Source organism: Agrobacterium sp. M50-1, assembly GCF_049843495.1.
In the GTDB taxonomy this organism is placed as follows: Bacteria; Pseudomonadota; Alphaproteobacteria; order Rhizobiales; family Rhizobiaceae; genus Agrobacterium; species Agrobacterium radiobacter.
The window spans coordinates 1-114,791 of the sequence record NZ_JBBHZH010000005.1; the positions used below are offsets into that span (position 1 = coordinate 1).

Genomic DNA, 114,791 nt, shown 5'->3' on the forward strand with positions numbered 1-114,791 from the left:
AATCTAATCACACAATATATAAAGGGCTCCGTGACAACGCGGAGCCCTTTTTGCGTCGCAAACATAAAATCGGAACCGCATACCTGTCAGGTACAAAACAGGATTGCGGGTCATCAAACCAATCCCGCCACTCACTTCCATGACCAATTCCATCTTCGGGATTGCCATAGACCCCAAAACGGTGATGATGCCCCGTCATTCCTGTTCGGATAAAAGCTGCCGTGACCGCTGATCCCTTGCATATACTCAAGACCGTCTATGGCTACGATGCGTTTCGCGGGCGGCAGGCCGAAATCATCCGGCATGTAGTGGCGGGCAATAATGCTTTCGTTCTGATGCCGACAGGTGGTGGCAAGTCGCTTTGTTACCAGATTCCAGCGCTTGCGCGCGACGGCATGGGGCTGATCGTCTCGCCGCTCATCGCGCTGATGGTGGATCAGGTCGCTGCCCTGCGTCAGGCAGGCGTGCGGGCCGAGGCTCTCAATTCCGATCTTTCTCCGGAAGAGCGGCGTGCGCTTTGGCGAGATATGCGGGCAGGCAAAGTGGATATTCTTTATGCCGCACCGGAAACCCTTCTCAAACCGGATGTCCTGGACGCTCTTCAGCCCATTGCCCTGTCGTTGATCGCTATCGACGAAGCCCATTGCCTGTCTCAATGGGGGCATGATTTCCGGCCACCCTACCGCCAGCTTGATACGCTGATCGAGCGTTTTCCCGACACGCCACGCATGGCGCTGACAGCAACGGCCGATGGGCCTACGCGCACCGAAATTCTCGGTCACCTGGGAATCGAAGAGGATGACGCCTTCATCGCAGGCTTCGATAGGCCCAATATCCGCTATGCGATCATGGAAAAGGATAATCCACGCGCGCAGCTGAAGCGCTTTTTGAAGGACCGCGACAGTGAAAGCGGGATCGTCTATTGCCTTTCAAAACGGAAGGTGGACGAAACGGCCGCGTGGCTGCGGGAGGAGGGGCGCGATGCACTGCCCTATCACGCTGGGATGGACAAGGCTGCCCGCGAGGAGAACCAGACCCGATTCCAGCACGGCGAGGCGGTCATCATTGTCGCGACCGTCGCTTTTGGCATGGGTATAGACAAGCCCGATGTGCGCTTCGTGGTTCATATTGATCTGCCCGGCAGCATCGAGGCCTATTATCAGGAAACGGGCCGAGCCGGCCGCGATGGTCTGCCATCGGACGTACTCATGCTCTACGGTTACGAAGACATCGCCCTGCGCAACCGCTTTATCGAAGAGTCGGATGCCGCGGACCAGCGCAAATATATGGAGCGCCAGAAGCTTGACGCGCTGCTCGGCCTTGCGGAAACCGCGAGCTGCCGCAGGCAGGTTCTGCTGTCCTATTTCGGCGACCGGTGTGAGCCCTGCGGCAATTGCGATACCTGCGCCGAGCCGCCCGACCTGTTTGACGGGGCCATAGCCGCACAGAAGCTTCTGTCCTGCATTTATCGCACGGGTGAACGTTTTGGCCAGGCTTATGTCATCCGCGTGTTGCTGGGTGTCGAGGATGAGCGGATTTCCCGCTTCGGACATGATCGCATCACGACATACGGTATAGGTAAGGAACATGACAATCGCACCTGGCGCGCCATTCTGCGTCAACTGGTTGCGTTACGCATGATTGAAGTGGATCTGTCCGGGCATGGTGGACTGTCCATTTCCGAGGACGGACGGCGTTTCCTGCGCGAAAAACCTGCGTTGATGCTGAGGATACCATCTGCTCCGCGTTCCGCCCGACAACAGACGCCCCGCAACGTGGTATCGGCGATTTTGCCTGAATCCGATCGCAGTCTTTTTGAGGCACTGCGTGCGAAGCGCATGGAAATTGCCCGTGCGCAGAACGTTCCGCCTTACGTGATTTTCCACGATAAGACCCTGATAGAACTTGCCACGGCAAAACCGGTCTCGGCGAAGGAAATGGCTGGGATTCCCGGCGTCGGAGACACCAAGCTGGAGCGCTACGGGCCTGCCTTTCTGGCGGCGATCATGCAGCACGCCGCTGGCGAGTGACCACGAGAAACCGAATGAAGAGCCGGGTAAGCAAAAATCGATGGCCCCCGGCAAAGGCTCAGCCGGTCGTGTCCTTGAACAGAACGTTCTGATCGATGAGGTAGCGCGAAAACAGCGGCAGGCTCGCGCCGCCGATTGCCCGCGCCTGGCTACCCACGGCACCTTCGATGATATCAGGCAGCGTCACACCCTGCAGATCGTGGTGTTTAAGGGCAAGGCGGGTGGCGGCGACGATCCTTGTTCTGACCCAATCGGGAAAACCGCCGTCGATGATGACGCTCGAAAAATCGATGATGGAGGCGGCGGCAATGACGGCCTGCGCCAGCGCTGCGGCAGTTTTTCGGATCCAGCTTTCCAGTGGTTCGCCGAAATCGATCCACTCGTCTGGAGAAAACCAGAGGGGACGCGGATCGATGCCCCTGTCCCGCAGCATGTTTTCCAGAACGAAGATCGACGCGATTTTCAGAAGCTGGACGGTGTTGCCGTCCTGCCCTTGCACCGGCAGCGGGCCGATCGCGCCGGCCGTTCCCGTCTTTCCGGAAAACAGCGCCGAATTCAGAACGACGCCGCCGCCGATAAAGGAACCGATGAAGACGTAGAGGAAATCCGGATAATGCTGGCCTGTACCGAAAACCAGTTCAGCGCCACAAGCACTGGTCGCGTCGTTTTGTAGAAAAACGGGATAGCTGACGCTTTCGGCAATTTCCGACCGGATATCCACGCCCCGCCATCGCTCCATTTCAATCTGCGGAGCGCCCACTTCCTGCGCCCAGTTCCACAATTCGAATGGCGCGGCGATGCCGACGCCGGCAATTTTCTCTCGCTCGGCCGGCGAAAGCTTCGATTCAAGCTCCGTTATGCCGTCGATTACAAATGGCAATATCCATTCCGGCATGGGATAGGGATAGGTTCTGCGCAGCTTGAGCCTGATCCGGCCGACAAAATCCATCAGCACGAGATCGACGCTGCGCCGGCCGATCTTCACACCAAAAGAAAAGACGGCGTCAGGATTAAGCCGCATCGGCGTCGAAGGCTGGCCGACTTTGCCGCGCAGTCTTTCACCACGAATGAGAAGTCCGTCCTTCTCTAGCGACCGCATGATGACGGAGACGGTCTGTGCCGAAAGTCCGCAAAGTCTTGATATTTCGGCTTTTGACAGTCCGCCGTGGCGGCGAACGAGGGACAGCACGAGCCGCTCATTATAGGCGCGCACCCCGATCTGGTTGGCGCCGCTGCTTATATCCATGGTGGTGGGCGGCGCCGGCGGCGCCGTCTCGACAGATTGTCTCATATGTCATCCTCCCGCCCGCAATATCCGTCGCGACCGATACAGCAGGCTTTATGGCAATCTTGCTATCGCAACGTTAAACGACGCGGCGATATTCCTCCCTGCCGCCTATTAGAATGCCATAGAGAATTAATAATTCAATCGGATTTATTTATTGACAGCCGTTTCCTTTGGTGGTTCCATCTGGGTCAACGATCATTGTTCTCGGAGGAGACGGGATCGTCGGGTAACCGTCACGGTGCTCAAATATCCATTGGGAGGATCTCATGAAGACCACTGTTTCCGCTCTTCTGGGCGCGCTTGCGCTTGGCGTTTCTTTCGCGTCCGTTGCGTCTGCAGCCGATACTTCGGTTTGCCTCATCACCAAAACCGATACCAATCCCTTTTTCGTCAAGATGAAAGAAGGCGCGACCGCCAAGGCCAAAGAGCTCGGCGTGACGCTGAAATCCTATGCCGGCAAGATCGACGGCGATTCCGAAAGCCAGGTCGCCGCCATCGAGACCTGCATTGCCGATGGCGCCAAGGGTATCCTGATCACCGCATCGGACACCAAGGGTATCGTTCCGGCCGTGCAGAAGGCGCGTGATGCCGGTCTTCTGGTCATCGCCCTCGATACACCGCTCGAACCCGTTGATGCCGCCGATTCCACCTTCGCCACCGACAATCTTCTCGCTGGTGAACTGATCGGCAAATGGGCCGCCGGCAGCCTCGGCGACAAGGCCAAGGATGCGAAAATCGCCTTCCTCAACCTCACCCCCTCCCAGCCGACGGTTGATGTGCTGCGCAACCAGGGCTTCATGAAGGGCTTTGGCATCGACGTGAAGGACATCAACAAGATCGGCGACGAGAGCGATCCGCGTATCGTCGGTCACGATGTCACCAATGGTAACGAAGAAGGCGGCCGTGCAGCGATGGAAAATCTGCTGCAGAAGGACCCCACCATCAACGTCGTCCACACCATCAACGAGCCCGCAGCTGCCGGCGCTTATGAGGCGCTGAAGGCGGTCGGCCGCGAAAAGGATGTTCTGATCGTATCCGTCGACGGTGGTTGCCCGGGCGTCAAGAACGTGGCGGAAGGCGTGATCGGCGCGACCTCGCAGCAATATCCGCTGCTGATGGCGGCGCTCGGCGTCGAAGCCGTCAAGAAGTTTGCCGATACGGGCGAAAAGCCGAAGCCGACCGAAGGCAAGAACTTCGTCGATACCGGCGTGACGCTGGTAACCGACAAGCCGGTCAAGGGCCTCGACTCGATCGATACGAAGGAAGGTCTCAACAAGTGCTGGGGATGATGCCTCAACGTTGAAACCCGCGGGGGCATTCGTGCCCCCGCCCTTGGACCAGAATGAATATCAGGCACGATCCGGGGGATCGGACAAAGGAATAAACGAGCGCGTTGCGCGCCCCTGCGGGGATGACACAGCCCGCTTCACAACACTTTGAAATCTACGCATCATTCTCTTTGGAGATAGACCCAGGTGTCAGGGCTGATGCGATAGAGCGATCGGGAGGAAAATCCAATGAGCGATCAGCCGGTGCGGGCTCAGCCGCATAATGAATTTGAAAAGGTGCTTTCGGGAAGTTCGACGCAGGTCGCCGCTTTCGATACGCACGACAAGAGTGTGCTGGAAAAATTCCAGCATTTTCTCCATTCCAGCCCGGCGGCCGTACCGCTTATCGTCCTGGTGCTGTCGCTGATTATTTTCGGCCTGCTCCTAGGCGGCAAGTTTTTCTCCGCCTTCTCGCTGACCCTCATCCTGCAGCAGGTTGCGATCGTCGGCATCGTTGGCGCCGCGCAATCGCTTGTCATCCTGACGGCGGGCATCGACCTTTCGGTCGGCGCGATCATGGTTCTGTCCTCCGTCGTCATGGGGCAGTTTACCTTCCGTTACGGTCTTCCGGCAGAGCTTTCCATTCTCTGTGGTCTCGCCGTCGGCGCATTTTGTGGCTTCATCAACGGCGTGCTGGTTTCGCGCATGCGCCTGCCGCCTTTCATCGTCACGCTTGGCATGTGGCAGATTGTGCTTGCGACCAACTTCCTCTATTCCGCGAATGAGACGATCCGCGCCCAGGACATTGCCCAGCAGGCGCCGATCCTGCAGTTCTTCGGTGCCAATATCCGTTTCGGCAACGCGGTCTTCACCTATGGCGTCATTGCCATGGTTCTGCTCGTTGCCCTGCTCTGGTATGTGCTGAACCGCACCGCCTGGGGCCGCCATCTTTATGCCGTGGGTGACGATCCGGATGCCGCAGAACTCGCCGGCGTCAACGTCAAGCGTATGCTGACCACCGTTTATACCCTGTCCGGCCTCATCTGCGCCTTTGCCGGCTGGGCCCTCATTGGCCGTATCGGCTCGGTTTCGCCGACCGCCGGCCAGTTCGCCAATATCGAATCCATCACCGCGGTGGTTATCGGCGGCCTGTCATTGTTCGGCGGACGCGGCTCCATCATGGGCATGATTTTCGGTGCGCTGATCGTCGGCGTCTTTTCACTCGGTCTCCGGCTTATCGGCACAGACCCGCAATGGACCTATCTGTTGATCGGCGTCCTCATCATCTTGGCTGTCGCAATCGACCAGTGGATCAGAAAGGTAGCAGGCTGATGGCAAAAGAACCCATTCTCACAGCACGCAATCTCGTCAAACGCTACGGTCGTGTGACTGCACTCGACAATGCCGATTTCGATCTTTATCCGGGCGAAATCCTTGCCGTCATCGGTGATAACGGCGCCGGCAAATCCTCTCTCATCAAGGCGATTTCCGGTGCGGTGACACCCGATGAAGGCGAGATCAGGCTGGAAGGCAAGCCGGTGCAGTTCCGCTCGCCGATCGAGGCGCGCAAGGCGGGCATCGAAACCGTCTATCAGAACCTTGCGCTGTCTCCGGCATTGTCCATAGCTGACAATATGTTTCTCGGCCGTGAAATCCGCAAGCCCGGCATTCAGGGCAGCCTGTTCCGGGCGCTCGACCGCCCGGCCATGGAAAAATTCGCCCGCGAAAAACTGTCGGAACTCGGCTTGATGACGATCCAGAACATCAATCAGGCGGTGGAAACCCTCTCCGGCGGTCAGCGCCAGGGCGTGGCGGTGGCGCGTGCGGCAGCCTTTGGCTCCAAGGTCGTCATCCTCGACGAACCGACGGCGGCACTCGGCGTCAAGGAAAGCCGTCGCGTTCTCGAGCTTATTCTGGATGTGCGCTCCCGCGGTCTGCCGATTGTCCTGATCTCGCATAACATGCCGCATGTTTTCGAGGTTGCGGATCGCATCCATATCCACCGGCTCGGCAAGCGCCTGTGCGTCATCAATCCGAAGGACTATTCCATGTCGGATGCCGTCGCCTTCATGACCGGCGCCAAGGAAGCGCCGAAGGAAACGCTTGCCGCATGACGCTGAAGCTTGAGACGATCGTCGAAGACGTTCTTCGGCGGGCAGAGGGTCAATCCCGTTTCATCATAGCGATTGCCGGTCCCCCTGGGGCCGGCAAATCCACGCTTGCGGATGCTCTTTTTGAGGCCTTGCGGGCGCGAGGCGAAACGGCCGCCGTCCTGCCCATGGATGGCTTCCATATGGATAACGGCATTCTTGAGGAACGGGGATTGCTGCCGCGAAAAGGCGCACCTGAAACTTTCGATGTGCGCGGCTTCCTGGATATCGTCTCCGCCGTCCGCAAGGGCGGGCAGGAGGTGCTTGTTCCGGTTTTCGACCGCTCCCGGGAAATTGCCATTGCGTCCGCCCGGGCGATTGCGCCGGAAACGCGCTTTGTCCTTGCCGAAGGCAATTATCTGCTGCTGAACGAAGCGCCCTGGACAAGCCTTTCCGAGAGCTTTGACCTCACCATCTTCGTGGGTCCGTCCTTCGCCGTGCTGGAAGAGAGGCTGCGGAACAGATGGCAGGGTTATGGTCTCGATGCGGCCGAGATCCATGCCAAGCTTTTCGAAAACGATCTTCCCAACGGAAAAAGGGTGATCGAAAACGCGCGTCCAGCCGATATTCATATCGATATCTGGGAATAGATTAACGCTTTCCAGTTCTTTACCGGCAAAGCGCGTTTGCCGTTAAGCCTTTGTTGACCATGTGTTGAATCTTTTTGATCCACAGGGCGGGGCTTTTGTGTGTCTATTCATTGACGCGAAAATTTCCTCATATACTATATGTGGTGTTCAAGGTTCTTCCGATTCGCAAGGGTTGGGAGCTAAGACGGGAATTCGGTGCGTAACGCCATCATGGCGGAACAAGGCCGAAACTGCCCCCGCAACTGTAAGCGGCGAGCATCGTTCCGATTTGGGTCACTGGAGCCAAAAGCTCCGGGAAGGCCGGAATAGATGTTGTGACCCGCAAGTCAGGAGACCTGCCTTGAGCGCAAACGTCCACGGGCGGGGTGTCCGGAGGAAGGTGTTGACGCAAATGATTTGCGTGCGCCCTTTTCTGCCCCCTCCAGAACAAGCTTCGGGGTGAAGTCATGCCAGTGCATTTCTTTAAGTTGCTGCGCTCGTCGGCGTAGAGAGTGATTTTGTGCGGCTTGCAACATTTTGGGAAAACCGGTCCCCGGTTTCCATCCGAAAATGCGAAGAGTTGCCTGGGCTACGCGCCTCACCTGAATGACAGATCCACCGCCACCCGATTGCGATTGCAATCGGCAATGTTGAGCCGTGTCCGAAATCGGCTTCGAGAGAGGAAATTATGACCGTCACCGTTTACAGCAAGCCCGCCTGCGTCCAGTGCACCGCCACCTATCGTGCGCTCGACCGCATCGGTGTCCCCTATGAGATCATCGATATCTCCGAAGATGCGGATGCGCTCGATCACGTTCGTGGCCTCGGTTACATGCAGGTTCCCGTTGTCGTCGCCGGTGAACGCCATTGGGCGGGTTTCCGGCCGGACATGATCGGCGCGATCAGCTGAGGCGGTAAGGCGATGGGCCTGATCGTCTATTATTCGAGCCGCTCTGAAAATACCCATCGTTTCCTTCTGAAACTGGGGCGGCGTTTGTTTCGCCTGCCGATCGGCGCTGAGGAAGATGTTCCCCATGTGTCGGAACCCTATGTGCTGGTCACCCCCACCTACGGGGGCGGCGGCACCAAAGGGGCCGTGCCGAAGCCGGTTATCCGGTTTTTGAACGAGCCCTCCAACCGAAATCTCATTCGCGGCGTCATCGCGGCGGGAAACACGAATTTTGGCGCAGCTTTCGCATCCGCCGGAGATATCGTCTCGCACAAATGCGCGGTGCCGTTTCTCTATCGCTTCGAGCTTCTCGGCACGGCCGAAGATGTCGCCAACGTCAAACATGGATTGGAACGATTTTGGACACGCTGACCTCGAGCGCCATGCGCAAGGACGCCAAACAGCCGGCAGCCGCATCCCAGAAACCGCTCGATGCGGCTCTCGACTACCACGCGCTGAACGCGATGCTGAACCTTTACGACGAGAACGGGAAGATCCAGCTCGACAAGGATCGGCTGGCCGCCCGGCAATATTTCCTCCAGCACGTCAACCAAAACACGGTGTTTTTCCATAACCTCAGGGAAAAGCTCGATTATCTGGTGACAGAGGGATATTACGAGCAGGAGGTGCTGGACCAGTATTCCTTCAATTTCGTGCGTGACCTCTATGACGAGGCCTATGCCCGGAAGTTCCGCTTCCCGACCTTTCTCGGCGCTTTCAAATATTACACCTCCTATACGCTGAAGACTTTCGATGGAAAACGCTATCTGGAGCGTTACGAGGACCGCGTCTGCATGGTGGCGCTGGCTCTGGCCCGCGGTGACGAGCAGCTTGCCCGCAATCTGGTCGATGAGATCATTTCAGGCCGCTTCCAGCCGGCAACCCCGACATTCCTCAATGCCGGCAAGAAGAGCCGCGGTGAACTGGTCTCGTGTTTTCTGCTGCGTGTGGAAGACAATATGGAGAGCATTGGCCGCTCCATCAATTCGGCCCTGCAGCTTTCCAAACGCGGCGGCGGCGTGGCGCTGTCCCTGACCAATATTCGCGAATTCGGAGCGCCGATCAAGCAGATCGAAAACCAGTCTTCCGGCGTCATTCCTGTCATGAAGCTGCTGGAAGACAGTTTTTCCTATGCCAACCAGCTTGGCGCGCGTCAGGGTGCCGGCGCGGTCTATCTGCATGCCCACCACCCGGATATCATGCGTTTCCTTGATACGAAGCGCGAAAACGCCGACGAAAAAATTCGCATCAAGACCCTGTCGCTCGGTGTGGTGATCCCCGACATCACCTTCGAACTCGCCCGCAACAACGAGGATATGTACCTGTTCTCGCCCTATGATGTGGAGCGGGTCTATGGCGTGCCGTTAACCGAGATTTCGGTCAGTGAAAAATATCAGGAAATGGTCGCCGACGGCCGCATTCGCAAGAAGAAGATCAAGGCGCGTGAGTTCTTCCAGGTCATTGCCGAAATCCAGTTCGAGAGCGGTTATCCCTACATCATGTTCGAGGACACGGTGAACCGCGCCAATCCTATCGCCGGCCGTATCAGCATGAGCAATCTCTGCTCGGAAATCCTGCAGGTCAGCGAAGCGAGCGAGTTCAATGCCGATCTTTCCTATAGCCATATGGGCAAGGATATTTCCTGCAATCTCGGTTCGCTCAATATCGCCGCCGCGATGGATTCGGCCGATTTCGGCAAGACGATCGAAACCTCCATCCGGGCGCTGACGGCAGTGTCTGACATGAGCCACATTTCCTCCGTTCCCTCGGTGGAAAAGGGTAATGACGCCAGCCACGCCATCGGGCTCGGCCAGATGAACCTGCACGGCTATCTGGCGCGCGAACGCATCTTCTACGGTTCCGAAGAGGGCGTTGATTTCACCAATATCTATTTCTACACGGTGACCTATCACGCCATCCGCGCCAGCAACCGCCTTGCCGTGGAAAGGGGCCAAAGCTTCAAGGGTTTTGAAAACTCCAAATATGCCTCAGGCGACTATTTCGACAAATATACCGAGCAGGAATGGCTGCCCGCGACCGAAAAGGTGAAGGAGCTGTTCGAAAAGGCCGGCATTTCCATTCCGACGCGGGAGGACTGGAAGGCGCTGAAGCAGGATGTCATGGCATCCGGCCTCTATAACCAGAACCTTCAGGCCGTGCCGCCGACAGGCTCGATCTCCTATATCAACCACTCGACATCCTCGATCCATCCGATCGTCTCGAAGATCGAAATCCGCAAAGAGGGCAAGATCGGCCGCGTTTATTACCCGGCTTCCTATCTTTCGAACGATAATCTCGAATATTATCAGGATGCCTACGAAATTGGCCCGGAAAAGATCATCGATACCTATGCGGCGGCCACCCAGCATGTCGACCAGGGCCTCTCGCTAACGTTGTTCTTCCGCGATACGGCGACGACGCGCGATATCAACCGGGCGCAGATCTACGCCTGGAAGAAGGGCATCAAGACGATCTATTACATCCGTTTGCGCCAGATGGCGCTGGAAGGCACGCAGGTTCAGGGCTGCGTTTCCTGCACGCTCTGAATTGAGGGACAAGACAATGAACATCGCCGTAAAACCCGTGTCCCGCATTCGCGCGGTAAACTGGAACCGTATCGAGGACGACAAGGATCTCGAAGTCTGGAACCGCCTGACCTCGAATTTCTGGCTGCCGGAAAAGGTGCCGCTCTCCAATGACATCCCCTCCTGGGGAACGCTGAAGGCGGAAGAACAGAAACTGACGATCCGGGTCTTCACCGGGCTGACATTGCTCGACACCATCCAGAACGGCGTCGGCGCCGTGCGCCTTATGGCGGATTCGGCAACGCCGCATGAGGAGGCGGTGTTGTCCAACATCTCCTTCATGGAGGCCGTGCACGCCCGCTCTTACTCTTCGATCTTCTCGACGCTTTGCTCCACGCCTGACGTCGACGATGCCTATCGCTGGTCGGAGGAGAACGAGTTCCTGCAGCGCAAATCCGCACTTATCATGCGCGAATATGACAGCGGCAATCCTTTGAAAATGAAGGTCGCCAGCGTGTTTCTGGAGAGCTTCCTGTTCTATTCCGGCTTTTACCTGCCGATGTTCTGGTCAAGCCGCGCGAAGCTCACCAACACTGCGGATCTGATCCGTCTCATCATCCGTGACGAGGCGGTGCACGGCTATTATATCGGCTACAAGTTCCAGCGGGCGCTGGAGCGTCTGGGCGAGAGCGAAAAACAGGAGATCAAGGATTTCGCATTCGATCTTCTGCTCGAGCTTTACGACAATGAGGCGAAATACGCCGAAGACCTCTATGACGGCGTCGGCCTGACGGAGGACGTCAAGCAGTTCCTGCATTACAACGCCAACAAGGCGTTGATGAATCTGGGTTACGAGGCGCTGTTTCCCGCCGAGGCCTGCCGGGTCAATCCGGCGATCCTATCGGCGCTCTCTCCCAATGCCGATGAGAACCACGACTTCTTTTCCGGCTCCGGCTCGTCCTATGTCATAGGCAAGGCGGTTGCGACCGAAGATGAAGACTGGGATTTCTGAAACCCTGATGTCAGCAGGAACCCGCAAAGCCTATTGCGGGTTCACCACCTGGCTCGCAAGGCGGAAGGGGCTGGAGACCGTTGCGCCGATCGCATCGAAAACGAAGGCTCCTGCACTATTGATATCACCGCCGCGCCTGCTTGCCTCCAGCTGCGGAACCATGGAGGCCAGCGCGGCATAACGGTCGTGATTGAGTGGGTCCGACGCCTCCAGATTGGAGATATCGACGAATTGCACGCCCTCTTTCAGGGCCGCTTCCTGAACCTGCGGATCGGTGACGTCAAGCGCACCGATGCGGGTGACATCAGCGCCCAGTATGGAGGATGCTTTTAAGGCCCGGTCGTCCTTGGACACCAGCACGGTGAGTGGCGGATTGAGCCGGCCGACGACCTCGATCTGCTTGCGGAAGACATCGGCGTCGATATCCGGCGCAGCCAGCACCACCTGCAGCTTGGCGATGACATCGTTCCTGCCTTCGAAGCGCAATTGCCGCAACGCTTCCATCACCAGCCAGCCGCCCATGCTGTGACCGAACACGACGACGCTTTTTCGTGGTGTCTGCCGGGTGAGGTCGGTCAACAACGCGGCCAGCGCATCGCGCGAATAGGTCGCCGATTCCTTGTCAGCCACGTAGCCGGTGACATTGGCCTGCGAAGGCCAGGAAAAGACCAATGGCACGCCATTCATATTGGCATCGGCAGCCATTTGCGCCGCGCGGAAAAGGGCTTCCTGATAGCTGTAATTATAGCCATGCACAAAAAGTGCGATCTGCTTGCCAGAGCGGGCAATATCTCCAAGGTCGGCGTTGAAGGCCGGCTTCGTCAACATGTCGGCCTTGGTAACAACGAAGTCCTTCTTCGGGTCCGGCTTGCCGCTGGACCACTCGATTTTTCCACTTTTATGGGTAGGTGGGATGGAAATATCGAAGCGCGCATAATTCGGCTCGGCCGCCCGTTCCGTGCCGAAGCCCTTTTTTGCGTCCTTGTTTCTCTCGCGTGTACTCGCCACATAGGCGGTTACGATTTTGGTGCCTTTGGCCCTGGTGTCCACGGCCTGCAGCACATCCGCCCCCGGTCTGCCAGCGCAGGATGAAAGAACGCCGAGGGTGAGAAGGAGCGAAAAAATCAGGCGCATGAATGGGCTACCGGTGATGAGGTCCGGCTCATAAATAACCGGCCGTTAATAAAGTTGCTACTGGAGAATGAATTGTGCTGCTGCGGTGGTCTTCGATGTGGAGAGGCATTCCCCACCTTGCTATCCGGACATGTTCGTTTTAGGCCGTAAAGATGACGAACAAGGTGTCGCTTTTACGACTGAAACTCACGGACTTCCGCAATTACGCGGCGGCTGCGCTCACGCTCGATGACCGCCATGTGGTGCTGACGGGCGACAATGGTTCCGGCAAAACCAATCTGCTTGAGGCTGTCTCCTTTCTCTCACCCGGAAGAGGCCTGCGCCGGGCCACTTTATCCGACGTAACACGGGTAGGGGAGGAGGCCGCCGGTTTCTCGATTTTTGCCGATGTCCAAGGCATGGATGGCGAAGTCGCCATCGGTACAGGGATCGAAGGTGATGGCGAGGTGGTGTCGCGTCGTCTGAGACTGAATGGCACGCCCGTCAAATCCGTCGACGAATTGACCGATCATCTGCGGGTTCTGTGGCTGACGCCCGCCATGGATGGCCTTTTTACCGGCTCATCATCGGATCGCCGGCGTTTCCTCGACCGGCTCGTGCTGTCGCTCGACCCTGCCCATGGACGGCGGGCAGGCGATTTTGAAAAGGCCATGCGCGGCCGCAACCGCCTGCTTTCGGAAGGCCGCTTTGATCCGGTCTGGCTGGACGGTATCGAAAAGCAGATGGCCGAACTCGGCATATCCATGGCCGTTGCCCGTTACGAGATGCTCGGTCTTCTGAAGAGCCTGATCGAAGGACGGGCGGGCAACGCCGCTTTCCCGTCGGCAGCGCTCTCGCTCTCCGGTTTCATGGATGATGGGCTCAATCGCCCCGCCGTCGATCTGGAGGATGAATATAGGCTTATGTTGCGCGATGGCCGGTATCGCGACGCCGCTGCCGGCCGTACGCTGGATGGGCCGCACCGTGTTGATCTCTTCGTACGCCATGCCGAAAAGGACATGGAGGCCGAACGCTGTTCAACCGGGGAACAGAAGGCGTTGCTGGTGGGGCTGGTGCTTGCCCATGCGCAGCTCACCGCCAATATGACCGGCCATGCGCCGGTTCTGCTGCTGGACGAGATCGCCGCCCATCTGGATGAGGGCAGGCGGGCTGCCCTGTTCGATCTCATTCACGCGCTTGGCGGCCAGAGCTTCATGACGGGAACGGATGCGGCCATGTTCTCGGCTCTTGGTGAGAGGGCGCAGTTCTTCAACGTATCCCACGGGAGCATCACGGCATGACGGCAAAGAGATGGAGTGCGACATGGATCCGCTGAGCCCGGAAGAAATCGAACGCTACAAGCGTCATATCCTGCTGCCGGAAATCGGCGGAGCCGGACAGCAGCGGCTGAAGGCGGCGCGCGTACTGGTGATCGGAGCGGGCGGTCTTGGTGCGCCCGTGCTTCATTATCTTGCCGCCGCCGGCGTCGGCACGCTCGGCATGATCGATGATGATGTGGTTTCCCTCTCCAATCTCCAGCGACAGGTGATCCACGATACCGGCACGATTGGGGAGCTGAAAACGGAAAGCGCCCGCAAGGCCATCGCCCGCCTCAACCCGCATGTCCGTACCCTCGTTTATGAGGAACGCTTTTCGCAGGTGTGGGCGCATGACCATCTGCAATCCTTCGATCTCCTTATCGACGGCTCGGACAATTTCGACACGCGTTATACCGCGGCCGATGCCGCGGAGGCTGCCAGGAGACCGCTGGTAACGGGTGCTGTCGGCCGTTTTGACGGCTCGGTGACGGTCTTGAAACCCTACGAGACAAATGCCGAGGGCATTCTGCTGCCGGGCTATCGCGACCTGTTTCCGGAGCCGCCGCCGCAGGGGCTTATTCCCAATTGCGCGGAAACAGGCATTGTCGGTGCGCTGACGGGCGTTATCGGCACGCTTATGGCCATGGAGGCGATTAAGGTGATCACCGGTGCCGGTGAACCACTGATTGGCCGCCTGCTCCTTTATGATGCCCTGTCGGCCCGTTTCGAAACCGTGCGATACAGGCGACGGCCAACGGGAGGGAAATCATGACCGAGATTATCGGGATCGGAGAGGACTTCGATCGCTGGCAGGAATTGCTGACGCTCATCATGTCGTCCTTTGCCTATATGGACGGCGTCATCGATCCACCGTCCTCGGCCCATCGCCTGACGCTGGATAATCTCTCCGAAAAGGCGAGGGCGGAAATTGCTTTCGTTGCGGTGGACGAAGGCGAACTGTTGGGTTGTCTGTTCTGCCGGCCGGAGCCACCCGCCTGCCTTTACGTCGGCAAGCTGTGCGTCTCACCCCAGGCGCAGGGGAAGGGCATAGGCAAGATGCTGCTGCAGAGGTCCGAAGCGTTGGCGCGCGAATTGGCGCTGCCGGCGCTGCGGCTGGAAACCCGCATCGAGCTGATCGGCAATCACGCCAGATTTGCCGCCTGGGGTTTCGTCAAGACCGCCGAAAACGCCCATGCCGGTTACGATCGCACGACTTCGATCGAGATGACCAAGGCCATCGGCTGAAATCGCCTTCACCCGACCCGGCTGCGTAAAGTCCGGAGTTCATCTTCCTCGTACGATCGCAGAGCCTACTGTAAAAGGCCGGATTGCACCATCTGGGAGAGAAAAACGGAGGAGACGCGGTCAATGCCGGTCTGTGATTGGATTTCTGCCGATCCGACCCGCCAAACAGCTTTCTCCGGCCCCCTGAAGAGCTGGATTTCCGTGCTGACCTTGTGGGTGAGGGGAGCCGCCTTTGTCGCTTCCACCATCTGCTTCATCAGCCTTAAGGACGGCATGCGCGTTCTGTCGCCGATCTCGTCCGCATTTGCACCAGCCTTCAGCCGCTGGAAGGCAGTCGCGACATCCGGCAGAGAGCAGTTCATCTTGATTTGCGCCACAACAACACCCGTGGGCGTTTTTGCACCGATACGTGCGGGCTCCGCCTTGCAACGCACCCGCTCCGTGCTCGCCACCCATAGCTTTGCGAATTGCTCCGCTTGTTCGTTCGTTGTCCCCTTGGGTGAATGCATGCCCCTGTTTCTGCGCTGCCAGGCGACCGGGTCTGCAACCAGTTCCATATCGGTGTAGCGCGGGCTGTTACCCGAAGATCCCCATTCCTTGTTCAAAAGAGACATGCTGGCGCGATCAAAATTCAGCCAGGCGCGATAATAGAGTTCCGCAGTCTCTTCAGGGGAGGGCGAAGCGGCTCGGGCCGAACCGCCGACCAGCATGAGCAGGATGAAGATCGATGTTAAGAACTTCGCCTGGATACCCATTGAACTTTCCCTCCCAATGATCGAATGACGGCGACCTGAACCAGCTCAGTTCCGCCCCGGCAGCACCCGGTTCGGCGGACGGTGGCCGTCGAACAGCGTGCGGATGTTGATGATGACCTTGTCGCCCATCTCGATACGGCCTTCGATGGTCGCAGAACCCATATGCGGAAGCAGCACGACCTTGCCTTCCTTGGCGAGCTTGATGAGCTTGGGGTTCACCGCAGGCTCGTTCTCATAGACATCGAGACCGGCGCCGGCGATCTTGCCTTCGCGCAGGCAGTGGATCATTGCTGCCTCGTCGATGATATCCCCGCGCGCGGTATTGACGATGTAGCTGGTAGGCTGCATCAGCGCGAGCCGCCGCGCCGAAATCAGGTGATAAGTTGCAGGCGTCGAAGGGCAATTGACGGAGACGATGTCCACCCGCGCCAGCATCTGGTCGAGGCTGTCCCAATAGGTCGCCTCCAGCTCCGCCTCTGTGGCCGGATTGACGCGCTTGCGGTTGTGATAATGGATGGAAAGGCCGAAGGCCTTGGCGCGGCGTGCAACCGCCGTTCCGATGCGTCCCATGCCGACAATGCCGATGCGCTTGCCGGAAATACGCCGCCCCAGCATCCATGTCGGTGACCAGCCGAGCCATTCGTCCGCGCCATTGGCGAGCACGCGTGTGCCTTCGATCATGCGCCGCGGCACGGCCAGTACCAGCGCCATGGTGATATCGGCGCTGTCTTCGGTCAGCACATTGGGCGTGTTGGTGACGGTAATGCCCCTGCGGGCCGCAGCATCCACATCCACATGGTCGATACCGTTGGAAAAGCTGGCGATCAGTTTCAGCTGCGGCCCCGCCTGCTCGATCATCGCGGCGGTGATGCGGTCGGTGACGGTCGGCACGAGCACGTCCACCCGCTGCATGGCGGCGACAAGCTCCGCTTCGCTGCGCGGCGTATCGTCGATATTCAGCTCGGCATCAAAGAGTTCGCGCATTCTGGTTTCAACGACGTCAGGCAATTTGCGGGTGATATAGACTGTCGGTCTCTTCTTGTGGGTCATCGTTTGCCGCTGCCTTGTTCAGAAGTCATTAACCAGAAAGAGCGATAATTTCTTTCAATCAGGGCGTTTCTACCAGACCCACCGGCGAAGACAAACAAAACTCGCTGAAGCTTGAGGCATGTGGAAACGAGCCTCCTTAAATATCATCCGGTTTGCAGAAGGCGGGAAACGGAAATGGGCATGCGCAGTGTGGTTTCTATCGTTTGCATTGCATTGTCTCTGGGCCTCCTCGGTGCGGCCGGCGAAGCCATGGCGCAGGGTGCTGCAAAAGGCGCAAGCGGTCTGCCGCTGCCGCGTTTTGTCAGCCTGAAATCAAAGCGCGTCAATATGCGCATCGGCCCGAGTACGGATTATGCCGTGTCATGGATGTATTTGAAATCGGGAATGCCGGTCGAAATAATCCAGGAATATGAAAACTGGCGGCGCATCCGCGATGCCGACGGTACGGAAGGCTGGGTCAACCAGGCGCTACTCTCCGGTGAGCGCACGGCCGTTGCGGCTCCGTGGATGCGTGGCAAGGGCAAGGAAGTCTATGTGAACATGCGCCGCGAAGCGCAGTCGGGCGCTTCCGTTGTTGCACGGCTTGAGCCGGGCGTCGTCTTCAGGATTGGCGAATGCAATGGCGACTGGTGCCGCGCCGAGGCCGGTCAGGCCTCGGGCTGGGTTTCGCAGGGCGAAATCTGGGGCGCTTACCCGGGCGAAGCCTTTAAATAAGGCCGTGCTTTTCGCCAAGCGCCTTCAACGATGACATGGGGCGCGGGCCGACCTGCTGAATGACGGCGGCAGCCGCAAGGCAGCCGAGCTTGCCGCAATCTTCGAGCGACCGGTCCTGCGTATAACCGAACAGGAAACCGGCGGCGAAAAGATCGCCGGCACCCGTCGTGTCGACCACGTCATGCACCGGATAGGCTTCTACCTTCACACGCTCCGTGCCGCGCAGGATGACGGCGCCTTCTTCACTCATCGTCACCGCCGCGATCTTGCAGTCGGCTGCGATTTTGGTCAGTGCCGCCTCGAAATCATCGGTTTCGTAGAGCGACAGCGCTTCCTGCTTGTTGGCGAAAACGATGTCCACCGTGCCGGAGCGCATCAGGTCGAGAAACTCTTCGCGATAGCGGCCGACGCAGAAGCTGTCGGAAAGCGTCATGGAGACTTCGCGGCCGTTTTCATGGGCAATGCGGGCGCATTCACGGATGGCGTCCTTGGCGCGCGGCGGGTCCCACAGGTAACCCTCGAAGTAGGTGACCTTGGTCTGCGCCACCACATCATCTTCCACATCTTCCGGGCCGAGATCGACACAGGCGCCGAGATAGGTGTTCATCGAGCGCTCGCCGTCTTCGGTCACGAAGATCATTGAGCGGGCGGTCGGCGGAAAGGTGCCTTCCGGTTTCGTTTCGAAATAAACGCCCTGGGCGCGGATATCGTGCTGGAAGATTTCGCCGAGCTGGTCTTCCGCCACCTTGCCGAAATAGGCGGCCCTGCCGCCGAAATTCGCCACGCCTGCCGCCGTATTGCCAGCGCTGCCGCCGGAGGCTTCGAGAGCCGGCCCCATCAGCGAATAAAGCAACTCGGCGCGTTCCGCGTCGATGAGGTTCATCGCACCTTTGGTAATGGCATTGTCGTTGAGGAAGCGATCATCGCAGCGGGAGATAATGTCGACGATGGCATTGCCGACAGTCAGTACGTCGAATTTCGTCATAGGCCCTATCCGTTTCGCACGGGTGTGCGTGTTTTTCGAAAGGTCTTAAACATTTCTCGCGGCAAGAAAAGCCCAAAGGGAAAATATGCGGTTCTCCCCTGGAGGGGAAGAAACGCGTCATCTGCCTGTAATGTGGTTAAGCTATTGCTCCTTCCAGAGCAAAAGGTGTGTGAATGCGTACCGGAATGGAAGACATGATGGTCTTCTGGCTCAACCGTTATCTCCGCCACGGATGTACTGGCGGCGTATAACGGACATAAAAGGCGGGGGAAACCCCGCTTTTTCTTTGCGCTGACGCCGCGGAATGCAGGGTTATGGGGCAGCGAAGACCATTCCCGGTGATGGCGCTTGACCGGTCTGGCTCCCACGGCATGCGATCCGCAATCGGGCGAAAACAAAGACGCTCAGCGTTTTCGCGATTCCATTCCGGCGGAAAACGCTCTAAAGCGGAGTATCTCCCGCAAAGCCGCGAAAGCTTTCCCTCCATGTCTGCCGTTGCCGCTAACGTCGCTCCGATTTTCATTCTCATCCTGATCGGCTGGCTTACAGTCAAGGCCGGTCTGTTCCGTGCCGATGCTGGCGAGATTCTCAGCGATTTCGTGTTCAAGATCGCCGTGCCGACACTGATCTTTCGCACGCTTGCGGAAGCGAACTTCCACGGTGCGTCGCCCTTCCGGCTCTGGATTACCTATTTCGCCGGCGTGGCCGTGACCTGGACAATCGGACATATCGTCACCCGTTACGTCTTCAAGCAGGATGTGCGTATCGCTGTCATTGCCGGGATTTCCTCGGCCTTTGCCAACAATATCTTCATCGGCCTGCCGCTCGTCGGCCGGTCCGTTGGTGATGAGGGGCTGGTGGCGCTTTCCATTCTGCTGGCCATCCACCTGCCGGTCATGATGATTGCCGGCACGATCCTGATGGAGAACGCCACGCACAAGGCCGTCGGGGGTGAAAAGCGAAGCATGGCTGCGGTCTTCAAACAGGTCGGTCGCAACCTCGTTACCAATCCGCTGGTGATTGGCCTGGTGATTGGCCTTTCAACCAATGTTTCCGGTGTGACGCTCACACCCATCCTCAAAACCGTGGTCGATCAGATTGCTTCAATGGCAGGGCCAGCAGCGCTCATCTCGCTCGGCATGGCGCTGACGAAATACACCATTCGCGGCAATCTTGGCATAGCTGTTACCATGACGGTGTTCAAACTGCTGCTCTTGCCCGCCTGCGTGTGGGCTATGGGCCACGCTCTCGGCCTTAGCCGAGAATGGACGGCGGCCCTTGTGCTCACCTCGTCGGTGCCGACGGGGGTGAACGCCTGGCTGATCGCCAATCGCTTTGGCATCGGCCACAGCGTCGCGGCCTCCACCATCAGCATTTCCACGGCGACCGGCGTTCTTTCCGTGTCGCTGTGGGCATGGCTGCTGAGCTGACCGCCCTGCTGAATTGATTATTTCTGGGCGCTGAGGATCTTGAAGCGGGCATTACGGCACACCTCGGCGCTGGTGCGGAACTCCGCTGCCAGTACCGGCTCATAGGGCATGCCGCGATTGGCAACCATCAGCAGCTTGCCGCCGCTGCGAAGCGCGCCGGCTGCCGTCTTGATGAAAGCCTGACCGAGAGCGGGCTCTGCCGCCTGTCCCGCCGCGTGGAAAGGCGGGTTCATGATGATGAGATCGTATTTTTCCTTCGGCGGTTCGTTCGCCAGATCCTGCCAGAAGAAACGTGCCGTCAGTCGCGGATTGTTTTCAAGAAGATTGGTCTTCGCAAATTCAAGCGCATTCCAGTCCGCCTCAAACAGGTCGATGCGGGCCGTGCGCGGCGATTTTTCCGCCAGCATTACCGAGAGGTAACCCCAGCCCGCGCCAAAATCAGCGGCGTTGCCGTCAAAATCGGTCGGCAGGCGCGATGCGAGAAGCTCCGAGCCGTCATCGACGCGGTCATGTGAGAACATGCCGGGCAGGGCGGTGAAGCGGCCTTCAACCGTCACGGGCTTCTGGGCAAGCTTCGAGAGAGCCGAGGAAACATCGTCCGGACGTTTGAACCAAAGCGCGACACCATGGTATTTCGGCGTCGAGTCGGCCTCGATGCCAAGCTTTGCCAGCGTCTTGCGCAGCGTCACGATGCCGTCTTCCTTTGATCCCGCCGCGACGATCAGGCCGCCGGCTTTCACGCGCGACAGTGCATCCGCGACGCGGTTTTCGTTCTCGCCACGATGTTTACCGCACAGCAACAGCGCCGCATCGTAATCCTCGCCCGAAATGTCCGGGGTGACCTGCGCGCCCTGCGCCTGCAGAGCCCGGTAAAGTGGCCGAAGATGCTGAACGGCAATGATCTCCGCGTCAAAACCATCCAGCCGCGGGCCAGCCTCCGCTCCCAGAAACAGAACGCGTTCGCCCTCTTTCGGCATATCGAGCATTTCTGCGGCAAAGGGGTGGAAAAGGGTTTTAACAGCGTCGCGGCTCATGGGAGCGTCCTTAGGGCATTTCCAGGAAAAGCGGGACTGCTTTTACATCTGGACAATGCGTTAAATCAAAGAGTTAGATCTCTCTGGCGGTGAGAAGGAAAGCCAAAGGATCTAAGCGGGATAGAAAAAAGGCGCGGGCAAAACCCGCGCCTCGATAGGGTCTGGCGGCGCGGCCTTATTCGGCAGCGGCTTCGCCGTCTTCCTTCTTCTTGTCGGCAGCGATTTCCTGGCCGGTGGCCTGGTCGACAACCTTCATGGACAGGCGAACCTTGCCACGCTCGTCGAAGCCCATCAGCTTGACCCAGACCTTGTCGCCTTCCTTGACGACGTCGGAGGTCTTGGCGACACGCTCGGAAGCGAGCTGCGAGATGTGGACGAGGCCGTCACGCGCGCCGAAGAAGTTGACGAAAGCGCCGAAGTCAGCGGTCTTCACGACCGTGCCTTCGTAGATCTGGCCGACTTCCGGTTCTGCAACGATCGAGTGGATCCACTTGCGGGCCGCTTCGATTTCCTTGCCGGAAGAAGAGGCGATCTTGACGGTGCCGTCGTCTTCGATGTTGATCTTCGCGCCGGTCTTTTCGACGATTTCGCGAATAACCTTGCCGCCGGAGCCGATGACTTCACGGATCTTGTCGACCGGAATGTTCATCACTTCGATGCGCGGTGCGAATTCGCCGAGCTGGCCACGGCTTTCGGTGATGGCGTTGGCCATTTCGCCGAGGATGTGCTTGCGGCCACCCTGTGCCTGCTCCAGAGCGATCTTCATAATCTCTTCGGTGATACCGGCGATCTTGATATCCATCTGCAGCGAGGTGATGCCGTCGGCAGTACCCGCAACCTTGAAGTCCATGTCGCCGAGGTGGTCTTCGTCGCCGAGGATATCGGAGAGAACCGCAAAGCGCTCGCCTTCAAGGATCAGGCCCATGGCGATACCGGCAACTGGCTTTGCCAGCGGAACGCCGGCGTCCATCAGTGCGAGGGAGGTGCCGCAGACCGTTGCCATCGACGAAGAGCCGTTGGATTCAGTGATTTCGGAAACGACGCGCAGTGTGTAGGGGAACTGTTCCGCGGTCGGCAGCATCGGACGGATCGCGCGCCATGCGAGCTTGCCGTGACCGATTTCGCGACGGCCCGGGGAGCCCATGCGACCTGTTTCACCGACCGAGTAGGGCGGGAAGTTGTAGTGCAGCAGGAAGCGTTCCTTGTACATGCCGGTGAGGCTGTCGACATACTGTTCGTCTTCGCCGGTGCCGAGCGTCGCAACAACGATCGCCTGGGTTTCACCGCGTGTGAACAGCGCCGAACCGTGGGTGCGCGGCAGCAGGCCGACTTCCGAGATGATCGGACGAACGGTCGACAGGTCGCGGCCGTCGATACGGCTCTTGGTGTCGAGAACGTTCCAGCGAACGATCTTGGCCTGAAGGTGCTTGAAGACAGCGCCGATTTCTTCCGGCGTATACTTGGCTTCGCCTTCTTCCGGCAGGAAGTGCGCCTTGACCTTCGCCTTCACGGCGTCGACGGCGGCGTAACGGGCAGCCTTTTCGGTGATCTTGTAGGCGTCGCGCAGTTCGGCTTCGGCGAGGGCCAGCATTTCGTTTTCGAGCGCGGAGAAGTCTTCCGGTTCGAATTCGCGGGGTTCCTTGGCGGCAACTTCGGCGAGCTTGATGATCGCGTCGATGACCGGCTGGAAGCCGCGATGACCGAACATGACGGCGCCGAGCATGATTTCTTCGTTGAGTTCCTTGGCCTCGGACTCAACCATCAAAACGGCGTCCTGCGTACCGGCAACGACGAGGTCGAGAACAGACTCGTCCATTTCGTCCAGATGCGGGTTAAGGACATATTCACCGTTGATGTAGCCAACGCGCGCGCCGCCAACCGGGCCCATGAAGGGAACGCCAGAGAGCGTAAGCGCTGCGGAAGCCGCAACCATCGACAGAACGTCCGGGTTGTTTTCCAGATCGTGCTGGATAACCGTGACGACAACCTGCGTGTCGTTCTTGTAGCCTTCCGGGAAGAGCGGGCGGATCGGACGGTCGATCAGGCGGGAAACGAGAGTTTCGTTTTCGCTCGGACGGCCTTCGCGCTTGAAGTAACCGCCGGGGATCTTGCCGGCCGCGTAGGTCTTTTCCTGGTAGTTGACGGTCAGCGGGAAGAAGTCCTGGCCGGGCTTCGGGGACTTTGCGGAAACCACTGTCGCGAGAACCATCGTCTCGCCGTAGGTTGCGATGACGGCGCCGTCAGCCTGACGGGCAACCTTGCCGGTCTCGAGCTTCAGCGGGCGGCCTGCCCATTCGATTTCCACGGAGTGTTGATTGAACATATCTTGTCCTTGGTTGTGGCTGACGTTCCGGCATCGTGCCGGCGGTGGCAGCGCGGTGACTCAATCACGGGCAAGACAGCGGGAGGCTTTCGACAAGCAAGCATCCGGCAATCCTGCCCCATGACAGGTCTGCGGTTGAAAAGGCGACACCGGCCCATCCGGGGCTACCTTATCGTCCGGGGGCCACATCTGCGGCAAACGCCCGGAAATTCATATAGCCTTTGAAAGGCCGGATATAAAAACCGGCGGGCATCGTTGCGAAACCCGCCGGAGAAGTTATTAGCGGCGAATGCCGAGAGCACCGATCAGCTTGCTGTAACGGGCTTCGTCCTTCTTCTTCAGATAGTCGAGAAGCGAACGACGGCTCGAAACCAGCGTCAGAAGGCCACGACGGGAATGGTTGTCCTTCTTGTGGTCCTTGAAGTGACCGGTGAGGTTGTTGATCCGCTCGGTCAGGATAGCGACCTGAACTTCCGGAGAACCGGTGTCGCCTTCCTTCGTTGCATATTCCTTGATGAGGGCGGCTTTGCGCTCTGCAGTAATCGACATCGGACGATCCTTTCTATTTTAAGGAAAAATGGGACGCCTTGAGCCGGGATGTCGTCCAGCTCAGGCCATTCGGCAGCAAAGGCAAAGCCCAAGCTGGCGCTGCCTATAAACTATTCCGGGTACAATTGAAAGAGGCGATTGACTGCGCCTCCCAGAGCGTTTCCAGGAAAGGTGTGAAGCGGTTTTCAGTTGGGGAACGCATAGGCGAATAGATGGAGCCGTTTCAGCCGAAAACCCGCTTCGGCCGGAATTCTCCCTCGCCGATCTCGCCGATGGCGATGAGCTTGCCATGTGCGGTGGCATAGGCTTCCGGATGATTGGCCGGCGCATCGCGCCCGCGCAGCAGGATAGGGTTGCCCATTTTCAGCCGGTGCGCCTGGTCGTCGTTGATGATGAGGCGGGGAAGGGCGGAAAGCGCCTCTGCCGTATCGATCAGAAACGCGTCCAGTGCTTCAAGCCGCTCGTCGCGATCTTCGATCGCTTCCAGCGCCGTCAAGGTCTCGAGCGGCACCATCATGTCCTCGCCGAACGGCGCAACCATGGTACGGCGCAATTGCGAGATATGGCCGTAGCAACCGAGATCGCGGCCCATATCGCGTGCGAGTGCACGCACATAGGTTCCCTTGCCGCATTCCACCTCGAAATGGGCGGTGTTGGCATCGGGGCAGGCGAGCAGTGTCAGGCGGTGAATTTCCACTTCGCGTGCCGGGATTTCCACGGTCTCGCCGTCGCGCGCCAGATCATAGGCGCGCTCGCCGGCGATCTTGATGGCGGAAAACTGCGGCGGCGTCTGCATGATAACGCCGGTGTAATTGGGCAGAATATCGCGGATCGCCTGTTCGTCGGGGCGCTGGTCGGAGGAATTGACGGCCTCGCCTTCCAGATCGTCGGTCGTGCGCTCCTCGCCCCAGGTGACGGTAAACTCGTAGATTTTCCGGCCGTCCATGACGTAGGGAACGGTCTTGGTGGCATCACCCAGCGCAATCGGCAACATGCCGGAAGCCAGCGGATCGAGCGTGCCGGCGTGGCCGGCCTTCTGGGCGTTGAACAGCCACTTGATCTTGGAAACGGCTTCGGTGGAGCCGAAATCGAGCGGCTTGTCGAGAATGAGCCAGCCCGAAATCGGGCGGCCCTTGGGTTTGCGGTGCTGCTGTTTATGTGGTTTGGACATGCTTCAGTTCTGTTCGTCGTCTTTTTCGTTTGAAGGTCCAAGATCGCGCTGCACCTCCGGTGACCGCAGGAGTGCGTCGATCTTCTGGTAATTGTCGAAACTCGTATCGTCGCGGAAACGCAGTTCCGGCATGTATTTCATTTGCCGCAGCTGGGGGCCCAGACGTCCGCGCATGAATTTGGCGTGGCGGTTGAGGGCGCTGATGATGTCGGTGTGATCCGCAACGCCAAGCGGCGTCACGTAAGCGGTCGCGATCTTGAGATCGGGCGACATACGCACTTCCGAGATGGAAATGACGGTGCTTTCGATCAGGTCGTCACGGACTTCACCGCGCTGGAGAATCTGGGTCAGTGCGGCGCGCACCTGTTCGCCGACACGCAGCATGCGTTGCGAAGGGGCCGATGATGTTGCTTTTGCCATTGGTAATGCCTCAAACGGAGCGAGCGCCGGTTAAGCCGGCGCCCGACAGAAAAATCCTGTTTTGCGGCGAGACGCTTAGAGCGTTCTCGTGATGTGCTCGACGCGGAAGCACTCGATGGTGTCGCCGGCGCGGATATCTTCGTAGTTTTCGAATGCCATACCGCACTCCTGACCAACGGGCACTTCGTTGACTTCGTCCTTGAAGCGCTTGAGGGTCTTGAGCTTGCCTTCGTGGATAACGACGTTGTCGCGCACCAGACGCACACCCGCACCACGTTCCACCTTGCCCTCGACGACGCGGCAACCCGCGACCTTGCCGACCTTGGTGATGTTGAACACCTCGAGAATTTCGGCATTGCCGAGGAAGGTCTCGCGACGTTCCGGCGAAAGCAGACCCGACATCGCCGCCTTCACGTCATCCACCAGATCGTAGATGATGTTGTAGTAGCGGATTTCGATACCGGCGCGTTCGGACGCCGTACGTGCCTGCGCGTTGGCGCGAACGTTGAAGCCGATGATCGCGGCGTTCGATGCCTCGGCAAGCGAGATATCCGATTCCGTGATGGCACCAGCACCAGAGTGAACGACCCGAGCGCGGACTTCGTCTGTGCCGAGCTTGTCGAGCGAAGCGATAATGGCTTCGACCGAACCCTGCACGTCTGCCTTGATGACCAGCGGGAATTCCTTCAATCCCGAAGTCTGCAACTGGCTCATCATCTGTTCCAGCGAGCCGCGCTGACCGGTCTGGCGGGCGACAGCCTTGTCGCGTGCCAGACGCTGGCGGTATTCGGAAATCTCGCGGGCGCGGCTTTCGTTTTCGACAACCGCAAAACGGTCACCGGCCGACGGCGTGCCGGAAAGGCCGAGGATTTCGACCGGCATGGCCGGACCGGCTTCCTTGACGTGTTCGCCCTTGTCGTTGACGAGCGCGCGCACACGGCCCCACTGGTCACCGGCAACGATGATCTGGCCGGGCTTCAGCGTACCCTTCTGCACGAGAACGGTGGCGACGGCGCCGCGTCCACGGTCCAGCTCGGCTTCGATGACCGTGCCTTCTGCGGTGCGGCTTGGATCTGCCTTGAGATCGAGGATTTCCGCCTGAAGCAGGATCGCTTCGAGCAGCTTGTCGAGATTGAGCTTGTTCTTGGCCGACACTTCGACGTCAAGAACTTCACCACCCATGGATTCCACGAAAACTTCGTGCTGCAGCAGCTGCTGGCGAACCTTTTCAGGGTTTGCCTCGTGCTTGTCGATCTTGTTGATCGCAACGACGATCGGAACACCGGCAGCCTTGGCGTGATTGATGGATTCGATCGTCTGCGGCATCACGCTGTCGTCTGCGGCCACAACCAGCACGGCGATGTCGGTTGCCTGCGCACCACGGGCACGCATGGCCGTGAAGGCGGCGTGGCCGGGGGTGTCGATGAAGGTGATTTTCTGGCCGTTCTTTTCGACCTGATAGGCACCGATATGCTGGGTGATGCCACCGGCTTCGCCAGCAACAACATTTGCCTGACGGATGGCGTCGAGCAGCGAGGTCTTGCCGTGGTCGACGTGACCCATGATGGTGACCACCGGCGGACGGGAAACCATCTCGCCTGCGTCGTCAGCCTGATTGAAGATGCCTTCTTCAACGTCGGATTCAGACACGCGCTTGACGGTGTGGCCGAATTCGACCGCGATCAGTTCGGCCAGATCGGCGTCGATCACGTCGCCCGGCTTCATCATCTGGCCTTCCTTCATCAGAAACTTGATGACGTCGACAGCGCGTTCGGACATGCGCTGCGACAGTTCCTGAATGGTGATGGTCTCAGGCAGGATCACTTCGCGCATGACCTTTTCGCGGGTTTCCTGCATCTGGCTGCGGCGGAATTTTTCCTGGCGGCGGCGCATGGATGCCATGGAGCGGCCACGCGGCGTGCCGTCTTCATCCAGATTGGACGAGGTAACGGTCAGCTTGCCGCGACGGCGTTCTTCTTCCGTCTTCAGGCGGGCGGCGGGCTTGGCCGGAACCGGAGCCGCGACCTTGCCGCGAGCCGGAAGGCTGCTGCCGCGGCGCGCACCACGATCGTCCTCATCGTCACCACCGGTACGACGTCCGCGCGGAGCGACGGTTTCAGGCGTGGCAGGAGCAGAACGGGGAGCGGCGGCTGCAGGCTGAGGACGGGCGTCGGCTCGGGGCGCAGGTGCTGCGGCCGCAGCCGGCGTTTCATCGGCCGGTTCGGATTTTGCTTCAGTGGCAGGCTGGCTTGCAGCCGCCTTTGCAGCCGCAGCCTCTTCGACGGCGCGGCGCGCCGCCTCTTCCTTTTCGGCTGCGATGCGCTGTTCTTCCTCGACCTTGCGGCGCGCTTCATCTTCCGCGCGCTGCTTGGCTTCCACCACGTCACGAGCCTGCGCTTCCATCAGCGCGCGGCGACGGGCTTCCATCTCGCCTGCTGAGAGATCGTGCAGAACATTGCCGCGCGGCCGGTCAGGCTGGCGCTGCTGGGGTGCGGACGAGCCTGGACGCTGCTGCGACTGGGAAGAACCCGGACGCTGCTGCTGGCCGCCTGGCTGGTGAATACGCTGCTGGGGAGCCTGCGGACGCGGTGCCGAAGGGGCAGGGGCTGCTACCACCGGCCTTGGTGCTGCCGCAACAGGCTGAACCGGCTTCTCGTCTTCAGGACGCAGGGGGCGGCGCTTGCGTGTTTCCACGACAACCGCGTTTGTGCGACCTCGACCCATGTCCTGCCGCACGGTGCCCTGATTCATCCCGCCCGGTTTCAGGGTAAGAGTCTTCTTGGCCGGCGCATTGAGTGTCTTGTCGTCGTTGTTGTCGGTCATTCCGTTCCCGTTCCTTCGGACGAGAACCGGATGACGTTCATCAGGTCTCGTCGTTCAATTGCTGCATCGGAACGCGGCGACCGTTCATGTCGGGCAACCGCGTCATTGTTCTGTCCGGGCAGCGTCGCGTTCCGCCTGAGATCGACCGCCAAGGCGGTACTGCTCAAGCATCGTTGCGCGCTTCACTACACCTTCACCCGCCTGCCCTGCAAGCGCGCAGGCATGGATAAAAGCATTCTGGCCCATCAACTCGTCCATTTCGGCTCCGCTGAAGAGCCGGAAGGACGGAATTTCATTGCCGGCATCACTGCCGAGCGTCCAGGCCTTGCGGGCCTGGTCAAGTTTTCTCACGCCGTCGGCCGCAGCATCGGTCGCATGGAACACGGCAATCGCGTTCCCGGACCGGACGGCGGCATCGACCTTCGTCGCACCGCTGATGAACTGGCCCGCCTTGCGCGCCATGTTCATCATTCCGGCAAGCTGCTGCGCCATCAGCCGGTCGAGAAGAGCGAGAAGCTCGGGCCCGGCCTTGACGTCGCGTTTGAGCGCCCGTGCGAAGAGCTTCTTCGCGATGGCTTTCTCGATCAGGGCGCGCTCGGGTGTTACCCAGCAACCGCGCCCCGGCAATTGGCGTTTCAGATCCGGCACGACGCTGCCGTCCGGGCCTGCGACGAAGCGGATCAGCTCATCCGGCGATCCGCTTTGCCGTGTCACAATGCACATACGTCCATTGACGTCGCCTTTGAGCCGCCCGTCGTCATCCGTCTCGGGCAGCTCGTCCGGCTCATGCGCCTGCGATATCATTCCTGTTCGGCGGTATCCGCCTCCTCGGCAGCTTCCACCTCGGCTTCCTCTTCGGAAGCGAGTTCTTCGGCGGTGATCCAGCCTGCCAGAAGGCGGGCCTGCACGACCATGTTTTCGGCTTCGACGCGGGAAACGTCGAGCTTGGAGAAGATGCCTTCGAACTTCTTCGTCTCGCCGTCCTTGCGCTCGCTCCAGCCAACCAGGTCGTCTGCGGCACAGCCGGCAAAGTCCTCGATGGTCTTGATGCCGTCTTCACCCAGCGCAACCATCATCTGCGAGGTCAGGCCGTCGATCTGGCGTAACTCGTCGGAAACGCCGAGTTCCTTGCGCTTGGCGTCCATTTCGGCTTCCAGGCGCTCCAGATATTCGCGGGCGCGGGTCTGGATTTCATCGGCGGTGTCTTCGTCGAAGCCATCGATCGACGAAATTTCGTCGAGATCGACATAGGCCAGTTCTTCAACCTGCGCGAAGCCTTCCGAAGCCAGAACCTGACCGACCATTTCGTCGACATCCAGCGCTTCCATGAAGAGGGCCGTACGCTCGTTGAATTCCTTCTGACGGCGCTCGGATTCTTCCTGCTCGGTCATGATGTCGATATCCCAGCCGGTCAGCTGCGATGCCAGACGCACGTTCTGGCCACGGCGGCCGATGGCGAGCGACAGCTGCTCATCCGGAACAACCACTTCGATGCGCTCGGACTCTTCATCCAGAACGACCTTGGCGACTTCCGCCGGCTGCAGGGCGTTGACGATGAAGGATGCCGGCTCCTGGCTCCACGGAATGATGTCGATCTTTTCGCCCTGGAGTTCGCCGACAACGGCCTGGACGCGCGAACCGCGCATACCAACGCAGGCGCCGACCGGATCGATGGACGAGTCGTTCGAGATGACGGCGATCTTGGCGCGCGAACCGGGGTCGCGGGCAACCGACTTGATCTGGATGATACCGTCGTAGATCTCCGGAACTTCCATGGTGAAGAGCTTCACCATGAACTGCGGATGGGTACGCGACAGGAAAATCTGCGGGCCGCGCTGTTCGCGGCGAACGTCGTAGACGTAAGCGCGCACGCGGTCGCCGTAACGCATGTTTTCCCGCGGAATCATCTCGTCACGACGGATGATGCCTTCGCCACGGCCGAGATCGACGATGACGTTGCCGTATTCGACGCGCTTGACGGTGCCGTTGACGATTTCGCCGATACGGTCCTTGAATTCGTCATACTGGCGGTCACGCTCTGCTTCGCGCACCTTCTGCACGATGACCTGCTTGGCGGACTGGGCGGCGATACGGCCGAAATCCATCGGCGGCAGCGGATCGGCAATGAAGTCGCCGAGCTTGGCGTCCGGGTTGCGGTCGCGGGCCAGTTCGAGCGGGATCTGGGTCGAATAGTCCTCAGCCGCTTCGACCACTTCCAGAAGACGCTGCAGGCGGATTTCGCCGGTCTTGGAGTTGATGTCGGCGCGGATGTTGGTTTCCGAACCATAGCGCGAGCGGGCGGCTTTCTGGATAGCGTCAGCCATTGCGGCAAGCACGATTTCGCGGTCGATGACCTTTTCGCGCGCCACAGCATCGGCGATCTGCAGAAGCTCAAGCCGGTTAGCACTCACTGCCATTTTTCTATCTCCGTAAGTCGCATAATTGCGTTGATCGCCCTTATTTCCGGGCTTTACGTTGGAATTAGTCTTCGTCTGCTTCGTTTTCGTCGTTCTGGTTTGCGGCGGCGGCCTTGGCCGCCTTGTCTGCCCGCAGCGCATCACGAATAAGGTCGTCCGTCAGAATGAGCTTCGCATCGGAAAGCGCGCTGAACGGAATGATGACTGTCGGCTCTTCGCCATAGGCGATCTGGTCGCGTTCCAGCTTGAAGCCGTCAGCATTAACCTCGACGATCTTGCCGCGAAACCGCTTGCGGTTCTCGACCAGAATGGAGGTTTCGACCTTCACCAGATGACCCTGCCAGCGGGTGAAATCCGATTTGCGAACCATCGGCCGGTCGATGCCGGGCGAGGAAACTTCGAGATGATACGCTTTATCGACCGGATCTTCCACATCAAGAACCGGTGAAATCGCCATCGAAATTGCTTCGCAGTCCTGAACTGTCATGGTTCCGTCTTCGCGCTCGGCCATCACCTGCAGCGTCATGCCGTTCTGGTTGGAGAGCCGCACGCGCACCAGAAGATAGCCCATGCCCGTCAGAACAGGTTCGATGATCTCGGCAATGCGCTGGTCGATGCCTGTTTCGGTAATCAGTCGCGGTTCTTGTGCGGTCTCTGCCATCTGGCCTTCCGGTCTTTGATTTTCACCGGGCTTTCTGCCCGTGGTTTCCGGTTCGCCTAACGAAAAAGAGCGGAGCCTTGCGGCCCCACTCTTCATCAAGCGATCAAGAATTTCAGGGGTCATATAGACCCATCGGGGCAGGATTGCAAGGTTTTAGCGGGCTCCTCCGCTTCGGTCGCCGCCTTCGCCACATTTTCACCCTTACCTTGTCGGAAAGGCTGGCATGATTACCGGCACTGTCTATAGTTGCCGTTTGACAAATCGCAGTTGCATCAAGTGGACAGAGCGTGCCTGACCGTAAATCGCCACTCGCGCCTTTAAGGCATTTGACTTACAGACGAATCTGGATCGCGAGCCTTGCCTCGAATTTCGGAGGACTGATCCAGGCGGTGGGCGCCGCATGGATGATGACGTCGCTCTCAAGTTCGGAAAACATGATCGCGCTGGTGCAGGCCTCCACCTCTTTGCCGATCATGCTGTTCTCGCTGATTTCAGGGGCGCTGGCCGATAGTTTCGACCGACGCCGCATCATGATTTCGGCGCAGCTGCTGATGCTGACGGCCTCCGTGCTGCTGACGGTTTTTGCCTGGTCCGGCTGGCTCACGCCCTGGCTTCTGCTCTTCTTCACCTTCATGATCGGCTGCGGCACGGCGCTCAACAATCCGTCCTGGCAGGCATCGGTCGGCGAAATGGTGCCGCGCGAGGATTTGCCCGCCGCCGTGACACTGAACAGCGTCGGTTTCAACATCACCCGCAGCGTCGGCCCGGCCATAGGTGGTATCATCGTCGCCGCCGCCGGTGCGGCCGCGGCGTTTTTCGTGAATGCGCTGAGCTATTTCACCCTTATTTACGCCCTGTTTCGCTGGCAGCCGCCCAAATATGCCTCGACATTGCCGCGAGAGCAGCTTCTCGCCGCCATCTCGGCCGGCATGCGTTATGTTGCGATGTCGCCCAATATCGGCAAGGTGCTGGTGCGTGGTTTCCTCTTCGGCCTTTCCGCCAGCGCCATCCTCGCCCTGATGCCCATCGTCGCCCGCGATCTCGTCGAGGGCGGTCCGCTGACCTACGGCGTCATGCTCGGCGCATTTGGCGTCGGCGCGATAGCCGGCGCGCTGGTCAGTGCGAGACTGCGTGAGGTCCTGTCCAGCGAATGGATCGTGCGCGTCGCCTTTTTAGGCTTCGCTTTCAGCTCCGGCGTGACGGCCGTGAGCACGAGCGCGATCATCACCTCGCTTGTCCTGACGGTTGCCGGCGCCTGCTGGGTTCTGGCGCTGTCGCTCTTCAACACCATCGTCCAGCTTTCCACGCCGCGCTGGGTGGTTGGCAGGGCGCTCTCGCTTTACCAGACGTTGACCTTCGGCGGCATTGCGGTGGGCAGCTGGCTGTGGGGTGAACTCGCGGAAGATTACGGCATTTCCTATTCGCTGCTCTGTTCATGTGCGCTGATGCTGCTCGGCGTCGTCGTCGGCCTCAAGCTCGCCATGCCGGCCTTCGCTTCGCTTAATCTCGATCCGCTCAACCGTTTCGTGGAACCGCCGCTGAGACTGGACATCAAGCCGCGCAGCGGCCCCATCGCCATTCTCATCGATTATGAAATCCATGACGAGGACCTCGGCGAATTCCTGCCGCTGATGGCCGAGCGCCGCCGAATCCGTCTGCGTGATGGCGCGCGCAACTGGAACCTGATGCGTGACCTGGAAAACCCCGACATCTGGACCGAAAGTTACCATGTGCCGACATGGGTGGAATATGTCCGCCATAACCACCGCCGCACCCAGGCGGATGCGGAGGCCTGGGACCGGCTGCTCGAGCTTCACCGGGGCAAGACGCGGCCGCGGGTGCACCGGATGATCGAGCGGCAGACCATCCCGCCGACCGACGATATCTTTCACAAGCCCCATACCGACCAGCATTGAGAGGCTGGGAGATGCAGAAACGGGCCCGGTAAAAGGCTATTGGGTCCTTGCCAGAACCCTCGACGTCATCCTCGGGCTTGTCCCGAGGATCCAACCACGTATCGTTAAATCAATCGGTTGCAGATGCTCGGGACAAGCCCGAGCATGACGACGGAGAGGTTTTCCGACGTCGCCCGTAACGTGCTATTTCAGCTTAGCCTTCAGGCTTGCATCTGGAAAACACGTCGGTGAGAGCCCGTTCTTGGCCTGCCAGTCGCCGAGCGAGCGGCGCGTCTTGAAGCCTGCCAGCCCGTCGGCCTTACCGACATCATAACCCTTGGCAACCAGCGCCTTTTGCATGGCTAGAACGTCGGAGCGCAACATCGACCCGACATTGCCCCATTCACCCTTGAACGGGCCTGCCCCATGGGCGATGCGGTCGGCGAGATTGCCGATGAAGAGCGCGTAGAGATCGGAATTATTATATTCCTTGATGACGTAAAAATTCGGCGTCACCACGAATTCCGGCCCGTGCCGTCCGGCCGGCACCAGCATCATGCCGTCGGCGGATAGGTCATTGGCCGGAAAGGCTTTTCCGGAAATGCGGGTAATGCCCATCTTCGCCCAGTCGGCCACCGGGCGGGCAAGATCAGGTCCTTCCTGCGCGCAGGAGACATTGGCAGGGATCGAGACTTCAAAACCCCAGTCGCGATTGCGCTGCCAGCCGCGCTGGGAAAGATAGTTCGCTATGGATGCCAGCGCATCCGGCACGGAGTTCCAGATATCGCGGTGGCCGTCGCCATCGAAATCCACGGCATATTTGAGATAGCTCGACGGCATGAATTGCGGCTGGCCGAGGGCGCCGGCCCAGGAACCCATCATGCGCGAGGCCGCGATATCGCCACTTTCGACGATCTTCAGCGCATCGATCAGCTCGGCGCGGAACATCTCCTTGCGGGTCGACATATAGGCTTTTGTAGCGAGTACATCGACCACCGAATGCGGCAGTTTTGCCCGGCCGAAACCGGATTCTCGGCCCCAGATCGCAACGACGATATCACCCGGCACACCGTATTTCACCTCGATCCTGCGCAGCGTCGCCGCATGGGTGGCTGCTAGCGAACGGCCGGTGCTGGCGAGCCCCTGCAGCCGCTTTTCGGAGAAATAGGCGCCGGGTGATGAAAATTCCGCCTGGCTCTGGCTCTGCTCCTTCGGTGGCTTCTGGCCGGGAATGACGAGATCGGGCAGGTTCCAGCTGATGGAGAGACCGCGAAGCGTGGCTTCAAGCGTCTTTTGCGAAATGCCGGCCTTGCGGGCCTCCGGCCAGATTTCCTTTTTCAGCCAGGCATTAAATTCAGCGTCATATCGGGCTGCCGCTGCTCCTGTCGGTGCCGACTGCGCTAGAGCTGTCGTTGCTGAAAAAACGGAAAGAAGTGCAGCCAGTGCCTTCGGGGCAAAATGGTTTCGCATTCGGTCTCCTCTTTGAATGACGGGGAGGGATGGCTTCAGATCGTCGTGCGCGCCCGAAGCGCCGCCGTCAATGTGCCCTCATCGAGATAATCGAGCTCACCGCCCACCGGCACGCCATGCGCAAGCCGGGTGATCTTGATGTCGAGACCGGAAAGGCGGTCGGTGATGTAGTGGGCGGTCGCCTGACCCTCCACCGTCGCGTTGACGGCGATGATAAGCTCGCGGATGCCGCCGGCGCTGACACGGTCGATCAGGCCCTTGATATTCAGGTCCTCCGGTCCGACGCCGTCGAGCGGCGACAATGTACCGCCAAGCACGTGATAGGCGGTGTTCATCGCGCCCGTCCGCTCAAGCGCCCAGAGATCCGACACGTCTTCCACCACGATGATGACCGACTGGTCGCGCCGGTCGTCAGTGCAGACGGTGCAGGGATCGATCGTATCGACATTGCCGCAGCAGGAGCAGATCTTCACCTTGTCATAGGCCTCGCCCATGGCATGACCCAGCGGTCCGAGAAGCTGTTCCTTCTTCTTGATGAGATGCAACGCTGCCCGCCGCGCCGAGCGGGGCCCAAGCCCCGGCACTTTTGCCAGAAGCTGGATCAGTTTTTCAATTTCGGGACCGGTGACTCGTTTTGCCATGAGCGCTTTCTACTGCATAAATCGGGAAACGGGAATCATGAAGCTTGAAGGATAGTCCATGAAAATACGGGCGGTGTGCCGGGGCGAGGCAAAGAACCTGCCGGGAAAGACGACGAAGACGGGCATCTTCAAACATCCCGTGAACGGGCCGGTCATGGTGGATGCAGAGGGTATTGTCAGCGATGCCGTCTGCAATCGCAAACATCACGGCGGGCCGGATCAGGCAATTTACGTGATGGGCTCCGTCGATCTCGACTTCTGGTCCCGCACCTTCGGTTTTGTGGTCGAACCCGGATTTTTCGGCGAAAACCTCGTGCTTGATGGTGTCGACAGCGCGAAACTCCATGTGGGTGACAGGTTCTCGGCCAGCGGAGTTCTGTTGGAGGTGACCGCCGCCCGCATCCCCTGCGCCACCCTGTCGGCCCGGATCGGCGATCCCGGTTTCGCACCGCGCTTCCGGCAGGCAGGCCATCCGGGTTTTTATTGCCGGGTGTTGAAGGGTGGAATGCTCGCTGCCGGGGAGGAGGTCGCCTTTGAAGCCTATCAGGGAACGAAGCTGCCGATACCGACTATTCTGCAGCGCTTCCGCCCGATGCAGCTCGGCGCAGCCGAACGCAGGGCCTATCTCGAAACGCCGCTCGCAAGCCGGTTCCGCGCGATGCTGGAAGCCTGAATTCTGCCTTGAGACAGGGAGGGCGACCACTCCATGTGTGTCGCCATCCTCTTCAGGCTGATTATATCAGAATGGGAATTTCATGCCGGGCGGCAGCGGCAGACCCGCGGTCAGGCCGGCCATCTTTTCCTGCGCCTGCGCTTCGCCCTTTTCCTTGGCGTCCTTGTGGGCAGCCACGATCAGATCTTCGAGGATTTCCACCTCGTCTTCCTTGAAGAGCGAAGGATCGATTTTCAGGCCGCGCATTTCGCCCTTGCCGTTGAGAATGACGGTCACCAGACCGCCGCCGGCCCTGCCTTCGACTTCAAGGGCGGCGATTTCTTCCTGCACCTTTTCCATCTTGGACTGCATTTCCTTGACCTTGCCCATCATGCCCATGATGTCACGCATGTGCCAATCTCCTGTTCTTTTTGTTTAAAACTCGATGTCGTCGCCGGGAAGGATGTCGCCTTCGCTCGATTCGGCAACCGATGGCGGTGCGATATCCTCCGACTCATCCTGTGCGGCGGCGCGGATGCGCACGTCGGTGATTTTTGCACCGGGAAACTGCGCCAGAATGGCGGCAACGTCAGGATCCTGACGCGCATCGACAAGGCGGGCATCCCGGGCATTGCCTTCAGCTTCGACGAGGGTCGGTTCCCCCTGTTCCTTGCTGAGGCTTATGATCCAGTGGATACCGGTCCATTCCTTGAGCTTGACGCCAAGCTCGCCGGGCAGAGAGCCGGGCGCGCCTTCGCCGAGGCGCATATCAAGCCGGCCGGGCTCCAGCCGCACCAGCCGCACAAAGTTGCGCACCTTCGCCCGCATGACGGGATCGCGGTTCTTCTGGCAGAGATCGGCAATATCCTGCACCGAATTGACGGGAACCTTCGGCTCCGGCCGCTCTTCGGTCTTGGGCGCCACGACCTGCATCTCCTGCGGGCGGCTGTCTGGAACGGCGCGCAGCACGGCGGAGGTCTGCGGCGTCGTCTGGCGCTGGGCGGGAAGATCGACAGGTCTTCCTGCGGCCACGGCCTGTGCTGACGAATAGGCGCGCGCACCGCCGCCATTGCCCCCGCCCGAAGGTCCGCCATTGGCGTAACCGCCGCCGTCGCCGCTCGAGAGCTCGAGCAGGCGCCGCGCGGCATCTTCCGGTGCGGGCAGATTGGCGGCGTGCGAAAGCCGGATCAGCACCATTTCGGCAGCACCGGCAGGCCGCGAGGCGTTTTCCGTTTCCGGAATGCCCTTCAGCAGCATCTGCCAGATGCGCGACAGTGCGGTTACCGCAATTGTCTCGGCAAATTCCGCGCCGCGCACGCGCTCGATCTCGGAAAGCGAGGGGTCTTCCGCCGCGTCCGGCACATATTTCATGCGGGTGACGAGATGGGTGAAATCGGCAAGGTCGTTCAGCACCACGACAGGGTTCGCGCCCGCCTCATATTGCCCGTTGAATTCCGAAAGAGCGGCCGCGACATCGCCTTTGACGACGTGCTGGAAGAGATCGACGATGCGTGCACGGTCGGCAAGGCCGAGCATGCCGCGCACCGCTTCGGCCTCCACCCGGCCGCCGCCATGGGCAATCGCCTGGTCGAGCAGGGAAAGGCCGTCACGGGCGGAACCCTCTGCCGCGCGGGCGATCATCGACAGCGCCTGCGGATCGGCCTCGAAACCTTCCTTGCCGGCAATGGCGGTGAACAGGCCGACGAGATCAGCGGCGCTGATGCGGCGCAGGTCGAAGCGCTGGCAGCGCGAGAGAACGGTGATCGGAACCTTGCGGATTTCGGTCGTCGCGAAGATGAATTTCACATGTTCCGGCGGCTCTTCCAACGTCTTCAGAAGACCGTTGAAAGCCTGTGTCGACAGCATGTGCACTTCGTCGATGATATAGACTTTATAGCGCGCCGAGACCGGGCGATAGCGCACCTGCTCGATGATCTCGCGAATATCGTCGATGCCGGTATGGGAGGCGGCGTCCATCTCGATCACGTCGACGTGCCGGCCTTCCATGATCGCCTGGCAATGTTCGCCGGGAATGCGAAGGTCGATGGTCGGCTTGTCGATGGTATCGGTCTTGTAATTCAGCGCGCGGGCGAGAATGCGGGCCGTGGTCGTTTTGCCCACGCCGCGAACGCCGGTCAGCATATAGGCCTGCGCGATACGTCCGGTCTCAAACGCGTTTGTCAGCGTACGGACCATCGGCTCCTGGCCGACCATCAGATCGGAAAAATCTTTCGGGCGATATTTGCGTGCCAGTACCCGGTAGCCGGTCCCGACCTGGGATTCGCTTGTTGTGGTGGGTACGGTATCGCTCATTGCCTCGCCAGTTTGTTTTGCCAGTTGTCTTGGGGCGCTGAACTGGCCCGGCGAAAGCTGAGCACGTCTTTTTAAAAAAAAAGGTGGGAGGCTGGCACGGCGACCCGTGCCTGGCTCGTTAGGGCTGCTTCCTTCCGGACCTGACCCGGTTGGCGAGTGGCTCGTCCACCACCAACCTCCCGGGGCCACATATCGGCAATATCGGCAGCAAATGCAAGCCAAGCCTTCAAAAAACTGCTATCACGATGAAAACAAACATGGAGGACACCTTGGAGACATTCCGGCTGGACGAGAGACTGGCGCGCGACAGCGTGCTTGTGACGCGTTTGGGACTATGTGAACTGCGTTTGCAAAACGACAGTCGCTGGCCCTGGCTGGTGCTGGTGCCGCAGCGAGATGGCGTCAGCGAATTGTTCGATCTCACCCCGCTTGATCAGGCTGTGCTGACATTCGAGACCAATCTCGTCGCGTCTGCCTTGAAGGAGATCACGGGGGCCACCAAGATAAATGTCGGTGCTTTGGGCAATATCGTCCGGCAATTGCATGTCCATATTATCGCCCGCAATGAAGGCGACACGTGCTGGCCCGGTCCCATCTGGGGGCACGGAACGGCGGTGCCCTATGCCGCAGGCGAAAAGGAAACTTTGATGAAAAAAATCTCCGGCGCGCTCTGATGATTTCCATGAAAATTTTTGAAACCACTGCCCCCCATCCTGAAGCAAGCCTGCTGACGGCCTTTTCCAAAAATGCTCTCGACCGTTTCGCCGAAAAGCGGACGGAGGAGTGCGTGGCCGATGCGTTGAAAGTCGATGGCACCCATATTTTTGCCTTCTCGGGCAACCGGCTGGTCCTGAAACATGACGAGCAGGTCATCGATCCCCTGTTTTCCGCCTATGAACTGGCCGAGTTACGGCCGGATTTCGACAATGCCGTGCTGCTCGGATATCGCGAGACCGGCGAGCCGAGAATTGCGGTGCCGGTCGCGGTTGCCGAGGACCAGCTGGCGAGCCACTACAAGTTGGCCGATGCCCGCACGCTTTATCGCGATAATCTTCTCGACGAGGAACTGCTGAGCGAGGTTGCGCAGGCCGTCAGCCTGACGCACTGGAATGGTGACAATCGCTTTTGTGGGAAGTGCGGCGGAACCATGGAGCCGCGAATCGGCGGCTACAAGCGCATCTGCGCCGCCTGCAACCACACTATTTTCCCGCGCACCGATCCTGTGGTCATCATGATGACCATCGATATCGAGCGTGATCTCTGCCTTCTTGGCCGCGGCGCGCATTTTGCACCGGGCATGTATTCCTGCCTTGCCGGCTTCGTGGAGCCGGGTGAGACCATCGAACAGGCCGTCCGCCGCGAAACGCATGAGGAATCCGGCGTCGAAATCGGTCGTGTGCGCTATCACGCTTCCCAGCCCTGGCCGATGCCGCATACGCTGATGATAGGTTGTTATGCCGAGGCGCTCTCTTTTGAGATCGCGCGTGACGAGATCGAGCTTGAGGATTGCCGCTGGTTCACGCGGGAAGAGGTAGCAAAGATGCTGGAGGCCCCGACGGGTGAAGGTTTTTCCGCCCCGCCAATGGGAGCCATCGCGCATCGGCTGATGCGCGACTGGGTGGAATGGCTAAAGTAATAAGCTGCGGCAGGCTCAGCTCTGGTTGAGCTTGCCGCGCATCGCATGGCCCTTGTAGACGCCGAGGATGCGGACTTTTTCCGAGAAGAAACGCAGTTCGTCCAGCGCATGCCGCACCAGCTCGTCATCGGGGTGGCCTTCAATATCGGCATAAAACTGCGTCGCCACGAATTTGCCGCCGAGCTGGTAGCTTTCGAGCTTCGTCATATTGATGCCGTTGGTCGCAAAACCGCCCATGGCCTTGTAAAGTGCTGCCGGAATGTTGCGGACGTTGAAAACGAAGGTCGTGACGACGATTTCATCGCTCGACTGGCGCCTGGCCCAGTTTTCATCTCGAGAAAGCACCACGAAGCGTGTGACGTTGTTTTCCGAATCCTCGACATTTTCAGCGAGAATATCGAGACCGTAGAGGCTGGCGGCAAGACGTGGCGCAAGGGCCGCCATGCTGCGGTCGCCCTTTTCGGAAACGAGCCTTGCGGAGCCTGCCGTATCGCCGGCGATGACGGGCTTCCAGCCGTTGGAACGGATGATCTTGCGGCATTGGCCAAGCGCGTGGATGTGGCTGTGGACGGTGCGAATCTCATCCTTCTTCACGCCGGGCATCACCATCAGCTGGAAGCGGATCGGCATGAAATATTCGCCGATGATGTGCAGGCGCGATTCCGGCAGCAGGTGATGAATATCCGCAACGCGGCCGGCCAGTGTGTTTTCAATAGGGATCATGCCGAGATCAGCTTCGCCGTTTTCAATGGCGTTGAAGGCGTCCTCGAAGGTCGGGCAGGGCAAAGGCTCCATATCCGGGAACATGTCGCGGCAGGCCATGTCGGAATTCGCGCCGAATTCGCCCTGGAAGGCAATACGATTTGTGCTCAAGGTCATGGGACTGTCCGTTAGAGGGTTCTGCTTGCGAGAATTTTGCGGGCTTTTTCCAGATCGTGCGGCGTGTCGACGCCGAGCGGCACGGAACGGACGATTTCAGCGTCGATGCGCATCCCCGCTTCCAGGGCGCGCAGCTGTTCCAGCCGTTCACGTTTTTCAAGCGGCGAGGGCGGCAGGCTCACAAATGTCTCGAGCGCAGAGCGGCGATAGGTATAAAGCCCGATGTGATGATAAAGCGGGCCATCGCCATAAGGGGCGGTGGTACGGGTAAAATAAAGCGCGCGCAATCGCGTCTCGGAAAGCGGGCTGCCCACTACTTTCACCACGTTCGGATTGGTTTTTTCTTCCTCGTCGGTGATTTCCACCGTCAGCGTCGCAATATCGACGGCGGCATTTTCCAGCGGGCGCAGCGAAGCGCGGATCGTCTCCGCTTCAATGGTGGGAAGGTCGCCCTGAACGTTGATGACATATTCCGCCTTGCCATAGGGGTCGGCCTTCTGCAGCGCCTCGAAAATGCGGTCCGAGCCGGACTGGTGGTCGTCGCGGGTCATCATCACGTCGAAACCGGCATTTTTGACGGCCGAAAACACCTGTTCGTCATCAACGGCAACAACGATTCGTTCCGCACCGGCCTCGCGTGCCCGCAGCGCAACCTGCACGATCATCGGCTTGCCGCCGATGTCGGCGAGTGGCTTGCCTGGCAGGCGTGTGGATGCCATCCGCGCCGGTATGAGGACGACAGCTTTCTCGAATTCCCGATTCTTCATCCGACACCCTTCAAATCCCGCCCGAAAAGTGTCAAAACGTCACGGTGTGGGGAGCATTATTCAAGTTGCGCAGGCTGTGCAAAAGCCATAGCTTTCGAGCAATTTCAAGATGCCCGTTATATCAAGCGGATGCGAGGGAGCGCATATAGATGAATTCTTATGTAAATATGGGCGTTGGGGCGTTGCTTGGCACGGTTTTCGTCCTGATGTCGGTGTCGATTGCGTCTGAGGGCATTTTCCATGCGCCTGCGCCCGAAAAGGAAGGTTTCGCCATTGCCGCGGCAGAGAGCGGCGGCGAAGCGGGTGGCGGAGAAGCCGCTGCCGCGGCGACGCCGATCGCGCAATTGCTTGCGAATGCCGATGCCGCCAAGGGCGAAACAGTCTTCAAGAAGTGTACGAGCTGTCATACCGGAGAGAGTGGTGGTGCAAACAAGGTCGGCCCCAATCTCTTCGATGTCGTCAACCGGCCGATCGCCAGCCACGAAGGTTTCAGCTATTCCGCAGGGATGAAGGATTTCTCCAAGGGCGGTTCCGTGCATTGGGATTACGATCATCTCAGCTACTTCCTCGAATCCCCCAAGAAACACGTTCCCGGCACGGCCATGGGCTTTGCGGGCGTGAAGAAGGAAACGGAACGCGCCGATCTCATCGCCTATCTGCGGACGCTGTCGGCAAACCCGGCACCGCTTCCGGATCCGGCAGCGGCTCCCGCGCCGACAAACTGATTGTCATGATGATTTCATGATAAAAGCCCGGCATCGCTGCCGGGCTTTTAATTTTTTCAGCGGCCGATTGCGGCCGCGGGAATGGCGTCTGAAAAATCAGAAACCCTTGCCGCCGCGTAATTCGGAAATCACCGTTCCAACCATGATCCTGATATCCAGCCAGATCGAAAAATTGTCGACATAATAAAGATCGGAGACGATTCGGGCGCGCGCCTTGTCGCTACGGTCAGTCGGGCCGCGCAATCCCCGCATCTGGGCAAGGCCGGTAATGCCGGGCCGCACCCGGTGCCGCATATGATAGTGCGGCACCAGCTCCTCATAAAGACGGCCGGCCGCCAGCATGCCGATGGCATGGCAGCGGGGCCCGACCAGCGACATATCGCCTTTCAGCACATTCAGAAGCTGCGGCAGTTCGTCGATATTCGTACGGCGAAGGATTGCGCCGATCCGGGTTATTCTGGGATCGTTCTTCACCGTTTGCGCCACACCGGTGGCATCACAAAGGTCGGTCCTCATGGAGCGGAATTTATAGACACGGATTTTCCGTCCATTCATACCCCAGCGGACCTGCGAAAACAGGACCGGCCCTTTGCTGTCGAGTTTGACCATCACTGCTACGGTGAGCAACACCGGCGCGAGCGCGACAAGGGCGATGGACGCCCCTGCAATATCCATCGTTCTTTTGAGCGCGAACTGGCCGCGCAAAAATGCGGAGACGGTTTTTTCCGAAGAGGAAGGTTGCGTTTCCGGCGATTCGAAAGTTGTGGCTGCGGAATAGGAGGCACCGTAAAAAACGGCATGCGATGAGCCTTTAGTACCCAGCATAATATAAAGCCCTGAAAAGTTATTTTGATAGAAGAAAATTAATTTATATGAACGATTAATAATTCATTTACCGTAAAAAGTCATGCGAAATGTAACCGCTCTGGCGCAAATGGCAATCTACGGTTAATGCGACTGCACGCGGATGTTGCAGGGCGAGCATCCTCTCCGCTCGGAGGTGCCGAGACGGCCTGTTTCCATGGAGCCAAATCCTGCAAAATCCGGGATTTAGCGCGACGATGACGTCATCGTCACCGGCCCTGAGACCAACGTCTGCCGGCCACGCTATGCCGTCAATTTCCCATCAGAATATCGAGCAGGGTGGTCTGCTTCGGTCCGGATGGCGCCTGACCGCCGATATCGGCGGAAGGTACAGGCCCGTTGCCGGCTGAATAGCCGGGCTCGATATCGCGGGACGGGATATTTGCCGGCGGCATCGGCACACCCGGCTGATTCGGGTTCGGCGCAACGGGGGCCTGGGGATAGGCACGGGTATCCGCAGTACCGCCTCCAAGCGCATTGGAAATGATATCGCCGATGGAAGAGGGTGCGTTTTCCGGTGCCGGCTGCTGCATTTCCCCAAGCGGCGGCACGCCGCCTGCGCCAAGCCCGAAGAGCGGCGAGGGCGAAAGCCCCGAATGGGCGGCGGTCATGAAATCTTTCCAGGCCTTTGCGGGAAGCCCGCCGCCGGTGACCTTTTTCATCGATGTGCCGTCGTCATTGCCGAACCATACGCCGGTAGTCAGGTTGCTTGTATAGCCGACAAAAAGTGCATCGCGGAAGGACTGCGTCGTGCCGGATTTTCCTGCCGCCTGCCAGCCCTGCAGCCTTGCCGCCTTGCCGGTGCCTTCGGTGATGACGCGCGACAGCATGCTGTTCATGGTCGCGGCGATCTCTTCGCTCAGGACGCGCGGCGGATTGTCGTATTTGTTTTCGTAGAGCACCTTGCCGTCGGCGTCGGTGATGCGTTTGACGATATGCGGCGTCGCTTTGTAGCCGCCATTCATGAAGGGGGCGTAGGAGGCCGTCAGCTCCATCAGCGACACTTCCGAGGTGCCGAGCGCGATGGAGGCATTGTTCTGCAGCTCGGATTCGATACCCATGCGATGCGCCACCTGGGTCACACGATCAGGCCCCACTTCCATTACCAGCTGCGCGGCAATTGTGTTCAGCGAATTGGCGAGCGCGGTGGCGAGTGTCACTTCGCCTCGGTATTTCTTCTCGTAATTTTCCGGGGTCCAGTTGCCGATACGAACAGGCGCGTCATTACGGATGGTGTAAGGGGTAAGCCCGGATTCGAGCGCGGCGACGTAAACGAAGGGCTTGAATGCGGAGCCGGGTTGCCGTTTTGCCTTTGCGGCGCGGTTGAACTGGCTTTCGGCATAATCAGCCCCGCCAACCACGGCGCGGATTGCACCCGTGCCATCAATGGAAACAAGGGCTGCCTGCGAAGCGCCCTGTTTCTTGCCGTCGCCCTGCAGCACGTGGGTCAGCGCCTTTTCGGCATCGCGCTCGAGATTGGGATCGATCGTCGTGTCGACGACGATGTCCTGCTTCACCTCGCCAACCAGGTTGCGCACTTCCTCCAGCACCATGTCGGCTGCGTAATGTTCGGCGCCCGACCAGAAACGTTTCGCCTTGGTTGGCGGCTGCGACATGGCGGTCTTGATTTCGTCGTCGGTAATGAAGCCGACATCGCGCATGGATTGCAGCACGACCTGCGCCCGCTCTTCCGCCGCCTGCGGATCGCGCGCCGGCGAAAGGCGCGAGGGCGCTTTGAGAAGCCCGGCCAGCATTGCCGCTTCGCCCAGATTGACGTCGCGCGCGGATTTGTTGAAGTAGCGCCGCGACGCCGCCTCGACGCCGTAGGCATTGGAGCCGAAATAGACGCGATTGAGATACATCGCGAGGATCTGGTCCTTGGTGAATTCATGCTCCAGCCAGAAGGACAACAGCACTTCCTGAACCTTGCGTTCCAGCGTGCGATCCGGCGAGAGGAAGAGGTTTTTCGCGAGCTGCTGCGTCAGCGTCGAGCCGCCCTGCACTGTTCGCCCCGTCAGGACATTCGTTAGGATAGCACGTCCGAGACCCAGCGGGTCGACGCCGAAATGCGAATAGAACCGCCGGTCCTCGATCGCCATCACAGCCTGCGGAATATAGGGCGACATATCTTCCAGCGCGAGCGCCTCGCCGCCGGTGGTGCCACGATTGGCAAGCACGCTGCCATTCACCGAAACGATCTTCACATTCGGAGGGCGTTCGGGAATGGACCAGCTGCTGGCGCTCGGCATGCGCGCGCCATAATAAAGGACAAGACCGGCAACGCCGATGCCGCCCCAGATGCCGAGTACGATACACCAATAGACAAGGGAGCGGAGGAAGCCTGTCGCGCCACGGCCTGAACTGCGGGTGCGCTTTTCTTTTTTGCCGGATTTGGTGCGGCTGGATGCCGGCTTCGGTTTTCTGGCTTGCTGCTTTGTGGTTCCGCTGATGCGCTCGCTGGCGTCAAGGCGCAGGTCATCACCGGACTCGTGGAAATCCCCGAAGGAGGGTTCTACCCGTTCGCGTGATTTACCCTTGCCTGCCATCCAGCCGAAGTCACTCCTATTCGCGAAACCGCGTGCATCCCGTTCGGATTTCAGGCTTCTATGCCTGCGCGATCCTTAATCCAGGATGAAGAGTTTAAATGCGGCAATTTAAGGCGGGGTTAAGTCCCGGCCGGATCAAATCGGCGTCATTGGCAGACGTCGACCCATTCCGCTCCCGTCAATTCGGCCATCACCTCCGGCGAAATCTTCACCGCCGCATTGGTGGCACCCGCCGCGGGAACCACCTCATGGTAGTTTTTCAGCGATACGTCGCAAAACACCGGAAGCGGGGAGGGCAGGCCGAAAGGGCAAACGCCGCCGATGGGATGGCTGGTCACCGCAACCACCTCTTCCGGTCCGAGCATGCGCGGCTTTGCACCGAAATGATCGCGGAATTTGCGGTTGTCGAGCCGTTTCGTGCCGGCGGCGACGACGAGAAGAATGGTTTCACCCGCCTTCAGGCAAATGGTTTTCGCAATCTGGTCGGGGTCGACGCCATGCGCTTCGGCGGCCAGCGCAACCGTCGCCGAACTCGTTTCCGTTTCGATCACGGCAACCTCGGGCGACTTTTCGGTGAAAAAGGCTCTGACGGATTCGATAGACATGCGTATTTATTAGGCGTTACGCGGAGAAGCTTCAAGTCACCCTGAAATAGATATGCATTCTGCGCAATGCTGCGCTGCGATGAAACGTCTGTTTTTTGAGCTGATATCCTGTATCTTCAAATCATCGAAGCGACGCACTCCTCCTCCCAGCGTCGCCCGATTGGACTGACAATACTCCTCCTCCCAATTGTCAGTCAGTTTCAAGAACCCGGCGCACCTCCTCCCGCGCCGGGTTTTTGCCGTTTAAGGCTTTGTTTCCAGCGGGTTTGGCTGACCGGCGGCTGACAAAGATCGCCGCATTTTTCAAAGAAACTTGACTTTTCGCCCCTGCCAACCTAGGTGTTCGCCCATCGATATTTGTTTGACGACCAGAGCTTCGGCGCCTTTTTTGGTGCACACGACGATCTTTCCTTCAAATTCGACCCAAGTCCGCACTGCTTGCAGTGCAAATACAATTGCCAACGGAAGGAAATCGTTATGGCGACTGGTACAGTAAAGTGGTTCAACGCAACCAAGGGCTACGGCTTCATTCAGCCTGACGACGGTTCGCAGGACGTATTCGTTCACATCTCTGCTGTTGAGCGCGCTGGTCTGACCGCCCTCAACGACGGCCAGAAGCTCTCCTACGAGCTGATGCAGGATCGTCGCTCGGGCAAGATGTCTGCAGGCAACCTCGTTGCTGCCTGATAAGCGCTTTGACCCGAAAGGGTCATTCGTATGAATGGAAAGGCCGGATTTTTTCGGCCTTTTTCTTTTGCGGGAAGGGGCTGGACCGGCCGCCCTTGAAAAAGCCGGACCGCATACCAATATAGGGTTCAACAGTGCTCCGGACCGGAACTGCCGGGAATGGCGCTTTTACATGCGCCGCTGCTGTTGTGTTAACCAAAGATTAACCAAAGCAGCCGATCCTGAGCCGGAAAGCAGCGTCGATATCTTTGACGCGCTCTGGAGTATCAGACCGTTTGAACGCTTTGACCACGGATGTACTGGCATTGACGAAAAACGGATGGAAAGGTCGGGCTCGCCCGGCCTTTTTGTTTTATGTACCGAGGAGGTGCCGCGTATTCGGCGCCTCCTCTTTTTTGGGTTATTTCGTCGCGAGTGCGTCGAGAATGCGGACCCAGGAGCGGATGCCCTTGTGGAAGGACTGCAGGTCGTATTTTTCATTCGGCGAATGAATGCGGTCATCGGTAAGTCCGAAGCCCACAAGCAGTGAATCCATTCCCAGCATCTTCTGGAAATCGCCGACGATCGGGATCGAGCCTCCCATGCCGATGACGACGGCGGGTTTCGGCCACTCTTCCGAGAGCGCGTTTTTGGCTTTGGTCAGCACGGGTGAATCGTAGGACAGCTGGATTGCGGGTGAGCCGCCATGTTCGTGGAACTCCACGGAGCAGTCGGTAGGAATCTTAGAGCGCACATAGGCTCGGAAGCTTTCGCGAATGGCCGCAGGGTTCTGCTCGCCGACGAGGCGGAAAGACACCTTGGCGGAGGCTTTCGCGGCGATCACGGTCTTGAAACCGTCGCCGGTATAGCCGCCGATAATGCCGTTGACTTCCGCCGTCGGCCGCGCCCAGGTCTGCTCCAGCACGGAGCGTCCCTTTTCTCCCGAGGGAACCGAAAGGCCGACTTCGCCGAGAAAGGCTTCGGCCGTGCGGCCCAGCGTTTCCCAGGAGGCCTTGATGTTGGCTGGCGTTTCTTCCACGCCGTCATAAAAGCCTGAAAGAGTTACCCGGCCGGTCTCGTCATGCAGGCCGGCGAGAATATCGGTGAGGATGTGAATGGGGTTTGCGGCAGCACCACCGAACAGACCGGAATGCAGATCGCGGTCGGCTGCCGTGATGACGATCTCTTCGCCGACCAGGCCGCGAAGGGCCGCAGCAATGGCTGGCGTATCCCGGTCCCACATGCCGGTATCGCAGACCAGCGCATAATCGGCCTTCAGTTCTTCCGCATTGGCTTCGAGGAAAGGCTTCAGCGACGGCGAGCCGGATTCCTCTTCGCCTTCAAAAAGAATGGTGACGCGCACCGGCAGGCCGCCATTCACTGCCTTATAGGCGCGGCAGGCTTCGACGAAGGTCATCAGCTGGCCCTTGTCGTCTGCCGTACCACGTCCCGTGATCACCTGGCGGCCGGCGCCGATATCCTTGACGGCGGGTTCGAACGGATCGTTTTCCCACAGCTCGAGCGGATCAACCGGCTGCACGTCATAATGGCCGTAAAAAAGCACATGCGGCGCGTCCTTGGTGGCCGCATCATGATGCGCCACCACCATGGGGTGACCGGCCGTATCGCGCACGGAGGCCGTAAAGCCGAGCGCTGAAAGCGTCCTGACCAGCCACTCCGCCGCCTTGCGGCATTCCGCCTTGTAGGCGGGGTCCGTCGAAATCGACGGAATGCGTACGAGCTCGAACAGTCGCTCAAGGCTGGAGGTGAGATTGTCGTCGGCGGTGGAAAGAATGGGGGAAACGTCTGTCATCGCTGATCCTGTCATGTCTGTCGTGACCCGGCGATAAGACGAAACATCCGGGCATCGCGCATCGCGGGAAACAAGGGGGCCGGCGCGTCGTGAATCGGCAAACGTGCGGCCGCCGGAACGATAGAGCAGTTCAGGGAAAGTGCGAAGTGGTTTCGGGCTGTAAATGCTATTTCGCTTTTTTGGCGCTTTCGATCGTCCGGCGCATATATTCCAGCAAAAGCTGTCTCTCGAAACGCCGGAAATCCTTGAGCAGTGCATCTTCGGTGGCTTCGGAAGCTGCAATGGCATTGGCTTCCAGATCCCTGCCGCGCTGTGTCAGCTCGATGATCTGGGCACGGCGGTCGCTTGGATGGGATTTGCGGATGATCAGCCCGTCGCGTTCCATGCGTGAGAGCGTATTGGCGAGCGTCGCCTGTTCGACATCGATTCTATCAAGCAATTGTCGCTGCGTCAGGCCGTCCTCATGCCAGAGTTCGATGAGGATGGGGAATTGTCCGGGCGAGAAACCCAGGGCGGCGGCTCTTTTCTGCAGCGCCATGGTGAATTCCCGCGCCATTTTCGAGGCGAGATAGATCGCCGATTCGTCCCGGGAAAAACCCATTTTTCCGCCCATAAAACATCACGGCCGGCTCAGCCCGGCAATTCAATAGCGCGATATATATCGCATGATATGTTTAGGCCAGCCCGCAACGGCGCATAAAATAAAACCGCCATGGCCGGGAGGGGTCGGCCATGGCGGTCATATTGGAGGACAAAGGCCCGGAGAGGGGGAAAGGCCTTTGTCCGGTCTGACGCGGCGGGGGACGAGCCAGCTATCAGACTACGGCGTGATCAGGCGCCGTCCCTTATGAAATGTGTCTGCAAATGCGGCTTTTCAAGGGAAGGGCGGATTACAAATCGGTAACGTTCAGGTGAATTTTGCAGGTCTGTGCTGGAGCCCCATTCCCCGCTCTTTACGGTGCGTTGTGCGAAGTTTCGGTAGACGTCAAAACGGCCCCGCGCTATCCATGCTACCCATGAAAAAAGGCGATCATCTCTTCCTCGTTGACGGTTCCGGTTTCATTTTCCGGGCCTTCCATGCAATCCCGCCGCTGAACCGCAAGTCGGACGGGCTGCCGGTCAACGCCGTTTCCGGCTTCTGCAACATGTTGTGGAAGCTCTTGAGGGATGCGCGCAATACCGATGTCGGCGTGACGCCTACTCATTTCGCGGTGATTTTCGACTATTCATCGAAGACCTTCCGCAACGAGCTTTATGATCTCTACAAGGCCAACCGCACCGCACCGCCCGAAGATCTGGTGCCGCAATTCGGCCTGATCCGCGAAGCGACGCGGGCCTTCAACCTTCCCTGCATCGAGACGGAAGGCTTCGAGGCGGATGATATCATCGCCACCTATGCCCGGCAGGCCGAGGCGATCGGCGCCGACGTTACCATTATCTCCTCCGATAAGGATCTGATGCAGCTCGTCACGGCCAATGTACATATGTACGACGCCATGAAGGACAAGCAGATCGGCATTCCCGATGTCATCGAGAAGTGGGGCGTAGGTCCCGAAAAGATGATCGACCTGCAGGCGATGACCGGCGATTCCACCGACAATGTGCCCGGCATTCCCGGCATCGGCCCGAAGACGGCGGCGCAATTGCTGGAGGAATATGGGGATCTCGATACCCTCCTGACCCGTGCTGGCGAAATCAAGCAGCAGAAGCGCCGGGAAAACATCATCGCCAATGCGGAACTTGCCCGCCTTTCCAGGCAGCTTGTGGCGCTCAGGACCGATGTGCCGCTGGATCAGTCTCTCGAAGCGCTTGTGCTTGAACCGCAGAATGGGCCGAAACTGATCGCTTTCCTGAAGGCGATGGAGTTCACGACGCTGACACGCCGGGTTGCCGAGGCGACCGAAACCGACGCTTCTGCCATCGACCCGGCCAATGTGCCGGTGCAATGGGGTGCCGATGCCCATGGTCCCGATCTTGATGCGCCTGCCGTTGAGGCTGGGGAAGTGGTCACCAATACCGCTGGCGCCGCGGCTTCGCCCGCCGCTCCGGCAAGAAAAGTAACGGGGGAGGGCAGCGCGCCCGCCGATCTGGCCACGGCGCGACAGGCGCTTTTTTCCGCCGCCAAGATCGATACGACCGCCTATCTGACGATCAGGGATCTTCCGACGCTCGATCGCTGGATCGCGGCGGCCCGGGAGACGGGCGTCGTCGCCTTTGATACGGAAACGACCTCGCTCGATCCGATGCAGGCCGAGCTTGTCGGTTTTTCGCTGGCCATTGCCGATAATGGCAAGGACGCCACGGGCGCCGATATCCGCGCCGCTTATGTTCCTTTGACGCATAAGACCGGCTCCGGCGGCGATCTCTTCAGCGATGGTATCAGAATGGCGGAGGGGCAGGTGCCCTTTGCCGAGGCGCTGGAGCGTCTGAAGGACCTGCTCGAAGATGAAGCTGTCCTGAAAGTCGCCCAGAACCTCAAATATGATTATCTGCTGATGAAACGCCACGGCGTCGTCATGCAGAGCTTCGACGACACGATGCTGATTTCCTATGTTCTCGAGGCCGGCAAGGCCACGCACGGCATGGATTCGCTGTCCGAACGCTGGCTTGGCCACAAGCCGATCGCCTATAAGGACGTGGCGGGATCGGGCAAGTCGAGCGTCACCTTCGATTTTGTCGATATCGACAAGGCGACAGCCTACGCGGCGGAAGACGCGGATGTCACCTTAAGGCTATGGATGGCGCTGAAGCCGAGGCTTGTGTCGGAACGGCTGACCAAGGTCTATGAGCGGCTGGAGCGCCCCCTTGTGCCGGTTCTGGCGCATATGGAAGAGCGCGGCATCACCATCGACCGGCAGATTCTCTCGCGCCTTTCCGGCGAACTCGCGCAGAAGGCTGCGTCCTTCGAAGAGGAAATCTACGAGCTGGCAGGCGAGCGTTTCAATATCGGATCGCCAAAGCAGCTCGGCGATATCCTTTTTGGCAAGATGGGTCTGCCGGGCGGTTCCAAGACCAAGACCGGTCAATGGTCGACATCGGCGCAGGTTCTGGAAGATCTCGCGGCGGAAGGTATCGAGCTGCCGCGCAAGATCGTCGACTGGCGGCAGCTGACGAAGCTGAAATCGACCTATACGGATGCACTTCCGGGATATATCCATCCCGAGACAAAGCGGGTGCATACGTCCTATGCGCTCGCCTCCACCACCACGGGACGCCTGTCCTCCTCGGAACCGAACCTTCAGAACATTCCGGTCCGCACGGCGGAAGGGCGCAAGATCCGCACGGCTTTCATCTCCACGCCGGGTCACAAGCTCCTGTCGGCCGACTACAGCCAGATCGAACTGCGCGTGCTGGCGCATGTCGCCGACATTCCGCAGCTTCGCAACGCCTTCGAAAACGGCATCGACATTCATGCGATGACGGCATCGGAAATGTTCGGCGTGCCTGTCGAAGGCATGCCGTCGGAAGTGCGCCGCCGCGCCAAGGCCATCAACTTCGGCATCATCTACGGCATTTCCGCTTTTGGCCTCGCCAACCAACTCAGCATCGCCCGCTCCGAAGCAGGCGACTATATCAAGAAATATTTCGAGCGTTTTCCCGGCATTCGCGACTACATGGAAGCGACCAAAGCCTTCGCCCGTGAAAACGGCTATGTCGAAACGATTTTCGGCCGCCGCGCGCATTATCCGGAAATTCGCTCATCCAACCCTTCGGTAAAAGCATTCAACGAGCGCGCGGCCATCAACGCGCCGATCCAGGGCTCGGCTGCCGATATCATCCGCCGTGCCATGGTCCGCATCGAGCCGGCGCTGGAGGCGGAAAAACTCTCCGCCCGCATGCTGTTGCAGGTGCATGACGAACTCATCTTCGAAGTCGAGGAAGCGGAGATCGAAAAGACCTTGCCGGTCGTCGTCTCTGTCATGGAAAACGCGGCCATGCCGGCGATTTCCATGAAGGTGCCGCTAAAAGTGGATGCACGCGCGGCCGACAATTGGGATGAGGCGCATTGATCGGTCAATGACCGGCTGATGTCATTGCCTTGTTGCGCGCAGGTACTAGGGGGAACGTCTGAAAAGGAGTTTCCCATGCACGCCCCGCTCGTCTCGAAAGATCTTGAGTATATTTCCGCCGCTAACCACGATCAGCCGCCGCGCCATCTGGGAAGCCGCTACAATGCGGATGGCAAGTTCCTGCCAGAGCCGGGCAATACGGTTGTTTGCCATCTTGTCGAGGGAACGCGGACCGAAAAAGCCATCATTGCAACCCGCCAGCGTTTTCTGGATATGCCGGAGGCGTCGCAGCTTGCCTTCACGCCGGTTTCCAGCCTGCACATGACGGTGTTCCAGGGCATTATCGAATTTCGGCGCGCTTTGCCCTACTGGCCGGAGAACATGCCGCTCGATATGCCCATCGATGCAATGACGGAATATTATCGTGACCGCCTCTCCACCTTTCCGGCCCTGCCGGCGTTCAACATGCAGGTTACGGGTTTGCGCCCGGCGGGACTGGTCATGAGGGGCGCAACCGCCGAGGACGATCGGACCGTGGCTCTCTGGCGGGATACATTCGCTGATTTCTTCGGCTACCGGCATCCTGATCATGACACTTACGAATTTCACATCACCTTGTCCTACATCATCAGCTGGTTCGAGCCGGAATGCTTGCCGCACTGGCAGGTGATGCTCGATGAGGAACTGGAAAAGCTGCGCGCCGCAGCGCCGGTCATTGAGATGCGTCCGCCAGCTTTCTGTGAATTCATGGACATGAACCACTTCAAGGAGCGCGTCGTTTTCGATAAGACGTGAGCCATGATTTGCGATGCATGACGATCGCTTGTTGCGCTTATTCCGCTGAATCGGAAAAAATGCGCGTCAGGGCTGGTCAAAGCCCGTTTGGGCATGTATAAGCGCGCCAAATTTCCGATATCGAGACATCCGACATTCGGCCTTTGGTTCTGGCCGGTTCCGTTGTTTCGCCGCTTAAGTGGAGTAACAAAAATGGCTGTACCAAAAAGAAAAACAAGCCCGTCCAAGCGTGGCATGCGCCGCTCGGCTGACGGTCTCAAGTCTGCGACCTATGTTGAAGACAAGAACTCCGGCGAACTGCGCCGCCCGCACCATATCGATCTGAAGACCGGTATGTATCGCGGCCGTCAGGTTCTGACGCCGAAGGAAAGCGCATAAGCTTTTCTGAAATCATCTTTGCAAAAACCGGTCCTTTGTGGCCGGTTTTTTGTTTTTGGAACTGTCTGGCTGCCTTTTTCCGCTCACTTGGAAAATTCGGCGGCTCCCCCTACACTCTTTCAGGGAGAGCAGGTTTGATGCCTGTAACAGGAGGGGAGCTTCGGTGAAATATCGCTGGATTTTGTTGATGCTTCTCAGCCTCGGCCTCGGTTATGGCGCCGTAACGAGAGGGGGCGCCATCATTGCGGAAAGCTATTTCGGCGAAATGTCCGAGCAGGGCCGCACGACCCTCCGGTTGGCCGTCTCCGCTCTCGGCGGGCTTTTGAACCGTTACGAACCGCTGCCCGCTTTGATCGCCGATCACGACGACATTGAGGAACTGGTCGCACATCCCAAGGATGCCGAACTGCGCCAGCGCGCCAATGTTTACCTCAAGTCCATCAACACCCTGCTGGAATCCTCCGATATCTACATCATCACGCTGGACGGCGAGACCATCGCCGCCAGCAACTATGATGGTCCGACGAGTTTCGTTGGCGAGAATTTCAGTTACCGTCCCTATTTTCAGGATGCCGCCAAGGGCTTGCAGTCGCGGTTCTTCGCGCTTGGCACCACCTCCCACAAGCGTGGCTATTATTTTTCCGCGCCCATCCTCTTCAATGAGGAAATCAAGGGCGTCATTGTCTTCAAGGTCGATATTGAAGGCATCGAGGCCTCATTCGGCGATGGTGAGAACCGAATTCTTGTCTCGGACCCTGAGGGCATCATCTTCATGACCGGAACGCCGCAATGGCTTTATTCCGGTCTGATGCCGCTGACGCCAGAACGGCTGGCGCGAACGGAGACTTCCCGGCGGTACGCCAATGCCACCCTCAAGGAACTGCCGCTGAAAAACGGCAATTTCGGTTCGCATCAGCTGATGACGATCGCCCAGGACGACGGTGAGAGGGAATATATGGTCCTGTCACAGCCCATGCCCGATGCCGGCTGGACGGTCAGCGTGCTGATGGATACAGGTTCGCTCAGGACGCAGGTCAAGACCGCGATGATCGCGATAATCCTGTGCCTGTGTCTGGCCGCCGCCGTGATTGCGGCCATGCTGCAAAGAAGGCGGCGTCTGCGCGAACGGCTGATCCATCAGGCCGAGGCGCAGGCGGAACTGGAACGCCGGGTGGAGGAGCGCACGGCTGATCTGGCGCGGGTGAACCAGGAGATCGAGCACGAAATCGCCGAGCGCCGCCAGACGGAAAAGCAGCTGCGCAGGATGCAGAACGATCTGGTGCAGGCGGGCAAGCTTGCAGCCCTCGGGCAGATGTCGGCGGCGCTGTCGCATGAGTTCAACCAGCCGCTCGCCGCAGCCAAGAATTATGCCGAAAATGCTTCGCTTCTCGTGGAACGCGGGCGGCTGGAGGAGGTGACGGAAAACCTCAGGCGTATTTCGGGTCTTATCGACCGCATGGCGTCGATCAGCAAGCATCTCAGGAATTTCGCGCGCAAGCCCAACGAAAAAATGGCGGCGGTGGGTTTGGAAGCGGTGCTTCGGGATACGCTCGAAATTGTCGGTGCGCGGTTGAAGGCCGCCGATGCCGTGCTGGATGTTGATCTCGGGCCGGTGCAGCTTGCGGTGAAAGCCGGCCCGGTGCGATTGCAGCAGGTGCTCGTCAACATCATCTCCAACGCGGCTGATGCCGTGGAAGGGCGAGAGGATCGCCATATTGCGCTGCAAGCCGTCCAGCATGGCCAGATGGTATCGATTTTTATCCGCGACCGTGGTCCCGGCGTGCCGGCGGCGATTTCGGAGCGCATTTTTGATCCCTTCTTCACCACCAAGGGCGTGGGACGCGGCCTCGGCCTCGGCCTGTCCATCTCCTACAACATCATCAAGGATTTTGGCGGCCAGCTGCGGGTGAGAAACCATGAAGAGGGTGGGGCGGAGTTCGAGATCGAATTGCCAGCCGCCGTCTGGCGCGTGGAGGCGGCTGCGGAATGACCATGTCGCGGGTATTGTTGATTGATGACGAGGAGGAGCTGCGCTTTTCCACCGCGCAGGCGCTGGAGCTTTCCGGCTTTGCCGTCACCATGCTGGCGAGTGCCGAGCATGCGCTCGAACTCATCGGTTACAGCTTTGATGGCGTCGTGGTCAGCGATATCAGGATGCCCGGCATGGATGGTATGACGCTGCTGCAGAAGGTGCGCGAGCTCGATCCGGAAATACCTGTCATCCTGATGACGGGCCATGGTGATGTGCAGCTTGCGGTCAACGCCATGCGCAACGGCGCCTATGATTTCATCGAAAAGCCGTTCACGCCGCAATATCTCGCCGGCATCATCAAAAGGGCGAATGACCGGCGGGCGCTGGTGCTGGAAAACCGCCGCCTGAAGGCGGTGGCGGGCAAGCACGACGATCTCGAAACACGTCTGCCCGGCAGAACCCAGATCATGGTCGATCTGCGATACCGCATCCGCGCGATTGGCGCGACGGACGCCGATACGCTGATCGTCGGCGATACGGGCGCGGGCAAGGAGGTCGTGGCGCGCGCGCTTCACGATATCAGTGCCAGAAGCAACCGGCCCTTCGTTGCGATCAATTGCGCCGCCCTTCCGCAGACGTTGATCGAAAGCGAATTGTTCGGTCATGAGGCGGGTGCGTTTCCCGGCGCGCTTCGCCCGCGCTACGGCAAGTTCGAACATGCCCGCGGCGGCACCATCCTGCTTGACGAGATCGGCTCCATGCCCTTCGAATTGCAGGGCCGTTTCCTTCGTGTCCTGCAGGAACGGGTGATTACCCGTCTGGGCTCGAATGAAACGGTCGAACTCGATGTTCGCTTCATCGCCACAAGCAAGGTGGATCTGGAACAGGAAGTCGCGGCTGGCCGGTTCCGTGCCGATCTTCTTTATCGGCTCAACGTGGCGACACTTCTCGTGCCGTCTCTCTCGCAGCGCAGCGCCGATATACCGCTCCTCTTCCTGCATCTCGTGCGGGAAGCTGCTGCGCGCTATGGGCGGGAAGACATGGAGGTGCCGCAAAATCTGCTTTCGGCCATCTCCCTTCGTGAGTGGCCGGGCAACGTGCGTGAATTGCGTAATGCCGCAGACCGTTTCGTTCTTGGTCTGGAAAGCGACGCTTCAGAAGGGTCGTTGCCGTTTCAGGCTGACGGAAAAGCGGCTCTTGCTGCAAGGGTCGCGGCTTATGAAAAAAGCCTGATCGCACATGCAATTGCCGCCCACGGCGGAAATCTGAAATCCGTCTATGAGGCGCTCGGCATTTCGCGCAAAACGCTCTATGAAAAAATGCAGAAATACGGGCTGCACCGTCATATGACCGAGGTGTGATGGGTGGATTTCCACCCATGAATAGGTGCCTATGGGTCGAAATCCACCCATTGCCTCCCGCGATAGCGATAAAAGCGCATCCCGCTGCAAGACCGCCATTGCTGAACGGCAATGCCGGATCGCAAATATGCCACCCCGGTCGCCATGGAGGAGCATGCGCGGCTGAAGTGGCGAACATTTTCATCCGGGAGGAATCGATGAAAATACTGAAGACAGTTACCGGCTTTGCTGCCGCCGCTGCCGTTTCCCTTTTTGCGCTGTCCGCATCCGCTCAGAACTATCCAGAGCGCAACATCACAATGGTCGTGCCCTTTGCCGCCGGCGGCCCAACGGATACGGTCGCGCGTCTCGTTGCCGAATCCATGTCGAAGGATCTCGGCCAGCAGATCATCGTCGAAAATGTCGGCGGCGCAGGCGGCACGCTGGGTGCTGGTCGTGTGGCATCGGCCGATCCGGACGGTTACACGGTCCTTCTCCATCATATCGGCATGGCCACCAGCGCCACGCTCTACCGCAAGCTTGCCTATGACACGCTGAACGCCTTCGAATATGTCGGCCTGGTCACCGAAGTGCCGATGACCATTCTGTCGCGCAAGAACCTTGAGACGAATGATCTGAAGGGTCTGATCGAATACGCCAAGGCGAACAAGGACAAGGTCACTGTCGCCAATGCCGGCATCGGCGCTGCCTCGCATCTGTGCGGCATGCTGTTCATGAGCGCCATCGAGACGCCGCTGGTCACCGTTCCCTACAAGGGCACCGGACCGGCCATGACCGATCTGCTCGGCGGCCAGGTCGACATCATGTGCGACCAGACCACCAACACCACCAAGCAGATTCAGGGCGGAACCGTGAAGGCCTATGCCGTAACCACGGCCAAGCGGTTGGACGTGCTGCCTGACGTGCCGACGGTCGTTGAAGCGGGCCTGCCGAAGCTTGAGGTTGGCATCTGGCATGGCATCTATACGCCCAAGGGCACGCCGGCTGAAATCAACGAAAAGCTCTCCAAGTCGCTGCAGGTCGCGCTGAAGGACAAGAATGTCGCGGCTCGTTTTGCCGAACTGGGCACCACGCCCTCCTCGGAGAGCGATGCGACGCCAGCGGCGCTAAAGGCCAAGCTCGAAAGCGAAATCGCCCGCTGGAAGCCGGTGATCGAAGCTGCCGGCCAATATGCCGACTGATGAACGCGGAAGAACCGGCGGCATCGCGCCGCCGGTCGACCGTGATCATTTTAACAGGCGGACCGGTGTGATGCCGGCCGCGGTGGAGGGGCATCTTTCATGAAGTCGTTATTTAATGACCCTGCCGAGGCAGTCTGCGGGGCAATTTTCATGGGACTTGGCGTCTTTTTCGCCTTGCAGTCCTATGGGCTGGAGATCGGAACCGCCTTTCGCATGGGGCCGGGCTATTTCCCGCTCGTTCTGGCAATCATCCTCATTCTGCTCGGTGGCATCATATTCCTGCGCTCAGCCCGCCCGGCCGCGGAAGGGATCGGAGCGATCGCCTGGCGTGGCATATTCTTCATCCTGCCCGCGCCGATCTTCTTCGGCTTCACCGTTCGGGGTCTTGGTTTCGTGCCGGCGCTGTTTTTCAGCGCACTCATCGCCTCGTTCGCCTCGCACAAGATGAGCCCGCTTATGGCGATTGTTCTTTCCGCAGCCATCACGGCCTTTTCCGTCGCTGTTTTCAATTATGGTCTCGGCCTGCCGTTCCAGCGCTTCGGCCCCTGGCTTAAATTTTGAGGTGCTGCGATGGATTTGCTCGATAATCTTGCTCTCGGTTTCGTCACGGCCTCATCGCTGGCAAACCTGTTCTTCTGCCTGATCGGCGTGCTGCTCGGCACCCTGATCGGTGTGTTGCCCGGCATCGGCGCGACGGCGACCATTGCCATGCTGCTGCCCATCACCTTTCAGCTCGAGCCCGTCTCGTCGCTGATCATGCTCGCCGGCATTTATTATGGCGCGCAATATGGCGGTTCCACCACGGCCATCCTGATCAACATGCCCGGGGAATCCTCCTCTGCCGTCACCGCCATCGATGGGTATCAGATGGCGCGCAAGGGCAAGGCAGGGGCTGCTCTCGCCATTGCCGCCATCGGTTCGTTCTTTGCCGGCACGGTTTCCACCTTCCTCGTGGCGATCTTTGCGCCGCCGCTCACCGCGATTGCGCTGGAGTTTGGTGCGGCGGAATATTTCTCGCTGATGGTAGTAGGCCTCGTTTCGTCCATCGCCCTTGCCCATGGCTCCATCGTCAAGGCGCTGGCTATGGTCGTACTCGGTCTGCTGCTCGGTCTGGTCGGCACGGATATCTATAGCGGCACGCCGCGTTTCACCCTTGGTATCCGCGAATATGCCGATGGTCTGAACTTCGTCGCCGTGGCTGTTGGTGTCTTCGGTATCGCCGAAATCCTGCGCAACCTCGAAAACGAGCGCACCCGTTCAGTACTGATCGCCAAGGTCAGCGGGCTGATGCCCACACGGGAGGATTTCCGGAAAATGGTCGGCCCGGTACTACGCGGCACGGCCATCGGTTCCGCGCTCGGCATCCTGCCGGGCGGCGGCGCCATCCTCGCGGCCTTTGCGTCCTACACGGTGGAAAAACGCGTCTCCAAGAACCCGGAGGAATTCGGGCATGGCGCGGTGGCCGGTGTGGCCGGTCCGGAATCGGCCAATAATGCCGGCGCCCAGACCTCCTTCATCCCGCTGCTCACGCTCGGCATCCCCGCCAATCCGGTGATGGCGCTGATGATTGGGGCGATGATCATCCAGGGGATCGTGCCGGGTCCAAACGTTGCAGTCGAGCAGCCGGCGCTGTTCTGGGGCATCATCGCCTCCATGTGGATCGGCAACCTGATGCTCGTCGTCCTGAACCTGCCGCTGATCGGGCTGTGGGTTAAGCTGCTGACGGTGCCCTATTACGTGCTGTTCCCCATCATCATGGCCTTCTGCGCCATTGGGGTATACAGCGTCAACTCCAACGTCTTCGATCTCTATGCCGTCGCCTTCTTCGGCTTCATAGGCTACGTGCTGGTGAAACTGCGCTGCGAGCCGGCGCCGCTGCTCCTCGGTTTCGTGCTCGGCCCGCTGCTGGAGGAAAATCTGCGTCGCGCGATGATCCTGTCCCGGGGTGATCCGACCACCTTCGTCACCCGGCCGATCAGCGCCACACTGCTTTTCATCGCTTTGGCCGTGCTGATCGTCGTCTTCCTGCCAAGCGTGAAGAAGAAACGCGAAGAGGTCTTCGTAGAAGAAGACTAGGCAATATCAAACTTCTGGATGCCGGCGATGGAAACATCGCCGGCTTTTTCCGTTTCCGGATCACCATGACGAATTCGCTTCGCGAAAGCGACATATGGTTGACTCACAAGCTTTTAGGCCCAAGGAAGGGCTGGAAAGAGAGGTCGATATGACGTCGGAAACCGAAAAACGGATCATCGCGCTCGAGGAGACGGCCGCGCATCAGGCCAAGGTGATAGAGGAACTGTCCGACCAGTTGGCGGAACAGTGGAAGGTGGTGGAGCAGACCCGTGCCAAGCTCGACCGATTGACGGAGAGGTTCCTGACCCTTGAGGAACAATCGCTGGACGCGCCTGCGATCACCCGGCCGCCGCATTATTGACAGGGAAGAGCAGATGAAAAACGACACAGCCGCGCTTGCCGCCGATATCGTCGATTTCTGGAAGAAGGCCGGGCCGGACAAGTGGTTCGACAAGGATGCCGCCTTCGACAGTCATTTCCACGACCGTTTCCGTGATGCGCATTTTGCGGCCGCGAGACGCGAGCTGGACGACTGGCTGGACGGCGCGGAAAGCAGCCTTGCGCTTATGCTTCTGCTGGATCAGTTTCCGCGCAACTGCTTTCGCGGCACTGCCCACATGTACGCCACCGACCCGCTGGCGCGGCTCTTTGCCGATGAGGCCATCCGCCGCGGGCATGATCAGGCGGTGGGCGAGGACTTACGCGTCTTCTTCTATCTGCCCTTTTCCCATGCGGAGGATATCGCCGCCCAGCGGCGTGCCTGCGACCTGAACCAGCCGCTCGGCGGGCTTTATCTTCATCATGCCGAAGAGCATCGCGATATCGTTGAACGTTTCGGCCGTTTTCCGCATCGCAACGACATATTGCTGCGGGAAACAACATCAGAAGAACGGCAATATCTGGAAGAAGGCGGCTTTTCCGGCTGAGCCCAAAACGAAAACGCCGCCAGTCTCGAGGGATGGCGGCGTCCTAAAAGCTTGGGACCGGCGGAAATCAGCCGTCGAAGAATTCCTTCATCCGGGCAAAGAAGCCCGTCGATTCCGGATTGTTCTCCTTCGAGGAGAGCTGCTCGAACTCCTGCAACAGCTCGCGCTGACGCTTGCTGAGTTTCTGCGGCGTCTCGATCTGAATCTGGATATAGAGATCGCCTGTCTGCGCCGAACGCAGTACCGGCATGCCCTTGCCCTTCAGACGGAATTGCTTGCCCGGCTGGGTGCCCTCGGGAACCGTGACGCGTGACTTGGTGCCATCGAGTGTCGTGACATCGAAGGTGCCGCCAAGCGCCGCCGTCGTCATGGAGATCGGTACGGTGCAATAAAGATCGGCGCCGTCGCGCTGGAAGAACTCATGCGGACGCACGGACAGGAAGATATAGAGATCGCCCGCCGGACCGCCCCGCATACCGGCCTCGCCTTCGCCCTGCAGGCGAATGCGGGTGCCGTCTTCGATACCCGAGGGAATGTTGACCGAGAGCGAGCGCTCTTCCGTTACGCGGCCCTGGCCGTGGCACTTACCGCATGGATCGGAGATCGTCTGACCGCGGCCATGGCAGGTGGGGCAGGTGCGTTCCACCGAGAAGAAGCCCTGCGCCGCGCGCACGCGGCCGGAACCCTGACAGGTGGCACAGGTCTTCGGCTGTGTGCCCGGTTTGGCGCCAGAGCCGGAACAGACGTCACAGGTGATCGAGGTCGGAACCCTGATCTGCGCCGTCTTGCCGGTGAAGGCCTCTTCCAGCGTGATTTCCATGTTGTAGCGAAGGTCGGCCCCGCGCTCGCGCCCGCCGGAGGAGCGGCGCGCACGGCCGCCACCCATCATCTCGCCGAAGATGTCCTCGAAAATATCGGAGAAGCCGCCATTGGCGAAACCGCCGCCACCAAAGCCGCCGCCGCCGCCCATGCCGCCATTTTCAAATGCGGCGTGGCCGAAACGGTCATAGGCCGCGCGCTTCTGCGGGTCCTTCAGCGTTTCGTAGGCTTCGTTGATTTCTTTGAATTTCCGTTCGGAATCGGCATCATCAGGATTCTTGTCCGGATGGTATTTCATCGCGAGTTTGCGGAAGGCGCTTTTCAGCTCTTTTTCGTCCGCGGTCTTGCTGACGCCGAGTGTTTCGTAAAAGTCTGCTTTCGCCATTAAGTTAACAAGCCCCGCAAATGGATTTCCGGCTGCACTCGGCAGCCGGATGTCTTGCATATGTTGTCAGGAGACGGGAAGCCGCGCGATTAAGCGGACTTCTTGTCGTCCTTGATTTCTTCATAGTCGGCATCAACGACATCATCCTTGCCGCCTTCAGAAGCATCACCGGCCTCGGCCTGCTGTGCTTCGTATATGGCCTGACCGAGCTTCATGGAAACTTCCATGAGGGTCTGGGTCTTCGCCTGAATGTCGTCTGCGTCAGGCTCGGCGGCTTCGACAGCGGTCTTCAGGGCGGCTATGGCGTCTTCGATTGCCTTACGATCGGTCTCGGAAACCTTGTCACCATATTCCTTCACCGACTTCTCGGTGGAGTGAATGAGGCTTTCGGCCTGGTTCTTGGCTTCGACACCTGCACGACGCTTCTTGTCGGCTTCCGCATTGGCTTCGGCGTCCTTGACCATCTTTTCGATGTCGGCGTCGGAAAGACCGCCGGAGGCCTGGATACGGATCTGCTGTTCCTTGCCGGTGCCCTTGTCTTTTGCCGAGACCTGCACGATGCCGTTGGCGTCGATATCGAAGGTGACTTCGATCTGCGGAACGCCGCGGGGCGACGGCGGCAGGCCGACGAGGTCGAACTGGCCGAGCAGCTTGTTGTCCTGGGCCATTTCGCGCTCACCCTGCGAAACGCGGATGGTCACGGCCGACTGGTTGTCTTCGGCGGTCGAGAAGGTCTGGCTCTTCTTGGTCGGGATCGTCGTGTTGCGATCGATCAGACGGGTGAAGACGCCACCCAGCGTTTCGATGCCGAGCGACAGCGGGGTCACGTCGAGCAGCAGAACGTCCTTGACGTCGCCCTGCAGAACGCCAGCCTGAATGGCGGCGCCCATGGCAACCACTTCGTCCGGGTTCACGCCCTTGTGCGGCTCCTTGCCGAACAGCTGCTTGACGACTTCCTGCACCTTCGGCATGCGGCTCATGCCACCGACGAGAACGACTTCATCGATCTCGGAAGCGGAAACGCCGGCATCCTTCAGCGCTGCCTTGCAAGGCGCGACGGTGCGCTGGACGAGATCATCGACCAGGCTTTCGAACTTGGCGCGGGTCAGCTTCAGCGTCAGGTGCTTCGGACCGGAAGCGTCAGCCGTGATGAACGGCAGGTTGATTTCGGTCTGCTGCGAGGACGAGAGTTCGATCTTTGCCTTTTCGGCAGCTTCCTTGAGGCGCTGCAGGGCAAGCTTGTCGTTCTTCAGGTCGATGCCCTGATCCTTCTTGAACTCGCCGGCCAGATATTCGACGAGACGCATGTCGAAGTCTTCACCGCCAAGGAAGGTATCACCATTGGTGGACTTCACTTCGAAAACGCCGTCGCCGATTTCCAGAACGGAAATATCGAAGGTGCCGCCGCCAAGGTCGTAAACGGCGATCGTCTTGCCGTCCTTCTTGTCGAGGCCGTAGGCGAGCGCTGCCGCGGTCGGCTCGTTGATGATGCGCAGAACATCCAGACCGGCGATGCGGCCGGCATCCTTGGTAGCCTGGCGCTGGGCGTCGTTGAAGTAGGCCGGAACGGTGATGACGGCCTTTTCGACCTTTTCGCCGAGATAGGATTCAGCCGTTTCCTTCATCTTCTGAAGGATCATCGCGGAAATCTGCGACGGGGAATAATTCTTGTCCTGAGCCTTCACCCATGCGTCGCCATTGTCGCCCTTGACGATTTCAAAGGGAACGAGGGCCTTGTCCTTTTCGACGGTCGGGTCTTCGTAACGACGACCGATAAGGCGCTTCACCGCAAACAGGGTGTTGGTCGGGTTGGTGACCGCCTGGCGCTTGGCCGGCTGGCCGACAAGGCGTTCGCCATCGTCGGAAAATGCCACCATGGACGGCGTGGTGCGCGCGCCTTCCGCATTTTCAATTACTTTCGTGTCCTTGCCGTCCATCACTGCGACGCAGGAATTGGTCGTGCCAAGGTCGATACCGATTACTTTTGCCATGCTCTTCTCTCCTTGAAGCGAGCCGTCGGAACCCCGTGAGGCATTCCATTGACAACTCCTTGACTTGGATTTGCAGTATTCGCTGCAGTTATGCGGCGTATATAAGGAGCGATTTTTCCTGCTGCAAGGCGCAAGAGAGGGGTAAGAGCAGCAAAAAGCGGATGAATCCCTTGTCTGTGCAGAAGCATAGCCATCAACGCACGCGGAAGCGGAAAAACGCGACTTTGACGCTACGTCCTTGCAACACGGTCGGCAACGCCAAGGTTCATATGTAAGTCGGTGAAGATGAGGTGAAATGGCGGACAGGGTGGGATTCGAACCCACGGTACGCTTTCACGCACACACGCGTTCCAGGCGTGCGCCTTAAACCACTCGGCCACCTGTCCTTTTTCAAGTCTGCATGTCATGAAGAATGCAAATCACTGGAACGGCGCGATATATACCGATGAATTCGCAGGGATCAACACGAATCTGACAGTTTTTTGAAATGTCGGCAATTTCCTGTGTTCCGACGCGATTGCAAACCGGTTTTCCCACCTTTATCGATGCATTATAGGTTTCAAAAAGTGGCTGTCTGACCGGCAGATCGTGAGCGAGGTATACCAATGAAAGCTTTTTTGCGGTTTTTGAGCTTTCTTTTCCTCGTTGCGGCGGTTTTTCTGGGCGTGCTCGATTCGATCCGCTCGGTTTCCACATCCTCGATCGACATCACCGGCATCCTGTCCGTCTGGAACTATCTTCTTCCTGCTTCCCGCACCATGGTGGAAACGGCCTTGGCTCACTATATTCACCCTGAAGCGTGGCGCTTCATTGAAAACGCCCTGACGGCGGTGCCCGCATTTGCCGTTTCCCTGGCGCTTTCCCTGCTCTGCTGGATGGCGGGGTACAGGAAACACAGGGCGATGCGGCGTTTGTCAGCCTGACTTATGTCAGTCGAACTAGGCGCGCCCGCAGACGTGAACCACAAGAGAAGCGGCGGAGCTGGCCGCATGGAGGACCGAATGTTCCTGTTCGATACGCTTTCAAAAAAGACAACGATGCCGACGCAAGAAACCGCCTTGCCTGGCCGTGAAGCGGCGCTTGCGGTGCCGGAAGCCCATTTTGTCAATGGCCGGCCTTTGAAGGGACCTTATCCCGACGGCCTTGAAACCATCTATCTCGGCATGGGCTGCTTCTGGGGCGCGGAACGGCTGTTCTGGAAAACGCCGGGGGTGTGGGTGACGGCGGTGGGTTATGCTGGTGGTTTCACCCGTAATCCCACCTATCAGGAGACGACGACAGGTCAGACGGGCCACGCCGAAGTGGTCAAGGTTGTCTATGACCCGGCCGTGATTTCGCTCTCGAGCCTCTTGAAGATATTCTTTGAGGAGCACGACCCGACGCAGGGGATGCGCCAGGGCAACGATGTCGGCACGACCTATCGTTCCGCCATTTACGCGACGACGGAAGGCCAGTTGCAGCAGGCGCAGAAAGCGCGGGATGTTTTTCAGGAGGCTCTGGAGGCGGCGGGCCATGGCAGCGCCATCACCACCGAGATCGGGCCGCTTGAAAAGTTTTATTACGCTGAAGACTATCATCAGCAATATCTTGCCAAGAACCCGGGTGGCTACTGCGGCCTCAGGGGAACGGGCGTAAGCTGCAATATCGACTAGATTTTTTGCAGGTCGCGCGGTGGAAAGACCAAAAAAGCGCCAGAATAAAGTTTTTCCACCGGGTCAAAAAAACCGGATGAATTTTTCATTGAGCCATGCAAGGATATGAGCCAAGCACAGCCGGGAAACACGGCTGGCGGTTCCGCAGACATTCCCGGCCAACGGGTTTGCGGGAGGACCCTTAAAATATCAATTGCAACAACAGGGCTGCACAATGAAAAAATCCCTTCTGACGCTTTTTGCGCTTGCCGCAATGTCGGCTTCCGCGCTGGCCGCCGATATCAAGCCGGCGCTGGTCTATGGCACGGGCGGCAAGTTCGACAAGTCGTTCAACGAAGCCGCTGCGGCTGGCGCTGAAAAGTTCAAGGCGGAAACGGGCATCGAGTTCCGCGATTTCGAGCCGACCAGCGACACGCAGGGTGAGCAGGCTATACGCAACTTCGCGAGCAAGGGCTTCAACCCGGTTGTTGCTGTCTCCTTCGCCTGGACGTCAGCCATGGAAAAGGTCGCAGCCGAATTCCCGGACACCAAGTTCGTCATCGTCGATTCCGTCGTCGAGCTGCCGAATGTTCGTTCGGTCGTCTACAAGGAGCATGAAGGTTCCTACCTCGTCGGTCTTCTGGCCGGCATGGCCTCGAAGACCGGTAAGGTCGGCTTCATCGGCGGCATGGATATTCCGCTGATCCGTAAATTCGCCTGCGGTTATGCCCAGGGCGCGAAGGCTGCCAACGACAAGATTGAAGTCTTCCAGAACATGACCGGCACCACGGGCGCTGCCTGGAACGATCCGGTGCGCGGTGGTGAACTCACCAAGAACCAGATCGACCAGGGCGCTGACGTGATCTACGCGGCAGCCGGTGCGACCGGTATCGGTGTGCTGCAGACCGCTGCCGACAACAAGAAGTTCTCGATCGGCGTCGATTCCAACCAGAATCACCTGCATCCGGGCTCGGTTCTGACCTCCATGGTCAAGCGTGTCGATCTGGCCGTCTACAATGCCTACAAGGATGCCAAGGACGACAAGTTCACGCCCGGCATCGTTGCGCTCGGCGTCAAGGAAGATGGCGTCGCCTACGCCCTCGACGACAACAACAAGGCCCTGATCACGCCGGAAATGACCGCCGCCGTGGACAAGGCCAAGGCCGACATCATTGCCGGCACCGTCAAGGTTCATGACTATATGGCGGACAATTCCTGCCCGAAATGATATGATATGTGATTGGGGCGCATGATGTTTTTCATCTTGCGCCCTTTTCATATCCAGCCTTCGGAGAGGTTTCGGTTTGAGTATGGACCCAGCAATCGAACTCGTGGGCATCGATAAGAAATTCGGTGCCGTTCACGCCAACAAGAATATCAATCTGACCGTTGCCAAGGGAACGATCCACGGCATCATCGGGGAAAACGGCGCCGGAAAATCGACCCTGATGTCGATCCTCTACGGTTTTTACCAGGCCGACGCCGGTGAAATCCGGGTGAATGGCGCGCCGGTCTCGATCCGCGACAGTCAGGCCGCGATCAATTCAGGCATCGGCATGGTGCATCAGCACTTCATGCTGGTGGAAAATTTCACCGTGCTGGAAAACGTCATGCTGGGCGCAGAAGGCGGCGCATCGCTCGCCAAGGGCCGGGCGGCGGCGCGCAAGGAGTTGCAACGCCTCGAGGACGATTACGGACTGGAAGTTGATCCGGATGCGGTGATCGAAGAACTGCCTGTCGGTCTCCAGCAGCGCGTCGAAATCCTCAAGGCCATGTATCGTGGCGCCGAAATCCTGATCCTTGATGAGCCGACCGGCGTTCTGACCCCGGCTGAGGCCGATCACCTTTTCAAGATACTCGGCGTGTTGCGCGAGCAGGGCAAGACCGTCATTCTCATCACCCACAAGCTGCGCGAGATCATGGCGATCACGGATTCCGTCTCCGTCATGCGCCGCGGCGAAATGGTGGCGACCCGCAAGACATCCGAAACCAGCGTCGAGGAACTGGCCGAACTGATGGTGGGCCGCCGGGTGCTGCTCCGGGTGGAAAAGGGTGAGACGACGCCGGGCGAGGTTCTGCTTTCCATCCGCAACCTGACCGTCAAGGATAGCCGCGGCGTCACCATGGTGGATGATGTCTCGCTCGATGTCCGCGCCGGTGAAATCGTCGGCATCGCCGGTGTGGCGGGCAATGGCCAGTCCGAACTTCTTGAGGCGATCGCGGGGATCCGCAAGCCCTATTCGGGAGAGATATGGGTGGCCGGGCAGAAGGTCGACCGTCCCGATCCGGCTATTTTGCGCGAGCTCGGTCTCGCGCATATTCCGGAAGACCGGCACCATATGGGGCTGGTGTTGAAATTCGAGGAATATGAGAACTCCATCCTCGGTTATCACCATGATGAGCGTTACGGCAAAGGGCCTTTCCTAAACCCCGAGGCGATCCGCAAGGATGCGGTCGAAAAGATCGAGAAATACGATATCCGTCCGCCGAACCCGCAGCTGAAGACCGCCAATTTTTCCGGCGGCAACCAGCAGAAGATCGTCGTTGCCCGCGAAATCGAGCGTGACCCCAAGATGCTGATCATCGGCCAGCCCACCCGCGGCGTGGATATCGGCGCCATCGAATTCATCCATCGTCGCATCATCGAAATGCGCGATGCCGGAAAGGCTATTTTGCTGGTTTCGGTCGAACTCGATGAAATCCGTTCCCTTTCGGACCGGATCATGGTCATGTTCGCCGGGCGTGTCGTTGGAGAAAAAACGGCGGAAGCCGAAGAACAGACGCTGGGCCTGATGATGGCCGGCATCGCCGCATGAGGCATGAATGAGCACCGCTTCCACCCCCCTGCCAAACTGGATCAGCTACGGCCTGTTGCCGCTGCTGAATGTCGTCACCGCCTTTCTGATTTCCGGCCTCGTCGTCTGGTCGATCGGTGAAAACCCGCTGGCGGCACTTCGCCTGCTGATCGAAGGTGCGCTCGGCCGCGGCGACGCCATCGGCTTCACGCTGTTTTACACGACGAGCTTCATTTTCACCGGCCTCTCCGTCGCGGTCGCCTTCCATGCCGGTCTGTTCAATATCGGCTCCGAAGGTCAGGCCTATATTGGCGGGCTGGGCGCCGCGCTGGTGGCGCTGGCGCTCGACCGTTATGTGCCCTGGTATGTGACGATGCCCTTCGCCGTCATCGGTGCTGCAGTTTTCGGCGCGGCCTGGGCCTTCATTCCGGCATGGCTGCAGGCAAAACGCGGCAGCCACGTGGTCATCACCACCATCATGTTCAACTTCATCGCCGCGGCGCTGATGGTCTATCTGCTGGTGAACGTGCTGATCGTACCGGGCAAGATGGCGCCGGAAACGCGCACTTTCCTGGCCGGGGGGCAATTGCCGAAACTGGACTGGCTGATGGCGCTGTTCGGCCTCAAGCTTGGGCCGGCGCCGTTCAACGTCTCCTTCATCATCGCGCTGGTCATGTGTTTCCTCGTCTGGGTGCTGATCTGGCGCACCAAGCTCGGTTATGAGATGCGCACACTCGGCGTCAGCCCTTCAGCAGCCGTTTATGCCGGCATTCCCTATGCGCGCACCGTCATCATCGCCATGCTCATTTCCGGCGGTCTGGCGGGCATGATGGCGCTGAACCCGGTCATGGGCGCTTCCGCCCGCCTGCAGGTGGAATTTGTCGGCGGTGCGGGGTTTGTCGGCATTGCCGTGTCGCTGATGGGGCGAAGCCACCCGCTTGGCATCATCTTTGCGGCATTGCTGTTCGGCATCCTCTATCAGGGCGGCGCAGACCTCTCTTTCGAGATGCCGAACATTACCCGCGAGATGATCGTGGTCATCCAGGGTCTGGTGATCCTTTTCGCCGGCGCGCTGGAATATATGTACCGGCCGGCGATCGTCCACATCTACCAGCGCTTGGCAAAGGGGTGAGCTGATATGGATTTCTTCGATATGATGGTCAGCATTCTCGGCTCGACCGTCCGTCTCACCATCCCGCTGCTCTTCACCGCGCTTGCCGGGCTTTTTTCCGAACGCGCCGGCGTGTTCGATATCGGACTTGAAGGCAAGATGCTGGCGGCGGCCTTCGCTTCCGCCTGTGTTGCCTACATCACCGCAAATCCCTGGGCCGGTCTGCTGGCCGGCATTGCCGTCTCCATCCTGTTCTCTTTGATCCATGGTTTTGCCGTCATCACCAATCGCGGCAACCAGATCGTGTCGGGCGTGGCGCTCAACTTCATCGCCGCCGGTCTGACGGTGGTTCTGGGGCAGGCCTGGTTCGGGCAGGGCGGCCGCACGCCGCAGCTTCCGGGAGAAGGTCGGTTTGCCCCGATAATCCTGCCGGGTGCGGATGCGCTGCGCGAGGTGCCGTTCATCGGCCCGCTCTACGCCAATGTCATTTCCGGCAATAACATCCTCACCTATCTCGCCTTCCTGGCGGTGCCGCTGTCCTGGTGGGTGCTTTACCGTACCCGTTTCGGCTTGCGTCTGCGCGCCGTCGGTGAAAATCCGGGTGCTGTCGATACGGCAGGCATTTCGGTCACATGGATGCGTTTCCGCGCGGTCATCGTCGCCGGTTTCCTCTGCGGTTTCTCAGGCGCCTATCTCGCGGTGGCGCAATCGGCAGCCTTCATCGCCAACATGTCGGCCGGCAAGGGCTATATCGCGCTGGCAGCGCTGATCTTCGCGAAATGGAAGCCGGTGCCGGTCATGTTCGCCTGCCTGCTTTTCGGTTTTCTGGATGCTTTCGCCAACTTCATGCAGGGCAAATCCGTGCCCGGCATCGGCGAGGTGCCGGTGCAGATTTTCCAGGCCATGCCTTATATTCTGACCTGCATCCTGCTTGCTGGTTTCATCGGCGTCGCCAAGCCCCCCAAGGCCGGTGGCGTTGCCTATGCGAAGGAGCGTTAAACTCATGTCCTCCGATACCCAATCCCATGCCCTGTTCGAGGCAGCGGTGGAGGCCATGGCCTTTGCCCACGCGCCCTATTCGAAATTCCCGGTCGGCGCGGCGATCCGCGCCGAAGACGGCAAGATCTACAAGGGCGCCAATATCGAGAACCTCTCCTTCCCTCAAGGGTGGTGCGCCGAACCTTCCGCCATCAGCGCCATGATCATGGGTGGGGCAAAGAAGATCAGCGAGATTGCCGTCATCGCCGAAAAGCTTGCTCTTTGCCCTCCCTGCGGCGGATGCCGGCAGAAGATCGCCGAATTCGCCTCGCCGGAAACGCGAGTCTATCTGTGCGACGAAACCGGCGTCCAGAAGGTCATGACCATGGAAGAGCTTTTGCCCTTCAGCTTCAAGACAGAGCTGCCCTGATGCCGGATATGCTGATCGACATTCTGGTGGAGCGCCTGAACGGTCTGATGCCGCGCGTGGCCATCGTCCTCGGCTCGGGTTTGGGTTCTCTGGTGGAAGAGGTCAGCGATCGGATCCGGGTGCCCTATGCCGAACTTCCGGGTTTTCCCGCAAGCGGCGTCTCCGGCCATGCGGGTGAGCTGGTGGCCGGTTATCTCGGTGGTGAACCGGTCATGATGCTTTCCGGCCGGGTGCATTATTACGAAAAGGGCGACCCCTCCGCCATGCGCGCGATCATCGGGGCTCTGGCTGGTCTCGGCGTGCAGTCGCTCATCCTCACCAATTCGGCGGGTTCGGTAAGGCAGGATATGCCGCCCGGCTCGGTCATGCAGATCACCGATCACATCAACTATTCCGGCATGAACCCGCTGATCGGCGAGGAAAGCGACCGACGCTTCGTCGGCATGACGACGGCTTATGACCCTGACCTGATGCTTGCCATGCGCAATGCCGCGATCCGCGCGACCGTGCCCCTGTTTGGCGGCGTCTACATGTGGTTTTCCGGCCCGAGCTTCGAAACACCGGCGGAAATCCGCATGGCGCGGCTGCTGGGGGCGGATGCCGTCGGCATGTCCACCGTGCCGGAAGTCATCCTTGCCCGCTTTTTCGGGATGCGCGTTGCCGCCGCATCGGTTATTACCAACTACGGTGCCGGCATGACTGGCGCGGAACTGAGCCATGAAGAAACCAAGGATATGGCTCCCGTAGGTGGCAAGAGGCTTGCCGCCATTCTGAAGGAAATGATCGCAGGAGGAGCGTGACCATGGAACTCCAGCGTCCGCGCGAAGCGGCTGCCCTCACATTGTCCTTGCTGGACCTGACGAACCTCAAGGAAGACTGCACGCCTGAGCAGATTGCCGCTTTGTGCCAGAGGGCGCATACGGAATATGGCAATACGGCCGCGATCTGCATCTGGCCGCGCTTCGTGGCGCAGGCGCGTGCGGCGTTCGGAAAGGACCACGCGATCCGCATCGCCACGGTCGTCAATTTTCCTTCGGGCGATCTCGACGTCGCAACCGTAGTTGCGGAAACCGAAACGGCAATCCGCGACGGCACCGACGAAATCGATCTCGTCATTCCCTATCGCAAATTCATGGCAGGCGATGAATCGGCAGTTTCCACCATGGTGGCCGCCGTGCGCAAGGCCTGCGCAGCACCCGTGCTTCTCAAGGTCATTCTTGAAACCGGTGAGCTGAAAGACAAGGCCCTCATTCGTCGCGCCTCCGAACTTGCCATTGCCGAAGGGGCTGATTTCATCAAGACCTCGACCGGCAAGGTCGCCGTCAACGCAACGCTGGAAGCCGCCGACATCATGTTGCAGGCGATCCGCGACAGCAGGCAGAAGGTTGGCTTCAAGCCCGCTGGCGGCATCGGTACGGTGGAAGACGCCACGCTTTATCTGCGGCTGGCGGAAACCATCATGGCGCCCAACTGGGCCATGCCGTCCACCTTCCGTTTCGGCGCTTCCGGCGTCCTCGACGACGTATTGAACGTGCTGGCTGGCGGTGAGCCGGCCAAGGCTGCCAGCGGGTATTGAGCTTGATCCCGCAGGAAATCATCCGCCGCAAACGCGATGGCCTGTCTCTGGAACCGCAGGAGATCGCCGTTTTCATAAGCGCGCTTTCGAAAGACGGCATATCTGAAGGCCAGGCGGCGGCCTTTGCCATGGCGGTGTTTTTCCGCGGCATGAACCGGGACGAGATGGTGGCGCTGACGCTCGCCATGCGCGACAGCGGCGATGTTCTGTCCTGGAGCGATATCGGCAGGCCGGTGGCGGACAAGCACTCGACCGGCGGTGTCGGCGACAATGTCTCCCTGATGCTTGCTCCCATCGTTGCCGCCTGCGGTCTCGCCGTGCCTATGATCTCCGGCAGGGGTCTCGGCCATACCGGCGGCACGCTCGACAAGCTGGAGGCGATCCCCGGTTATAACGTCATGCCGGACGAGGCGCTGTTTCGCCAGACGGTGAAAACGGTCGGCTGCGCCATCATCGGCCAGACGGGCGATCTGGCCCCCGCCGACAAGCGCCTCTATGCCATCCGCGACGTGACCGCGACGGTGGATTCCATACCGCTGATCACCGCCTCCATCCTGTCGAAGAAGCTTGCAGCCGGGCTGCAAACGCTGGTTCTGGATGTGAAGGTCGGCAATGGTGCTTTCATGCAGAGCGTGGAGGATGCCCGCAATCTCGCCCGCGCGCTGGTCGATGTGGCGAATGGTGCAGGTCTGCCGACGACGGCCCTGATAACCGACATGAACCAGCCGCTTGGCGATGCCGCAGGCAATGCGGTCGAAATCGTCAATTGCCTGGATTTTCTGGCTGGTCGCAAGGCGGGAACCCGTCTCGAAAAGGTCGTGCTCGCCTTCGCTGCGGAAATGCTGGTGCAGGCCGGAAGAGCGACTACGCTTGATGAAGGCGAGGCGCAGGCCATGGCCGCTCTTTCCTCCGGCCGGGCCATGGAGGTCTTTGCGCGGATGGTTTCGGCACTCGGCGGGCCTTCGGATTTCGTTGAACGCCCGTCCCATTACCTGCCATCCGCACCGGTCACTCTCCCTGTTCCGGCTCCGCGCAGCGGCTGGCTCGCATCCTGTGCGACGCGCGATCTCGGTATGGTCGTTGTCGAGCTTGGCGGCGGCAGAAGAAAACCGTCGGATACCATCGACGCTGCGGTCGGTATTTCGGACATCCTGCCGCTCGGCACAAAAGTAGAAAAGGGCGAACCTATCGCCCTCGTCCACGCGGCTTCGAAAGAAGAAGCGGAACGCGCCGCCGAAAGGATTGCGGCCTGTTACGGGATTGGCGACTCTGCGACAGAGACCGGCAACGTGGTTCTTGAGCGGATTATCTGACCAGCCGCATTTCGCCGTTCGACACCTTGAATGATGACAATTGCTTCAAAAAGCTCATGCCGATCAGCATGTTGCTCAGCGCATTGTCTTTGAGCACCATGGCATCGACATTCTGGACACGGATCGTGCCGATTTCCACCCGGTCGAGCTTCACATAGGCCGCCATGGTCTGGCCGTTGGCGGTCGAGATCGGATATTTGAAATCGAGGCTGTTGACGCCGAAACCGAGCCGCCGGGCGATCGTTTCGTTGATGGCGACCGTGGAGGCGCCTGTGTCGACAAGCCCGTCGAAAGATTTGCCGTTGATACGGAAGGTGGCATTGAAATGACCGCGCGCATCCGCCTTCAGACTGACGCTGCCCAGCGACACCGGCTGCGGTTTGGCAAGTTCGGTGGCGGCGTCGGATTTTGCCGCGCCGTTTTCCGGGCGCGGCTGAAATTTTTCCATCAGCGCCGGGATCTGCGTGGCGCTGACCGAAAGACCGACAAGCAGAAAAATCGCACGCGCCAGCAAGTGACTACTCCCAATGGCTAGGTTTATTCAGACGCAGCATAGGCGCAAAACATGCTGAAATCTTAAAAGAAAAAGCCATCCGCCGCGTTGGGTGCGGCGAATGGCTCAAGCGGTTAAGCAATGATGAACGGTGTTATTTGGTGCCGTACATGCGATCACCGGCATCGCCGAGGCCGGGAACGATGTAACCCTTTTCGTTCAGCTGCTTGTCAATTGCGGCGGTGTAGATCGGCACATCGGGATGCGCTTCACGGAAATTCTTGATGCCCTCGGGGGCGGCCAGCAGACACAGGAAGCGGATGTTCTTCGCACCACGTTCCTTCAGCTTTTCCACGGCGGCAATCGAGGAATTGCCGGTTGCCAGCATCGGATCGACTACGATGATAAGGCGCGCATCGAGACTTTCGGGAGCCTTGAAGTAATATTCGACGGCCTCCAGCGTATCGTGATCGCGATAAACACCGATATGGGCAACGCGCGCCGAAGGCACGAGTTCGAGCATGCCTTCCAGCAGGCCGTTGCCGGCGCGCAGGATGGAGGCGAAAACCAGCTTCTTGCCCTCAAGCACCGGAGCCTCGATGGTTTCCAGCGGCGTATCGATGGTTTCCATCGTCATTTCAAGGTCGCGCGTCACTTCATAGCAGAGCAGCGTCGAGATTTCCCTGAGCAGGCGGCGGAAGCCGGCCGTCGAGGTTTCCTTCTTGCGCATGATGGTAAGTTTGTGCCGCACCAGCGGATGTTCGATGACTGTGACGCCGTCCATGAAACTGGCCTTCCTTTTTATCTTGTGCCCCTGTAATTCACCGAAAGTGCGCTTTTCGCAAGCCTTGTTCGCGGTTTTACCCCGCGAACCGCGACGTCACGCACAATCGAGTTTTGCAAGCAGCCGGTTGCGCGTTTCCTCGTCCACGAAGGCGCATTCCAGCGCGGTTCGGGTCATGCGGTTGATCTCGGTATCGTTGAAGCCGAACTCGTCCGCGGCCAGCGCATATTCCCGTGCAAGCGAGGTGAAGAAGAATGGCGGGTCGTCGGAACTGATGCAGACGCGCACCCCGGCGTCGCGCAACGCCTTGAGCGGATGGCTGGCGAAATCGGGATAAACGTCGAGTGCGATATTCGATCCGGGGCAGACCTCCAGAACCGTTCCCGCCTCGATCAGCCGGGCGACGAGACCGGCATCTTCGATGGCCCGCACGCCATGCCCGATGCGGGCCGGTTTGACGAGATCGAGCGCATCGGCAACGCTTTCAGGGCCGCAAACCTCACCCGCATGGATGGTCAGCCCAAGACCCGCATCGCGGGCAATGTCGAAGGCGCGCGCATAATCGGCGACGCGGCCCATACGCTCCTCGCCCGCCATATTGAAGCCGGTTACCAGCGGATGCTTAGCACGCGCCGCATATTCAGCAGCTGCGATTACCCGTTCAGGACCGAAATGCCGCTCGCCGGTGACGATGATGCGGGTCTCGATGCCGGTCTTTTCTTTGGCGATGCGGATGCCCTCGGCGATACCGGCTAGATAGGCGTCGGCACCGAGCCCGATCCGGTCGCCATGATCGGGTGAAATGATCAGCTCGCTATAGATCGTATTGGCTTGCGCAAGTTCGGTCAGATAGGTTTCGGTCAGGACGGCATAATCCTCATCCGTCTTGAAAACCTGCGCCACCGCATCATAACAGCGGATGAATTCAGCGAAATCCGACCAGACATATTGGCCGTCGCGCAGAAAGCCGCAGGTGTCTATGCCGTATTTCTCCGCCTGCCTTGCGACGAGCGCGGGCGGTGCCGCCCCTTCAAGGTGGCAGTGGATTTCCGCTTTCAGCAAATGGGATGTCAAATGAAGCTCCTGCCGTGAGAACCGGCCTCGATGCCAAGATGGTGGGCGATGCTTTCACCGATATCGGCGTAGCTTGAACGGATGCCGACATCACGGGAACGGATACCCGGCCCGAACGCCATGATAGGCACCCTTTCCCGTGTATGGTCCGTGCCCCGCCAGGTGGGGTCGCAACCGTGGTCGGCGGTGAGAAGGGCGATATCACCCGGCGCCATTTTGCGATGGATTTCGGGGATACGCGCATCGAAGGCCTCAAGGGCCGCCGCATAACCGGCAACGTCGCGACGGTGGCCAAAAAGCATGTCGAAATCGACGAAATTGGTGAAAACGAGATCGCCATTCTCAGCTTCGTCGATGGCCTGCAACGTCGCGTCCATCAGTGCGCTGTTGCCATTTGCCTTGATGACGCGCGAGATACCCTGATGGGCATAGATATCGCCGATCTTGCCGATCGCGTGCACCTTGCGGCCGGCCTCTACAAGCCGGTCGAGCAGGGTCGGTTCCGGTGGCGGCACGGAAAAATCGCGGCGGTTGCCGGTGCGTTCGAAGGTTGCGACCGTTTCGCCAATGAAGGGGCGGGCGATGACGCGGCCGATATTCAGCGGATCGAGCAGCTTGCGCACCGTCTCGCAGAGCGCGATAAGCCGCTGCAACCCGAAATGTGTTTCATGCGCGGCTATCTGGAATACGGAATCGGAAGAGGTGTAACAGATCGGCTTGCCGCTCCTGATATGCTCCTCGCCGAATTTCGCTATGATCTCGGTGCCGGAAGCATGACAATTGCCGAGAATGCCGGGAATATCGGCCTGCCTGCAAATGGCCTCCACCAGATCAGGAGAAAAGGCGTCGCCCTCCGTGGGGAAATATCCCCAGTCGAAGGTCACCGGCGTGCCCGCGATCTCCCAATGGCCTGAGGGCGTATCCTTGCCCTTGGATATTTCACTGGCGGAACCGTGCAGGCCGAAAATGCGCTCTGGCGGTTCCATGCCGGCAGGAATGTCGCCGCTTGCCTGTTTCGCGATCTCCAGCAGGCCGAGCGAACTCATGTTCGGCAGCTTCAACGGACCGGAGCGAAGCCCGGCTTTGTCGGCGGCGCCCGCGGCACAGAATTCCGCGATATGGCCAAGCGTGTTCGCGCCAAGATCGCCATAGTGTTCCGCATCGGGTGCGCCGCCGACGCCGAAGGAATCCAGAACGAGAAGAAATGCTCTTGCCATAACTCACCGAAACAAAATGCGCCGACGGGCAATGTCAGGCCGAACTGTCGTTATAGATCAGCAAAACGTGAAGAAGGAAGTGCTTTTATGAACCATCCGGTAAAACCGGCTGTTCAATCCTCGCCCCGTTTCGATTTGGGAGCATTGAGATTACGCAGGACATACCAGCCCGCAGCCACCACCATGGCCGCCAGAATATACCACGTAACGGCATAGGAGAGGTGGTTGTTGGGGAAGGTGAGCATGGTCTTGCCGCCGACCGGCAGGCCGCCCGGATTGGGTGTTGCGTCGGCGTCGACATAGAACGGCGCGACATCGGAAAGGCCGGATGCCTGCGAGATTTGAGGAATATTGCGGGAATACCAGCGGCCATTTGCGGGATCGTTGGTGCGCAGGAAAAGCCCGCCGGTTTCGGGCGCGCGCATCAGCCCGACGATCTCGACGTTGCCTGCTGGTTCGCTTTCCCGGCGGGAGGATGGATCGCGCCTGTCGGACGGCACGAAGCCGCGATTGACGATGATGCTGGAGCCATCGTCGCGCTTGAGTGGCGTCATCACCCAATAGCCGGGGCCGAGGTCTGTGACCGTATAGACCTGAACCTCACTGTCATTGAGGAAGGTGCCGGACAGTTTCACACGGCGATATTCGTATTCCGCGGGGTCGTTGAGTGCTGGCCATTCGCCGACGGCAGGGGCATCGACAGGATCGGCATGGGCGCGGGCTTCGACGCGCTCGATAAGATCGAGCTTCCAGGAAAGGCGTTTGACCTGCCATGTGCCGAGCACCAGCAGCAGACCCGTCAGGACAACGGTCAGAAACAGAACGACGATCGCGGCGGAGCGGATGCCTCGGTTGTGGGGTGTGGTTTCACTCATGTCACGGTCCTTGCGAAGCGCGGCTGGCGGGAAAGGCCATCTGCTTTGGTGAGCTTTTTGGTGCCCGCCGGGGCTTCCTCCAGCAAATAACCCCATAAATCGCGCGGGATTCATGGGGTTATGTGTTGGCGCGGAATGCGGCCCGCCGGAAAACCGGCGGACCGTTGATATCTGCTGCTCAGGGCAGGTTCTTCACATCCTCGATGTGCAGCGGCATCATGTTCTTGTTCATGTTGTACATGACCCAGAGCGAGCCGGAGAGCGTGATCAGGAGCACCACGACGGTAAAGATCAGCGCCATGAAGGTCCAGCCGCCTTCGGACTTGGTGTCCATGTGCAGGAAGTAGATCATGTGCACGAAGATCTGGATGACACCGAGACCCATGATCGCGATGACCAGCAGGGTCTTGTTTTCAAGGACGTCGCCCATGACCAGCCAGAAGGGGATCGCCGTCAGGATAACCGACAGGACGAAGCCGATCATGTAGCTTTTGAACGTGCCGTGGCTGGCGCCATCATGGTGATGGTCGTCGCCATGCGCGTCGTGATGTGCGTGTGCTTCGGAACTCATCAAAGAACTCCCATGAGGTAAACGAAGGAGAAGACGCCGATCCAGATGACGTCAAGGAAGTGCCAGAACATAGACAGGCACATCAGGCGACGCTTGTTGGCGGCGATCAGGCCGTGCTTGGAGACCTGGAACATCAACGTGACGAGCCAGATAATGCCGAAGGTGACGTGCAGTCCGTGCGTACCGACCAGCGCGAAGAAAGCGGAAAGGAACGCCGAGCGCTGCGGGCCGGCGCCTTCCGCGATCAGGTGGTGGAATTCATAGAGTTCCACGGCGAGGAAGGCGAGGCCGAAGAGACCGGTGACGCCGAGCCAGACCAGCGTGGCCTTCACCTTCTGCTTTTCCATTTCCAGCATGGCAAAGCCATAGGTAATGGAGGAGAAAAGCAGGAAGCCGGTATTGATCGCCACCAGCTTCAGATCGAACAGGTCGGCGCCCGAAGGGCCGGCCGCATAGTTGCGGCCGACAACGGCATAGGTGGCAAATAGCGTTGCGAAGATGAGGCAGTCGCTCATCAGATAGAGCCAGAAGCCCAGCGAGGTGCCGTTCTCCGGGTGGTGGTCTTCCTTCAGGTAGAAGACCGGTTCAGCGCCGTCGACGCTTTGTGCAGGTGTATGAGCCATATTCGTTACGCCTGTTCAGCAAGCAGCTTCGTACGTTCCGCCTCGACCGTCGAAACGTCGGAGGCAGGAATGTAGTAATCGCGATTGTAGTTGAAGGTATGGGCGATGGAGACCGCGATGATGGCGAGCATGGACAGAGCCGCAAGCCACCAGATGTGCCACACCAACGCAAAGCCGAGAACCACGCTGATGGCGCTGATGATAACGCCTGCGCCGGTGTTCTTCGGCATATGGATCGGGATGAAGCCTTCCTTGGGACGGTTGTAACCGCGCTTCTTCATGTCCGCCCAGGCGTCGACGTCATGCACAACGGGCGTGAAGGCGAAGTTGTAGGCCGGCGGCGGCGACGAGGTCGACCATTCCAGCGTACGGCCGTTGTAGGGATCGCCGGTCACGTCGCGCAGCTTTTCGCGATTGAGGAAGCTGACGATGAGCTGGATGACGAAGGAGGCGATGCCGAGCGCGATCAGGAAGGCGCCGAAGGCGGCGATGAGGAACCAGATCTGCAGGGAATTATCCTCGAACTGGCTGATACGGCGGGTAATGCCCATCAGGCCGAGAATATAGAGCGGCATGAAGGCGAAATAGAAGCCGATGAACCAGAACCAGAAGGACAGCTTGCCCCAGAACGGATCGAGACGATAACCGAAGGCCTTGGGGAACCAGTAGACGATGCCCGCAAGCACACCGAACACCACGCCACCGATGATGGTGTTGTGGAAGTGGGCGATGAGGAACAGCGAGTTGTGGAGCACGAAGTCCGCAGGCGGAACGGCGAGAAGAACGCCGGTCATGCCGCCGATGACGAAGGTGATCATGAAACCGATCGTCCACAGCATCGGAACGTCGAACTTGATGCGGCCCTTGTACATGGTGAAGAGCCAGTTGAAGATCTTCGCACCGGTCGGGATCGATATGATCATCGTGGTGATGCCGAAGAAAGCGTTGACGCTTGCGCCGGAACCCATGGTGAAGAAGTGGTGCAGCCACACGATATAGGCGAGGATGGTGATGACACCCGTCGCATAGACCATCGAGGCATAACCGAAAAGACGCTTGTTGGAGAAGGTCGAGACGATTTCCGAGAAGACGCCGAAGGCCGGCAGCACCAGGATGTAAACTTCAGGATGGCCCCAGATCCAGATGAGGTTGACATACATCATCGGGTTGCCGCCGAGATCGTTGGTGAAGAAATTCGTGCCAACGTAACGGTCAAGGGTCAGAAGGGCGAGCGTGCCGGTCAGGATCGGGAAGGAGGCCACGATCAGGATGTTCGAACACAGCGACGTCCAGACGAAGATCGGCAGGCGCATCATGGTCATGCCAGGGGCGCGCATCTTGATGATCGTCACGATCAGGTTGATGCCCGATAGCGTCGTTCCCACACCGGCGATCTGCAGACCCCAGATGTAATAGTCCACACCCACACCCGGACTGCCGTCGATACCGGAAAGCGGCGGATAGGCGAGCCAGCCGGTCTGCGCATATTCACCGATGAACAGCGAGATCATGGTGATGACGGCGCCGGCCGTGGTCATCCAGAAGGAGAAATTGTTGAGGAAGGGGAACGAAACGTCGCGGGCGCCGATCTGCAGCGGCACGACGAAGTTCATGAGACCCGTGATCATCGGCATGGCCATGAAGAAGATCATGATAACGCCATGGGCCGTGAAAATCTGGTCGTAATGGTGGGGCGGAAGGTAACCTTCCGATCCGCCCGACGCGATCGCCTGCTGAACGCGCATCATGATCGCGTCGGCGAAGCCGCGCAACAGCATGACCAGCGCCAGAATGATGTACATGATACCGATCTTCTTGTGATCGATGCTCGTGAACCATTCATTCCAGAGATAGCCCCACAGGCGGAAATAGGTGAGGGCGCCGACGACGGCGATGCCGCCCAGAGCCACAGCCGCGAAAGTCGCGACAAGAATGGGCTCGTGAAGCGGGATGGACTCCCATGTCAGCTTCCCGAACAGGAACGACGTTTGATCGGAATTGACGATCATTTTTAGCCTCTTGCGATTCTAAGACATAAGATCGGCGCAGCCATTGGCCGCGCCGCATAATGCCGGGACGTATCCGTCAGCCAGCGACTTGTTTCTTTTCCGGCAGCGCCGCAGGCTCGAAAGTCTGACCTTCGATGGCAGCCGGAGTGGATTGAGGACCGCTGGCGACGCCATAAGGCGCAAGCGGTGTGCAAACGACCGAGTTCAGCGCCTTGGCGATGTCGATACCTTCCTTGCCGCCGCCGCCATTGGCGTCGATATGCATCATGTCGCGCATGCAGAGCTTGTTCGGTTCGACGCAGCGGTTGAGGATGGCGCTGTAGAGTTCCGGATCGACCGAAGCGAAATATTGCACGGGCTCACGCTCGGAAGGCTTGGCGAATTCCAGATATTCCTGCCGGCCGAAGCCCTTGCCGCCTTCCTTCGCCTTCGCAACCCACTGGTCGAAGCCCTGCTGGCTCAGACCATGGAACTTGAAGCGCATGTGGGAGAAGCCGGGGCCGGAGAAGTTGGCCGAGAAGCCGTCATAAACGCCTTCCTTGTTGATGACCGCGTGCAGCTTGGTCTGCATGCCGCCCATGGCGTAGATCTGGCCGGCGAGCGCTGGAACGAAGAAGGAGTTCATCGCGGTCGTGCCGGTGATCTTGAAATTGATCGGAACATCGACCGGAGCGGCGAATTCATTGACGCTGCCGATGCCAAGTTCGGGGTAGAAGAACAGCCACTTCCAATCCATAGCCACCACTTCGACGGTAATCGGCTTGATGTCGGCGGTCACCTGGCGGTTCTCATCGATACGTTCCAGCGGGCGGTAGGGGTCGAGACGGTGGGTGGAAATCCAGGTCACGGTGCCGAGCATCAGGATGATGGCGACCGGAGCCGACCAGATCACCATTTCAAGGCGCGTGGAGTGGTGCCACTCGGGATCATAATCCTCGGCTTTCCCCGATTCGCGATACTTCCATGCGAAGAACAGCGTCAGGGCAATGACCGGGACGATGATGAGCAGCATCAGAACCGTGGACGTGATGATGAGGTCGCGCTGCTGAATGGCGACATCGCCCGAAGGGTTCATCACCACGAGGTTACAGCCGCTGAGAAGCAGCAGAGCCGGGATTGCCAGAAGGGCGGATAGGATTTTTTTGATCGTGCGCACGTTCTTTGAACTCGTACAGTTTGGATTATGCCGCGAATAATTGCCGAACATCATTTTTCAAATGAGGTATATTGTCGCGGTGCAGCGAAACCTTCGCGATGCACCATGTCTCGGGCAGAGCTGCGTTTGAGGACGGAGCGTGTGCATTATCGCATGGTCGGCTGACTGGGCAACCCTTTATTGCCAAACTTCAATTGACGTTACGTAGGGTGCGTGTGACAATCCGTCGCATCGTAACGCAACGGAAGAGGAGCCGGCGCGTTACATGAAATGGTTCGTCCATGACGCAGGAGGGATATTATGAGTTATACGAATGCTGCTCCATCCTTTGGGCAGGCGCCGGAAGCGAACGGACATGGGGCCGGTCCCGTCAAGGTCGATCCGGATCGCATCACGATTGCAGTCATTCTCGCGAGAATGACGGAGTTTTTTGACTTTTTCATCTATGCCATCGCCTCCGCGCTCGTTTTCCCGCATGTCTTCTTTTCCTTCGTCGATCCGCTGACGGCCACGCTCTATTCCTTCGCGGTTTTCTCATTGGCCTTTATCGCAAGGCCGATCGGCTCGCTGATCTTCCTCCAGATCGACCGCAAATTCGGACGCGCCGTGAAGCTGATGGCCGCCCTCTTCACGCTCTGTGGTTCCACCATGGCGATCAGCTTTCTTCCGTCCTATGCGGAAGCGGGCATGCTTGCCCCCTGTCTTCTGGCGGTATTCCGTATCGGCCAAGGCCTTGGACTTGGCGGCGCATGGGATGGCCTCGTCTCATTGCTCGCCATGAATGCACCGCCCAAGCAGCGCGGCTGGTACGCCATGATGCCGCAAATTGGCGCGGCCATGGGTTTCGGTCTCGCCAGCGCTTTCTTCATCGTGTTCGTGACGCAGCTTTCCAATGCGGAATTCCTCGCCTGGGGCTGGCGTTTCCCCTTCTTCGTGGCGCTGGCGCTCAATGTGCTCGCGCTCTTTGCCCGCCTGCGCATGATCGTGACACCGGAATTCCAGGCCATGCTTGAACAGCATGAACTGGAGCCGCGCCCGATGTTCAAGATGCTGCGTTCGCAGTTTCCGGTGGTCGCCACGGGTGCCTTCGTGCCGCTGGCGAGCTTTGCGCTCTTCCATCTCGTCACGGTCTTTCCGCTGAGCTGGGTTTCGCTCAACACCAGCCAGCGTGTCTCGGATTTTCTGTTCGTGCAATTCGTCAGCGCCATCATCGCCGGCGGCATGATCGTGGTTTCAGGCATACTGGCCGACAGGATCGGCCGGCGGAAGCTCCTGGCTGTCGCGGCGGTGCTGATCGGGCTCTTCAGCCTCGTGGCCCCCGTTCTCCTGAGTTCGGGCGATATCGGTCGCTATCTGTTCGTGTTGATCGGCTTCTCGTTGCTGGGTCTGTCCTTCGGTCAGGCGGGTGGTGCGCTCGCCTCCCGCTTCAGCCGTGAATACCGCTATACCGGCGCATCGCTCACCTCGGATATTTCCTGGCTGATCGGCGCTGGTTTCGCACCGCTTGTCGCACTCGGATTTTCGTCCAAATTCGGCCTTTTCGCGGTTGGCATCTATCTGATGTCGGGCGCTCTTTGTACCCTGATTGCCCTCTGGTTCAGCCGTACGCTGGACATGCCGTCTGAGTGATCTCGGCAATTTAAAAATCCCTGCAGCCATCGCGCCGCGGAATCCTGTCGGATTTCGCGGCGTTTTTGTTTTTTTATTGCGCAAGGCCGATTTTAATCTTGACTCGGTCGATCATGAAATATTATGTAAGCACTACTGACATAATTCAGTGTATCTCACCGCCGGAAAGTCGGCCATCAGGGAACGCGATGCGAACGACGACGATCATTATTTGCGAGAAAGCGGCCATCGCCGCCACGCCGTTTGCCGGCCGCAAAACGACCGTTCGCGCCATTAAACGCCGATAAGCAGAAGAAGAGGAGCAGCCAGGTCGCCTGCGGCTCCGCCCGCAGAGTGCCGGTTGCCGCGCCGGATTTCGGGAAACGAGGGTGATGCCGCGCGAAATGCGCAACGAGAGGAGAGTGCCTTGAGTGTGACGGAGCAAAAATTCGGCCTTTACGATGCCGCTTTTGAAAAAAGCAGCTGTGGCGTCGGTTTCATCACCCGCAAGGATGGCGTGCAGACACATGATGTATTGAAGCGCGGCCACGAGGCGCTCTGTGCCGTGCCGCATCGCGGCGGCATGTCGGCGGAAGGTGTCGGTGACGGTGCCGGCGTGTCGCTCGACATCTCGCTCTCCTTTTTCCAGAAGCTGACGGGCAACGATACCTTGCAGGCCGGCCGGTTTGGCGTCGGCAATTTTTTCCTGCCGCAGAACCCAGCTTTCCATGAACAGGCGGTTGGCATTATCGGCAGCGCGCTGCAGCAGCAGGGGTTTTCGATCCTCATCGTCCGCGATGTGCCGGTAAATGACGCGGCCCTCCGCCCGGCTGCCATCCCTTACCAGTTGCCGATCCGGCAATGGGTTTTTTCGGCTCCAGTGGAATGCGCAACTCTCGTCGAATTCGACTGGCGCATCCACAAGGCGCTGCTTGCCATTGAAGCGCTTGCCTATACGGTGCCGGAACTCACCGGTTTTTATCCGCTATCGCTCAGTGCGCGGACGCAGGTGCTCAAAGGGCGTCTGAACTCGCACGAGGTCATGCCCTATTTCTGCGACCTCACCGATCCGCGCCATGAAGTGCATACGATGTATTTCCACACGCGGTTTTCAACCAATACCGATCCACACCCCTCCATGGCGCAGCCTTTCCGCCTGATGGCGCATAATGGTGAGCTCAACACCGACAAGAAGAACCGGTTGTCGGAAGCGGCCGTGGCGCTGGCGAAGAATGCCAGCATCGTCAGGCCCAAGGGCCAGTCGGACAGCTGCCGGCTGGACCAGACCTTGCAGGCGCGGGTGATGGAGGATGGTCTCGACCTCGTCACCGCCGTCGTCTCGATGATGCCGCCGGCATGGGAAAACGACGACACCCTGTCGCCCGGCGTGAAGGCGATGCTGGAATATTTCTCGCTCTATGAAGAGAAGAATGACGGCCCGGCCGCGCTGATTTTCGGCGACGGCACCATCATCGGCGCCCGTCTCGATCGCCTCGGCCTGCGCCCGCTGCGCACCGTCGAGACGGAGGATTATCTCTGCGTCATGTCGGAGGCGGGGCAGATCGCCTTTCCGGCCGAAAGCGTCATCCGCCGCGGCCGCATCGAGGCGGGCGGCATGCTTTATTACGACCACGCCGAACGTCGCGCCTTTTCCACCGTCGAGGCGTTGGAGCTTCTGGCAGCGCGGAGGGACTATCCGGCGCTGCTGTCTGAATCCCGGGTAATGCTTGATGATTTACCAGAAGTGTCCGCCGAAAAGCAGGGCTCGCCGCTTCGTTACAATGGCGATCTGGAACGGCATCAGCGTTACGTCGCCTATTCGCACAATCAGGAAAGCTTCAAGTTCCTGATGGACCCGATGCTGGCGTCGGGCGCGGAAAAAATCTCGGCCATGGGTTATGGCAACGCCATCAACGCGCTCTCCGATCAGGAAGGCGGGGTTGCCAAATATTTCTCGCAACGTTTTGCGCAGGTCACCAACCCGCCGCTCGACAGCATTCGCGAGGCCGACGGCATGACGCTGCGCGTCGCTCTCGGTGCAAAGCCGAACAGCGGCGCGAAGAAGGCTCGCCAGATCGTCGTGCGCTCGCCGATCCTGACCCACCTCGATATGCTGCGCATTCGTGAACAGCCCGAGACGCCGGTTCGCCGTTTCGAGATGCTCTATACGCCAGTCCTCGATGTCGCAGATGCCAACGAAGCGGCCTTGCGGCAGGCAATCGACGGTCTCTGCGACGAGGTCGTGGTTTTCGCGGCGCAGGAAGGCGGGATTGCCGTCATCACCGATCGGCATGTCTCGGCAGGCCGCGCGGCTTTGCCTATGATCATGGTCGTCTCCGCCATCAATCAGCGACTGATTGAAGAAGGTCTGCGGTTGCGTGTTTCGCTGATCGTTGAAAGCGGGCAGTTTTCCTCCTCGCATCACATTGCGGCGAGCCTCGGCTTCGGCGCTTCGGCCGTCTATCCGCTCGGCGTGCAATTCCGCGCGGAGGAGAAATTTGGTGCTGATGCCGACAAGGCCTTCAAGCGTTTCGCCAAGGCGGCTGAAAAGTCGCTGATGAAGACCATGGGCAAGGTCGGGCTGTGCACGGCGGAAAGCTATATCGGCGGCGAGTTCTTCGAACCGAACTTCCTCGATACCAACGATCCGGTGCTGAAGTGCTATTTCCCGAATGTGAAGACCCCGGTCGGCGGCGTCAATTTCGCCGTCATCGCGCAGGCGGTGGCCGATTGGCATCGGAAGGCGCTTTCCGTGAAGGGGGAAAATGACATTCCCCTGCTCGGTCTTTTCAAGGAGCGCGCCGAAGGTGCCGGCCATTCCTATGGCACGACGGCCGTTCGCGGTTTTGTGGACATGACGGAGGAAAAGATCGGTTTCGACAAGGGAACCGACAATGAAGAGGCACTGCGCCTCCTGCCGCTCAACCGGCTGGAAGACGCTTTCGGTCTCAACGATGCGGCCTATTATCACAACAGCTTCGACCGGCTGACCCCGGAGGCGATCGACGCCTTCGAGGTAACGCCTGGTTACCGTGCCTTCGCCCGCATGATGGCCGAAGAAAGGGCGCGCCGTCCCGCCGCCCTGCGCGATGTTCTGGAATTGCCGGCCGATGTGACTTTCGCCGGTTCGGCAGAAGAATTCCGCCGGGAAATGGGTCGCTTTTCCCGGCATGGCAATAACAGTTTCATGGTGCGCGGATTGCTTTGCGAGAGCGCGGGAGACGGTGCGTTCCGGCTGCAATTGACCGGCCCGCACGGTCATGAACTTGCCCGGCTTGCCGCACTCGGCCAGTCATTGCTCGACCGCTTCGGAACTGATATCCCCGGCCATTGGCTGGAAGGGGGCGCGCTGCTGGTTCAGGCGAAGGGTGAGGCATTTACCTACCTTTCTCTCATCCATACCGCGCCGGCAGGCATTCCGCTTGATGCCGTGCAGAAAGCCAGTGAGATCACAAAGACCCTCGCATCGGGCGCCATGAGCCATGGCGCACTGGTCGCGGCTGCCCATGAGGCGGTGGCGCATGGCACCAATATGGTCGGCGGCATGTCCAATTCGGGTGAGGGCGGCGAGCATATCTCCCGTTACGGCACCATCCGCGCCTCGCGCATCAAGCAGTTCGCCTCGGGCCGCTTCGGTGTCTGGGCCGGTTATCTTGCCGATCCGATGCTGGAGGAAATCGAGATCAAGATCGGCCAGGGCGCAAAGCCCGGCGAGGGCGGGCAATTGCCGTCTCCCAAGGTGACGGTGGAAATCGCCGCCGCGCGTGGCGGCACTCCCGGTGTCGAGCTTGTCTCGCCGCCGCCGCATCATGATACCTATTCGATCGAGGATCTGGCCCAGCTTATCCACGACGCCAAGGCGGCGCGCGTGCGCGTCATCGTCAAGCTGGTCTCGTCGGAAGGCATCGGCACGATTGCGGTCGGAGTCGCCAAGGCAGGTGCGGATGTCATCAATGTCGCCGGCAATACCGGCGGAACGGGGGCTGCGGCCGTCACCAGCCTCAAATATACCGGCCGTGCGGCGGAAATCGGTATCGCAGAAGTGCATCAGGCGCTTTGCGCCACGGGCCTCCGCGCCAAGGTTCTGCTGCGTTGCTCCGGTGCGCACCAGACGGCGAGCGATGTGGTGAAATCAGCACTTCTCGGCGGCGACAGTTTCGAGTTCGGCACCACGGCGCTGATGATGCTGAAATGCGTGATGGCGAAGAACTGCAACATCAAGTGCCCCGCCGGCCTCACCACCAATCAGGAAGCTTTCAACGGCGATCCGCGCGCGCTGGCGCAATATCTCATGAACATCGCCCATGAAACGCGCGAGATTCTGGCCACACTCGGGCTGCGCTCGCTGCGTGAGGCCCGGGGCCGTTCCGATCTTCTTCACCTTCTCGATCATCCGGCCAGCGTCGGCCAGCTTGACCTCCGGGCGATGCTTGCCGTGGTCGAAGAGGTGAAGATCGACAGCCCTGTCTATATGGAAAAAGACTTCGCGCTTGATGATGCCTTCATCGAACTCGTGCGCTCGGCTCTGATCGACAGCAGACGGGAAAACATCGAGCTTGGCGGCAATCGTTTCCTCAATAATTGCAACAAGAGCGTTGGCGGCCAGCTCGCCGTTGATATCGAGCGCATGCTGAACCATGAGCTTTCCGATGAAGAGGTGGATGCGCTTCCGGCGGTGAAGCGGGATAGCCGTGGCCGCCGGTTCCTTGAGGCTGGGTCGGTGCGCATCGATACTTCAGGGTCGGCCGGGCAATCCTTCGGCGCTTTCTGCAATGACGGCATGATTATGGTCCATACCGGCACCTGCAATGACGGCGTCGGCAAAAGCGCCTGTGGTGGCACCATCGTCGTGCGCTCTCCCGGCGGTGGATCGGAAGAGGCAGGCGGCAATGTGCTGGTCGGCAATTTCGCGCTGTTCGGCGCCACCGGCGGCCGCACCTTCGTGGAAGGGCAGGCCGGTGACCGTTTCGCAGTGCGCAATTCCGGTGCGACCGCCGTGGTCGAAGGCGTGGGCGATTTCGCCTGCGAATACATGACCAATGGCGCGGTGCTCAACCTTGGCAGTTTCGGCAAGGGTTTCGGCAACGGCATGAGCGGCGGTTTCGTCTATCAGTATGATCCCTATGGCGATCTGCCGAAGAAGGTCAGCCACGATTCGATCCTGCTCGGTTCGATCACCGGTGAGGACGAACAGGCCGCGATCCACAATCAGGCCGTCCACCAGCTTTTGACCTGGCATGTCGCAGAGACCGGCTCGGCCAAGGCCGCATGGCTGCTGGAAAACTGGGAGAGCGAACAGCACAATTTCGTCTATGGCATGCCGCGCGCCCTGCTGCTTTATCAGGATAGCGATGAAATTCTGAAGGCGAAGCCCCGCAAGGAGCTGCTGGAGGAACTGGCATCTGCGCTTGCCGCCCATCAGGTGCGGAAGTTCAAGCTCGCTTACCGCGACCGTAGGGCCGTTGTGAACGGAACCGTACCGGGTTATGGCGAGACGGACACGGAGGACATGTATGCGCTTCTCAACAACTACACGGTGTTGAGCATGGCGCAGGCCATCGCCCTGCAACGGCTGCCGCTGGCATCCGGCCCTTCTGATCCCGCCGTCGAAAAAGCCGTGCGCAATCTCATCCTCACGGAAGATTATGCGCTGATGCAGCGGCTGCTGAAATATGCGCGCGAGGCGCTTTCCGACCATAGCGACGAACAGCTTGCAGTGATGATCGCCGCCAAGCGGCTCGACGATTACAAGCAGGCGCTGGCGCGCCGCAACATCTGGTCGGTGGACAGTCCCGGCACCTATGGCTGGATCATCAAGCAGAACCGGAAAAACATCGAGAAGATCGGCCGCCTGCCGGGCTTCGAGGAGCTTTTCGCGGCCCGCGCCATTCCCGACCTCGCCATTGCATCCAGCCACAGGGCAGCATGATGAAGATACCTTATATTCCCGAAGATGCGCCCTTCAATGGTGATCAGCGCGCATGGCTTTCCGGTTTTCTGGCCGGGCTCCATTCCCGCGCCGCCATAGGTCTGGAAACATCTGTTGCCGCCGCTGCCCCGAAGGCGGCGACGAGCGTGCTGAATATTCTCTTCGGCACACAGACTGGCAATGCCGAGGCCTTAGCGATGGATATCGCCGTCGTAGCGCGTGCGCAGGGCATGCGGCCGGTGGTGGCTGCGCTGGATGATGTCTCGATGGACGGTCTCAGTGTCATGAAGCGGGTCATCGTCGTCACCTCGACTTACGGCGAAGGTGAAATGCCTGACAATGCCCAGCTTTTCTGGGAAGCGCTTGCCGCGGATACCGCCCCGCGTCTGGACGAGATGAATTTTGCCGTCCTTGCGCTCGGCGATACCGGTTATGACGGCTTCTGCCAGGCGGGCAAGCTCATCGATATGCGGTTCGAGCAACTTGGCGGCAAGCGGATGAAGACGCGTATCGACTGCGATATCGACTTCGAGGATGCGGCCGCCGCATGGATCGGAGAGGCCCTGCCGCTTGCGCTTGCTGTCGATGGCGGCAATGCGGCAGCCGTCATGCCCGATGCCGCCGAACCGACCGTGCCGGCAAAACAGGGCTGGAACCGCAAGAATCCCTATTCGGCCGAGGTGAGCGTCAATCGCCGCCTGTCCGGCTCCGGTTCGTCCAAGGAGATTCGTCACTACGAATTCGATCTCGGCGAAAGCGGCCTCGGCTATGAGGCGGGTGATGCTCTGGGCGTCCTACCCCTCAACGACCCGAAACTTGCCGGCGCGCTGCTCGAACATTTCGGAGCAGCTGCAGACAGCGAAGTGGCCGGGCTGGACCGGCCGGTTGGTGATGCGCTTCTCAACATGTTCGAGATATCGACTCCCTCGCGCGAACTGGTTGCCGAAATCGGCAAGCGTGCGGGGCATGAAGAACTCAACCACATCATTGCAAACGGAGACAGGGAACAGCTGGCGGCCTTTCTCTGGAGCAAGGATATTCTCGATCTCATCAATCTCGGTGGAAAGCCGCTATTTGATGTCGCCGAATTCTTGACGTTCCTGAAGCCGCTGCAGCACCGGGCCTATTCCATCTCCTCCAGCCCCCTGGTTGCGAAAAACAGTGTGCATCTGACGATTGCCAGCGTTCGTTATCGAGCCGAGGGCCGTGAGCGTGGCGGCGTGTGCTCCACCTATCTCGCCGACCGGGTGGAGGCTGGGCGGAATGCCGGAATTTTCGTCTCGCCGAACAAGTCATTCCGTGTGCCGCAGGACAATGATGCGCCTGTTATCATGGTGGGACCGGGCACGGGTATCGCGCCCTTCCGGGCATTTTTGCAGGAACGGCAGGCGCGCGGCGCCAAGGGCAAGAACTGGCTGTTTTTCGGTGATCAGCACCGGCAGTCGGACTTCATCTATGAAAATGAACTTGCCGACATGAGCCGCGACGGTGTGCTGACCCGTCTCGACCTCGCCTTTTCGCGAGATCAGGCGGAGAAGATCTATGTCCAGACCCGCATGCGGCAGAACGGCAAGGCGCTCTATCAATGGCTTGAAGAGGGCGGTTATTTCTACGTGTGCGGCGATGCGACCCGCATGGCGAAAGATGTCGATGATACCCTGCACGGCATCATCAGCGATGAGGCCGGCATTTCTGCCGAAGCGGTAAGCGATTATGTGAACCGGCTGAAGCGCGAAAAACGCTATCTACGCGATGTCTATTAGGCGTCTTGATAAGGAGGCCGCCCTCAGTGCGCTGATTGGCTCAGCAATTGGTGCAGGCGGTCTCGGCGTCACGTTGCTTGAAGAAATAGTCCCGACCGATCGTGATTGATTTCACTCCGGAGGAGGTTACGTCGGGCATGAACATCAGCAATTCATGCGGGATGGAAAGTTCGACATGGATGAGAAAGGTGTTTTCCTGCAGCAGGCGGGTTGGAACGGTGACCAGTGACCCCACCGCATAGGGTCTCAGATTCTTCTCATCCCAGGACCAGGTAATTTTCGCCTGTTTTTGCGCGTCGATCTTGATGCCGCTGATCTTCAGTTGCAGACCCTTTGTGCTGTAGGGCGCAAACACTGCGGCTGCAACATCCTGCATGCCTGTAAGATAGGCTTTGTCGACAGAACCTGTTTTCGATATCAGGTCGTTGATCGTGGCAGTGGCGCTGCTCGCGCGCTTGTAGGTGTTATAGCCGATCGTCAATTCGAACGAGGTCAGATAAAGCGCGAGCAATATCGGAAAGAGGATCGCGAACTCCACCGCGCCCACGCCGCGCTTGTCTTTGGCAAAGCGCGAAACGAGCGCCATCAAGCGCCGCTTGCTGTTTGCTGCACCGGATATCAGTCCCGCCATCATAAGCCCCCGCTCGTGATGTATTTCTCGTTCATGAACGCACTTGTCGCGACGATAAGGAAATGTGAGGGCATCGATCCGTCGGCCGGACGTACTTTGGTCAGGTATGGCCGGATGATATCGGCGACCACACGCCAGCGATAATAGACGCGCAACATGTTAATGGTCTCAGGTCCGCCCGGCTTGAAGCCGAATTGAGCCGTGTCGAGGTCGTAATATTCGCCATAGGCCTTCAGGGGTATCTTGGTCGGGATATCCTTGAAGGTGGTGAAGGAGCGCAGGTCGACATAAAGTTTCTGTTCTTTTTGGATCTCATCTGCCGAGCAGGTGATCATCACAGAGACTTCATTGCAGAAGTTTCTTCGGAAGTCTTCCTTGGAAATCGAACTGCTTATCTGTCCGGTCCTCAGACGCCGGGCCATGTTTTCAGTGGCATTGACGACCACCTGTTCAGCCATCATGGCGATGAAGGTTTCGATGATCGCAAAAACAACAAGAAAATAGGGGATGGCGAGGATTGCGAACTCGATGGCCGCTGTCCCGTCGCGCGAGACTCCGAATTTTTCCAGCAATGGCTTCAGTCTGGCCAGTCGCATGAGGTGGTGTCTATCTCTAAGAATATGCGGCAAGCGCAACCGTTGAATTTGTTGCGGACCATAACCACCCCGATGTTTAAATTCAGTTACTCCAACGAATTATACTTTAGTGATTTCCGAAATTGATACGACCCGCAATATAAAAGCCCGGCACATGGCCGGGCTCTTGTCGAAACTGAAAATGAGCGATTATTCCGCATCCGCTCTGGAGAGAACCTCCAGCGTCGGCGTGGAGGTGATGTTATAACCGCAGTCGACATAGTGGCACTCGCCGGTAACACCGCGCGACAGACTGGACAGCAGGTAAAGTGCCGATCCGCCGATATCATCGATATCCGCCGTCCGCCGAAGCGGCGCGTTTTTCTGGTTCCATGCGTAGATCGCCCGCGCATCCGAGATGCCGGCGCCCGCCAGTGTACGCACCGGGCCAGCCGAGATAGCGTTGACGCGGATATCGCGTGGACCGTAATCCGCGGCGAGATAGCGAACGGAGGCCTCAAGCGCCGCCTTGGCGACACCCATGACGTTGTAGTTCGGAATGACGCGCTGCGAACCATTGTAGGTCAGTGTGAGCATAGAGCCGCCGTTCGTCATCAGTTCGGCGGCGCGCTTGGCGATTTCCGTGAAGGAGAAACAGGAAATGACCATGGTGCGGCTGAAGTTCTCCCGCGTCGTATCCGCGTAGAGACCCTTCAGCTCATTCTTGTCGGAAAAGCCGATGGCGTGGACGATAAAATCCAGCGAGCCCCATTTTTCGCGGATCGTTGCAAACAGGGCGTCGACCGAGGCGATATCCTCGACATCGCATGGTACGATGAAATCGGAGCCGAGTTCGGCGGCGAGCGGTTTCACACGCTTGCCGAGCGCTTCGCCCTGATAGGTGAAGGCGAGTTCCGCGCCCTGCGCCGCAAGCGCCTTGGAGATACCCCAGGCGATCGAGTGATTGTTTGCGACGCCCATGATGAGGCCGCGTTTACCCTGCATGATGCCGTTCATTGGCAATTATCCGTTATGACGCTGGAAGACGAGCGTGGCGTTGGTGCCGCCGAAGCCGAAGGAGTTGGAAAGGATGGTGTCGATCTTGGCGTTGTCGATGCGGCTGCGAACGATCGGAACACCCGCAAATTCGGGATCGAGTTCGGAAATATGCGCGCTTTCGCCGATGAAGCGTTCCTGCATCATCAACAGGCCGTAGATCGATTCCTGCACGCCCGCAGCGCCCAGCGAGTGGCCGGTGAGCGACTTGGTCGACTGGATATGCGGGATCTTGTCGCCGAAGACTTCCCGGATCGCGCCGATTTCCTTGCTGTCGCCAACCGGCGTCGAGGTGCCGTGGGTGTTGATGTAGTCGATATCGCCCTTGACGGTAGAAAGCGCCTGCCGCATGCAGCGGATCGCGCCTTCGCCTGAGGGAGCCACCATATCGTAACCGTCGGAGGTAGCGCCGTAACCGACGATTTCGGCATAAATCTTGGCGCCGCGCGCCTTTGCATGTTCCAGTTCTTCGAGAACCAGAACGCCCGCACCGCCGGCAATCACGAAACCGTCACGGTTGACGTCATAGGCGCGCGAGGCAACGTCCGGCGTCTCGTTATATTTGGACGACATGGCGCCCATGGCGTCGAAGAGGTTGGACATGGACCAGTCGAGATCCTCATGGCCGCCCGCAAACATCACGTCCTGCTTGCCCCACTGGATCATTTCAGCGGCGTTGCCGATGCAATGCGCCGAGGTGGAGCAGGCCGACGAGATGGAATAGTTGACGCCGTGGATCTTGAACCAGGTGGCGAGCGTCGCGGAGGCTGTGGAGGACATGGCCTTCGGCACGGCGAAGGGGCCGATGCGCTTCGGGCTGTTGTTCTTCAACGTGATATCGGCGGCTTCAACGATGGTGCGGGTGGAAGGACCGCCCGAACCCATGATGATGCCGGTGCGCTCATTGCCGCTGATATCGCTCTCTTCGAGACCGGAATCGGCGATCGCCTGCTTCATGGCCACATGGTTCCACGCGCCACCCTGCGACAGGAAGCGCATGGCGCGGCGGTCGACCAGATCGGTCGGGTCGAGAGACGGCTTGCCCCAGACCTGGCATTTGAAACCGTGTTCGGCAAAATCCGGCGAGAATGAAATGCCGGATTTGGCATTGCGCAGGGATGCGGTGACTTCAGCGGCATCACCGCCGATGGAAGAAACAATACCGAGGCCGGTGACAACAACTCGTCTCATGAAAGGGACCTTTTCTTAAGATTTCGGCTGGACGACCGAAGCCGCCCGGCGTTTGTCAGGACTATTCCGTCTGCCTCAGGCAGCCTTTTCCTTCGACAGGCCTACACGCAGGTCCGTCGCCTGATAAATGGTTTCGCCGTCCGCCTTCAGCCAGCCGTCGGCGGTGCCGAGCACCAGACGGCCGCGCATCACGCGCTTGAAATCAATACCATATTGAAGAAGCTTCGTGTGAGGGCGAACCATGCCCTTGAATTTCACTTCGCCGGTTGAAAGCGCCATGCCGCGGCCTTCTTCGCCCAGCCAGCCAAGGAAGAAACCCGTCAGCTGCCACATGCCGTCGAGGCCGAGGCAGCCCGGCATGATCGGGTTGCCCTGAAAGTGGCAGGGGAAATACCAGTCGTCGGGGCTGACATCGTATTCGGCACGGATGAAACCCTTGTCGAAGGCGCCGCCGGTTTCGGAAATTTCAGTAATGCGATGGACCATGAGCATGGGGGGCAATGGGAGCTGTGCATTTCCCGGGCCGAACAATTCGCCGCGACCGCAGGACAGGATCTCCTCATAATTGTAACTTGATTGCCTCGTTGCCATACCGCTTTCACTTCCCCAGTTACTGGTGTTGATCGACTTCACTAGAGCAAGTTAGGTTCAAAATGAAGCGCTGCAAGGGCAGAGGCCGCTCGGGCGTCATTCTTTGTCTTCGAACCTTCTTTGCAGAAGTCATTACCTCAATATGCCGTCCGCATACAGGAACCATCCGGCTGGAACCAGAGGAAATTTGCAAGAATGGCCGGTTTGCCGCCATTTGCCGCGCCTGACGGCGCTGAAACTATTGAAAGCGCTCGCTGCAAAAGATATATGCTAATGCAATTGATGAGTTTTACTCCTGTGCTCGGAATGGGATTGCATGGCATTTGACGCCACATTGGATATCGGAACAAGGCTGCGGCGCTCGGGGCTGCGCCCCACGCGGCAGCGTGTGGCTTTGGGTGATCTTCTCTTCGCAAAGGGCGATCGCCACCTGACGGTCGAGGAACTGCATGATGAGGCGGTCACCGCCGGTGTGCCCGTTTCTCTCGCCACGGTTTACAACACGCTGCACCAGTTCACCGAAGCCGGTCTCATCCGCGTTCTCGCTGTGGAAGGTGCCCGCACCTATTTCGACACCAACGTGTCCGATCACCACCACTTCTTCGTGGAAGGCGAGAACGAGGTTCTCGATATTCCTGTCAACAATCTCCAGATCGACAATCTGCCGGAAGCACCCGAAGGCATGGAAATCGCCCATGTGGACGTGGTCATCCGCCTTCGCCGCAAGCGTGGCTGAAGCTCTTTGTCCGATAGCGGATGTGAAAATGGCGCCCATGGGCGCCATTTCTGTTTTCAGCAGTCATTCTATATGTCACTTCATGACATCCTCCGGCCGCCTGCCTGGCTTGGCCTTGTAGGGCGGGAAAGTCCAGCCGAAGATCAATGCACCGGACCGGATGCCAAATGCCGTCAGGAAACCCGCCGCTGATGCGGCATAAAGCGGTGCGCCGAAAAAATAGACGACAATGAAGGTGGAGGAGCCCAGAAGCGCGCAGGTGATGTAGATTTCCGGGCGCAGGAGAACGGAAGGCTCCCCGGCGAGAACATCGCGCAACACACCACCGAATGTCGCCGTCAAAACGCCGGTAACGATGGCAACGGTTGCTGAGCCGCTGGCCGCAAGCCCCTTGGCTACTCCCATCACACAATAAGCGGACAGGCCGAGCGCATCGAGCCAGATCAAAACCCGGTAGCGGGATTCGAACAGATGCGCGGTAAAGAACAGCAGCACCGCCACCGAGACGCAGACGAGGATATAGGTAGGGTTTATCACCCAGAACACTGGCGTCCTGCCCAGCACGAGATCACGCACCGTGCCGCCGCCGATGCCGGTCGCGGCTGCGAAAAACAGGAAGCCGATCAGGTCGAGCTGCTTGCGCGAGGCGGCGAGCGCGCCGGTTGCGGCAAAGACGGCGACGCCGGCATAATCGAGAAAACCCAGAAGCGTCATGAAAAGGTTCCCCCCGGAAACACGGGCTGCGAACACGTCAGTGTCGCGCAAGCACTAAACTCTAGGCTGGCCGCCCGGATGATCGCAACATCCATAACCGAAACGGATGCAAAGGAAAATGCCGTGCGAATCGCTCTCGTTGCCGCTCTTCAGGCGCTGGTTCTCTTGACGTTTCCGGTGACGCTATCGGCGCAGCAGCAGCTGGTGAGTGACCCCGAGATTTATGAAAAGGACCATTTCCGCAACGAGTGCAAGGTGGCGGCCTTCGGCGACGATTTCGTCACGCGGCTGGATATCAACAATGACGGGCTGATGGATGCCGTCGTCAATCATGGCGTTCTCGATTGCGATGGTGAAAAAGGCCGTGCCTGCGATGACGAGGGATGCCCCTATAATTTTTACGTCCAGGTGAAAGAGGGCGGTTATCTGATGATCGCTACGGCCCGGATTTACGGTTATGATTTCATCAAGCGTTTCGGCAACATGGTTTTCGTGCTGAAGATGCATCCGCGTTATTGCGAGCGTACCGACAAGGAACCCTGCCTGATGACGGTGCGGGTGCGCGGCACGAAATTCGTTACCATTTCGCGAAAGTGACGGCGACGATCTTCAGGGCGTAATCCGCCGGATTTTGACCCTTTGATTGTAGCGCTGCCGAAGCGAGCGCGGAATGATGAGGGTGGCGATGGCGACGGCGAAAACCGTGGCCGCAACCACCCACAGGGCATTGGACTGCAGCGTGGCGGCAAGAACCGCTCCACAGATCGCGCCGCTGATCATGCCAAGCCAGGGCACGATCTGAATGCCCCAGTCGAGGCTCCGTTCGCCGAGAAGAAAACGGCCAATGCCACGCCCGAAGCGGGAAAGCGCGCCGGTCACATAGGTAAGGCCGATCGGCAGCCCCTCTATATGCTCGACGGCGGCGTTGACCATTCCCATGGCGAAAACGACGCAATAAAATTGCACGAGAGCGGAAGCTTCACCACCGAGCAGTGCGGCAATGACCACCAGCGATCCCACCGCCATCAGAACGGCAAAGATGCGCCGGTCGAACTTATGCGCTACCACGATGCCGCCGGCATTGCCCGCCACGAAGGCGATGATCGCGAAAAGCAGTTTTGCGGCATGGGAATAGAGACCGGCCTCCATTGAGACTGCGGCGCGCGTGGTATTGCCCGTCATGAAGGACACGAAGTCGCCTGAAATATGCAGGCCCACCGCGTCCGTCATGCCGGCGATGAAGGAGATGGCGGCAACCAGCGCAATTCCGGTTCCGGTCCGCCTTGCCCTGATGATACTGCGACGTCTTTGTCTGGTCATGGAAAAGCTCGGTATGGAAAAACAACATACCCGTGCACGGGCCGTGTTATCCTATGTGTAGAATGCCGGGCGGTGTGTTTGCAATCGTTCTGGAGGCGCTCGGGAGCGGCTATTTTGTCTAGACAAATACAAAATCCCTGCCTACCATGCCTCAAATAAAGCGAAAAACAACATCGCACAAAAATAAATCAAAAGGGGTTCAGATCATGAAAAAAACGTGGGTTCTCGCCACTATTGCAGCGCTCGTGTCATCCGCTTCCGCCTATGCCGAGACGTCGGTAACGATCGGCATGTCCGGCTGGACCGGTTTTGCGCCGCTGACACTTGCAAAGCAGGCCGGCATTTTTGAAAAGAACGGCCTGAAGGTCGATATCAAGAAGATACCGCAGGCGAGCCGCCATCTTGCCCTTGCATCAGGTGATATCCAGTGCGCCGCCACCACGGTGGAGACATGGATCGCCTGGAATGCCAATGGTGTGAAATCCACGCAGATTTTCCAGATGGATAAATCGCACGGCGCCGATGGCATTGCCGTGCGTAGCGACGTGTCCAAGATTGCGGATCTCAAGGGCAAGACGGTTGCAGCGTCTGCGCCGGGCACGTCGCCCTATTTCTTCCTTGCCTGGATTCTCAAGGAGAATGGCCTGACGCTCAAAGACGTCAAGGTCGTCAACCTTGAGCCGGGACCGGCCGCGCAGGCATTTGTCGCCGGTCAGAACGATGCGGCCATGACCTATGAGCCCTATCTCTCCACCGTGCGCGCCGCCCCCGATAAGGGCAAGATTCTCGCGACGACGCTGGATTACCCCGCCGTCATGGATACGTTTGGCTGCACGCCGGATTTCCTGAAGGCCAATCCGCAGGCGGCGAAAGCCCTGGCGGATAGCTATTTCCAGGCTCTCGACCTCATCAAGTCCGACCCTGAAAAGTCCTATGAGACAATGGGAGCGGATGTGAAGCAGGCGGGCGAGGCCTTTGCCGCTTCGGCAAAGTTCCTCGAATGGCAGGACAAGGCCGCCAACCAGAAATTTTTCGAGGGTGAGTTCAAGACCTTCTCTGAAAAATCGGCTGATCTGCTTCTGGAAATCGGCGTGATAAAGTCGAAACCCGATCTTTCGACACTCGCGGATACTTCCTTCATCAAGTGACAGAAAAAGGCGGCCGCATTCCCAGCGGGGAATATTGCGGCCAAAGATAAGTGAGAGCGTCGATTTGTGCATCACGACAGGCGCACGGCGCTCTGATGGCGCGGCGAAAATGCCGCGCCGGTTTTTTAGACAGGCGACAGATGCAACCTCTTCAACCCATAAAGAACAGTACGAGGATTATCCTCGGCATCCTGTTCTTCGTGCTGTTTTTCTCCGCCTGGGGCTTTGCCACGCTGGGCGGCTTCGTGTCGCCAACCTTTCTGGCCGACCCCATTACCATGCTGAAGGACGGCATCTATCTTCTGACCGATCAGGGGTTTGCCAGCGATATCGGCATGACGATCTGGCGCGTGGTGGGTGGTTTCGTGCTGGCGTCGCTCATTGCCGTGCCGGTTGGCATCGCCATGGGAGCTTATAAGCCCATCGAGGCGCTGCTTGAACCCTTCGTCTCCTTCGCACGCTATCTGCCGGCTTCCGCCTTCGTGCCGCTCCTCATTCTCTGGGCCGGTATCGGCGAGATGCAGAAGCTGCTGGTGATTTTCATCGGTGCAGTGTTCCAGATTATCCTGATGGTGGCCGTGGCTGTCGCCGGCACGCGACGGGATCTGGTGGAGGCAGCCTATACGCTGGGCGCGAAGGACCGGGGCGTGGTGCGTCGTGTCCTCATTCCCGCCAATGCGCCCGATATTGCCGAAATCCTCCGCCTCGTTCTCGGCTGGGCCTGGACCTATGTCATCGTGGCGGAACTGATCGGCGCATCCTCGGGTATCGGTTATATGATCATCAACAGCCAGGCGCTGATGGCGACCGGCCAGATCATCTTCGGCATCATCGTCATCGGCATTATTGGCCTTATTTCGGATTTTGCATTCAAATCGCTGAACCGGAAGCTTTTCGCCTGGAGGCTTGCCTGATGAGCGAACTCGTTATCAAGGGCGTCAGCCGCACCTTTCCCGGCGTTCAGGGCGGGCAGCCGACGCTGGCCTTGCAGCCGACGAATCTGGAAATCCCCCGCAATGATTTCGTCACCATCCTCGGCCCGTCGGGATGCGGGAAATCAACCCTGCTGCGCATCATCGCCGGTCTCGACCGTCCGACAACGGGCGAGGTATTGTTGTCGGGCAAGGCGGTGACGGGCCCGGGGGCGGATCGCGGCATGGTGTTCCAGTCCTACACGCTGTTTCCCTGGCTGACGATCCGCGAAAACGTTGCTTTCGGCCTTCGTGAGCGCGGCGTGGCCGAGAAGGAGAAGTGGGAGATCGTCGATAGCTATATCGACAAGGTCGGCCTGCGCGGCTTCGAAAACCATTGGCCGAAACAATTGTCCGGCGGCATGCAGCAGAGAACGGCGATCGCCCGCGCTCTGGCGAACGGCCCGAAAATCCTGCTGCTCGATGAGCCTTTCGGCGCTCTCGACAACCAGACGCGCGGGCTGATGCAGGAATTGTTGCTCGGTATCTGGGAGCGGGAGCAGAAGACGGTCATTTTCGTCACCCATGATATCGAGGAGGCGGTCTTCATGGCGTCGCGTGTGGTGACAATGTCCGCAAGGCCGGGCCGCATCAAGTCCATCACTCCGGTCGACCTGCCGCATCCGCGCCACTACACCGTGAAGGCCAGCCCGGAATTTTCTGAGCTGCGCGCCAAGCTTACGGAGGAAATACGCAGCGAGGCGATTGCCGCCGCTGCCCATGGATAGTTGATCCAGCAAAAGGGGAGGATGGAAGTATCGGGATGAGGAGCACAGGCGCCGATCTTCAGGAGAAATCGCTGCACGAGCGCATCCGCAATGATGTCGAGCGCCACATCATGTCGGGCGAATGGCCGCCGGGATACCGTATTCCCTTCGAACACGAGATGACCCGGCAATATGCCTGTTCGCGCATGACGGTGAACAAGGCTCTCGGCGAACTGGTGCAGCGAGGCCTGATTGAAAGACGCCGGCGTCTCGGCACTTTCGTTCGTCAGCCCCATGCGCAATCAGCCGTGCTGGAGATCCATGACATTGAACGGGAGGTGCAGGCGCTCGGTCTCGTTTACGGTTATCGTCTCGACAAGCGACATCTGCGCCCTGCAGGGGAAAAAGACGGCGCAGCCATGGCCCTTGCGGCCGATGCCCCGGTTCTGCAACTCACCTGCACGCATTTTGCCGGCGGCGTTCCCTTTTGCCTTGAAGAGCGCATCATCAATACAACCGCCGTTCCAGAGGCGGAATTTGCCGATTTTTCGCAGGTCGGGCCAGGAACTTGGCTGCTGAAGATGGTGCCCTGGAGCGCTGCCGAACATCGTATCAGCGCCGTTTCCGCCGACCGTAAAAATGCGATGGCGCTGGGTATCGCTTCCGGTGCGGCCTGTCTGGTCATCGATCGGCGGACCTGGCATGGGACGGACTACATAACCCGCGTTCGGGTCACTTATCCCGGCGATCGACATGCGCTCGTTGCGCAGTTTTCACCGTCACAGAACAGCTGAAGACCGTCGATCGGTCAATTTTTTGTAAAGAAGAGTTTACGGGTCGTCTTTTGGCAATATAATAGTTGTCAAAAGAACTCAGGTTTATTATCGGAACGTCAAGCTTTCGCGACGGTATCCGTTCATGGCCCCGGTTTTCAGGAACCGGCCAATCTGCGGATGAGTTCATCGACGGAAATCCGGGATAAAAATTATGTCAGCTGAGACCTCAACTTCTTCCGCATCTTTCAACAGGGCAAACACAACACGGCATCTCTCTCTTGCCATGGCTGTCACCTTGCTGGCCGGCTTAAGCGCCGGCGCGGTTTTCGCTCAGACGGCGCCGGAAGCCCAGACGCAGCCCACGCCGCAAACGGAAGCGGTTCAGCCCGCCCAGCCTGCAACACCGAGCGCTCCGGCCGCCGCGCCCCTTCCGCCTTCGACGACTGCGTCGGAACAGCCGGCCGCTACCGCACCGTCGCAGCCCCAGCCTGCACCCACGCAGCCCGCGACAGATACCGTGCCGCAGCCGACGCAGACCGAGCAGCCCGCGCAGGCGAACCAGACGGCCGCGCCGAATGAAGCCGCGACCCCGATAGAGCCTGTCAGCGCTGCGCCCGCAAGCGCCGAACATCGTGCGGATATCCCGCACAACCTGTCTCCCTGGGGCATGTTCATGGCGGCGGACTGGGTCGTGAAGGGCGTGATGATCGGTCTTGCCTTCGCATCGCTGGTCACCTGGACGGTCTGGGTGGCAAAATCGATTGAGCTTGCGGGTGCGCGGGTGCGCGCCGGCGCGACGCTCAAGGTTATTCGCAGGGCAAAAACCTTGAACGAGGCCACCGAGGCCGTCGAAAAGAAGGGCGGCCCGGCAGCGTTGATGCTGCGCATGGCAACCCATGAAATGCAGCTTTCCGATGCGGTGGTGGAACACACGGATGGCGGCGGTATCAAGGAACGTGTCTCCTCGGCCCTGTCGCGTATCGAAACCCATGCCGGTCGCCGCATGTCGCGCGGAACGGGTGTTCTGGCGACCATCGGTTCCACCGCCCCCTTTGTCGGCCTGTTCGGCACCGTCTGGGGCATCATGAACTCCTTCATCAGCATTTCGGAATCGCAGACCACCAATCTCGCCGTTGTCGCGCCGGGTATTGCCGAGGCGCTGCTGGCGACCGCCATCGGTCTCGTTGCCGCTATTCCGGCCGTTGTGATCTACAACGTCTTTGCCCGCTCCATCACCGGATACCGTCATCTGCTGGCGGATGCCGCAGCCGGCGTGGAACGCCTTGTCAGCCGCGACCTGGATTTCCGCCGCATTCCGCCGGGCAGCGCAAGCAAGCCCGCCGTGTCGCTGGTTGGACGGTGATCGGTCATGGCTGGCGGCATTCGCGAAAATAGCGGAGACGATCTCTCCGAAAACCACGAGATCAACGTCACGCCCTTCATCGACGTGATGCTTGTTCTGCTCATCATCTTCATGGTGGCCGCACCGCTCGCCACCGTCGACGTGAATGTCGATCTGCCGGCATCCACTGCCAAACCGGCGGAGCGCCCGGAAGAGCCGCTTTATCTGACGGTCAAGGACGATCTGTCGCTCAATCTCGGAAATGATGCGGTTGCCCGCGAAGCCTTGGCGGCCGCCATCGACCGGCAGACCGGCGGCAAGAAGGATACGCGCATCTTCCTGCGCGCCGATAAAGCGGTCGATTACGGTCACTTCATGGAAATCATGAACCTGCTGAGAGATGCCGGCTATCTGAAGATCGCCCTTGTAGGGCTGGAAAACGCGGCTGCCGCATCGCAGCCCGCCGTTGGCCAACCAGCACCGGCGGGGCAGGGAACCGCGCCATGAGTGAAAACGGCTATCCGCAGGCCCGGCATTCCCGTCTCGGGGAAGTGATGCTGTGGTCCGCCGCGGCGGTGCTCATGCTGAGCGTTCATGCCGGGTTTGCCTATTATCTGATGCAGGAGCCCGAGGAGGTGAATGCCGGTGGGCCACCGCCTGCCGCGATCATGATCGAAATGGCGGCGATACCGGAAGCCGTCCACACCGAAGAAACGACGCAGGCGCAGGATGTCGAAGACGCCGAAGAGGTGAAGAGCGACAGCAGCGAACCGGTCGAGGAAGCAGCCCCGGAAGAGCCGCCGCCACCCGAGCCGGTTGCGGAAACGCCGCCCCCGCCAGAGCCGGTGCAGCCGCCTGAACCGCCGGTCGAGGAGATCGTTGAACCGCAGGAAATTCCCGAACCCGTGGAGCCGGTCGATCCCGTTCAGGAGCAGATGATGGCGGAACTCGAAAATGTCGAGGTTCCCTTGCCCGTCATACGGCCTCCGCCGCCACCTGTCGAAAAAAAGGTGGAAAAGAAAGAGCCGGAAGAGAAAAAGAAGGTCGAGCGCCAGCGTCCCAAACCGCAGCAGGCCTCGGACTTCCGCGAAACGGCGAAGGCAGAAGCCCAGCAGTCAGACCGAACTGCTGCATCGCGCAGCAATGCCGGCTTCTTCTCGTCCTCGTCTGCCTCACCGGCGAAATGGGGATCGAAGGTCCGTTCGCATATTCAACGGCGCAAGCCCCGGTCTCTGCGCAGTGATGCTATGACGGCGACAGTTCGTTTCAGGGTCAATGATGCTGGCGCCATCAGCGGGGTCAGCGTTGTGCAGTCCACAGGCGATTCCTCTATCGACCAGCAGATTGCGGCATGGATTGAGAGCGCGTCACCTGTGCCTGCTCCACCTCCGGACGCAAACAAAACGATCACACTGCCGATCAGCATCCGCTAGGCCGCCTGCTTAAGTCACCCCTTGGGTATGCTCACTATTCCTCATGCGCGGCCCGTTTGGGCATGAATAACATTTCACGAATGTCTTTGATGGTGTAGGTCTTATCGACTTCAAAAGCAGAGGCATTCCGGAATGAAATTCTCAATCGCAGAGGCGGAGGATCTCGTATCCTCTATCTTTCAGCGCAATGGCGTTCTGCCGCAAAACGCCCTTTCGGTAGCGAAGGCGCTTGTCGCCTCCGAGGCGGCTGGCCAGGGTGGCCACGGTTTTCGTCGCATCCCCGTTTATGTCCGTCAGGCGAGGGTTGGAAAGGTTGATGGCAAGGCGCGTCCGGTGGCGACGCGCGTGAAGCCGGGTCTGCTCTCCATCAACGCCAACCACGGTTACGCCTATCCGGCGATCGATTGCGCCCTTGAGGAATTGCCTGAAATGGCGCGGCAGCAGGGCATCGCGCTTGCAGCGATCCACCGCTCTCATCATGCGGGCGTCATGGCGCTGACCGTCGAGCGGCTCGCCGAAATGGGCCTTGTTGCACTCATGTTCGCCAACGCGCCTGCATCCATGGCGCCATGGGGCGGCAGTAAACCGCTTTATGGAACCAATCCAATCGCCTTCGCCACCCCTGTCGGTGGCGCCGATCCGCTGGTCATCGATCTCGCGCTCTCCAAGGTCGCTCGCGGAAAGATCATGGCCGCCCGCCAGAAGGGTGAAACGATACCCGGCGACTGGGCGCTCGACCGAAACGGCCGGCCGACGACCGATCCCGAAGAGGCAATAGAGGGAACCATGGTGCCTGCAGGCGAGGCCAAGGGTGCTGCGCTGGCGTTGATGGTGGAAATCATGGCCGCTGCGATTACCGGCGGAAACTTCGCATTCCAGGCTTCTTCCCTTCTGGACGACAAGGGTGCCCCGCCCTCTCTCGGCCACACGATCATCGCGATCGACCCAGTGTCGTCAGGTGGAGCGGCCTTTACCGAGCGGCTGGCGCTTATCGCCGGCGAGATAGAAAAGCAGGAAAATGTGCGTCTGCCCGGTCGCCGCAGCCAGGGTATTCGTAAACAGGCGCTGGAAAGCGGCATCGTGATCGAAAGCGATATCCTGGCCGAAATTCAATCGCTCTAAAGTCTCCAGAATAATAAAACCCGGCGGGTCGAATAGGACCCGCCGGGCAAACCGTAAATGGCTGCTTTGCATCTGCGTCGATAGGGGGGACATCATGTCCAGCCCGCTTTTGGTCCGCCATCCCGCCATTGATATGGAAGGATTGTGACGCAGAAAGCCGCTCATTCGGTTTTCAGCTTATGGGAGGGGACGTTCGCGTAAGCCTGGATTGTGCAGGTGGCGATTATGCGTCCTGTTCGATCAAGCCGCGCAGCAGTGCGATGCTGACGGCATTCAGCAGATTGGCCGCGCCCAGCCTTTGTCGCACGCGTTCAAGAGTATCCTTCACGTCTGCTTCGTCCGCACCTGTAATCAACGCGACGTGGGAGGGATGCTTGCCTCTCGCGACCAGCCCGAGATATTGCCGCTCGAGTTCCGAAAGGATGATTTCGCGTGTCTGGCGATGTTCATGCGGCGTATTTGAAGACATTTTCTTTCAGCCTCAAAAGAGATTGACCTTCCCGGGGCGCGATCAGGCAATGATTTACTCCCCGAAACCAGCTCGTTAACCGCTCTGTCTACACGCGAACAGAAACGTTAGTTTCGCCAACAGGTTTCATCCGGCATCGGGAATTATGCAGTAAAAGGCCGCCTTCGCAGCCAGCCGATCCCGGCGTAGACGCTCTATTCTGGGCATTGAAGGGAATTGCGACACCGATATCGCCGGAGACCATAATCGGTTCGGCGCGAAGGCAACTTCAAGGCTCTGGAATGTTTTTCGTCACACCCTAAGGATATGCGGCGCTCTAATAGACGATGCGCTGCATCGATAGAATAACATCGCGCGCCAAGTTTTTCGTTTTATTGTTATGTTTCGGCACATGTTGCGATGATAGGCGACATATTTCTTAAATTAAATGCGTCATTCCGAAATATTGATGCCGTCAACATGTATTATCCGGCGGAATGATGCGCGTGTTTCTTGCGAATGTCCGTGGGTGTCGCCCCGAACCAGCGGGAAACGGAACGCGAAAACGCACCTGGCGTCGAATAGCCAAGTCTGTAACTGATGTCGGATACCGGAAGATCGCTTTCCACGAGGAGTTTATAACCGGCGTTTTTGCGAATGGCATCCTTTATCTCGTTGAGATTGGTGCCGAGCTCAGCGAGCCGCCGTTGAAAACTCCGCTCCGACAGGTTGAAATAGGGAGCGATCTCGCCGAGCGAAAGCTCGGCATCAGAGAGCCGCATCTGCATATAACGCTTCACCTGATCGATGAAATGGGTCGCATCCGCCGATGTTTCCGGTCGCAACATGCGGCATTGCAGATTCATCAGCTCGAACAGCCGCTCATCCGCATTCGGATTGACCACATCGAGAAGTGATACCGGAAGACGCATGGTATGGATCGGCTGGGAAAAACTGACGCGTCTGGTCATTCTTTCTTTAAATAGCTGAATATTATTCGGTTTCGGCCGCTCCAGACCGATCTCGATCTGATTGATGCGATCTCCGAGAATATCACGGAGGCGCTGTACCAGGACGGCGAGCGACAAATCCACATATTGATCGCGTTTGGCAATCACCGGTGAGAAGGACCACGACAGGGTTACCTGCGTGGCATCCGTTACCATGGTGAAATTGCTGTTATTGGTGGCGTAATAAACATGGTCCTGAAGAAAACGCAGGAACGCCCTTACCGTTGGTGCGCTGATCAGCCCATATCCGAACGCGCCGGATGCACCCGCTGGAAAGGTGGAGGCGCATTGCAAACCGAAGGCGTCATCGCCGGAAATCAGTGCGCAGGTTTCGAGCAGACGGGAAAATCTATCGAGGCTGATGCGTTCCGTCAGGCTGCTGAATGTGGCTTGATCAATATCAAGAGCTTTGCAGATGGGAGCGATATCGATGCCCCTTGACCGGGCATAATTGCTGACGCCGGCAGCCAGGCCGGCCACCACACTTATCTCGTCACTGACCCTCTTTTCAGGCATCCCTCGCCTTGGCGCACCATGTTTGGAAATTGTCGCCTGATGGTAAGCCCTGAGACAGCGTTTGTCGAGCAGCCCGGCTGCGGGATTCTAAGTACGGCTGGAGCCGAGACTTTGCTCCAATAGCTGCATGATGGTTGTGCCGGCATCTTCGATTGCGCCGCTATTATCGACAGTCGTCACGTCGAAGTCCCCGACGACCGTCAGAGAGCTGCGTTCCAGCCGCCGGAGAATATCTTCCCGGCTTTCCCGCCCACGCTGCTCCAGCCGCCTTGCCAGCACGTCCGGCTGTGCGACGATGTTCACGACCTTGAGACGGGAAAAGGCGGTGCCGAAATGGGGCAAGGCAGAACGTGAGCCGTTGGCGATGACCACGTCTCCCGCGTCGAGATGATGATAGACGGCAGCCGGTATTCCGTATTTCAGCCCATGCGCCTCCCAGGAAACTGCGAATGCGCCTGCATCTTTCAGGCGGTTGAATTCGTGCATCGAAACGGCGTCGTGATTTTCACCGCCCGCGTCGCCGCTGCGGGTAATGACGCGACGCGTAAAGTGGAAACCCGGCCGGCCGGAAAGCTGGGTCGCCGCAAAATCCATCAGCGTGTCCTTGCCGGCCCCGCTCGGGCCGACAACCACGATCATCGTACCGGGCGATTGTTCGCGCCGGTTATCCTGCCCATCGTCGGTCATGCCACGCGCTTGCCCTGACGCCAGACGGAACGGGCGACCGGCACGCCATCTTCACGGTGAACGCGGACCAGATCGGCCCGCAATCCCGTCGCAATACGACCGCGATCAACAAGGCCAACCGTCCGGGCGGGCGTGGCGGTGACCATGCGCAGCGCTTCCGGCAGGCTGATGGCTTCCACCTGGTCGGCAAGCAGGAACGGTGCGAAGAGCAGGCTGAACGGCACGTAGTCGGAAGAAAGAACATCCAGCACGCCGATCTCGGCGAGATCGCGGGCGGCGATATTGCCGGAATGGGACTTGCCACGGACGATGTTCGGCGCACCCATCAGCACGCTCATGCCGGCGCTGTGCGAGGCTTTTGCGGCTTCGACGCTGGTCGGGAATTCCGCCAGCTTCACGCCGTGGCCGATCGCTTCGCCCACATGCGCTTCGGTGGCGTCGTCATGGCTCGCAACGGTGATGCCACGCTCGGCGCAGCGGGCGGCCAGATAATCGCGGTGCTTGGTGGAATATTCCGCCGATGCGGCCTGCCGGCGACGCACGAATTCGGCGAAGGCCTCGTCGCTCAATCCGCGCTTCTTTTGATAATAGAAGATATACTGATCCATGGACTGGAACTGGCGCTGACCCGGGGAGTGGTCCATCAGCGAAATCAGCCGCACGCGCGGATCCGTTTCAAAGTCTTCGAAATGTTCGAGCACATCGGCGGAGGCCACTTCGCAGCGCAGATGCAGCAGGTGGTCTGCGCGCAGGCGATTCTGATCCGCTGCCGCCTCGATGGCGTCAGCCATTTCCCGCATTTCGCCCTTCTTGAAGCCGCCATCCTCATCCGAACCAAGCCGCAGGCAGTCGAACACGGTGGTGATGCCGGAGGCGGCCACCTGCGCGTCATGCGCCTGAATGGCGGCGATCTTGTCCCAGATCACGCCGGGACGCGGCGAATAATGCTGTTCCAGATGGTCGGTATGCAGTTCCACCAGACCGGGGATCAGAAAGTCACCTTCAAGGTCTTCACCGGTTTTGGAGGCACCCTCGTTGATATCGGCAATCTTGCCGTCGCGGATCAGGACGGATCCCAGAATAATATCGTCTTCCAGAACGATACGGGCATTGGAAAGGGCGTGCTCGGTCATGGGTTCGCATCTTTCTTTGGTGGCTGGCCAAGGGGGTGCCAGCTATGAACGGTAAAGGGTGCGCCGCGCGTTTCTTCAATGAACAAGGCGAGGCCGGAAATGGTGAGAGGCTTGTCAACGAATTCGGAAAACTTCGCCGAAAGCACCTCTTGCATGGCGGGCTGTTCGGTTTCATCGATGCGGCCGGTCAGCGTCATGTGAAAACGGAAATCGTCCATGACATGCGGATAACCCCAGAGTGACAGATTTTGCCGCTGGCTTTCCGTCAGCATCTGTGGCCGCCGACGGGCAATATCGGTCTCCGAGAGGGGTGCGCGAAACCGGTCGAAATGGTCGACGATCTCGGCGGCAAAATCCTGCAGCGGCTGATAGATGCGGTCCGGGACCAGTGCGTAAAAGGGCCCTAGCGCACCGACAACGACGCGCGGAATCTCGAAGACGGACTGGCTGGCCGCGAAATCTTCAAAGGCCGAGAGCAGTTCCGCTTCGCTGTATTTTTCGGCAAGTTCGAAAGGAGCCTTCAGGGTCGCGTGGAAACCGTAGCGGCGAGGCTCCTCCGTCATATCGGCATAGTCGTCGTGGTCGTCATGCAATGTGCCGGAAAATGCATTGCGGCCCAGCCATCGTGACGCTGCCTCGGTCAACGGATGATCTTTAGCCGGAGAAAAATAGATGGCGTAGCGCACGGCAAGCACTCTTCAGTGTCATGGGAAACCAGGGATGAGAAGCTATTTGGCGTGACTCGCCCGCTTCCCGCAAGGTCAGGAGTGCGAGGTAATCGGTTTCCGTGACAGAATGATGATGCGAACGGAAAAAAGCGCAATCGAAATGCAGCAAATCTTCAGAATACGCCGAAGACGCAGAAGGACATGACGAGGCGGTGCGGCTGGCAGAAATAAGGACTGTGCGAGTGTCCTGATGGGATGACGACCGTCGTTGCGACTCTCGTCATCCCACCCCATCAAAGCTCAGTGCTGTGTTTTGCCGATCAGGCGCGAACGCAGTGAATTGGAGATATGGTCGAACAGGAAAACGACCAGGAGAATAAGCAGAACCATATAGGCGACCTTGTCCCAGTCGGCATTGGTGCCCATTGCTTCCAGCAGCTTAAGACCAATGCCACCCGCACCCACCGCACCGATGATGGTGGCGGAGCGCGTGTTGCTTTCCCAGAAATACAGCGATTGCGAAATGAAGACCGGCAGGACCTGCGGCAGCACACCGAAACGATTGACGGCAATCGGGGATGCGCCGACCGATTTGACGCCCTCGCGCTGCTTGTCATCGACATTCTCCAGCGCCTCGGCATAGACCTTGCCCAACGCTCCGGTATCGGTGAAGAAGATCGCGGCAATGCCGGGGATCGGTCCGGGGCCAAAACTACGGGTGAAGAACAGCGCCCAGATCAGCATGTCTATCGAGCGAAGGAAGTCGAACAGGCGCTTCATGCCCCAGTTGGCGGCCTTGTTGGCAGTGATGTTGCGTGCGGCGATAAAGGCGAGCGGCAGGGCGACGACTGTGCCGAACAGGGTGCCGACGAAGGCCATGACCAGTGTCTGCATCAGCTTGGAAAGAATATCCGCATGTTGCCAGACGCTGTTGTCGAGGAAATCATCGACCATGTGGCCGATATTGGAGCGTTCGGGATCGAGTCTTTCTCCCCACAGGGCGAGAGCGGCGAGTTCGCCATAACCCTTGCCCCAGAATTCCGATTTGGTGTCGAACAGGAAGTTCGCCCATCCGAGGAAGCGGCGCTGCACATAGACCTGGCTGGTGCGGATTTCGGCCTGACCGGCAAAACCGTAATGCACGAGGACTTTCTTGCCGTCCTGCTGGATTTCGACGGGAAGACCCGGTGGTGCGACCGCTGCATCGTCATTGATGATAACGGGGTAGCTCTTGCCGTCGACATAAACATCCACCCGTGTCGTCGTCACGTCGAGGCGGTTGTCCGAGCCCGCATAGACGACGCTGTAGCCGCCATCCGGCAAAGGCTGCAGCCAGTCGATCTTTGCATCTGTGGGATATTGACCGCGGCTCGACCATTGCGGCTGAACCTTGCCGTCTTCGAAACGAAGGCGCGGCTGGGCGCGCCAGGAGTACCAGTCCTGAATATAGCTCGAGGCGCGATCCCAGCGGCCCTGCATGAAAGCCGGACCGACATTGAAAAAGAAAAAACAGCCGATGAGATAGACGGTGACGGCGAGAAGGCCGACGAGCAGACCATATCGCTGCATGAAACTGCGGTTGAACACTTGCGGATGTGCGGCCGTCAGTCTTTCGCGGTCGGCGGTGTTGAGAATGAAGCTGGACGACATCAGGCCGCTCCCCGTCCGAATTCAAAGGATTGTTGGCCGATCAGCCTGCGGCGCAGCCAGCTGGAAAACTGGTCGACGGCGATGATGGTGATCAGCAGAAGGATGATGATGGCATAGGTCTTCGACGCATGATCGTTTCCGATCGACAACCGAAAGACCTCGCCGATACCGCCGCCGCCGACCGCACCGATGATGGTGGAGGCGCGCACGTTGATTTCGGCACGCAGCAAAGCGTAGGAGACGAAATTGGGCAGAACCTGCGGCACGATGGCGAAACGCACACGCTCCAGCCAGTTGGCGCCGGCGGCGCGCAGGCCCTCATCCGGCTTCATGTCCGCATTTTCCACCACTTCGAAGAAGAGCTTGCCTAGCGCACCGATCGTGTGGACCGAAATCGCGATGATCGCCGCGATCGGACCGATCGACAGGATGGCGGTGAGCAGCCCGGCAACGACGATTTCCGGAAAGGCGCGCAGCACTTCCATCACCCGGCGCACCACCCAGCGCACGAGGCCGGCGCCGACGAGATTGGTGGAGGCGAAGAAGCAGAGCACGAAGGCGAAGCCTGTACCGATGATGGTCGAGACGAGTGCGATGTTGAGGGTAATGATCAGCTGGTAGATGAAATGCGGTATGTAGAAACTGTCGGTGACGTAAACACGATCCGCAATATAATTATATTTCATCGAGCCGTTGTCATAGGGCGAGGGCAAGTCGAACATCGCCCGGACGATTTCCATCGGACTGTCGGGCACAAAGGTTTTCATGAAATCGAAAAAATACGGCAGGCGCTCGAAAAACTTGCCTGAATTGGCAGCATTGGCGAAATTCAGCGAGGCGGCGAGGATGACGAGAAAGATCACGAGCGAAATGACGGTATAGATCCGCCGCGTCGCAAGCTGCTGTTGATAGTGACGCATGACCGTCTGGGACGATGCGCTCAATCCCTCGGGCGAGAGGGTACCATGGTGCAGTGTGGTCGCCATGCCGCTTTTCCTTTATTGGCGAAAGCGGCGGCGCCGCAAGGCACCGCCGCTTCCGGATATGATCTGAGAATCAGCCGCCGATAACGGACTTACGGGCGTCGATGATCGTCTGATAGAAGGACGGATCGACCTTGATGTAGGCGGTGTTCTTGCCCTGCGTGTAACCCTGGAAGCAGGCGAGGTCCTTCTTCGGCAGTTCCATGAAGAAGTCTTCGACCTTTTTCTTCATGCTGTCGCCGAGCTTGTTGGCGACCATCAGCGGGCCGTTCGGGATCAGC

At 59.2% G+C, this 114,791-nt stretch carries 104 protein-coding genes, 1 tRNA gene, 1 other RNA gene and 1 riboswitch (1 of these 107 running past the window's edge); of the genes, 53 read left to right on the plus strand and 53 right to left on the minus strand.

Annotated elements, in window-relative coordinates:
* Window positions 1-221 precede the first annotated feature (221 nt).
* Complete coding sequence (gene recQ, locus WDZ78_RS13325) at window positions 222-2,030, plus strand: DNA helicase RecQ (protein WP_425673298.1); 1,809 nt, start codon at window positions 222-224, stop codon at window positions 2,028-2,030.
* 58 nt (window positions 2,031-2,088) lie between these two features.
* On the opposite strand, the gene WDZ78_RS13330 is transcribed toward recQ, so the two are convergent.
* Complete coding sequence (locus WDZ78_RS13330; protein WP_112356109.1) at window positions 2,089-3,321, minus strand: ROK family transcriptional regulator; 1,233 nt, start codon at window positions 3,319-3,321, stop codon at window positions 2,089-2,091.
* A gap of 263 nt (window positions 3,322-3,584) precedes the next feature.
* Between WDZ78_RS13330 and WDZ78_RS13335 the strand changes: the two genes are divergently transcribed.
* From WDZ78_RS13335 to nrdF, 8 genes are all read left to right on the plus strand, one after another.
* Window positions 3,585-4,607, plus strand: coding sequence for a sugar ABC transporter substrate-binding protein (locus WDZ78_RS13335; RefSeq protein ID WP_003507133.1), 1,023 nt, complete (start codon window positions 3,585-3,587; stop codon window positions 4,605-4,607).
* 228 nt (window positions 4,608-4,835) lie between these two features.
* Entirely contained in the window at window positions 4,836-5,918 is a 1,083-nt protein-coding gene (locus tag WDZ78_RS13340) for an ABC transporter permease (protein WP_020011300.1), read from the plus strand.
* Window positions 5,918-6,700, plus strand: coding sequence for an ATP-binding cassette domain-containing protein (locus WDZ78_RS13345; RefSeq protein ID WP_003507135.1), 783 nt, complete (start codon window positions 5,918-5,920; stop codon window positions 6,698-6,700). Before WDZ78_RS13340 ends, WDZ78_RS13345 begins: the two co-directional genes overlap by 1 nt.
* A complete protein-coding gene (locus WDZ78_RS13350) occupies window positions 6,697-7,326 on the plus strand; it encodes a nucleoside triphosphate hydrolase (RefSeq protein WP_020011299.1) in 630 nt (209 codons plus the stop codon). Before WDZ78_RS13345 ends, WDZ78_RS13350 begins: the two co-directional genes overlap by 4 nt.
* A gap of 133 nt (window positions 7,327-7,459) precedes the next feature.
* A riboswitch (cobalamin riboswitch) is annotated at window positions 7,460-7,683 on the plus strand.
* A gap of 310 nt (window positions 7,684-7,993) precedes the next feature.
* Window positions 7,994-8,215 (plus strand): glutaredoxin-like protein NrdH, encoded by a 222-nt coding sequence (gene nrdH / locus WDZ78_RS13355; RefSeq protein WP_020011298.1) that lies wholly within the window; start codon window positions 7,994-7,996, stop codon window positions 8,213-8,215.
* Between the two features lie 12 nt (window positions 8,216-8,227).
* On the plus strand, window positions 8,228-8,626 hold the full coding sequence (nrdI, locus tag WDZ78_RS13360) for a class Ib ribonucleoside-diphosphate reductase assembly flavoprotein NrdI (RefSeq protein ID WP_425673299.1): 399 nt from the start codon (window positions 8,228-8,230) through the stop codon (window positions 8,624-8,626).
* 11 nt (window positions 8,627-8,637) lie between these two features.
* Complete coding sequence (nrdE, locus tag WDZ78_RS13365; RefSeq protein WP_425673475.1) at window positions 8,638-10,800, plus strand: class 1b ribonucleoside-diphosphate reductase subunit alpha; 2,163 nt, start codon at window positions 8,638-8,640, stop codon at window positions 10,798-10,800.
* 16 nt (window positions 10,801-10,816) lie between these two features.
* The gene (gene nrdF, locus WDZ78_RS13370; RefSeq protein WP_425673300.1) at window positions 10,817-11,791 is read left to right on the plus strand and encodes a class 1b ribonucleoside-diphosphate reductase subunit beta; all 975 of its coding nucleotides are present in this window, start codon (window positions 10,817-10,819) and stop codon (window positions 11,789-11,791) included.
* Window positions 11,792-11,821: 30 nt separating this feature from the next.
* Here nrdF and WDZ78_RS13375 read toward each other — a convergent pair whose 3' ends face one another.
* The gene (locus WDZ78_RS13375) at window positions 11,822-12,925 is read right to left on the minus strand and encodes an alpha/beta hydrolase (RefSeq protein ID WP_425673301.1); all 1,104 of its coding nucleotides are present in this window, start codon (window positions 12,923-12,925) and stop codon (window positions 11,822-11,824) included.
* 152 nt (window positions 12,926-13,077) lie between these two features.
* On the opposite strand from WDZ78_RS13375, the gene recF reads away from it, so the two are divergent.
* Genes recF through WDZ78_RS13390 form a run of 3 tightly spaced genes read left to right on the plus strand, consistent with a single transcriptional unit; the run spans window position 13,078 to window position 15,468 of the window.
* Window positions 13,078-14,205 carry a DNA replication/repair protein RecF gene (recF, locus tag WDZ78_RS13380; RefSeq protein ID WP_020011294.1) on the plus strand — a complete coding sequence of 376 codons (1,128 nt, stop codon included), beginning with the start codon at window positions 13,078-13,080 and terminating at the stop codon, window positions 14,203-14,205.
* Window positions 14,206-14,227: 22 nt separating this feature from the next.
* A complete protein-coding gene (locus WDZ78_RS13385; protein WP_425673302.1) occupies window positions 14,228-14,995 on the plus strand; it encodes a molybdopterin-synthase adenylyltransferase MoeB in 768 nt (255 codons plus the stop codon).
* Window positions 14,992-15,468, plus strand: a complete 477-nt coding sequence (locus WDZ78_RS13390; RefSeq protein WP_020011292.1) for a GNAT family N-acetyltransferase — start codon at window positions 14,992-14,994, stop codon at window positions 15,466-15,468. The genes WDZ78_RS13385 and WDZ78_RS13390 overlap by 4 nt, the downstream gene beginning before the upstream one ends.
* A gap of 65 nt (window positions 15,469-15,533) precedes the next feature.
* Here the strand turns inward: WDZ78_RS13390 and WDZ78_RS13395 are convergent, their stop codons facing one another.
* Window positions 15,534-16,223: a hypothetical protein gene (locus tag WDZ78_RS13395; RefSeq protein ID WP_425673303.1), complete on the minus strand. Its 690-nt coding sequence runs from the start codon at window positions 16,221-16,223 to the stop codon at window positions 15,534-15,536.
* 45 nt (window positions 16,224-16,268) lie between these two features.
* Window positions 16,269-17,273, minus strand: a complete 1,005-nt coding sequence (locus WDZ78_RS13400) for a 2-hydroxyacid dehydrogenase (RefSeq protein WP_425673304.1) — start codon at window positions 17,271-17,273, stop codon at window positions 16,269-16,271.
* Window positions 17,274-17,453: 180 nt separating this feature from the next.
* Between WDZ78_RS13400 and WDZ78_RS13405 the strand changes: the two genes are divergently transcribed.
* Complete coding sequence (locus WDZ78_RS13405) at window positions 17,454-17,987, plus strand: SH3 domain-containing protein (RefSeq protein ID WP_425673305.1); 534 nt, start codon at window positions 17,454-17,456, stop codon at window positions 17,985-17,987.
* Here WDZ78_RS13405 and WDZ78_RS13410 read toward each other — a convergent pair.
* Window positions 17,980-18,972, minus strand: coding sequence for an adenosine kinase (locus WDZ78_RS13410; RefSeq protein ID WP_020011289.1), 993 nt, complete (start codon window positions 18,970-18,972; stop codon window positions 17,980-17,982). The two genes, WDZ78_RS13405 and WDZ78_RS13410, sit on opposite strands and share 8 nt — an antisense overlap.
* 485 nt (window positions 18,973-19,457) lie before the next feature.
* Between WDZ78_RS13410 and WDZ78_RS13415 the strand changes: the two genes are divergently transcribed.
* Complete coding sequence (locus WDZ78_RS13415; RefSeq protein WP_269700598.1) at window positions 19,458-20,402, plus strand: AEC family transporter; 945 nt, start codon at window positions 19,458-19,460, stop codon at window positions 20,400-20,402.
* A 17-nt stretch (window positions 20,403-20,419) separates the two neighbouring features.
* On the opposite strand, the gene WDZ78_RS13420 is transcribed toward WDZ78_RS13415, so the two are convergent.
* From WDZ78_RS13420 to rimP, 9 genes are all read right to left on the minus strand, one after another.
* Entirely contained in the window at window positions 20,420-21,436 is a 1,017-nt protein-coding gene (locus tag WDZ78_RS13420) for a class I SAM-dependent methyltransferase (RefSeq protein WP_425673306.1), read from the minus strand.
* A gap of 175 nt (window positions 21,437-21,611) precedes the next feature.
* Window positions 21,612-23,759: a polyribonucleotide nucleotidyltransferase gene (gene pnp, locus WDZ78_RS13425; RefSeq protein WP_020011286.1), complete on the minus strand. Its 2,148-nt coding sequence runs from the start codon at window positions 23,757-23,759 to the stop codon at window positions 21,612-21,614.
* Between the two features lie 279 nt (window positions 23,760-24,038).
* Window positions 24,039-24,308: a 30S ribosomal protein S15 gene (gene rpsO / locus WDZ78_RS13430; RefSeq protein ID WP_003492949.1), complete on the minus strand. Its 270-nt coding sequence runs from the start codon at window positions 24,306-24,308 to the stop codon at window positions 24,039-24,041.
* Window positions 24,309-24,531: 223 nt separating this feature from the next.
* The gene (gene truB, locus WDZ78_RS13435) at window positions 24,532-25,479 is read right to left on the minus strand and encodes a tRNA pseudouridine(55) synthase TruB (protein WP_082183373.1); all 948 of its coding nucleotides are present in this window, start codon (window positions 25,477-25,479) and stop codon (window positions 24,532-24,534) included.
* A 3-nt stretch (window positions 25,480-25,482) separates the two neighbouring features.
* Window positions 25,483-25,899, minus strand: coding sequence for a 30S ribosome-binding factor RbfA (gene rbfA, locus WDZ78_RS13440; protein WP_035241339.1), 417 nt, complete (start codon window positions 25,897-25,899; stop codon window positions 25,483-25,485).
* 75 nt (window positions 25,900-25,974) lie between these two features.
* Window positions 25,975-28,722: a translation initiation factor IF-2 gene (gene infB, locus WDZ78_RS13445; protein WP_425673307.1), complete on the minus strand. Its 2,748-nt coding sequence runs from the start codon at window positions 28,720-28,722 to the stop codon at window positions 25,975-25,977.
* A 102-nt stretch (window positions 28,723-28,824) separates the two neighbouring features.
* Window positions 28,825-29,526 (minus strand): RNA-binding protein, encoded by a 702-nt coding sequence (locus tag WDZ78_RS13450; RefSeq protein ID WP_425673308.1) that lies wholly within the window; start codon window positions 29,524-29,526, stop codon window positions 28,825-28,827.
* Entirely contained in the window at window positions 29,523-31,139 is a 1,617-nt protein-coding gene (gene nusA / locus WDZ78_RS13455; protein ID WP_020011282.1) for a transcription termination factor NusA, read from the minus strand. Before nusA ends, WDZ78_RS13450 begins: the two co-directional genes overlap by 4 nt.
* 64 nt (window positions 31,140-31,203) lie before the next feature.
* Window positions 31,204-31,800: a ribosome maturation factor RimP gene (gene rimP / locus WDZ78_RS13460; RefSeq protein WP_111791706.1), complete on the minus strand. Its 597-nt coding sequence runs from the start codon at window positions 31,798-31,800 to the stop codon at window positions 31,204-31,206.
* Between the two features lie 287 nt (window positions 31,801-32,087).
* Between rimP and WDZ78_RS13465 the strand changes: the two genes are divergently transcribed.
* Window positions 32,088-33,716 carry an MFS transporter gene (locus WDZ78_RS13465; protein WP_187772631.1) on the plus strand — a complete coding sequence of 543 codons (1,629 nt, stop codon included), beginning with the start codon at window positions 32,088-32,090 and terminating at the stop codon, window positions 33,714-33,716.
* Between the two features lie 183 nt (window positions 33,717-33,899).
* Here WDZ78_RS13465 and WDZ78_RS13470 read toward each other — a convergent pair whose 3' ends face one another.
* Both WDZ78_RS13470 and recR read right to left on the minus strand, forming a co-directional pair.
* Window positions 33,900-35,165, minus strand: a complete 1,266-nt coding sequence (locus WDZ78_RS13470; RefSeq protein ID WP_425673309.1) for a lytic murein transglycosylase — start codon at window positions 35,163-35,165, stop codon at window positions 33,900-33,902.
* Window positions 35,166-35,200: 35 nt separating this feature from the next.
* Window positions 35,201-35,806, minus strand: a complete 606-nt coding sequence (gene recR / locus WDZ78_RS13475; RefSeq protein WP_003524309.1) for a recombination mediator RecR — start codon at window positions 35,804-35,806, stop codon at window positions 35,201-35,203.
* A gap of 58 nt (window positions 35,807-35,864) precedes the next feature.
* On the opposite strand from recR, the gene WDZ78_RS13480 reads away from it, so the two are divergent.
* Window positions 35,865-36,479, plus strand: coding sequence for an MOSC domain-containing protein (locus tag WDZ78_RS13480; RefSeq protein WP_425673310.1), 615 nt, complete (start codon window positions 35,865-35,867; stop codon window positions 36,477-36,479).
* 66 nt (window positions 36,480-36,545) lie between these two features.
* Here the strand turns inward: WDZ78_RS13480 and WDZ78_RS13485 are convergent, their stop codons facing one another.
* From WDZ78_RS13485 to ffs, 3 genes are all read right to left on the minus strand, one after another.
* Entirely contained in the window at window positions 36,546-36,869 is a 324-nt protein-coding gene (locus WDZ78_RS13485) for a YbaB/EbfC family nucleoid-associated protein (protein ID WP_003507179.1), read from the minus strand.
* Between the two features lie 24 nt (window positions 36,870-36,893).
* Window positions 36,894-38,771 carry a DNA polymerase III subunit gamma/tau gene (locus WDZ78_RS13490; RefSeq protein ID WP_425673311.1) on the minus strand — a complete coding sequence of 626 codons (1,878 nt, stop codon included), beginning with the start codon at window positions 38,769-38,771 and terminating at the stop codon, window positions 36,894-36,896.
* Between the two features lie 83 nt (window positions 38,772-38,854).
* An RNA gene (gene ffs, locus WDZ78_RS13495) (signal recognition particle sRNA small type) lies at window positions 38,855-38,951 on the minus strand.
* A 65-nt stretch (window positions 38,952-39,016) separates the two neighbouring features.
* On the opposite strand from ffs, the gene WDZ78_RS13500 reads away from it, so the two are divergent.
* Window positions 39,017-39,445 carry an HIT domain-containing protein gene (locus WDZ78_RS13500; protein WP_020011275.1) on the plus strand — a complete coding sequence of 143 codons (429 nt, stop codon included), beginning with the start codon at window positions 39,017-39,019 and terminating at the stop codon, window positions 39,443-39,445.
* Entirely contained in the window at window positions 39,445-40,407 is a 963-nt protein-coding gene (gene nudC / locus WDZ78_RS13505; RefSeq protein WP_425673312.1) for an NAD(+) diphosphatase, read from the plus strand. The genes WDZ78_RS13500 and nudC overlap by 1 nt, the downstream gene beginning before the upstream one ends.
* 15 nt (window positions 40,408-40,422) lie before the next feature.
* On the opposite strand, the gene WDZ78_RS13510 is transcribed toward nudC, so the two are convergent.
* Together WDZ78_RS13510 and WDZ78_RS13515 are read right to left on the minus strand one after the other, a co-directional pair.
* Entirely contained in the window at window positions 40,423-41,286 is an 864-nt protein-coding gene (locus tag WDZ78_RS13510; RefSeq protein WP_425673313.1) for a prephenate dehydratase, read from the minus strand.
* Between the two features lie 11 nt (window positions 41,287-41,297).
* Window positions 41,298-42,053, minus strand: a complete 756-nt coding sequence (locus WDZ78_RS13515) for a 3-deoxy-manno-octulosonate cytidylyltransferase (RefSeq protein WP_020011272.1) — start codon at window positions 42,051-42,053, stop codon at window positions 41,298-41,300.
* A gap of 149 nt (window positions 42,054-42,202) precedes the next feature.
* Here WDZ78_RS13515 and WDZ78_RS13520 point away from each other — a divergent pair, with 149 nt between their 5' ends.
* Window positions 42,203-42,778: a c-type cytochrome gene (locus WDZ78_RS13520; RefSeq protein WP_026363846.1), complete on the plus strand. Its 576-nt coding sequence runs from the start codon at window positions 42,203-42,205 to the stop codon at window positions 42,776-42,778.
* Between the two features lie 96 nt (window positions 42,779-42,874).
* On the opposite strand, the gene WDZ78_RS13525 is transcribed toward WDZ78_RS13520, so the two are convergent.
* The 3 genes from WDZ78_RS13525 to WDZ78_RS13535 form a co-directional block, all read right to left on the minus strand.
* On the minus strand, window positions 42,875-43,603 hold the full coding sequence (locus WDZ78_RS13525) for a sugar transferase (protein WP_020011270.1): 729 nt from the start codon (window positions 43,601-43,603) through the stop codon (window positions 42,875-42,877).
* A 290-nt stretch (window positions 43,604-43,893) separates the two neighbouring features.
* On the minus strand, window positions 43,894-46,188 hold the full coding sequence (locus WDZ78_RS13530) for a transglycosylase domain-containing protein (protein WP_425673314.1): 2,295 nt from the start codon (window positions 46,186-46,188) through the stop codon (window positions 43,894-43,896).
* Between the two features lie 146 nt (window positions 46,189-46,334).
* Window positions 46,335-46,793 carry a YbaK/EbsC family protein gene (locus WDZ78_RS13535; protein WP_065654782.1) on the minus strand — a complete coding sequence of 153 codons (459 nt, stop codon included), beginning with the start codon at window positions 46,791-46,793 and terminating at the stop codon, window positions 46,335-46,337.
* A gap of 477 nt (window positions 46,794-47,270) precedes the next feature.
* Here WDZ78_RS13535 and WDZ78_RS13540 point away from each other — a divergent pair, with 477 nt between their 5' ends.
* Complete coding sequence (locus WDZ78_RS13540) at window positions 47,271-47,480, plus strand: cold-shock protein (protein ID WP_003492998.1); 210 nt, start codon at window positions 47,271-47,273, stop codon at window positions 47,478-47,480.
* Window positions 47,481-47,880: 400 nt separating this feature from the next.
* On the opposite strand, the gene WDZ78_RS13545 is transcribed toward WDZ78_RS13540, so the two are convergent.
* The gene (locus WDZ78_RS13545; protein WP_425673315.1) at window positions 47,881-49,272 is read right to left on the minus strand and encodes a dipeptidase; all 1,392 of its coding nucleotides are present in this window, start codon (window positions 49,270-49,272) and stop codon (window positions 47,881-47,883) included.
* A 166-nt stretch (window positions 49,273-49,438) separates the two neighbouring features.
* On the minus strand, window positions 49,439-49,873 hold the full coding sequence (locus WDZ78_RS13550; RefSeq protein ID WP_162694802.1) for a MarR family winged helix-turn-helix transcriptional regulator: 435 nt from the start codon (window positions 49,871-49,873) through the stop codon (window positions 49,439-49,441).
* Between the two features lie 415 nt (window positions 49,874-50,288).
* On the opposite strand from WDZ78_RS13550, the gene polA reads away from it, so the two are divergent.
* The 10 genes from polA (at window position 50,289) to WDZ78_RS13600 (ending at window position 61,971) form a co-directional block, all read left to right on the plus strand.
* Entirely contained in the window at window positions 50,289-53,282 is a 2,994-nt protein-coding gene (polA, locus tag WDZ78_RS13555; RefSeq protein ID WP_425673476.1) for a DNA polymerase I, read from the plus strand.
* Between the two features lie 75 nt (window positions 53,283-53,357).
* Window positions 53,358-54,077, plus strand: coding sequence for a DUF1868 domain-containing protein (locus tag WDZ78_RS13560; RefSeq protein WP_425673316.1), 720 nt, complete (start codon window positions 53,358-53,360; stop codon window positions 54,075-54,077).
* A gap of 192 nt (window positions 54,078-54,269) precedes the next feature.
* Window positions 54,270-54,455, plus strand: coding sequence for a 50S ribosomal protein L32 (rpmF, locus tag WDZ78_RS13565; protein WP_003507205.1), 186 nt, complete (start codon window positions 54,270-54,272; stop codon window positions 54,453-54,455).
* A 187-nt stretch (window positions 54,456-54,642) separates the two neighbouring features.
* Window positions 54,643-56,445 (plus strand): sensor histidine kinase, encoded by a 1,803-nt coding sequence (locus tag WDZ78_RS13570; protein WP_020011263.1) that lies wholly within the window; start codon window positions 54,643-54,645, stop codon window positions 56,443-56,445.
* Window positions 56,442-57,788 (plus strand): sigma-54-dependent transcriptional regulator, encoded by a 1,347-nt coding sequence (locus WDZ78_RS13575; RefSeq protein WP_425673317.1) that lies wholly within the window; start codon window positions 56,442-56,444, stop codon window positions 57,786-57,788. Before WDZ78_RS13570 ends, WDZ78_RS13575 begins: the two co-directional genes overlap by 4 nt.
* A 197-nt stretch (window positions 57,789-57,985) precedes the next feature.
* Window positions 57,986-58,969, plus strand: coding sequence for a tripartite tricarboxylate transporter substrate-binding protein (locus WDZ78_RS13580; RefSeq protein ID WP_026363842.1), 984 nt, complete (start codon window positions 57,986-57,988; stop codon window positions 58,967-58,969).
* Window positions 58,970-59,068: 99 nt separating this feature from the next.
* Entirely contained in the window at window positions 59,069-59,530 is a 462-nt protein-coding gene (locus tag WDZ78_RS13585) for a tripartite tricarboxylate transporter TctB family protein (protein ID WP_026363841.1), read from the plus strand.
* 9 nt (window positions 59,531-59,539) lie between these two features.
* A complete protein-coding gene (locus tag WDZ78_RS13590) occupies window positions 59,540-61,045 on the plus strand; it encodes a tripartite tricarboxylate transporter permease (RefSeq protein ID WP_020011258.1) in 1,506 nt (501 codons plus the stop codon).
* Between the two features lie 148 nt (window positions 61,046-61,193).
* Window positions 61,194-61,406 carry a SlyX family protein gene (locus WDZ78_RS13595; RefSeq protein WP_425673318.1) on the plus strand — a complete coding sequence of 71 codons (213 nt, stop codon included), beginning with the start codon at window positions 61,194-61,196 and terminating at the stop codon, window positions 61,404-61,406.
* Between the two features lie 13 nt (window positions 61,407-61,419).
* On the plus strand, window positions 61,420-61,971 hold the full coding sequence (locus tag WDZ78_RS13600; protein WP_020011256.1) for a DUF924 family protein: 552 nt from the start codon (window positions 61,420-61,422) through the stop codon (window positions 61,969-61,971).
* 67 nt (window positions 61,972-62,038) lie between these two features.
* Here the strand turns inward: WDZ78_RS13600 and dnaJ are convergent, their stop codons facing one another.
* From dnaJ to WDZ78_RS13615, 3 genes are all read right to left on the minus strand, one after another.
* The gene (dnaJ, locus tag WDZ78_RS13605) at window positions 62,039-63,175 is read right to left on the minus strand and encodes a molecular chaperone DnaJ (RefSeq protein WP_004439156.1); all 1,137 of its coding nucleotides are present in this window, start codon (window positions 63,173-63,175) and stop codon (window positions 62,039-62,041) included.
* An 89-nt stretch (window positions 63,176-63,264) separates the two neighbouring features.
* A complete protein-coding gene (gene dnaK / locus WDZ78_RS13610; protein ID WP_003507226.1) occupies window positions 63,265-65,166 on the minus strand; it encodes a molecular chaperone DnaK in 1,902 nt (633 codons plus the stop codon).
* Between the two features lie 296 nt (window positions 65,167-65,462).
* Window positions 65,463-65,552: transfer RNA gene (locus WDZ78_RS13615), tRNA-Ser, on the minus strand.
* Between the two features lie 219 nt (window positions 65,553-65,771).
* Here WDZ78_RS13615 and WDZ78_RS13620 point away from each other — a divergent pair.
* From WDZ78_RS13620 to deoA, 10 genes are all read left to right on the plus strand, one after another.
* A complete protein-coding gene (locus tag WDZ78_RS13620; RefSeq protein ID WP_425673319.1) occupies window positions 65,772-66,089 on the plus strand; it encodes a hypothetical protein in 318 nt (105 codons plus the stop codon).
* A 78-nt stretch (window positions 66,090-66,167) separates the two neighbouring features.
* The gene (gene msrA, locus WDZ78_RS13625) at window positions 66,168-66,818 is read left to right on the plus strand and encodes a peptide-methionine (S)-S-oxide reductase MsrA (protein WP_425673477.1); all 651 of its coding nucleotides are present in this window, start codon (window positions 66,168-66,170) and stop codon (window positions 66,816-66,818) included.
* Between the two features lie 214 nt (window positions 66,819-67,032).
* Entirely contained in the window at window positions 67,033-68,025 is a 993-nt protein-coding gene (locus WDZ78_RS13630; protein ID WP_087743160.1) for a BMP family lipoprotein, read from the plus strand.
* An 82-nt stretch (window positions 68,026-68,107) separates the two neighbouring features.
* Window positions 68,108-69,613, plus strand: coding sequence for an ABC transporter ATP-binding protein (locus tag WDZ78_RS13635; protein ID WP_111794266.1), 1,506 nt, complete (start codon window positions 68,108-68,110; stop codon window positions 69,611-69,613).
* 7 nt (window positions 69,614-69,620) lie between these two features.
* Window positions 69,621-70,724, plus strand: coding sequence for an ABC transporter permease (locus WDZ78_RS13640; protein ID WP_020011250.1), 1,104 nt, complete (start codon window positions 69,621-69,623; stop codon window positions 70,722-70,724).
* A gap of 6 nt (window positions 70,725-70,730) precedes the next feature.
* A complete protein-coding gene (locus WDZ78_RS13645) occupies window positions 70,731-71,702 on the plus strand; it encodes an ABC transporter permease (protein ID WP_425673320.1) in 972 nt (323 codons plus the stop codon).
* Window positions 71,703-71,706: 4 nt separating this feature from the next.
* A complete protein-coding gene (locus WDZ78_RS13650) occupies window positions 71,707-72,111 on the plus strand; it encodes a cytidine deaminase (RefSeq protein WP_425673321.1) in 405 nt (134 codons plus the stop codon).
* Window positions 72,111-72,911: a purine-nucleoside phosphorylase gene (locus WDZ78_RS13655; protein ID WP_020011247.1), complete on the plus strand. Its 801-nt coding sequence runs from the start codon at window positions 72,111-72,113 to the stop codon at window positions 72,909-72,911. The genes WDZ78_RS13650 and WDZ78_RS13655 overlap by 1 nt, the downstream gene beginning before the upstream one ends.
* A 2-nt stretch (window positions 72,912-72,913) precedes the next feature.
* A complete protein-coding gene (gene deoC / locus WDZ78_RS13660; protein WP_425673322.1) occupies window positions 72,914-73,687 on the plus strand; it encodes a deoxyribose-phosphate aldolase in 774 nt (257 codons plus the stop codon).
* Complete coding sequence (deoA, locus tag WDZ78_RS13665; RefSeq protein ID WP_425673323.1) at window positions 73,684-75,000, plus strand: thymidine phosphorylase; 1,317 nt, start codon at window positions 73,684-73,686, stop codon at window positions 74,998-75,000. Before deoC ends, deoA begins: the two co-directional genes overlap by 4 nt.
* On the opposite strand, the gene WDZ78_RS13670 is transcribed toward deoA, so the two are convergent.
* From WDZ78_RS13670 to cyoA, 9 genes are all read right to left on the minus strand, one after another.
* Complete coding sequence (locus WDZ78_RS13670) at window positions 74,993-75,514, minus strand: TIGR02281 family clan AA aspartic protease (RefSeq protein WP_425673324.1); 522 nt, start codon at window positions 75,512-75,514, stop codon at window positions 74,993-74,995. The genes deoA and WDZ78_RS13670 overlap by 8 nt on opposite strands.
* 133 nt (window positions 75,515-75,647) lie before the next feature.
* Entirely contained in the window at window positions 75,648-76,277 is a 630-nt protein-coding gene (gene upp, locus WDZ78_RS13675) for a uracil phosphoribosyltransferase (RefSeq protein ID WP_003493096.1), read from the minus strand.
* A 96-nt stretch (window positions 76,278-76,373) separates the two neighbouring features.
* Window positions 76,374-77,351: an adenosine deaminase gene (locus WDZ78_RS13680; protein ID WP_425673325.1), complete on the minus strand. Its 978-nt coding sequence runs from the start codon at window positions 77,349-77,351 to the stop codon at window positions 76,374-76,376.
* Window positions 77,348-78,568 (minus strand): phosphopentomutase, encoded by a 1,221-nt coding sequence (locus tag WDZ78_RS13685; RefSeq protein ID WP_425673326.1) that lies wholly within the window; start codon window positions 78,566-78,568, stop codon window positions 77,348-77,350. The genes WDZ78_RS13680 and WDZ78_RS13685 overlap by 4 nt, the downstream gene beginning before the upstream one ends.
* Window positions 78,569-78,681: 113 nt before the next feature.
* Complete coding sequence (locus tag WDZ78_RS13690; RefSeq protein ID WP_425673327.1) at window positions 78,682-79,443, minus strand: SURF1 family protein; 762 nt, start codon at window positions 79,441-79,443, stop codon at window positions 78,682-78,684.
* 178 nt (window positions 79,444-79,621) lie between these two features.
* Complete coding sequence (cyoD, locus tag WDZ78_RS13695; protein WP_035219607.1) at window positions 79,622-80,014, minus strand: cytochrome o ubiquinol oxidase subunit IV; 393 nt, start codon at window positions 80,012-80,014, stop codon at window positions 79,622-79,624.
* Window positions 80,014-80,637 (minus strand): cytochrome o ubiquinol oxidase subunit III, encoded by a 624-nt coding sequence (gene cyoC, locus WDZ78_RS13700; RefSeq protein ID WP_020011239.1) that lies wholly within the window; start codon window positions 80,635-80,637, stop codon window positions 80,014-80,016. The genes cyoD and cyoC overlap by 1 nt, the downstream gene beginning before the upstream one ends.
* 5 nt (window positions 80,638-80,642) lie before the next feature.
* Complete coding sequence (gene cyoB / locus WDZ78_RS13705) at window positions 80,643-82,646, minus strand: cytochrome o ubiquinol oxidase subunit I (protein ID WP_020011238.1); 2,004 nt, start codon at window positions 82,644-82,646, stop codon at window positions 80,643-80,645.
* Between the two features lie 76 nt (window positions 82,647-82,722).
* Window positions 82,723-83,853 (minus strand): ubiquinol oxidase subunit II, encoded by a 1,131-nt coding sequence (gene cyoA / locus WDZ78_RS13710; protein ID WP_051091646.1) that lies wholly within the window; start codon window positions 83,851-83,853, stop codon window positions 82,723-82,725.
* A 249-nt stretch (window positions 83,854-84,102) separates the two neighbouring features.
* Between cyoA and WDZ78_RS13715 the strand changes: the two genes are divergently transcribed.
* From WDZ78_RS13715 to WDZ78_RS13725, 3 genes are all read left to right on the plus strand, one after another.
* Window positions 84,103-85,431 carry an MFS transporter gene (locus tag WDZ78_RS13715; protein WP_020011236.1) on the plus strand — a complete coding sequence of 443 codons (1,329 nt, stop codon included), beginning with the start codon at window positions 84,103-84,105 and terminating at the stop codon, window positions 85,429-85,431.
* Between the two features lie 406 nt (window positions 85,432-85,837).
* The gene (locus WDZ78_RS13720; protein ID WP_425673328.1) at window positions 85,838-91,339 is read left to right on the plus strand and encodes a glutamate synthase-related protein; all 5,502 of its coding nucleotides are present in this window, start codon (window positions 85,838-85,840) and stop codon (window positions 91,337-91,339) included.
* Window positions 91,336-93,102 carry a diflavin oxidoreductase gene (locus WDZ78_RS13725; RefSeq protein ID WP_425673329.1) on the plus strand — a complete coding sequence of 589 codons (1,767 nt, stop codon included), beginning with the start codon at window positions 91,336-91,338 and terminating at the stop codon, window positions 93,100-93,102. The genes WDZ78_RS13720 and WDZ78_RS13725 overlap by 4 nt, the downstream gene beginning before the upstream one ends.
* A gap of 40 nt (window positions 93,103-93,142) precedes the next feature.
* Here the strand turns inward: WDZ78_RS13725 and WDZ78_RS13730 are convergent, their stop codons facing one another.
* From WDZ78_RS13730 to fabA, 5 genes are all read right to left on the minus strand, one after another.
* Window positions 93,143-93,736 (minus strand): TadE/TadG family type IV pilus assembly protein, encoded by a 594-nt coding sequence (locus WDZ78_RS13730; RefSeq protein WP_020011232.1) that lies wholly within the window; start codon window positions 93,734-93,736, stop codon window positions 93,143-93,145.
* The gene (locus WDZ78_RS13735) at window positions 93,733-94,329 is read right to left on the minus strand and encodes a TadE/TadG family type IV pilus assembly protein (protein ID WP_187772998.1); all 597 of its coding nucleotides are present in this window, start codon (window positions 94,327-94,329) and stop codon (window positions 93,733-93,735) included. Before WDZ78_RS13735 ends, WDZ78_RS13730 begins: the two co-directional genes overlap by 4 nt.
* 189 nt (window positions 94,330-94,518) lie before the next feature.
* Window positions 94,519-95,325 (minus strand): enoyl-ACP reductase FabI, encoded by an 807-nt coding sequence (fabI, locus tag WDZ78_RS13740; protein WP_425673330.1) that lies wholly within the window; start codon window positions 95,323-95,325, stop codon window positions 94,519-94,521.
* A gap of 6 nt (window positions 95,326-95,331) precedes the next feature.
* A complete protein-coding gene (gene fabB, locus WDZ78_RS13745; protein ID WP_020011229.1) occupies window positions 95,332-96,555 on the minus strand; it encodes a beta-ketoacyl-ACP synthase I in 1,224 nt (407 codons plus the stop codon).
* A gap of 75 nt (window positions 96,556-96,630) precedes the next feature.
* A complete protein-coding gene (fabA, locus tag WDZ78_RS13750; protein ID WP_003507274.1) occupies window positions 96,631-97,146 on the minus strand; it encodes a 3-hydroxyacyl-[acyl-carrier-protein] dehydratase FabA in 516 nt (171 codons plus the stop codon).
* Window positions 97,147-97,462: 316 nt separating this feature from the next.
* Between fabA and irrA the strand changes: the two genes are divergently transcribed.
* Window positions 97,463-97,882: an iron response transcriptional regulator IrrA gene (irrA, locus tag WDZ78_RS13755; RefSeq protein ID WP_003507276.1), complete on the plus strand. Its 420-nt coding sequence runs from the start codon at window positions 97,463-97,465 to the stop codon at window positions 97,880-97,882.
* 75 nt (window positions 97,883-97,957) lie between these two features.
* On the opposite strand, the gene WDZ78_RS13760 is transcribed toward irrA, so the two are convergent.
* Complete coding sequence (locus WDZ78_RS13760) at window positions 97,958-98,596, minus strand: trimeric intracellular cation channel family protein (RefSeq protein ID WP_425673331.1); 639 nt, start codon at window positions 98,594-98,596, stop codon at window positions 97,958-97,960.
* A gap of 78 nt (window positions 98,597-98,674) precedes the next feature.
* On the opposite strand from WDZ78_RS13760, the gene WDZ78_RS13765 reads away from it, so the two are divergent.
* The gene (locus WDZ78_RS13765; RefSeq protein WP_020011226.1) at window positions 98,675-99,193 is read left to right on the plus strand and encodes a hypothetical protein; all 519 of its coding nucleotides are present in this window, start codon (window positions 98,675-98,677) and stop codon (window positions 99,191-99,193) included.
* 12 nt (window positions 99,194-99,205) lie between these two features.
* Here the strand turns inward: WDZ78_RS13765 and WDZ78_RS13770 are convergent, their stop codons facing one another.
* Complete coding sequence (locus WDZ78_RS13770) at window positions 99,206-99,916, minus strand: YoaK family protein (protein WP_020011225.1); 711 nt, start codon at window positions 99,914-99,916, stop codon at window positions 99,206-99,208.
* 206 nt (window positions 99,917-100,122) lie between these two features.
* On the opposite strand from WDZ78_RS13770, the gene WDZ78_RS13775 reads away from it, so the two are divergent.
* The 8 genes from WDZ78_RS13775 (at window position 100,123) to WDZ78_RS13810 (ending at window position 107,415) form a co-directional block, all read left to right on the plus strand.
* The gene (locus WDZ78_RS13775) at window positions 100,123-101,064 is read left to right on the plus strand and encodes an ABC transporter substrate-binding protein (protein WP_020011224.1); all 942 of its coding nucleotides are present in this window, start codon (window positions 100,123-100,125) and stop codon (window positions 101,062-101,064) included.
* A gap of 140 nt (window positions 101,065-101,204) precedes the next feature.
* On the plus strand, window positions 101,205-101,978 hold the full coding sequence (locus tag WDZ78_RS13780) for an ABC transporter permease (protein ID WP_020011223.1): 774 nt from the start codon (window positions 101,205-101,207) through the stop codon (window positions 101,976-101,978).
* Window positions 101,978-102,763 carry an ABC transporter ATP-binding protein gene (locus WDZ78_RS13785; protein ID WP_020011222.1) on the plus strand — a complete coding sequence of 262 codons (786 nt, stop codon included), beginning with the start codon at window positions 101,978-101,980 and terminating at the stop codon, window positions 102,761-102,763. Before WDZ78_RS13780 ends, WDZ78_RS13785 begins: the two co-directional genes overlap by 1 nt.
* 35 nt (window positions 102,764-102,798) lie before the next feature.
* A complete protein-coding gene (gene hutC / locus WDZ78_RS13790) occupies window positions 102,799-103,536 on the plus strand; it encodes a histidine utilization repressor (protein WP_020011221.1) in 738 nt (245 codons plus the stop codon).
* A gap of 193 nt (window positions 103,537-103,729) precedes the next feature.
* Window positions 103,730-104,881 carry a tonB-system energizer ExbB gene (gene exbB, locus WDZ78_RS13795; RefSeq protein ID WP_425673332.1) on the plus strand — a complete coding sequence of 384 codons (1,152 nt, stop codon included), beginning with the start codon at window positions 103,730-103,732 and terminating at the stop codon, window positions 104,879-104,881.
* A 6-nt stretch (window positions 104,882-104,887) separates the two neighbouring features.
* A complete protein-coding gene (exbD, locus tag WDZ78_RS13800; protein WP_425673333.1) occupies window positions 104,888-105,367 on the plus strand; it encodes a TonB system transport protein ExbD in 480 nt (159 codons plus the stop codon).
* Window positions 105,364-106,293, plus strand: coding sequence for a TonB family protein (locus WDZ78_RS13805; protein WP_425673334.1), 930 nt, complete (start codon window positions 105,364-105,366; stop codon window positions 106,291-106,293). The genes exbD and WDZ78_RS13805 overlap by 4 nt, the downstream gene beginning before the upstream one ends.
* A gap of 132 nt (window positions 106,294-106,425) precedes the next feature.
* Complete coding sequence (locus WDZ78_RS13810) at window positions 106,426-107,415, plus strand: Ldh family oxidoreductase (protein WP_425673335.1); 990 nt, start codon at window positions 106,426-106,428, stop codon at window positions 107,413-107,415.
* A gap of 223 nt (window positions 107,416-107,638) precedes the next feature.
* Here the strand turns inward: WDZ78_RS13810 and WDZ78_RS13815 are convergent, their stop codons facing one another.
* The 8 genes from WDZ78_RS13815 to phnD all read right to left on the minus strand — a co-directional run.
* Complete coding sequence (locus WDZ78_RS13815) at window positions 107,639-107,884, minus strand: transcriptional regulator (RefSeq protein WP_425673336.1); 246 nt, start codon at window positions 107,882-107,884, stop codon at window positions 107,639-107,641.
* A 464-nt stretch (window positions 107,885-108,348) separates the two neighbouring features.
* Complete coding sequence (locus tag WDZ78_RS13820; RefSeq protein WP_425673337.1) at window positions 108,349-109,389, minus strand: AraC family transcriptional regulator ligand-binding domain-containing protein; 1,041 nt, start codon at window positions 109,387-109,389, stop codon at window positions 108,349-108,351.
* An 87-nt stretch (window positions 109,390-109,476) separates the two neighbouring features.
* Window positions 109,477-110,076, minus strand: coding sequence for a phosphonate metabolism protein/1,5-bisphosphokinase (PRPP-forming) PhnN (phnN, locus tag WDZ78_RS13825; protein WP_425673338.1), 600 nt, complete (start codon window positions 110,074-110,076; stop codon window positions 109,477-109,479).
* Window positions 110,073-111,209, minus strand: coding sequence for an alpha-D-ribose 1-methylphosphonate 5-triphosphate diphosphatase (locus tag WDZ78_RS13830; RefSeq protein ID WP_425673339.1), 1,137 nt, complete (start codon window positions 111,207-111,209; stop codon window positions 110,073-110,075). Before WDZ78_RS13830 ends, phnN begins: the two co-directional genes overlap by 4 nt.
* Window positions 111,206-111,904, minus strand: a complete 699-nt coding sequence (locus WDZ78_RS13835; RefSeq protein WP_425673340.1) for a DUF1045 domain-containing protein — start codon at window positions 111,902-111,904, stop codon at window positions 111,206-111,208. Before WDZ78_RS13835 ends, WDZ78_RS13830 begins: the two co-directional genes overlap by 4 nt.
* A gap of 273 nt (window positions 111,905-112,177) precedes the next feature.
* Complete coding sequence (phnE, locus tag WDZ78_RS13840; RefSeq protein WP_425673341.1) at window positions 112,178-113,527, minus strand: phosphonate ABC transporter, permease protein PhnE; 1,350 nt, start codon at window positions 113,525-113,527, stop codon at window positions 112,178-112,180.
* Complete coding sequence (gene phnE, locus WDZ78_RS13845; RefSeq protein WP_026363831.1) at window positions 113,527-114,513, minus strand: phosphonate ABC transporter, permease protein PhnE; 987 nt, start codon at window positions 114,511-114,513, stop codon at window positions 113,527-113,529. The genes phnE (WDZ78_RS13840) and phnE (WDZ78_RS13845) overlap by 1 nt, the downstream gene beginning before the upstream one ends.
* A gap of 70 nt (window positions 114,514-114,583) precedes the next feature.
* Window positions 114,584-114,791: the 3' portion of a phosphonate ABC transporter substrate-binding protein gene (gene phnD / locus WDZ78_RS13850; RefSeq protein WP_003524413.1), read on the minus strand. The gene runs 698 nt beyond the window's last position; 208 of the gene's 906 nt are visible here — the last part of the coding sequence; its start codon lies off the right edge, out of view — the gene reads right to left on this strand; the stop codon is at window positions 114,584-114,586.

Bases quoted from the DNA above. Each gene is read 5' to 3' on its own strand.
- WDZ78_RS13635 (WP_111794266.1), top strand. From the start codon at position 68,108: ATGGACCCAGCAATCGAACTCGTGGGCATCGATAAGAAATTCGGTGCC.
- WDZ78_RS13350 (WP_020011299.1), top strand. From the start codon at position 6,697: ATGACGCTGAAGCTTGAGACGATCGTCGAAGACGTTCTTCGGCGGGCA.
- phnE (WP_026363831.1), bottom strand. From the start codon at position 114,513: ATGGCGACCACACTGCACCATGGTACCCTCTCGCCCGAGGGATTGAGC.
- WDZ78_RS13520 (WP_026363846.1), top strand. From the start codon at position 42,203: ATGAATTCTTATGTAAATATGGGCGTTGGGGCGTTGCTTGGCACGGTT.
- WDZ78_RS13560 (WP_425673316.1), top strand. From the start codon at position 53,358: ATGCACGCCCCGCTCGTCTCGAAAGATCTTGAGTATATTTCCGCCGCT.
- WDZ78_RS13545 (WP_425673315.1), bottom strand. From the start codon at position 49,272: ATGACAGACGTTTCCCCCATTCTTTCCACCGCCGACGACAATCTCACC.
- fabI (WP_425673330.1), bottom strand. From the start codon at position 95,325: ATGAACGGCATCATGCAGGGTAAACGCGGCCTCATCATGGGCGTCGCA.
- cyoA (WP_051091646.1), bottom strand. From the start codon at position 83,853: ATGTTCGGCAATTATTCGCGGCATAATCCAAACTGTACGAGTTCAAAG.
- WDZ78_RS13375 (WP_425673301.1), bottom strand. From the start codon at position 12,925: ATGCGCCTGATTTTTTCGCTCCTTCTCACCCTCGGCGTTCTTTCATCC.
- WDZ78_RS13655 (WP_020011247.1), top strand. From the start codon at position 72,111: ATGCCGGATATGCTGATCGACATTCTGGTGGAGCGCCTGAACGGTCTG.
- WDZ78_RS13815 (WP_425673336.1), bottom strand. From the start codon at position 107,884: ATGTCTTCAAATACGCCGCATGAACATCGCCAGACACGCGAAATCATC.
- WDZ78_RS13805 (WP_425673334.1), top strand. From the start codon at position 105,364: ATGAGTGAAAACGGCTATCCGCAGGCCCGGCATTCCCGTCTCGGGGAA.
- WDZ78_RS13420 (WP_425673306.1), bottom strand. From the start codon at position 21,436: ATGAGCCGCGACGCTGTTAAAACCCTTTTCCACCCCTTTGCCGCAGAA.
- WDZ78_RS13775 (WP_020011224.1), top strand. From the start codon at position 100,123: ATGAAAAAAACGTGGGTTCTCGCCACTATTGCAGCGCTCGTGTCATCC.
- WDZ78_RS13645 (WP_425673320.1), top strand. From the start codon at position 70,731: ATGGATTTCTTCGATATGATGGTCAGCATTCTCGGCTCGACCGTCCGT.
- WDZ78_RS13500 (WP_020011275.1), top strand. From the start codon at position 39,017: ATGAAAACAAACATGGAGGACACCTTGGAGACATTCCGGCTGGACGAG.
- polA (WP_425673476.1), top strand. From the start codon at position 50,289: ATGAAAAAAGGCGATCATCTCTTCCTCGTTGACGGTTCCGGTTTCATT.
- WDZ78_RS13810 (WP_425673335.1), top strand. From the start codon at position 106,426: ATGAAATTCTCAATCGCAGAGGCGGAGGATCTCGTATCCTCTATCTTT.
- WDZ78_RS13550 (WP_162694802.1), bottom strand. From the start codon at position 49,873: ATGGGTTTTTCCCGGGACGAATCGGCGATCTATCTCGCCTCGAAAATG.
- fabA (WP_003507274.1), bottom strand. From the start codon at position 97,146: ATGGCAACGAGGCAATCAAGTTACAATTATGAGGAGATCCTGTCCTGC.
- rpsO (WP_003492949.1), bottom strand. From the start codon at position 24,308: ATGTCGATTACTGCAGAGCGCAAAGCCGCCCTCATCAAGGAATATGCA.
- WDZ78_RS13590 (WP_020011258.1), top strand. From the start codon at position 59,540: ATGGATTTGCTCGATAATCTTGCTCTCGGTTTCGTCACGGCCTCATCG.
- recR (WP_003524309.1), bottom strand. From the start codon at position 35,806: ATGGCAAAACGAGTCACCGGTCCCGAAATTGAAAAACTGATCCAGCTT.
- WDZ78_RS13570 (WP_020011263.1), top strand. From the start codon at position 54,643: ATGCTTCTCAGCCTCGGCCTCGGTTATGGCGCCGTAACGAGAGGGGGC.
- nrdH (WP_020011298.1), top strand. From the start codon at position 7,994: ATGACCGTCACCGTTTACAGCAAGCCCGCCTGCGTCCAGTGCACCGCC.
- WDZ78_RS13340 (WP_020011300.1), top strand. From the start codon at position 4,836: ATGAGCGATCAGCCGGTGCGGGCTCAGCCGCATAATGAATTTGAAAAG.
- WDZ78_RS13525 (WP_020011270.1), bottom strand. From the start codon at position 43,603: ATGCTGGGTACTAAAGGCTCATCGCATGCCGTTTTTTACGGTGCCTCC.
- rpmF (WP_003507205.1), top strand. From the start codon at position 54,270: ATGGCTGTACCAAAAAGAAAAACAAGCCCGTCCAAGCGTGGCATGCGC.
- nusA (WP_020011282.1), bottom strand. From the start codon at position 31,139: ATGGCAGTGAGTGCTAACCGGCTTGAGCTTCTGCAGATCGCCGATGCT.
- nrdF (WP_425673300.1), top strand. From the start codon at position 10,817: ATGAACATCGCCGTAAAACCCGTGTCCCGCATTCGCGCGGTAAACTGG.
- WDZ78_RS13395 (WP_425673303.1), bottom strand. From the start codon at position 16,223: ATGGGTATCCAGGCGAAGTTCTTAACATCGATCTTCATCCTGCTCATG.
- WDZ78_RS13620 (WP_425673319.1), top strand. From the start codon at position 65,772: ATGAAAGCTTTTTTGCGGTTTTTGAGCTTTCTTTTCCTCGTTGCGGCG.
- cyoD (WP_035219607.1), bottom strand. From the start codon at position 80,014: ATGAGTTCCGAAGCACACGCACATCACGACGCGCATGGCGACGACCAT.
- WDZ78_RS13650 (WP_425673321.1), top strand. From the start codon at position 71,707: ATGTCCTCCGATACCCAATCCCATGCCCTGTTCGAGGCAGCGGTGGAG.
- msrA (WP_425673477.1), top strand. From the start codon at position 66,168: ATGTTCCTGTTCGATACGCTTTCAAAAAAGACAACGATGCCGACGCAA.
- WDZ78_RS13820 (WP_425673337.1), bottom strand. From the start codon at position 109,389: ATGCCTGAAAAGAGGGTCAGTGACGAGATAAGTGTGGTGGCCGGCCTG.
- WDZ78_RS13530 (WP_425673314.1), bottom strand. From the start codon at position 46,188: ATGGCAGGCAAGGGTAAATCACGCGAACGGGTAGAACCCTCCTTCGGG.
- WDZ78_RS13630 (WP_087743160.1), top strand. From the start codon at position 67,033: ATGAAAAAATCCCTTCTGACGCTTTTTGCGCTTGCCGCAATGTCGGCT.
- WDZ78_RS13760 (WP_425673331.1), bottom strand. From the start codon at position 98,596: ATGACGCTTCTGGGTTTTCTCGATTATGCCGGCGTCGCCGTCTTTGCC.
- WDZ78_RS13345 (WP_003507135.1), top strand. From the start codon at position 5,918: ATGGCAAAAGAACCCATTCTCACAGCACGCAATCTCGTCAAACGCTAC.
- WDZ78_RS13770 (WP_020011225.1), bottom strand. From the start codon at position 99,916: ATGACCAGACAAAGACGTCGCAGTATCATCAGGGCAAGGCGGACCGGA.
- WDZ78_RS13575 (WP_425673317.1), top strand. From the start codon at position 56,442: ATGACCATGTCGCGGGTATTGTTGATTGATGACGAGGAGGAGCTGCGC.
- WDZ78_RS13510 (WP_425673313.1), bottom strand. From the start codon at position 41,286: ATGACCTTGAGCACAAATCGTATTGCCTTCCAGGGCGAATTCGGCGCG.
- WDZ78_RS13785 (WP_020011222.1), top strand. From the start codon at position 101,978: ATGAGCGAACTCGTTATCAAGGGCGTCAGCCGCACCTTTCCCGGCGTT.
- WDZ78_RS13765 (WP_020011226.1), top strand. From the start codon at position 98,675: ATGATCGCAACATCCATAACCGAAACGGATGCAAAGGAAAATGCCGTG.
- WDZ78_RS13730 (WP_020011232.1), bottom strand. From the start codon at position 93,736: ATGATGGCGGGACTGATATCCGGTGCAGCAAACAGCAAGCGGCGCTTG.
- phnN (WP_425673338.1), bottom strand. From the start codon at position 110,076: ATGACCGACGATGGGCAGGATAACCGGCGCGAACAATCGCCCGGTACG.
- infB (WP_425673307.1), bottom strand. From the start codon at position 28,722: ATGACCGACAACAACGACGACAAGACACTCAATGCGCCGGCCAAGAAG.
- cyoB (WP_020011238.1), bottom strand. From the start codon at position 82,646: ATGATCGTCAATTCCGATCAAACGTCGTTCCTGTTCGGGAAGCTGACA.
- WDZ78_RS13385 (WP_425673302.1), top strand. From the start codon at position 14,228: ATGGATCCGCTGAGCCCGGAAGAAATCGAACGCTACAAGCGTCATATC.
- hutC (WP_020011221.1), top strand. From the start codon at position 102,799: ATGAGGAGCACAGGCGCCGATCTTCAGGAGAAATCGCTGCACGAGCGC.
- WDZ78_RS13450 (WP_425673308.1), bottom strand. From the start codon at position 29,526: ATGATATCGCAGGCGCATGAGCCGGACGAGCTGCCCGAGACGGATGAC.
- rbfA (WP_035241339.1), bottom strand. From the start codon at position 25,899: ATGGCAAAAGCAACATCATCGGCCCCTTCGCAACGCATGCTGCGTGTC.
- WDZ78_RS13585 (WP_026363841.1), top strand. From the start codon at position 59,069: ATGAAGTCGTTATTTAATGACCCTGCCGAGGCAGTCTGCGGGGCAATT.
- WDZ78_RS13480 (WP_425673310.1), top strand. From the start codon at position 35,865: ATGAAAATACGGGCGGTGTGCCGGGGCGAGGCAAAGAACCTGCCGGGA.
- nrdE (WP_425673475.1), top strand. From the start codon at position 8,638: ATGCGCAAGGACGCCAAACAGCCGGCAGCCGCATCCCAGAAACCGCTC.
- WDZ78_RS13410 (WP_020011289.1), bottom strand. From the start codon at position 18,972: ATGACGAAATTCGACGTACTGACTGTCGGCAATGCCATCGTCGACATT.
- WDZ78_RS13540 (WP_003492998.1), top strand. From the start codon at position 47,271: ATGGCGACTGGTACAGTAAAGTGGTTCAACGCAACCAAGGGCTACGGC.
- WDZ78_RS13580 (WP_026363842.1), top strand. From the start codon at position 57,986: ATGAAAATACTGAAGACAGTTACCGGCTTTGCTGCCGCCGCTGCCGTT.
- WDZ78_RS13685 (WP_425673326.1), bottom strand. From the start codon at position 78,568: ATGGCAAGAGCATTTCTTCTCGTTCTGGATTCCTTCGGCGTCGGCGGC.
- WDZ78_RS13485 (WP_003507179.1), bottom strand. From the start codon at position 36,869: ATGCGTGACATCATGGGCATGATGGGCAAGGTCAAGGAAATGCAGTCC.
- WDZ78_RS13335 (WP_003507133.1), top strand. From the start codon at position 3,585: ATGAAGACCACTGTTTCCGCTCTTCTGGGCGCGCTTGCGCTTGGCGTT.
- WDZ78_RS13515 (WP_020011272.1), bottom strand. From the start codon at position 42,053: ATGAAGAATCGGGAATTCGAGAAAGCTGTCGTCCTCATACCGGCGCGG.
- cyoC (WP_020011239.1), bottom strand. From the start codon at position 80,637: ATGGCTCATACACCTGCACAAAGCGTCGACGGCGCTGAACCGGTCTTC.
- phnE (WP_425673341.1), bottom strand. From the start codon at position 113,527: ATGTCGTCCAGCTTCATTCTCAACACCGCCGACCGCGAAAGACTGACG.
- WDZ78_RS13470 (WP_425673309.1), bottom strand. From the start codon at position 35,165: ATGCGAAACCATTTTGCCCCGAAGGCACTGGCTGCACTTCTTTCCGTT.
- deoC (WP_425673322.1), top strand. From the start codon at position 72,914: ATGGAACTCCAGCGTCCGCGCGAAGCGGCTGCCCTCACATTGTCCTTG.
- recF (WP_020011294.1), top strand. From the start codon at position 13,078: ATGACGAACAAGGTGTCGCTTTTACGACTGAAACTCACGGACTTCCGC.
- truB (WP_082183373.1), bottom strand. From the start codon at position 25,479: ATGTCCAAACCACATAAACAGCAGCACCGCAAACCCAAGGGCCGCCCG.
- exbB (WP_425673332.1), top strand. From the start codon at position 103,730: ATGTCAGCTGAGACCTCAACTTCTTCCGCATCTTTCAACAGGGCAAAC.
- WDZ78_RS13405 (WP_425673305.1), top strand. From the start codon at position 17,454: ATGCGCAGTGTGGTTTCTATCGTTTGCATTGCATTGTCTCTGGGCCTC.
- nrdI (WP_425673299.1), top strand. From the start codon at position 8,228: ATGGGCCTGATCGTCTATTATTCGAGCCGCTCTGAAAATACCCATCGT.
- WDZ78_RS13490 (WP_425673311.1), bottom strand. From the start codon at position 38,771: ATGAGCGATACCGTACCCACCACAACAAGCGAATCCCAGGTCGGGACC.
- fabB (WP_020011229.1), bottom strand. From the start codon at position 96,555: ATGAGACGAGTTGTTGTCACCGGCCTCGGTATTGTTTCTTCCATCGGC.
- WDZ78_RS13535 (WP_065654782.1), bottom strand. From the start codon at position 46,793: ATGTCTATCGAATCCGTCAGAGCCTTTTTCACCGAAAAGTCGCCCGAG.
- WDZ78_RS13640 (WP_020011250.1), top strand. From the start codon at position 69,621: ATGAGCACCGCTTCCACCCCCCTGCCAAACTGGATCAGCTACGGCCTG.
- irrA (WP_003507276.1), top strand. From the start codon at position 97,463: ATGGCATTTGACGCCACATTGGATATCGGAACAAGGCTGCGGCGCTCG.
- WDZ78_RS13780 (WP_020011223.1), top strand. From the start codon at position 101,205: ATGCAACCTCTTCAACCCATAAAGAACAGTACGAGGATTATCCTCGGC.
- pnp (WP_020011286.1), bottom strand. From the start codon at position 23,759: ATGTTCAATCAACACTCCGTGGAAATCGAATGGGCAGGCCGCCCGCTG.
- WDZ78_RS13725 (WP_425673329.1), top strand. From the start codon at position 91,336: ATGATGAAGATACCTTATATTCCCGAAGATGCGCCCTTCAATGGTGAT.
- WDZ78_RS13390 (WP_020011292.1), top strand. From the start codon at position 14,992: ATGACCGAGATTATCGGGATCGGAGAGGACTTCGATCGCTGGCAGGAA.
- upp (WP_003493096.1), bottom strand. From the start codon at position 76,277: ATGGACGGCGTCACAGTCATCGAACATCCGCTGGTGCGGCACAAACTT.
- WDZ78_RS13415 (WP_269700598.1), top strand. From the start codon at position 19,458: ATGTCTGCCGTTGCCGCTAACGTCGCTCCGATTTTCATTCTCATCCTG.
- WDZ78_RS13715 (WP_020011236.1), top strand. From the start codon at position 84,103: ATGAGTTATACGAATGCTGCTCCATCCTTTGGGCAGGCGCCGGAAGCG.
- WDZ78_RS13600 (WP_020011256.1), top strand. From the start codon at position 61,420: ATGAAAAACGACACAGCCGCGCTTGCCGCCGATATCGTCGATTTCTGG.
- WDZ78_RS13830 (WP_425673339.1), bottom strand. From the start codon at position 111,209: ATGACCGAGCACGCCCTTTCCAATGCCCGTATCGTTCTGGAAGACGAT.
- dnaJ (WP_004439156.1), bottom strand. From the start codon at position 63,175: ATGGCGAAAGCAGACTTTTACGAAACACTCGGCGTCAGCAAGACCGCG.
- rimP (WP_111791706.1), bottom strand. From the start codon at position 31,800: ATGGCAGAGACCGCACAAGAACCGCGACTGATTACCGAAACAGGCATC.
- WDZ78_RS13595 (WP_425673318.1), top strand. From the start codon at position 61,194: ATGACGTCGGAAACCGAAAAACGGATCATCGCGCTCGAGGAGACGGCC.
- nudC (WP_425673312.1), top strand. From the start codon at position 39,445: ATGATTTCCATGAAAATTTTTGAAACCACTGCCCCCCATCCTGAAGCA.
- WDZ78_RS13330 (WP_112356109.1), bottom strand. From the start codon at position 3,321: ATGAGACAATCTGTCGAGACGGCGCCGCCGGCGCCGCCCACCACCATG.
- WDZ78_RS13735 (WP_187772998.1), bottom strand. From the start codon at position 94,329: ATGCGACTGGCCAGACTGAAGCCATTGCTGGAAAAATTCGGAGTCTCG.
- WDZ78_RS13690 (WP_425673327.1), bottom strand. From the start codon at position 79,443: ATGAGTGAAACCACACCCCACAACCGAGGCATCCGCTCCGCCGCGATC.
- dnaK (WP_003507226.1), bottom strand. From the start codon at position 65,166: ATGGCAAAAGTAATCGGTATCGACCTTGGCACGACCAATTCCTGCGTC.
- WDZ78_RS13400 (WP_425673304.1), bottom strand. From the start codon at position 17,273: ATGACCCACAAGAAGAGACCGACAGTCTATATCACCCGCAAATTGCCT.
- exbD (WP_425673333.1), top strand. From the start codon at position 104,888: ATGGCTGGCGGCATTCGCGAAAATAGCGGAGACGATCTCTCCGAAAAC.